Origin of the sequence: Roseovarius sp. D0-M9 (genome assembly GCF_037083805.1) — a bacterium.
In the GTDB taxonomy this organism is placed as follows: Bacteria; Pseudomonadota; Alphaproteobacteria; order Rhodobacterales; family Rhodobacteraceae; genus Roseovarius.
Genome location: NZ_JBAPKZ010000001.1, coordinates 55340 through 160761, shown reverse-complemented (window position 1 = coordinate 160761; position 105422 = coordinate 55340). Strand labels below are relative to the sequence as shown.

Sequence of the window (105422 nt, the reverse complement as noted above, 5' to 3'; positions counted from 1 at the left end):
GCCACCGCGCGCCGCGAAGGCGGCGCGCAAAACCTTGGCTCAGGCCCGCGTCGGGTTAAAAATCCCGCCCGGCGATTTGGTAAAGACCTCGGCGCCATCCGCGGTCACCCCCACCGAATGCTCGAACTGCGCCGAAAGCGATTTGTCGCGCGTGACCGCCGTCCAGTCATCGGCCAGCGTCTTGACGTCCGGGCGGCCCAGATTGATCATCGGCTCGATGGTAAAGAACATGCCCTCTTCCAGCATGGGCCCCGATCCGGGTCGCCCAAAATGCACCACATTGGGCGGCGCGTGAAACACGCGCCCGAGGCCGTGACCGCAAAAATCGCGCACGACCGACATTCGGTGCCCCTCGGCATAAGCCTGGATCGCGTGGCCGATATCGCCGAATGTCTTGCCCGGGCGTACCGCCTCAATGCCGATCATCAGCGCATCATGGGTCACCTGGATCAGCCGCTCGGCCTTGCGCCCGAGGTTGCCTGCGACATACATCCGGCTGGTATCGCCGAACCAGCCATCCACGATGACGGTGACATCGATATTCAGGATATCCCCGTCCTTCAGGACCTTGTCACCGGGAATGCCGTGACAGACGACGTGATTGACGCTGATGCAGCTGGCGTGGCGATAGCCCTTGTAGCCGATCGTGGCCGAGGTCGCGCCCGCATCATTGACCATGCCTTCGATCATCGCGTCCAATGCGCCGGTGGTCTGGCCCACGGTGACATGCGGCGCGATGTCGTCGAGGATGCGGGCCGCCAATGCGCCGGCCTTCTGCATGCCGGCGAAATCGGCTGCCTCATGGATACGGATGCCGTCTCGCGTGGTGCGTCCGTTGTGCTTGGTCTGCATGTGGGGCCTCATAATTCTCGGAGTCGCTGCCCTACTTAGTGCCCCGGCGCGCAAAGGGCCAGAGGCCCTTGGGCAATCACTCCGCGCTCAGCAAAACAGCTTCGACACGGCGGTTCGCCTCGCGCCCCGGCGCATCCGTATTGGGCGCTCTTGGGGCAAGATATGCGATGCCTTCGGCTTCCAGCTGTTCGGAGGACACGTCGTAACTGTCGATCAGGCGCTGCATCACCGAATCCGCGCGGCGGCGCGACAGGGCAAGATTATCCTCGTAACCGCCGACCGTGTCGGTATGGCCCACCAGCGCGATCCGTCGGGCCGCATCGCCCTTCAGAAAAGCAGCCAGCGCACCAAGGGAGGCAAACGGCCCCTCGCCCAGCCCCGCCGCGCCCGTGCCAAAATCAAGGTCGGTCAGAACCGCGCGGCCCCGGCTGCGCAAGGCCGAGACAAGCGCGCCATCCTCCTGCATCTTGTCCGGATAGGGACTGGCGGCATCATCGGCAGTGGCATCGGTGCTGGTGACGGTTCCCGGGCCGCCCTGCGGCTCCGGTGTCCCCGGCGCGTGTGGCCCGCCCGAGCCGTCCGCAGGCGCAACCCGCGTCACCTGCAAATAGGCCGCAGATCCCGATCGGCTGATCAGCAGCGTGACATAGCGTGCCTCGGAGCCCGCCGCCCGCCGCGCCGACAAGAAGCGGTAGTCAAAGAGATCAACGAACATCTCGGGCGGCGGCAGCACCGACAGCGAAAACCGAAAGTCAAAGCCCCCACAAGCCGCATCCGCGCAACGCAGCAGCGTATCATACCCCTCCCGATCCAGCTGCGCCGCCAGCTGGTCCATCAATTGCTGCGTGGTCAGGGAGGATGCCCCGATGCGCCAGGCCTGCCGCGTCACATCGCCCGCCACGTCCAGTGTCTCGGCTCCGCCATCGGACCACGGCCCGACCGGCAGCGCATAGGTGCCAGACGTATCCGTCAACTCGCGCGCCATCTCGGCGTTCGCCGGCAGGGCCAGATCCTGCGCTGCGGCAGGCGCCGCCGGGGCCACAAGGCTCAGCAGGACGGCCACCAAGCCGAGCGGGCCCCCGCGTCTCATACTCCCGCGTCCGGATGCTGGCGATAATGGTAACGGCCGACATGCGTCATGCCCATCCCGCAGTAAAGACCGTTGGCCCCCTCGTTCTGCGCCGTGCAGATCACCGACATAACGCTAGCGCCCTGGCCGCGCGCCCAGATCGCCGCCTCGGCCATCAGCACCCGGCCCATGCCGCGCCTGCGAAACTCGGGCAGCACCTCCAGCGCGTGAACCATCGCCGTCCGCTCCTTCAGTGCGACAAAACCCGCCGCCGCCGCCCGGCCCGAAATGCGCCCCAAAAGCGCGGTCTTGGGCCCTGCTGCGCGCGCCATCACATCGACGCGCTCTGGGCCGATACCGCCTGCGGACCATATATCACGCTGAATCGCCAAGGGCTCCCAGATGTGAAAGCTGGCGGTCCGCTCGGGCTGCGGCAGGTCCAGATCACTCAGCGCGGCTGCATAGATGTTGACCGGATCGACAATGCCGTATCCGGCGTTTTCCAGCAACGCATCCAGCGCATCATCCCCGTCGCGCAGCATGAAAAGGGGCGTCTGGGCCATGCCGCGCATCGCCGTCTCGGCCAAGGGCAGATCCGCCGCCTCCACCGCGCGCTGCGCCGTGGCGGCCGACACGCGCTTGCCGCCGCCGCCGCCGCGGCGCAAAGTCCACGGGCCGTCCTGCCAGCGGGCGGCGGGCGGCCATGTCGCCTCGATCACATCATAAAGCGCGGCCGCATCCGGCAGGGCCTGCGTCACCCGAAGATATCCTGCATCTCGGCCAGCGCGGCATCCAGCATGCCAGCATCCTGGCCGCGCGCCACCACGTTGGTGCCGTAGGCCCCCTGACGCTGATACGGGTAGGAGCCGAAGCTGAGCGCGGGAAAACGCGCCGCCAGCTCTGCCAGTGGCGCGGCGATATCCCCCTCGCCCCGATCGACATCCATGCTCCGTGACAAGAGCGGCGCGCCCCCCGTCAGCGCCGGCACGACCGAGGCGACCATCGCCTTGAAGATGCCGGGCACACCGGCCATCACATGCACGTTGCCCAGAACAAAGCCCGGCGCGGCGCTGACCGGATTGTCGATCAGGCGCGCGCCATCGGGGATGCGGGCCATGCGCAGCCGCGCCGCGTTCAACTCAATGCCCACCTTCTTGTAATGCGCTGCAAGGATCTCGCGCGCATCCTCGCGCACGTCGATCTTGCGGCCCATCGCCTGAGCCACCGCATCGGCAGTGATGTCATCATGCGTCGGGCCGATCCCGCCCGAGGTAAAGACGTGATCATAGCGCGCGGCCAATGTCTGAACCGCGCCGATGATCGCGGCCGCGTTGTCGCTGACGACACGCGCCTCTCGCAGGTCGATCCCGGCCTCGGTCAGAACGCCGGCCAGATAACGCGTATTGGTGTCATGGGTGCGCCCCGACAGGATTTCATCTCCGATGACCAGCATCGCTGCGGTGGGGTTGGGCATTTGACCTCCAGAGTAGTCGGCGTTCGGGTGAACGCGCTTGGATGGGCGCTTGATCGGCTCCTGCCCAATGGTATAGGCCCCGCCCCATGCGGTTTCAAACCCCCCTTTTGCGCGGCACGTTGCTTCGGCGCTACAAGCGCTTTCTGGCGGATGTCGTGCTGGAGGACGGGCGCGAGGTCACGGCGCATTGCGCCAATCCCGGCCGCATGACCGGGCTGGCCGAGGATGGCATGACCGTATGGCTGGAGCCCAATGATGACCCGAAGCGCAAGCTGCGCCATGCGTGGCGGCTGGTCGAGCTCGTCGGCGGGCATATGGCCTGCGTCGATACCGGCGCGGCCAACCGCGTCGTCCGCGAGGCGCTGGAGGCGGGCGAAATTCCGGCGCTCGCAGGATATGAGGCGATCCGGCCCGAGCAAAAATACGGAGCGGCAAGCCGCATCGATTTCTTGCTGGAGGATGCCGCGCGCCCCGCTGCCTATATCGAAGTGAAATCCGTGACGCTCAGCCGCGCGCCCGGTCTGGCCGAATTTCCCGACACAAAGACGGCCCGCGGCAAGACCCATCTGGACGAATTGGCGCAGGTGGCCCGCACCGGGCGGCGCGCGGTGCTGTTCTACCTCGTCCAGCGCAGCGACTGCGTCCGCACATCGGTGGCCGCCGATATCGACCCGGCCTATGCGGCGGCGCTGGTGCAGGCTCGCGCCGCAGGGGTCGAGGTAATCGCCCACCGCGCCGATATCTCTTGCGCGGGCATCACCCTCGGGCCCGCGATGCCGGTGGTCTGACGCACGCCCAAAGCGTTTCGCGAAACGCTTTAGCGGCGCGACTTCCATGCCAGCCAGCCGACAAAGAGCAGCCCGGCCCCCACAAGGGCCATGAAATAGCCAACGGGCACCAGCCATGTCGGCCATCCCGCCACAGCGGTCACGAATGTCAGCGCGAAACCTGCGATGACCATGACCAGCGCGACCCAGGCCAGACGCGAACGTGTCAGATAACTTGGAACCATCAGTCACTCCTTTCGGACGAATTGGCATCATCGCGCGGCGCACGGGGCGCACGGGGCGCACGGGGCGCATCATCATCGTCCAGAAGAACGCGCGCGGCGTCCCCCTCGAGATCCTCATACTGTCCGTGGCGCAACGTCCAGATGCAAGCGACAAGACCAAGCGCGCCCAGAAACACCGAAACCGGGATGAGAACGACGAGAACATTCATCGGCGCACCGCATTCATCACGACCGTGACCGACGACAGCGACATCGCCAAGGCAGCAGCCAGCGGCGAGGCCAGTCCGACCATCGCAATGGGAATGGCGATGGCGTTATATCCCGCCGCGATACCCAGGTTCTGACGGATCCGGCGCAGCGCGGTGCGCGCGCCCTGCAAGGTCTGCGGGATCGCCATCAAATCGCTGGCCAGCACCAGCCCGTCCGAAGCCACGCGCGCCGCATCGAGCGCCGAGGCCGGCGCCAGCGAGACATGCGCCGCCGCCAGCGCCGCGGTGTCATTCAACCCATCGCCCACCATCAGCACGCGGCGGCCCTCGGCGCCCAGGGCCTGAACCAGCTCGGCCTTGTCCTCGGGGCGCATCGCCGCGTGAACCTCGGCAATCCCCAGCTCGCAGGCCAGGGCCTCTGCCGCCTCGGGACGGTCGCCCGACAGCATCCGCACCTCGTAGCCCGATGCGATCAGCGCAGCGACCATCTGCTTGGCTCCCGGTCTTAGCGCCTCGGTCAGGGGCATCGGGGTGATGCGCCCTGCAATCTTCAACTCGGTCCCCGAGGCACCGCGCCCCAGCGCGACCGGCGTTCCGTTCCAGAGGCCAGTGACGCCCTCGCCGGTCACTTCGCGCACGTCTGTCAGGTCAGCGGCCTCATGGCCGTCCAGCGCAGCGGCAATCGCGCGCGAGACAGGGTGGTCGGACGCACGCGCCAGCGCCAGAGCGACGCTCGCCGTGCCCGCGTCGAGCGCGGGCAGTTGCGGCGTGCCTTGGGTCAGCGTGCCGGTCTTGTCCAGAAGGACGCAATCGACATCTGCCAACCGCTCGAGCGCGGTCTCGGACTTCAACAGGACGCCACTGCGAAAGAGGCGACCCGTCATGCTGGCGGTGACCGCAGGCACGGCCAGACCCAGCGCACAGGGGCAGGTGATGATGAGAACGGCCGTCGCGATGCCGACCGCCAGATGCATGTCGCCTGTTCCTGCATACCAGCCTGCAAACGCGATGGCGGCAAGGCCATGCACCAAGGGCGCATAGAGGCGCGCGGCGCGATCTGCGATGCCGGAGTAACGGTTTCGCCCCGTCTCGGCCACTTCGACCAGCGCGGCGAGGCGGCGCAGGGCGCTATCCTCCGCGCGCGCTGTCGCCTTGAGGGTCATCGGCGCGCCCATCACGGTCTCGCCCGCGCAGATGGGATCGCCCGGCGCGATGCGCACCAGGGCCGACTCGCCCGTCAGGGCAGAGCGATCCAAGGTCGCGGCCTGCTCGGCCAGACCGTCCACGGGCGCGCGCGCGCCTGCCGAAAGGGCGATGCGGTCCCCCGGCGCAATATCCGCCACGGCCACCGTGCGGCGTGCCGAGCCATCGAGCAAGGTGGCGCGGGGCACTTCGAGCGCCGTCAGCTCAGCCGCCGCAGAGCGCGCGGTCGCCCGCGCACGTTGGTCCAGATAGCGCCCGGCCAGCAAGAAGAAGGTCAGCGACAGCGCCGCGTCAAACCACGTATCGGCGCCTGCGCCATACATCGTCTCGTGCAGCGATGTCACGCAGGCCAGAAAGATGGCCAGCGCGATTGGCACGTCCATGTTGACACGCCGGGCTCGCAGCGCCGAGGCGGCGGAGGAAAAGAAGGGCACCGCCGAAAAAGCGAGCGCCGGAAGGGCGATGGCCGCCGAAATCCAGTGGAACAGCGCCTCGGTCGCCTCAGTGGCGCCGGACCAGACGGCGACCGACAGCGCCATGACGTTCATCATCGCAAAACCCGCGACGGCGATCCGCGCCAACAGCGCGCGGGCCGGATCATCCGATCCGGTGCCAAGTGCGGCGGCGTCCAGCTCGTGCGCCTCAAAGCCTGCCGCATCGAGCGCCGCCATCGCGGGCGCGGCGCCCGTGCCGGGCGTCATCACGATGCGCACGCGGCGACGGCCCAGATTGACCCGCGCGGCGTGAAGGCCCGGCACGGCGCTGAGCGTGCTCTCGACCCCTGCGATGCAGGCAGCGCAGCTGATGCCGGGCAGCGACAGATAGAGCACCTCACCCGCCGCATCGCGCGCGGTCCGCGCCGCAGATGGCGCCGCAGTGCAGGCCGGACATGCGGCCAGAGCGCTCATCGCGGCACCACCAGCGGGATGCGGCGCCGGAACGGCGTGCCGTCGTCGGCCAGAAGATCGACGCGCAGGTTCCAGTTGCCGGGCGCGAGGTCCACGGGCGCGGTCAATTGCGCGCCGTCCCACGTGAAGGCCGGCGTGCTGTCATGGGCGACGTTCGTGGCACGGCCCAGCGTCGCCGACACGATCTCGGGCGCGACTGGATCGCCATCGGGGCCAGTGATGCTGAGGGCCAGAACACCGTCCGACTGCGACAGGGTCACGTCCCAGCCCAGCGCATCCTGTGCCGCGCGATCATCGTCAAAGGTCTGGCTGGCCACATAAGAGCTGTCGGTTTCGAGTCCGGGAAAGGTGCGCACGGCACTGAACGCCAGCACGAGATTCACGGAAATGATAATGCCAAAGCCGACCACGAACATGGCCAGAACGTGCCAACCGGTCAGTCCGCGCTTAGCCTGCATTTCCACTGCGCTCATCGAAGCTCTCCTTGCCGTTGAAAATTGTATCACGATATGCCCGCTCACCCGAGGCCGTATCCTCGACCCAGAAGCGGAATTCACTGCGCGGCTGGACGGCCGCCGGATCCCCCGGATCCGCGACAACATAGACGCGTTGCAGCATGGTGGAATCCGCAGGCACCTCTACCGTATCACCCTCGGCCCCTTCGAGCGATATGTCGAGCGCGCCTGCCTCGGTCAGCGAAAGTGTGAAATCACGCGCCTCGCCATGCTTGTTGCGCAGGCGGATGTCATAGGCGTTGCGGATGGAGCCGTCGGACATGGTGACAAAGGTCGGATTACGAACGGGTGCGACCGTCAGTTCGATGTCTGCGCGGACGAACAGCGCAAAGACAAGCCCGATCCCGATCAACCCCCAGATCGCGGTGTAGATCAGCGTGCGGGGCCGCAGGATGTGCTTCCAAACGGGCCTTGGTTTCCAATCGCGGCTGTTGGGCGTGATAAAGGGCGCATCGGCGGCATTGGGCGCGGGTGCGGTTGCACCGTCCACAGCGGTGGCGACCGTGCCGTCGGCGGTGATGTCCGAGCGGGCGGCAGCGGCGGGTGACGGAACCCCAGTATCGGCGCCCTGCTCTTCGGGGGCATCCGTGCCCATGGGGCGCACGGGGGCATGTTCACCCGGCAGCACCGGGGGACGGTCGTCGAGCGCGAGATAGTCGATCAGGCCGCGCGGGCGGCCGATCTTGGCCATCACCTCATCGCAGGCGTCGATGCAAAGCGCACAGGTGATGCACTCCATCTGCTGGCCTTCGCGGATGTCGATGCCCATGGGGCAGACATTGACACATGCCATGCAATCGATGCAATCGCCCAGCTCCTGGCCCGTGCGCGAGGTGCGATGACCCGCGACATCCTTGCTCTCGCCGTCATTGCCGGCACCGAGGCCATAGCGCACGCCCGAGGTCGCACCGACATCCTCGGCCACGGCGGTGCGTTTGGCGCCGCCCCTGCCCCGCGGCTCACCGCGCCAGTCGCGGTAGCCCACGGTCAGCGTGCCCTCATCCATCATCGCGCCCTGAATGCGCGGCCACGGGCACATGTAGATGCAGATCTGCTCGCGCAGGAAACCGCCAAAGACAAAGGTCGTCGCGGTCAGAATGCCGATGGTGATATAGGCCACCGCAGGCGCATCGAGCGTGACGAGCCGGACCGCAAGCGTCGGCGCGTCAGCAAAGTAGAAGACCCAAGCGCCGCCCGTGGCAATGGCGATCAGCATCCAGACCACCCATTTGGTCACGCGCAGGCGCCACTTGCGCAGGCCCCAGGGCGCTTTCCACAGGCGCAAGCGCGCATTGCGGTCGCCCTCGATCCAGCGCTCGACCAAGAGGAACAGATCGGTCCAGACGGTTTGCGGGCAGGTATAGCCGCACCAGACCCGGCCCAGCGCCGAGGTAAACAGGAAAAGGCCCAGCCCCGCCATGATCAGAAGGCCCGCTACGAAATAGAATTCATGCGGCCAGATCTCGATCCAGAAAAAGTAAAAGCGCCGCGATGCCAGATCGACCAGCACGGCCTGATCGGGCAGGTTCGGCCCGCGATCCCAGCGGATCCACGGCACAAGGTAATAGATGCCCAGCGTGATCGCCATGATCCACCATTTGAGGCGGCGGAAATAGCCCGAGACGCGGCGCGGAAAGATCGGCTCTTGCGCGGCGAAGAGAGGAGGATTGTCGGACATTGGCGGTCACTTCCATTCCAAAGATTGTCTGCCAGTCTTTTCCACCGAGGCGCGGGCGGGACGCCTTGAGATGGATCAACCGCCGCGCACCTTTGACACGGGTGCGCGGCGATCTTGGCGTGAAATCAGCGGTTTATCCTGCGCTATTCAGTCGCAGTCGCCGCGTCATCCTCGCCAGCCTCGGGTGCGGCCTCCTCACCGCCCTCCGGCATCACGGGGTCTTCATCCGCCTCGGTCGGCGTCTCGGTCGCATCCGCCGGATAGCTGGCATCGGGGACCGACGCGGCATCTTCGGCTTCGGCATCGGTCATGGGATCGCCTACGGCCGCCTCGCCGCCGCCAAGGCCATGGACATAGGCCGAGACCGCCCGAACCTGCGCCTCGCCCAGACGGTCGCCCCAAGGGGGCATGACGCCAAAGCGGGAGTACTCGATCGTGTATTTGACCGCGTCTTCGGTGCCACCATAGAGCCAGATGGCATCCGTCAGATTGGGCGCACCCATTTCGCGATTGCCCATGCCGTCATCGCCATGGCAGGCCGCGCAATTGTCGAGAAAGAGCTCGGCCCCCATCTCGCTACCCTCGGCAAGACCCGACAGGCTGCGCACGTGATCGACCAGCGCCGCGATCTCATCACGTTCCAACAGGTCACCGTAGGCGGGCATCTCGGACCAGCGCGCATCGGGATCGTCCTCGTTGCGGATGCCGTGGCGCACGGTCGTCGCGATATCGGTGATCTGCCCGCCCCAGAGCCAGTCATCGTCCAGCAGGTTGGGATAGCCCGCCGCCTGCACACCGGCCGCGCCCGCGCCGTGGCACTGCGAGCAGTTGTTGGCAAAGACCGACGCGCCCGCCGAGACGGCAAAGCGGTGCAACTCCTCGTTTCGGGTCAGCGCCGCCAGGTCGATATTGACCAAGCTTTCGGTCATTTCCGCGTTGGACAGGTTCACCGCCTCGATCTCGGCGGCGACGAGGCCACGTGTCGACCAATCCAGCACACCGCGCGTCGTCCCCGAGACCAGCGGCCATGCGGGATAGAGGATGGTATAGATGATCCCCCAGAGGATCGTGGCATAAAAGGTCCAGAGCCACCAGCGCGGCAGCGGCGTGTTCAACTCTTCGATGCCGTCCCAGCTGTGGCCGGTCGTTTCGGTTCCGGTCTCTTTGTCTATGCGCTTGTCACTAGACATCACCGCGTCCTTTCTCGGTATGCGCCGCTGCGCGAGCGCGTGTGGTTTTCGGCCCACGTGGCTTTTCGTCGTCATTGCGGAACGGCACATCGGCCGCATCGTCGTGCAAAGGCCGGGAGCCGGGGCGAAAGGCCCACGCGATGACGAACAGGAAGATCAGCGTCAGAACCAGCAAGGCCCAGCTGTCGGCGAGGTAGCGAAGAAGCGTGTAGGTTTCCATCTGGTGCTCCCTCAGCGATCCGGATCGGGCGTGAAGGTCGAGAAATCGACCAGCGTGCCCAGCATTTGCAGGTAGGCGATCAGCGCATCCATCTCCGAGACGCCGGGCTGGCCGTCGAAATTGCGGATCTGCGCGCCGGGGTATCGCTCCAGCATGTCATCCCAGTCGCCGTCGGGATCGGCCTGCACACGGAAATCCGCAAAGGACGCCTCGACCATCTCGTCGGTGTAGGGCACCCCGACCATCCGGTGCGTCGCCACCAGATCCTCGATATACTCGCCCGACATGAGCGTATCGGCCAGAAAGGCGTATTTCGGCATGACGCTTTCGGGAACGACGGACTGGGGATCCTTGAGGTGATCCACGTGCCATTCGTCACTGTAGCGCCCGCCGACCCGCGCCAGATCGGGCCCGGTCCGCTTGGACCCCCACTGGAAGGGGTGGTCATACATCGATTCCGCCGCAAGGCTGTAGTGGCCATAGCGCTCGACCTCGTCGCGCATCGGGCGGATCATCTGGCTGTGGCAGACATAGCAGCCCTCGCGCACATAGATCTCGCGCCCGGCCAGCTCCAGCGGGGAGTAAGGGCGCATGCCCTCGACTTCCTCGATGGTATTCTCCAGCCAGAACAAGGGCGCGATCTCGACGATGCCGCCCACGGTCACCACGGCAAAGCTGGCCACCAGCAGAAGGGTCGCGTTCCGCTCGATCCGCTGGTGAAACGTGATCGTCTGCGTCTCGGGCGGAAGCTCATTCGGGATGTCGCCCGGAAGGTCGCCCAAGGTTGCGACATTGGGGTCGTCCTTGGGGTCGTAGTCGGGGCTTTTGGGATCTTTTGTCATGCTCTTACTCCGCAGGCGTTGCGACAGCGGCGGTGCGCGGTTCGCGAATTGTCATCCACATGTTCCACACCATCAGCACACCGCCCGCGACATAGAGGACGCCGCCCAGGGCGCGAACCACATACATCGGGAACTTGGCGTCCACGGTGTCGGCAAAGGAATTGACGAGGAACCCGTTGGCATCGACTTCGCGCCACATCAGGCCTTCCATGATACCCGACACCCACATCGACGACGCGTAGAGAACGATACCGACCGTCGCGAGCCAGAAGTGCGCGTTGATGGCTGACATCGAATACATCTGCTTTCGTCCCCAGAGTTTGGGCGTCAGGAAGTAGAGCGCGCCGAAGGTGATCAGGCCGTTCCAGCCAAGCGCGCCGGAGTGGACGTGACCGATGGTCCAGTCGGTGTAATGCGACAGCGAATTGACCGCGCGGATCGACATCATCGGGCCCTCGAAAGTGGACATGCCGTAGAAGGCAAGCGAGGCCACGAACATACGGATGATCGGATCGGTGCGGATCTTGTCCCAGGCGCCTTGCAGCGTCATCAGGCCGTTGATCATGCCACCCCAGCTGGGCATCCACAGGATGATCGAGAACACCATGCCCAGCGTCGCAGCCCAATCGGGAAGCGCGGTGTAGTGCAAGTGGTGCGGACCGGCCCAGATATAGAGAAAGATCAGCGCCCAGAAGTGGATGATGCTGAGCTTGTAGGAATAGACCGGACGGCCCGCCTGCTTGGGCACGAAGTAATACATCATGCCAAGGAAGCCTGCAGTCAGGAAAAATCCGACGGCGTTATGGCCATACCACCACTGCGTCATCGCATCCTGCACGCCCGAGAAGACCTGAACCGACTTGGAGCCCCAGATCGACACCGGCACGGCGAGGTTGTTGACGACATGCAGCATGGCCACCGTCACGATGAAGGCCATGTAGAACCAGTTGGCGACATAGATGTGCCGCTCCTGCCGCCTGATGATCGTGCCCATGAAGACGGCCAGATAGGCAAGCCAGACGATGGTCAGCCAGATGTCGATATACCACTCGGGCTCGGCGTATTCCTTGGACTGGGTCGCGCCCAGCAGATAGCCCGTCGCCGCCAATACGATGAACAGGTTATAGCCCCAGAAGACAAACCACGCGGTATTGCCGCCCCATAGCCGGGCCGAGCATGTGCGCTGAACGACATAAAAGGACGTGGCGATCAGGGCGTTGCCACCAAAGGCAAAGATCACCGCAGAGGTATGCAGCGGGCGCAGGCGGCCAAAGTTTGCGTAAGGTTGCGCCCAATCGATGTTGAGCGCCGGAAATGCCAGCTGAAACGCGATATAGGTTCCCGCAAGGAACCCCACGACGCCCCAGAAGGCCGTGGCAATGACGCCGTAGCGTATCGGCCCATCCATATAGGCCAGTTCTCTTTCGGCCAGCGCCTTTGCGCTGAGCGGCTCGTCGATATTGCGCAGTTGCCATACGAACATGCCGCCCGCGACGCCCATTATGATGAACGCGTGGACCATATAGGCCAGATCACGCGCAAAATTGGCAGCGATTGCAGCGAATAGCGCAATGACGCCGAATGCAATCAACTTGATATAGTCAGACATCGCCCGTCCCTTTTCCGGTCGTTTCAAGTCTGGGGCATGCCCCACGCAGTGCCGCCGCTCTTTGATTCAGGTCAAGTAAGTCCGGATGAGCGGCGATAATTAAACATTTTTTGACGCGCGCCGGACTTGCAGACGGCGCGCATTCCCCTCAGCTGCCAAAAGGGCAGCGGGGGTGTAAAATCAGGCCAGCGGCAGACCGTCTTCGTCGTCGCCCGCCGCGGTCAAAAGCGCAGGAAGATCGGCACAGGAAATCCCGCGATGGCCCTGCATCTCGATCAGGCCCTCCTTGCGCAGGCTGGTCATCTGTCGGCTGACGGTCTCGATCGTCAGCCCGAGGTATGAGGCCATCGCATCGCGCGTCAGCGGCAATTCGGCCCGCAAGGGGTGCCCCGCAGAGGCGGCACGGCGCAGAATATTGGCCAAAAGCGTCGCCACCTTCTCGCGCGCAGTCTTGCGCCCGAGCAAAATCATCCAGTCGCGCGCGGCGTCCAACTCGTCCAGCGACATTTGCAGCATCCGCTCCATCACATGCGGCGTCTCGGCCAGCATCGTGCGGAAATCGCCACGTTTGAAAAGGCAGAAGGTCACATCCGTCGCCGCGACCACCTCGTAGGCGGCGGTGTCGCGGTCATGGCGACCCACGAAGTCGGACGGCATCAGGAGGCCGACCATCTGCACGCGCCCATCCTCCATCGAACGGGTCAGCGTCGCGCAGCCGCGCACGATCGAGCCGACGAAAGGCAGGTCCGCCCCCTCCAGCAGGATCGTCTCGCCCGCGCGCCACGAGCGGTAGGATTTCATATCGGAAAGACGCGCCAATTCTTCGGGCTCGCAAGTGGCACATACCGCGCGATGCCGAATCGGGCATTCGGAACAGGCCGATTTGGCAATTTGGAGGTCTACACGCGTCATTGGTTATCTTTGTCACTTCATTTGACCTCGATCAAGGCACTGTGCGTATTTCACGCATCATTTGGAGTCTATGACACAACTTGATCCACAGCTGACCGAACGGGCTCTGGCTGCACGCGCACCGCGATATACCAGCTACCCACCCGCCACACAGTTCGGGCCAACCGTCGGGCCCGATACCATGTTGGACTGGTTGTCGCAGATCGCGCCGGGCAGCAGCGTATCGCTTTATGTACATATTCCGTTTTGCCGGCGCCTTTGCTGGTTCTGTGCCTGCCGCACCCAAGGCACGCTCAGCGAGGCCCCCCTCGCGCCCTACGTAGATGCGCTGGTGGCCGAGGCGGGCATCATCGCGGCGGCCCTGCCCCAAGGCGTGCGCGTGTCGCATCTGCATCTGGGGGGCGGCACACCGACATTTTTGCCGCCCGATTTGCTACGCCGCCTCTTTGGCATGCTGGACGCACATTTCCCGCGCGCACCGGGCGCCGAGATCTCGGTCGAAGTGGATCCGACCGAACTGGACGATGCCCGCCTCGATGCGCTGGCAGAGGCCGGTGTGACCCGCGCCAGCCTTGGCGTGCAGGATTTTGAGCCTGCCGTGCAAAAGGCCATTGGCCGCCCGCAAAGTTTCGAGCAGACCCGCGACGCCACCCTCGGGCTGCGCCAGCGCGGCATCGACGCGATCAATCTCGACCTGCTCTATGGTTTGCCGAACCAGACGCAGGCCAGCCTTCAGCGCACCTTGGACATGGCCCTGTCGCTCGAGCCTGATCGCATCGCCCTTTACGGCTATGCGCATGTGCCTTGGGCCTCCAAGCGGCAGGTCATGATCCGCGAGGACGATCTGCCGGATGGGCGCGAGCGGCTGGAGATGTCGCAGCGCGCCGCGACGCGCATCAAGGCCGCCGGATTTAGCGCCATCGGCATCGATCATTTTGCCAAACCGGACGATACCATGGCCATTGCCGCCCATGCAGGTGTGCTGCACCGCAATTTTCAAGGCTACACGACCGATAGCGCAAAAACGCTGATCGGCCTAGGCGCCTCGTCCATCTCGCGCTTGCCGCAGGGCTATGCCCAGAACGCGCCCGCAACCGCCGCATGGAAGGCACGCATCGAGACCGGGCGCCCCGCAACTGTGCGCGGGCACGCCGACAGCGGCGAGGACCGGCTGCGCAGCGCGGTGATCGAGCGCCTGCTTTGTGATTTTCGAGTGATCCCGGCCCTCTTTGCCGATCGCGAGGCGGTCGCGGAGTGGACGGCACGCGCCGCGGCCGCGTGGGAGGGCGCGGTGACGCTGAGCGCGGAGGGCGCGCTGGAAATCAAGCCCGAGGCGCGCCACCTTGCGCGCATGATCGCGATGGAGTTCGACGCCTACGCCATCTCGGCCCAGCGCCACAGCGCCGCGATCTGACTGAATTTGGCCGAATCTGGCCAGCCTTTTTCCCAGACAGCATGAAACCGGAGGCATTTCCGCCTTCGGTTTTTCATTTTTGCAGGTATAAGAGGCCAGACGACTGAAAAATCGGCGGGTGGGCGGATCTTTGCTGGGAAGCTGGCCGTTATTCGTTCAATAACTACAAACCGCCGCAATTCGAGGATCTCTTAGACCTATGTTGACCAGACGCCATTTCGTGATTTCGGGCGCGGCCCTCTTTTCGGCCCCGCTGCTACCTGCCACGCTGCCCGGTGCAGCCAGTGCGGCCCCCAAATCGAACCCCTCGAACTGGGCGCGCTGGGATGCACAGGTGACGCCGGCCAACTACGATCCGGCGACGTCGAACCCTTGGAACCTTGACCCGCGGTTCCTGCCGCAACGTGTCGAGGCGAATGAGGGGCTGCGTCCAGGCGATATCCATGTCGATGCCATCGCGCGCTATATCTACCATATCCGCGATGACGGGACAGCGATGCGCTACGGTGTCGCCATTGCCCGAGGCAACCTATATGAGCCGGGCACTTACACCATTCGGCGCAAGGCCAAATGGCCCACATGGATACCCACAGACGCGATGATCGAGCGCGACCCCGAGATCTACGAACAGCACGCCGATGGCATGGATGCGGGTCCGAACAATCCGCTCGGATCGCGCGCGTTCTATCTATTCGTAGGCAATCGCGACACCTACCTGCGCATTCACGGCTCGCCAGAGCCGCGCTCCATCGGGGGGCGCGCCAGCTCGGGCTGCGTGCGCATGGTGATGGCGCATATCATCGATCTTTACGAGCATGTCGAGACAGGCGCGACCGCCTATCTCTACCCGGCCGAAGACCGGATCACCGCGCAAAGCTGAAGATCCTCTGAAGATCCTCTGTGAAGCGGACGCCGCCCGGCGCCCGCATCTCTTGGGCGCGCGTCAGGTCGCGGGCGCCTCATCCTTGGCCGTGCAGATCGCGCGACCGTCCTCGGTGCGCAGCGGCAGCATCGTCGTCTCTACCGGGCCCCGGTGGCGGTAGACAAAGCAGCCGGTCGACGGCTCGAGGCGCACGGCGGTCATGTCCTGATAGGGTGCGGCCATCTGTGCCACTGCCTCCGGTACGGGAGACAGGAAGCCTTCCTGACCGTTTTGGCCCGTGGTGCCCATCTCGTCGCAACCTGCCAGAAACAAGGCCGCACAGGCGGCGGGCATCCAGACAATTTTCTTCATGAATCGCATCTCCTTTGGTTGGCCGCAGAATGGTCTATTCCGCGCCCCGGAACCAGCGCTTTCCGGCCGCGTGCCATACGCGGCGCCCTCTAAGTGTCCAGATATGCCAGCACTTCGCGCGTGAGGGCCGCCACCTCGGCGGCAGCAGGCCCCTTGGGGGCAGCGTCCTGCACGCCCTGGCCGCGCCCCAGCGTCTCGGCGTATATGATCCGGTTGGCCAGCACGCCTTCGGCCAGCGCGGCATCGACCTTGGCCGCCTCCTCGGCGATCTCGGCGCCCAGCCGAGTGCCGGCGCGGGTGCGATTGAGAACCAGCATCGACGGCGTATCCGCCCGGCGCGCAAGGTCCAGAACACTTTCCGTGGCCCATAGATCGACGTGACTGGTCGCAACGGGCACCAGCACCAGCGCGGCCTTGCGCAGCGCCGGGCGCAGATCGCTATCGGCCTTGGGGGGCGTGTCGACCAGCACAAAGTCATGGGACGAGGCAAGCTTGCCCGCCTCGTAGTCCACGCCCCAGGCGGAGGATGTGGAAAACTCCATCCCAGGATCGGAGAGCAGCTCACGGCGGGCCATGAACCAGCGCCCCAGACTGCCTTGGGGGTCGGTGTCGATCAGCGCCACCTTATGGCCAAGCGCCGCCAGACCGACGGCCAGATTGACCGTCAAGGTGGTCTTGCCGCTGCCACCCTTTTGTTGGGCAATTGTGATTACCGTCCCGGTCATGCCTGTCTCCGCCAGCCCGCGCTGCGCCGCAGCATGGCACAGGCCACAGGAAATTGCACCAACCTAATTGGCGGACAGATCTTGCGCTCCGCAGGCGATCATCATGCCGCTTGCGCCCAGTCCTTGGCCAGAGCTACCGCAAAGTGCGATGCCTTCGAGGTGGCAACCAGATCACGAGCTGGACGCGCTATCCGGGCGCGCCGCCGATTGACCATAGAGGAAGCCTTGGATCAATCTGCAGCCGTTCAGTCGCAACCAACTGGCCTGGCAAGCCTGTTCCACACCCTCTGCGATCACGCGCAGACCAAGCTCGGATGCAAGGTCGATGGTGGCGCGCATGATCGCCGCGTCCCGAAGCCGATGGGGAAGCTCACGGACGAAACTGCGGTCCAGCTTAACCTCCTGGATGGGCAAGCTTCTGAGGTAGAAAAGCGACGAATAGCCCGTGCCGAAATCATCGAGCGACAGTGATACACCCAGCTCGCGAAGGGCATAGATGTTTTCCAGCGTTATTTCACTGTCCTCGAGTATGGCTCTTTCGGTGATTTCCAGCGTCAACCAACTCGGGTCAATCCCCGCCCGACTCACGATATCGGCAACGGATTGCGCGAAATAACGCCTTCCGAACTGCTGTGCGCTGACATTGGCGGCCATACCGATGATGCGCGGTGCGCCGCTCGTGTTTATCCGTGCGAGCTCCTTGCAGACGGCTTCAATCACCCAGATGTCCAGCGACAGGACCAGACCGCTTTGTTCAGCGGCGTGGATGAAAAGGTCTGGCGGCACAAAGCGCCCGTCCATGAGCGGCCAACGCAAAAGCGCCTCATATCCAATGATCTGCGGCCAGAGCTGCGAAATATCCACCTGCGGCTGATAGTGCAAAAGCAACTCACCGTTTTCGAAGGACCGTGCGAGGTCCCCGACCTCAATCGCCCGGCTTGGCATCACAGTCACTGCGTTCGACCCATCAGAATTGGCCGTGCTGTAAATCGCGCACGGAAGATAGCTTTTGGACAGGTCATAAGGTCCATCCATGATCAAGCTGCGACCACGCAGTTTCGGCCCTGGCGTTTCGCCTCGTAAAGCGCGTTGTCGGCCAGTTTCGTGATCGTCTCCGATCCTGTCTGAGTGTCGTCGACCAGAGCCAGCCCGACGCTTACCGTCAGGCTTATCTCGTTGTCGCCGTCGAACCGGGTGTTTGCGACCTGCCAGCCCATCCTCTTTGCCCAGACATGCGCCGCGTCCAGATCGGTATCCGGCAACAGCACCGCGAATTCTTCGCCCCCAAGGCGTGCGACCAGATCATTTTCACGGCAGTGGCTCGTGACGATGACTGCGAACTGCTTCAAGACACGGTCCCCGGCCGGATGACCAAAAGTGTCATTCACGTGCTTGAAGTGATCGAGATCCAAGAAGGCGATAGTCGCCGTCCCCTTGCTTCGACGGAGTCGCGCCAGCTCGGAATCCAGCGCGGCCACAAAGCTGCGCCGATTGTAGAGCTCGGTCAGGAAATCACGGTTGGCTTGACTGCGCAATTCCAGCTGGTCCATCACCAGTTCAGCACATTTTTCGACCATTGCGATCTCGCGTGCCGTGAATTCCCTTGGCTGCGTTCCAAAGGCGCAGATCGTACCCAGATTGTATCCCTCCGCCGTCGTCAGGGGCGCGCCGACGTAGCAGCGCAAATGGGGCGGGCCCGTAACGAAGGGATTGTCGCGCAAACGTGCGTCCTCAAGCGTGTCCTCTATCACGAGCGGTACGTACTTGCGGATCGCGATATTGCAGAACGCCACATCTCGGGGGCATTCCTTTTCGTCAAGCCCCTGCCGCGCCTTTGATATCTGCTTGTTCGCGGTGATAAAATTGATGGCGACCATCTCCATATCGAGAATGAGTTGAAGCAACCCTGTGATATGGTCAAAACTTGCCTCCGAGCTGTGGGCTTGCGCATCCAGACGAACAAGCGCGTCACGGCGGCCTGACTCGTCATCAAGTTTGCTAGGTTGAAAGTTCATGGTGTGATCAAGCTCCTGTGTCGGGAGTAAGGCAGAAAGGCGCGAGCGGGTGTCTGGAGCTGTTCACCAGTCGTTTGCGTTCAGGTAATCGATATTCACTTCGGGCAAAACATCCCGCAGTTCCGATATTTCGGACATTTCCAGCAGGTCGATTTGCACCAGCCGGGACTTGTTCAGCAAAATGGTGCGGTCGCGCAACTTGAACGGAATAAACGGCCGGTCGTCGCAAAGCACGTCCAGAACCCGCTGGTTCTGACTGACATGCAACCCACCGAAGTGCTGGGTGCCGTTATCGAGGGTCGCTTTGACCGGGACGCAGTATTTTGGATATTTCATGGTACTATCTTTCATGCTCTATGTTTCAAGGTAAGCAAAGCCGGAGCACACGCTATGGATGAGCAAGATCCGGCGCACCAAGATGAGCGGAATTCTGCGCATCGGGATGCAAATCGCATCCGCGATCTGGACGCTTTTGCAGATGCGTCTGATGTTTTCGGGCCCGAGGCCGCGATGGCGCACCTGCGCCTGTTTGGCACCGAACTCGAGCAGCATCTGTCCTGGATCGAGCGCGGCACGCCGGACCTTCAGGCGCTGCAAGACATGGCGCATCGAACCGCAGGCCGGGCCGGCGTATTGGGTTTTCCATCCCTTGCCAATGCCTCGGCAAACCTTGATGAGGCATCGGGCTTGAACGCAGGGGTGACGGCCGCGCTGGACCATTGGACATGGCAGGCACGGCGTGCAGCAGAGATCGCAGCGCGCGAGACGGATCAGGCCGCTCTGGATGCCAATACCAGCCGTTCAGATGGCCCTGACAACTGATCGCCGCTCGGCCTGGGCTGACATGGCGCGCGCGTGTGCGCGTGCCGATACCGGCAGTCAGATTTGGGTGTGTCCTGCTCATCATTGGCCCCCGATGGCCTGAATGACAGCCGGCGTTGCGATCACGGCAAAGAGAACCGGCAGAAAGAAGACGATCATCGGCACCGTCAGCTTGGGCGGCAGCGCGGCTGCTTTTTTCTCGGCGGCGGACATGCGGAAATCGCGGCTTTCCTTGGCCAGCACCCGAAGCGTCTGGCCCAGCGAGGTGCCGTATTTCTCAGATTGGATCAGGCCGATGACGGTGGCCTTGATACTGTCGAGTCCCGTCCTTGTGCCAAGGTTTTCATAGGCTTTGCGCCGGTCTGACAGGTACGCCAGCTCTGCCGTGGTCAACGACATCTCTTCGGCCAGTTCCCTGGACTGGGCACCAATCTCCTCTGCCACCTTGCGAAACGCGGCTTCGCTGCTCATCCCGGACTCGACGCAGATCAGCAGCAGATCGAGCGCATCAGGCCAGCTGCGACGCAGGCTGTTGTGCCGCTTGGAAATGAGGTTGCGCACATAAAGCTTGGGCAGTGCAAATCCGATGATCGACGCGGCGGATGCCATCGCGAGGATGACCGGCAGGGGCAGATCCGGCTGCAGGATGAACTTGATGTAGGCAAATGCAAAGGCGGGCATCGCTGTGGCGGCGATCAGCCGCGAGGCCAGATAGGCGATGAGCGGGGCCCGTCCGCGCAGACCCGCCATGCGCAACAGCTGCGACGCCCCGCTTTCATCGGCCAGACGCACCAAGCTCAGCCTTTCCACGATTTCGGAGAAAATCCGATTCGGCTCTTTCGCAAAGAGCAGCGAACGTTTAGCGCCATTCGCCTCGTTGCGGGACCGCCCCGCGCGGCCCGACTGGCGGGCGCCGTTTTCGATCACATCGATCCGCTCGGCCAGCCGGTCACGAAAGACCCATGGCCATGCCAGCACCAAGGTGGCGCCGAACGCCGCCACGGCGGCAAGCGCAATGAGCAACTGCTGCATCTCAGAGGCTGTCAGGTCGATTGGCATTCTGCGCCTCCTTTACATGTCAAAGTTGATCATCTGGCGCATCACGAAGACGCCAATGGACATCCAGGCCGCGCAGGCGACCAGCACCATGATGCCCAGATTCGTTTGGTAGAGAACCGCGAGATACTCGGGGCTTGTCAGTTGAACGAGGGCCGCCACGACCACGGGAAGCGAGCCGATGATCCCTGCCGAGGTCTTGGCCTCCGCACTCATCGCCTTGACCTTGGCTTGCAACTGCCGGCGCCCCCGCAGCACCGTCGACAGATTGCCAAGGGCCTCGGTCAGGCTGCCGCCCGCGCGGCTCTGGATTGCAACGACGATCGCCAGAAAGCCTACCTCCTGGATCGGCACGCGCAGGGCAAGCCGGTCGACCGCCTCCTGAATGGGCAGTCCAACGGATTGATCCTCGACAACCTGCCGGAATTCACCGCGGATCGGATCCTCGCTGTCGGCGGCGACCACGGCCATGCAGTCGGCCAGCGGGCGCCCCGCCCGAACGCCGCGGACGATCACATCGATCACGTCGGGAAATCCGGCTGAAAACTTGGCAAAGCGGCGGCGGCGCAGCAACGACACATACATGTGCGGCAGCGCGAGCCCGGCCAGCAGCCCGACAAGGGCCGCAATCAGCACACCAAATCCCAGGGACGCGGCGAAGGCGCCCGCCGCGATGGCAGCACTAAGCAGCCAATACCTACGCGGGCGCCAGTCAAGGCCCGCCTCTCGCAGGCGCGGCTCAAGGCCCTTGCGTTGGCGCCGGTTCTTGCGGGCCTCCTGGCGATCCTCCAGCTCCCGCAGGGTCTTTTCGATCGCTTTGCGGCGCGAGGAAAGATTGCCGCTCGAGGACGCCTGCGCGCCGTCGCCGCCATCACCGCCAAGGGCCAGCGCCATGCGCCGCTGCCTGCGTTCATGCGCCTCCACCCAAGGCAGAAAAAGCGCGATCAGCAGCCCCGCCACGGCAAGCGCGATCAGGGGCAGCACCAACATCGAGATGTCAAATTGCATCAGTTCATTTCCAAGGCTTGGGTCAATTTGAGGCTGTCGCGGCTTCGAGGGCGCGAGACAGGCGTTCCTCTTCGCCGAAATAGCGGGCGCGATCCCAGAACGCTGGTCGCCCGATGCCCGTCGACTGATGCTGACCCAGAATCCGCCCGTTTTCGTCCTCGCCCAGCATCTTGAAGACAAAGATGTCCTGAAGGATCGGCACATCGCCCTCCATGCCGAGCACTTCTGTAATATGAGTGATGCGCCGGGATCCGTCCCTCAGGCGCACCGCCTGAATGATGACGTCAATCGACGAGACCGCCATTTCCTGAATCGTCTGCGACGGCAGATCATAGCCGCCCATCGTGATCATCGCGCCAAGCCGCGAAAGCGCCTCGCGCGGGGTGTTGGCGTGCAGGGTTCCCATCGAGCCGTCGTGGCCTGTATTCATCGCCTGAAGCAAATCGAATGCCTCGGGGCCACGGACCTCGCCGACGATGATCCGCTCGGGGCGCATCCGCAGGCAGTTCTTGACCAGATCGCGCATCGTCACTTCGCCCGTGCCCTCGACGTTCGGAGGCCGGGTTTCCAGCCGCACGACGTGCGGCTGTTGCAGCTGGAGCTCGGCACTGTCCTCACACGTCACGATACGCTCTTCGGACCCGACATATTTGGTGAGGCAATTCAAGAGCGTCGTCTTGCCCGAGCCGGTGCCGCCCGAGATCAGGACATTGCATCGCACCCGGCCGATGATCTTGAGGATCTCGGCGCCTTCCGGCGTGATCGAGCCGAATCCGACCAGTTGGTCCAGCGTCAGCTTATCCTTCTTGAATCGCCGGATCGTCAGGCTGGGCCCGTCGATCGCCAGCGGCGGCGCGATCACGTTGACGCGGCTGCCGTCCGGCAAACGCGCGTCACAGATCGGACTGGATTCGTCGAGGCGGCGACCAACCTGGCTGACGATGCGCTGGCAGATGTTCAAAAGCTGTTCATTGTCGCGAAAGCGGATGTTCGTCTGCTCGACCCTGCCGCCAACCTCAATGTAGATCAAGTTGGTGCCGTTCACCATGATATCCGAGATGTCGTCGCGCGCCAGCAAAGGCTCCAAGGGGCCATAGCCCAGCACGTCGTTGCAGATCTCTTCGGTCAGTTCGGCCTGTTCGCGGCTGGACAGCACGGCACGCTTGGCCGCAAGGATATCGCTGACAATGTCGCCCACCTCGCTGCGCGCAGCCTGAAGGTCCAGTCGCCCCAGCTCGGTGATGTTGATCGCTTCGATCAACGCGCCAAAGATTTCCTTCTTGAGGTCAATATATTCGGCGGCGGTTTCCGGCGCCGCGACCTTGGGTGTGATCCGCTCTGGCACTGGGGCCTCTTGCGGGCGCGGCGCGCGCAGGGGCGCGTCAACGGGCTTGCGCTCCGGCGTGCTAGGCGGGCTGGCGGGCCGTTTCTCGGCGGGAACGGGCGAGACACCTTGCGAAGAGTTGCCAAGCGCGGTTCGTTTTCCAAAGGTCGGTGACATGACGGTTCTCTCCATTTCCGGCAAGGCGTGACGCGGAGCTCCGCGTTCAGCCAAGACCCAGAAGCCTGCTCAGCCCGAGACGTTTGGCCAGCCCGCCGCGCGCCCGCGGCTTGCCTTGATCCGTCAGGGCCCGCGCCACGTCCCGCATGCATCCTTGCGCCTTGCTGCGCGGCGCCTGCTCGCGGATCGTGCGACCCTCGGCCGAGGCGTTGCCAAAGATCTTAGGATCGAACGCCACTGCCGCGCAGGTTTGGACGCCCACACTTTTGGCGAACTTGCTGGCGGCAATCTCTCGGCGTTTCGGCATGTGGCAGGAGTTGAGAATGACGCGCGGCGACGCATCGTTGGGTCGCAAGGCGCGCAGTTTCACCATCAGCGCCCGTGCATTGCGCAGGTTCGGCAGGTCGGGCGATGCGACCACGATCACCTCATCGGCCAGCGTCAACGCATTGCGGCAGGCCGCCGACCAGTCATTCGGCAGGTCCAGAACCACGACGGGGAAAGAGGCGCGCGCAATATCTATCAGCCGCTCGATCGCGTCCGGGGCGGGATCGATGTCGCCCAAGGGGTCATCAAAACCTGGCAGAACGCTCAGGTAATTCCCGCGCTGCACCGTCAGCCGGTCAAGAAGCGCGGCGTCGAGCTTGCTTGGATCCTCGATATATTTTTCAAGCTTCGTCACCATCTTCAGATCGAGGTTCACAGCAACCGTTCCGAACCGGAAATCAAGATCCAGCAAGAGCGTGGGGGTGGCGCGCTCCTCGGCGATGGTCCAGGCAACATTCTGCGCGAGGGTGGACGCACCGACGCCGCCCTTGGCACCGATGAAGGCATAGACCTTACCAAGCGTCGCCTCGGCCTCTTGCGCAAAGAGCTTCTGGACCATCGCGACATAGGCAAAGGGTGTGACCGGGCCAACAAGGTAGTCAGCTATTCCGCGTGTCATTAGCGTTCTGTAGAGGGCGATGTCATTCTCGGCCCCAAGCACGACCACCTTGGTGTCGGGGTCGCAGACCTCGGCCAGCGCGTCCAGTTCGGCCAACAGCGCCTCGCCCGCCGAAGAGACCTCGACAACCAGGAGGGATGGCGTCCGTGCATTCTGAAAACTCTGGCGTGCCTGCGCGATGCCGCCGTCCTTCACCTCTGTCTTGACGCGGGTCAGGCGGCGATCCTGGCGCGCACGTTCGATCATTGCGCGCGTTGCATCGTTCAGACAGAAGACGGCCGCCGTCAGATGCGGCACGCGCGCGCTTGAAGGCAGCAGGCCGGTAGGCTGGGCGGCGTCCTCTTTGATGACTGCGGAATGTTTCATCTTGGTATCCTTTGCCTCACGCGGGGTACGGTGAGGGATCGACGTCAGTTAATCTCGACGTCCTCTATGACAGTCCCGCGGCGGACGCGGATTGTTCGGACGGGCGCCTCGATCTCCATCGACGCCTCCGCCGGTGTTGCATCCAATGGCCGAAGCGAGAGCGAGAGCGTGCCTGTCGTTTCGGCGGCGGTGACGACTTCGACCTGCCGTTCGGTCAATTCGAGGGTCGCCGTCTTGCCAAGGACGGTGCCCGACTCGGTGTCCTCGGTCGTCTGATCTATGGCCAGAACCCGGACGCCCTTGAGAAGGGTACGGCTGCTGGCCGTGCGGCCCTCACTCTCGCGCGATGCCTTTACCGTGTGCAGGACATCGACGCGATCATTCGGCAGGATGAACCCGCCAGCGGTGCTCTGCGCATTCACATTGATCGCGACCGCACGTTTTCCGGGCGCCAGCGTCGCCGCGAGGAACCCGTTGGGGTGCATCGACAGGGCCGCCTCCGAAATCGGCTCACCCGCCGCAAGCGGGCGGGCGGCATACCGACCTGAAAGCTGGTTGAGCGCCTCGGGCCGCGCCGTGCGCTCGATGAAGGTGGCCGGCACCGCATCGGCGGGCCAGTCCAGCCATTTCATGGCCCCGGCGGCCACTTGATCGCCCCGCGGCACGTCTTGCGCAGCGACCAGCACCGCAGTGCGCTCCGTGGCGGCAGGTGCCGGTGTCTCGGCGACCGGATCGGATGCAGGGCCGGTATTCTGCGCCGCGATCCACGCGGCACCGCCCCCCGCCACCAAGGCGACAATCAAGATGAGAGGTCTAAGCATTTATGTCCTCCAAGCAGCGGCGAGTGAGAGCGTTCAGCCCGTCACGAGAGCCCCAGGGCGTAGGAAAACGGTGGCGAGCGCCGCCGCCGCAATGGCGATTCCGTAGGGCACGCGAGGCGGCAAACGGTCTGCCGGGGTGTGCGCATCGCCCATCCGCTGGGCACGGGCGTGATGCGCAACGACAGCCAAGGTCAGCACCCCGCCAGCCATGGCCGTCAGCAAGAGAAATCCGGACGTCGCCGCAGGTCCGAGCCAGAGCGCGGTTACGGCAAGCAGCTTGACGTCGCCGCCCCCCATCCACCCGCGTGCAAAGAGGATCATCCCGCCTGCAAGGATCGCCGCGCAGACAGCACTGCGGCCTGCAATCTCAGCCAAGTCAGGGGGCGACAGGGCGGCAGTTACCGCAAAGCCAGCCAGCAGATAGAGGACGAGCGCATTCGGAATGCGCATCTGCACCGCATCGCTTGTGGCGGCCCAGATATGCGCACTGATGAACCAGACCGACGCCAGGATCAGGATACCGTCATGCATGATGGTGCGCCGTACTGAGGTCGTTTATTGCCGGATCGGGCCGCACCGCCTTGCCGTCATAGTGACGGAAATGGCGGTGCGGATCGAGAAAAACGACGGGAAGTTAACCGCCGGTGCCGTCATCTCACTGAAGCTCGGTGGAAACTTCGCCGAAAATACCGGCTAGGTCAGTGCCGAGGGTCGTAAGCGCTGTGATGAGGCCCACGGCCACGAGAGCGGCGATCAAGCCATACTCGATGGCAGTCGCGCCGGAGTCGTTCCGCTTGAGGTTCTTGATGAGGTACAACATGTAAAAAAAGCCCTTCATTACTGGGTTATCCGGCCAAACCGGCACGTCGATCGACGCTGCGGTCCCGATGCGACGAGCGCCGTGGACGAGGCGTCGTCTACACCCGAACATGAGGCGCACTGGCGCCAATCACCAGCTAGCGTGGTGGACTGGCCATTTGGGCAGGTATGTTCAGGAGTTGACATGGCCGGAGTCCGGCCCTGCGTTTGCGACGTTCAGCCCGGCCTTACGCCTCGGGGTTGGCCTCGCCGGCAAGCGCATCCTCGACCTTCGCGATCAGCTCGTTCGTGCGGAAGGGCTTGAAAAGCATCGGTATATTGCTGGGCACATGCCTTTCCTTGGGCAGAGCATCCCGCGCATATCCGGATGTGAAAAGCACCTTGAGATCTGGGTGCAGCTCTTGTGCTTTTCGGGCGAGTTGAACGCCATTCACGCCGCCGGGCATGACGATGTCGGTAAAGAGCAGGTCAAAATCTCCATCCTGCTCCAATAGCTCCAGCGCTTTCGCCCCGTTCACAGCCTCCACGATGCGGTATCCCGACCGACTCAGCGCAGTGTGCACGAATGCCAGCAGATCGGCATCGTCCTCGACGAGCAGGATACGCTGCCCGGTTTCCCGGCTTGGCACCGTGGGGGGCTTTGGCGGAGTGGCTGCCGCTGGCTCTCTGGACTCTGGAAAGCTGAGGATGACGGTCGTGCCCTCGCCCGGTTCGGACTTGATACGGGCATGGCCGCCAGATTGCTTCACGAAGCCATAGACCGAACTCAGGCCCATGCCCGTGCCGACCCCCGGCTCCTTTGTGGTAAAGAACGGCTCGAAGGCACGTTCCACGACTTCCGGTGCCATACCGCAGCCGTTGTCCGAGACGTCGATCCGGATGTAGTTTCCGGGGCCGGGATGGTTTTCATGGTTGCTGTCCTCAACCGTCTTGTACCGCGTCCTCAAGGTGATCTGCCCTCCTTGCTCGATCGCCGCGACGGCGTTGACGACAAGATTGAGCAGCGCCGCCTCCAGCTTGTCAGGATCCACATGGGCAATCATCGGCGCGTCAGTCAGATCGTAAAGCAGTTCGATACTGGCATCCGCGGCGCGTTCAAAAAGGCTGGCCGACCGGCGAATCAGCGCGTTTACGTCCGTAGGCCGCATTTCCAGTGTCTGGCGCCGGGAGAAGGCCAGAAGATCGCTCGAGACACGCGCGCCGCGCTCGGCCGCATCCTCGATTGACTGAAGCAACGGGCGCAGCGACGACCCCTCCCCCATATCATCGAGCAAAATGTCGCAGTTGCCCAGGATGATCGTAAGCAAGTTATTGAAATCATGCGCAATACCGCCCGTCAAATGACCGACTGTTTCCAGCTTTTGTGCCTGATGCAACCGCGCATCAAGGGCCCGCAGGTCGGTGACATCCGTCATGGCACCCACCATCCGGCGCGGTGTGCCGTCCTCGTCCCGGACGATGAATGCCTTGTCGGCCAAGGTGCGCCACGAGCCGTCCTGTGCCTTGATCCTGTATTCTGATCGCCACGCCTCGGCATCCCCGGTCAATGCGGCATCAAGGCTTTCGGTGATTTTCAATCGGTCGTCGGGATGGATCCGCTCGAGCACGTTCTCGATACGGCCCTCCATGATGTGTTCGACGTGCCATTCGGAGATCTTGCCAAAGATCGTCCCGGAGTTGTCGCTGTTCCAGATCACACCCGTCTGCATGTCCCAATCCCAGATGATGTCCTGGCTTGCCAGGCTGGCAAGTCGGAACTGCTCTTCGCGGGCGCGCAGACAACTTTCGGTCGCGCGCCGCCGGGTCGTGTTTCTCTGGATCGAGACGAAATGGGTGCACTCGCCTGCCGAGTTGAACAGCGGGGTGATGTCCATCTCTGTCGTGAAAGGGGTGCCGTCCTTGCGATAATTCGTCACTTCCGTGCGTATGGGCCTCTGGGCCACGATGGCGCTGCGAATTTCGTCCAAGCGTTCCCGTTCGGTCTCCGGCCCTTGCAGCAGGCGCGGTGTTGCGCTGAGGATCTCGTCCAGTGAATAGCCGGACATCGTGGTAAAAGCGTCGTTTGCAAAGACCACACGCGGGCCGGGCAGATCGACGTTTTTCGCCTCGGTGATCAGCACCACGTCGCTGACTTGCGCGACGGCGGCGTCCAGCAGGCGCAAGCGCGCGTTGGTGTCGCGCTCCTCGGTCACGTCGTATAGGTAGATGGCGACACCTGCCGAGGTGGGATGCACCGTGACCTTGACGCAGTGTCTGGGCGTGGGAATCGCTGCCTCAAAGCTCTGGCACTGGCCCGTTGCCACCGCCTCGGTGACCATCTGCTCCAGCCTGGATTCGGCGGCCAACGGGATATCGCGCCAGATATTCTCGCCCACCAGTTCGAGTTCAGCCACACCCAGAATGCTGTGCGCCCTGCGGTTCATGTAATGGATCGTGCCGTCGCGATCATGAATGACAAAGCCACCCGACAGCCCGTCCAGTATCGTCTGCAAAAGCCCGCGCACCTCTTCGGCGGCGATGGTGGCGGTGACCAGTTCGTCAACATCCTGAGTGGCGCCGTGAACGGCGACGATGGTGCCAGACGCATCGCGCTCTGCCTCGCCTGTCACGCGCAGCCAGGTCTCCTTGCCATCATACCTGCGGTATTTCGCAACCTCGTCAAAGGCAGCGCCAGTTCCCACGCATGTCCAGAAACTGCGCTCCATCCGCGCGCGGTCCTTGCCGGCCAGAAGGCGGTCCATTGCCTCCTCTACGGGGAAATTCCAGTCACCCTCGATACCGACCAGTTTGGCCGTCTCGCGCGTCCCGGTAAACATGCGGGTCTCGACTTCATAGCGCCAAGCGCCGACATTCGCCAACTTCCCGGCAAGCCGTTCGAGCTTTTGCGACCTTGCCAGCGCCGTCTCCTTGTTGCGAAGGTCGGTTATATCCTGAAGGATGCCAGATATCGCGCCTTCGGTGTCGCCTGCTACCGCCCCGTCCGGCCCCGTCCGGGCATAAAAAACGCGGACATCTCCGGCTGCGTCGGTGGCGCGGAACTCCACATCCGTCATCCGGGCCTCTTCTACGGCGCGCTCCAAGGCGGCATCGAAAACCTCACGGTCGTCCGACACGATCCGTTCGCGCAGGTCGTCGAGTTGCACTACTCCGCCCTCTTCGGGAAGGCCCAGAAGCACCTGGATTTGGCGGGACGCGCGCACGGATTTGCGATCCGGAAGGATTGTCCACACGCCCAGACCGGCAAGCTCGCACGCCTGATCCAGCGTGACGCCCTGGGCATTTAGGCGCACGGCCATGTCATCGAATGCGTTTTCGAGGTGCCCAAGAGCACCCGGCAGATCGTTCTCTAGCGCGGCGCCACCAGATTCGGGGGATGCGGCACCAAGCATGCGGCGAATCGGTGCCCCCATCCGGCGTTGCTGGCGCCGCATGGCAAAAAGGGACGCACCCAGTCCGATCACGAGCCCCGCCAGCGCCGCCATCACTGACGTCCACGGCAGACCCGATATCAGACCGGCCTGCGGCACGGCCGCGATGGCAGGAAAACTGCGGTGCCCATAAGACGCCTCGCGGACCAGCCCTGCCCGGCCTGCTTCAGCCAGATCGGTGCGGGTAAAATCAACGGAGGCCAACTCCAGTCCCACCGCCCCTGGGGACACCACATCCCCAAAGCCCGAAAGCTGCGGAAACTGCCTCGTCGCAGGTGGGGCGCGATCATGGAGGCGCTTTGACTGCTCATTATCATTTCGGCTTTTTCCGAAGCCTTCGGCGACGCCACCAACGAGAACCACACATGAAAGCATTAAAACAGATATGTGTTTCAATGGTTTATCAAACGCCATGACGTCCCGATCGTTATCTAATTCATCGCATTCGGCGCAACGTGCCTTTTGCGTCATTGCGCGAAAAAACGGCAATCCAACAGAAATTGGGAGCGCGTTTTCATCGCCATTGGCCCTCAAAAAGTCCTAGGGCCACAACGATCAAGGAAAATCATGATTGGTTGAGGTGGCGCTTTGGGGGTCGGCTATAACCTTGCCAAATTCTAACCTCAAAAAGTGTTCAGGCCAATGGGAATTTCCGCCATACCACCCCATAATTCCCCAGTTGTATAAAATTTATCCGACCAGAAATAAGCGCTGTGTCTTCTATAAATTATCACAGCCTCTTGCCTAGACGGCCGTTTGCTTCAGCTATATGGTAGTCTCCCAAAGAGTAGCGCTGTTTACTCTTACTCAAAAAAACACGAGTTGCACCCGTTATTGTTGTATTTCGCTCGTTTATTTCGTGCTATGGTTGTGACAATTTGGCGCATCGCAGGAACGTCCAAAACACCTTTCGTCCGAGCCCATTCTTTCTGTCAGAATGCGGCCCAGTTCAGCTAAAGGCTGACCCAACGCCAGATCGGTCCAGCCAAGGAAAAATCTTAGGGAGCTTCAGTCTCATCGAAAAAANCGCTGCGATGGCTGAGGTCTCCGCGTCGGACGCGCCTACCGAAGGCACGAAATATGGGAGCGGCTCAAGCACCGGTGCGCCCGACTACCCACACGGAACGAGAAGGGACCAAAAAATCATGTCGCCCCAGATTGCACTGTCAGCGCTCTCGCCGATCATCGTCATTGACGATGACGAATTCTTTCGTGTCGCCATAGAAACCGTCCTGTGCGAGCGTTTTGGAGTTGAGACCGTCGTCATTTGCGCGGCGGCACAGGAGGCCATCGAGCAGCTTTCGGGCAACACGGTTTTCGGCCTTTGCCTCGTCGATCTGAACATGCCCGGCATCGAAAACCGTCACCTGCTGGAGACCTGCAAAACCGCGCAACCCGACAGCCGCCTTGTGGTGCTGTCGGCCTCCCGATCGCGCGAGGACATCCTCATGGCGCTCTCAGCAGGGGCGCAAGGCTTCATCAACAAGGGTCTGGGCATTCGCGAAACGGAAAGCGCGCTTCAGCAGATTGCCGATGGGGCCGTCTATGTGCCCCCCTTCACCCCGCAGGAGGGCAAGGCCGCAGCAGATCGCCATACCGATCGCCGCCCCCCTTCGGTCCCTCTGTCCGCACTGACGCCTCGTCAGTTGGAGGTGCTTAAGCTTCTCGTTGCAGGACATCCGAACAAGGCGATTGCGCGCGAGCTGGGCATCAATCCCAGCACCGTAAAGTTTCACCTTTCTTTCATCTTCCAAATTCTGGGCGCCTCGAACCGCGTCGAGGCTGCCATGCTCGGCACAAAGCTTCTTAAGGAAAACGGTCAGTAAAAGATCAAACCCACCGTCACCCTGCCAGCGCGTGTGATCCAGCCCTTACAGCCAAACGGACAGGCGCGCCGCCAGATCACGGCGACGGTATGGTTTTGGCAAGACTTCCACGTTCTGCTTGATTTTCATTTTGGCAGTTTGCAAAGCGTCGGGATCACCCGAGGTCAGGATTATCCCCAGATCCGGTTTGATCGCGAGGACATCCTTTGCCAGCTGCGCACCGCCCGGCCCGCACCCCAAGCGGATGTCTATGATAAGAACCCGAATATCGGCATCATCTTGCAACCGCAGCAAAGCGGACGCAGCATCCCCGGCGGTAACACATTCATGCCCTAGGGAGATCAACACGCGTTCGGTAAACTCGCGCATCATGTGATCGTCGTCAACGACGAGCAATTTCTTGTCTGACTTTACCATTTACCGCCCACTTAAAAAAGTCACAGATACCAAACACAGATATCGAAGGGCGGCAAATTTGAATAATAGCCACCGAATTCATGCTTCGACAAAATGGGCCATATCAGATCATTTCATTCTCGCCCACGATTTTTTGCCAATCGCCAACCCGGCGCACATGACATCAATCCGACGGCATGACCGGAAAACATGCCTCAACCTCGATCCAGATGTCGGGCAACACGACGAGGACGCTGGCAAAGCGGCTTCGGATGCCGACTCTGGCAAAATCATCGACCCCGTGACAATCCGAAACCGCATCGGGCGTGACCGTGTCCTCGGCAATCGTGATGAGCCAGCTTGCGGCCTGCTGCCGGACAAAGCCCAAGGTCGCGGGCCGGTCCATTGTCTCGCCCGAAAAACAAGGCTCGACTTGCAGACCCAGGCACCGCGCGCCAGTCGATGCCGAATCCTGCAAAGCATGGCGCGTCCACATGTATCGACTGAGTTCGATAGACCCGCCAAGAAGCAGCATCAGCGGCAGCGCGATCGCCGCAAATTCGATCGCCACGGCGCCGCGACGATCCAGAAGAAATCTGCGCAGCTTGCCGCAGCCGGTCACTGCAACCTCAGGACAGCACGCGCTGAAACCGTATCGTCCTGAATGAAGGCATATCCGGGAAAGATCGCGACGTGGCGGGCGGTCGCGGAAATCTGCACGAATTGTCCGGCGGTGTCGCCAGCACCACAAGGCGTGCCGCAACTCGTTGCGGCGCCCCAGACGATGCCCTCTTGCGACGGGACCGCGCAGTAGCATGCTGCGGCGTCGCCGGACAGAGGAGTCACGGTCGTCGAAGTGCCGTCCAAATTCGCCCTCGCCCCGTTGTTTACCACAACCTCGGCCGTATCCATCGCGCCGCTCTGCATCAGTGTGACAAGCCTCTCGGCCATCTGCTCGGCGGCCTCGTTATCGCCGGGCGCGGGTTGCAGCAGCGCGTATTCGGCGGCGGCGGTCAGGCGTGCATCCAGCTCCAGCTTGCCGAAGGTCGCGCTGCCGATGTCGATGATGCCAGCGAGAATGAACAGCAAGATGGGTGCGATAAGTGCAAATTCGACCGCGACGCTGCCGCTTTCGCCTCGCACCAATCGCCGTGTCCCCAGGACATGGAACCATTTCATTTCAGTATCGCCACCTGAGCGATGGCACCCGCGCCCAAGAAGTTGCAATCGGACGCCAAGGACGCCCCCCCCGTCATCGTGATCTCGGCCGCGATGATCTGAAGGCAGCCTCCGTCGCCGCCACTGGCACTCGCGCCGCCCGCGAGCGTGATCGGCCCGTTGGGAAAATAGGCCGAGCCAGTGACGATGCCATCCCGCGCCCCTGCCCGGAACGTGGCGCCTGCACTATTCATCGGGTCAAGCGGGCCAACGAGGGCAATATCGGCAAAGGGTCCGGTGTCGGGAGACGAAACCTTGACATCGCTATAGCCCGAGCTGACGCAAAACGCCTGATCGTCACATCCCCAATTCCCCGGCTCCGGGCCCTCGGCCGAAATCAGGAATGTCGTATCAATGGCCTCGACGCTGATGGTCTCGCCTTTGCACGCTGAATTACCGCCGCCATCCCCACCGAGATGCACGTATCCGCTGACCGCGTAGGCCCCTGAACCAAAGCGGATCGCACCAGAGGCCTTGATCGAGCCGTTGATCTCGTGAAGGGCAGCTGCGGAAATATCGAGGCAACTGCCGCCATTACCGCCTGTAATCCATCCTGCGACCTCGAAAACGCCGTCGTCCACATCGCCCATGTAAATCTGCGAACCGCCCCCGATCGAAATCGCATCGTCCCGCGATGAGGGGCCTAGACGAAAGCTGTTGCCCGTTCCCGTGCCGAGGGTCATGACCGCGCCGCCCTCAGTGCGCACCCCATATGGCAGCACGAATTCACTGGGTCCGGCAAAGGAAATGCGGCTCGACGTACAGATGCTATAGTTGGCCCCACTGCAATTGGTGCTGGATCTTCCGATCCGGTAGGTGCCCGCGCCAAACTCGGTGTTCGTGCCTCCGCCCGTGAAAATGCCTTGGGCAACATTGTAGGTGCCGCCAGCAAAGCTCATGGAAGAGCCGCCATTCTGGATGCTTCCCGAGATATTGTAGACCACGTCTTGCGAGGCACCGGGGTTGAAACGCAGCCTCAGGCCGCCCCCAAGCGTCACATTGCCGATGTTCACCGTGGTCTGGCCCGGCGGGCAGGAGAACGTCCACTCGCTGTTCGCATCGGCGAATGAGGCAGTGCAGCCGACGGCCTCGGCCTGGGCGATGGTTGTGCCCTGGTTCCAGCCAAACTCGATATTCGGACCCGGCGCAACAACCACATCCTCGGGCGGCTCAAGCGCCAAGGTTCTGGCCATCTGCGCGCTGGCCAGCTGTATGGCGTCAGAGCCCGCCAATGGATCAGGCGACGGCCGGCGGACGATTTGCGGCGGCGAACCATCGGGCGATGTGATGGTTTTGCATTTTCCCTTGTCCGGGCTGTCTGCCGAGTCGTAGCTGACCGCCTTGGTTATGATGCTTGCGCCGCAGGAGGCCTCTACCCCGGCGTTCGATGCAACGCCGCATTCGGCCGTGTGCAGCGACGTTCCTCCCGAAAGAGTGATGCCGCTACCGCTGGGATCAAGCGCCTGGATGCAGGCCGGTGCGCCGCTCAATGCCCCGGCAACTGCAGAGGCCACCACATCGACCTTGGCATCCCCGCCCACGAGGCGCGGCAGGAAGAGCGGGCGCGGCGCAGTGATGGTGGCGCGCACGGCCCCGCCCGAAGCGGTCGAGAAGGAGGTATCGAATTCAACGGCGATCTCGCTGTCGGCAAAACCGTTCAGCCGGGCGATTGCCTTGGCCGCATCGACCATCGCATCCTCGCCGCTGTCGCGCGCGTACGCAACCGCGCCCGCATGGGATGCCAGGTCTGCGGTACGCTGCGCCTCGGAGCGCACGACGACCATCTGGCTGTATTCCAACGCGAGCCCGGTGAACCCCAAAACCACGGGGAGCGACAGCCCGGCAATCGTCGCAACACCGCCGTCGACGCGCGTGGCGAAATCCGCAAGATGATCTGCCAGCCTTTTCAGCCCCCCGAGGCGCGCGCGCGGCGCCAGACGCTGCGCGGGTGGCAGTGGCGTTTCGCTGCTTTCCTTGGGATCGCGGGGGTCGAGCTTCACGTTATTGGCCCTGCTCTGATTTGTAGCATGTGCTATGAAAACGGCGCGGAATCCGGCGGCAGGGGCTTCGCGCTCCGAGCCGACGCAAGCGGATGCGGATGGCGGTATGGCACGTCGTCGTCCCTGCCCCGCGCCACTGTTCGCGCGTCAGTCCCGTGCCGCGTCACTCCAGGGTGCCTGCCAGTCATCTGGGGCACGCAAGTTGTATCCGATGCCGTAATGCGTGGTGATCTCAATAGGGAAGTCCGTCTTTTCCAGAGCGCGCCGCAGGCGTTTGACAACGCTGTTGAGCGCCCGCTCATCGGATGCTTTTCCGTTAAGATGTTTCAACTGGTCACAGATATAGCCGTAGGTTCTGATGCGCGGCTTGGCGTCCCACAGAATTCCGAGAATCTGCACGCTCTGCCGGTCGGCGTGTGGCAGCGCGTCCTTGATCCTGCCGAACCCTTCCTTGGCCTCGGCCAGATCCCGTTCGAGCACTTCAAGCAGATACTCCTTGGCTTCCGTGTCGGTCAGTTCGGCGATGCATTCGCGGTGGTACGTGGCCTCCGCGCGGAGCGACACGTTTTTTCCACGCGAGAAGCTGGCGGGCGAGAAACTGGGGGAAACAACGATGCCCATGTAACATTCCTTTCGGCGTGCTTTTACCTAAAGTGACCTAGGGCCGAGGAAGTAGGCCAGAACATGAAGGTCACCGTATCAAGTTAGGGCCCCCATCACACTGATACTATTTAGTCTGATGGGCTGGCCAAATGGCCAGCCCTGGGGGCGGCGGCGGCCAGCGTGAGGGAGGACCATGGCTTGTTTCTGGACGGCGGGGGCGCGACATCCAGGCGGCACGGCAGCAGATGCGAATCGCCGAAACCGGCGTGAATTCTTGGGCCACGCACCTTTAAGGCGGGCTATCCCCCACTCAGGTCCAGAGCTTCCGCAGGATGCAGACAATTCCAGCGATGAGGGTCTTTGCACCCTGTGCAAGGCGAGGGTTGCGGCGCACGGGCCCTGCCATCTTGGGGCCGACCCGCCAGTAAAATGCGATAAAGGCGCGCCCCCACGCACGGTCCACCAGCCATTGATCGCGAAAAGCGCGCAGGAACACCACGTCCGAATGCCACGGATCGCCATAGGCAGCGGTTGCGACAAAGCATGTTCCCCCGCCACCCTCCGCGTCCTCCTCGTCGGGCTTCTCTTCTTCTTCCTCTTCTTCCTCTTCCTCGTCGATCTTCGGGATCTCAGGCAACGGATCTGCGTCCTCCTCCGCGGTGTCCTCGGAGAGGTCATCGCTCATCAGTTCATCGCTCGCTTCTTGTGCCGTCAGATAAGTGTATCCGCCCGACTCCGCCTCCTGAAACGCGGCGTCGCCGTAAAGGATGCCCTCAACCATCAAATCCGGCGGCGGCGCATCGCCGTAAAACCCGTTCTCAACCCGAAGCTCCCGAAGCATTTCCTCTTCAGGGTCCGGTGTGATCGAGATGATCGGATCATCCTCCTCGGCCCGGATCTGCGCCGCCTCCTGGAACGCGTCCAGTGCCACGCCGCGCATCTCGACCGAGCCGGTCTGTGCATAATTCAGGACGGTGTTGCCATCCTTGTTTTCATAAAGCTCGACGCTCAGCGGATCGATGTCATCCTGAAGCGTTATCCGGTCGAGTCCGACCTTGAAGTCGAGAATGACATCGGCGCCGCCCTCCTCATAGAAGTGAAAGCGGTTGACGGCCTCGTCCCCTCCACCGCCCTCTAGCGTGTCGTTGCCTTGGCCACTGAACAGCTTGTCATGACCTTCGCCGCCCCTGAGCAGGTCATCACCCCGCCCGCCGTGCAGATAATCGTCTCCATCACCGCCCTCGAGCGTATCGTCCCCATCGCCGCCCCAGATCATGTCATCACCAGCGCCACCATAGGCGACATCATTGTCGATGCCAGCCGCGATCAGGTCGTCTCCAAGCCCGCCAAAAACCGTGTCATTACCGTTATTTGCATCGATCACGTCATCCCCGGTGCTGCCCGTCATCGTCTGCTCGCCGTCCGAGCTGACGGCATCCGGATTGTTCTTGCTGCCGAACATATGGGACGCGGCCTTGTCGCCGGTGTCGGCGGCAACCTCCGCTCCGGCCTGGTTCCAGTTCAGGTTCAGATCGTCTTCCCGGTCTTCGTAGAACTCTCGCGGAACAAAGTTCTTGGGGTTTTCATACTCGACCGTCTCTGCCGCCCGGAGCGTCTCAAGGGCCTCCGACTTGAGGAAATGCCGCTCTTCGCCGATCAGGTCCGACGTGCCGTTCTGCAGATCACGCGCGCCCTCGAGCGCGTAGAAGGCATTGTCCCCGATGGCGAGGAAGTTCTGAACGCCGAGGTTTTCGGCGCTGAATTCCGGGTGCTCGATGCTGACCACCCGAACCTCGACTTCGTTCCCGCTTGGCAGTGTGAGGGTCTTGGGCAGATCACTCAGGTTGATCGCGGTGCCCTCGATCAGGAGGTTGTCCGAGGTGGGGTCATAATCATCAAGACGGCCAATGATTGGCGCGGCATTCTCGTCGATATTGGTAAAGTGAAACGTATCCTGGCCGTGCCCGCCATAGGCGTGGTGCCCCTGGTGCCCGACAGCATCGGGAATCTTGGTCAGATCGAGGATGAACCAGTCGTTGCCTGTCGCACCGAACATGTGGATCTGACCGTTTTTCGGCACTGACCCTTCGAGGATGTCATCACCATCATAGCCGGCCAGGCCAACGCTGGAATGCGCCTCGACACTCAGGTCGCGGTGGTGAATGAGGTGGTCGTTCTCACCGGTGCCTCTAAGCTTGTCGGTGGTGAATGAGGTGGTCGTTCTCACCGGTGCCTCTAAGCTTGTCGGTGGTGAAATCATCTTGAATGAGGGTGTCTGCGATCGGGCGAATGTATGTCATCAGGGATTTCCAACTGCGCCCGCTGGCTTTCGGGTTGGGTTTGAGGGACTTTGGCCCGCACCGTCGGCGCGCCCTGAGGCAAGTCAGGGACGCACGCCTCCGGCACCTCGCCTGCGCGGCGTCCGTTGGCGCCGTGTCAGCGGGATAGGTGCGAACGGGATGAAATCAGCAAACACTGCCGCCAGAGCGGTGAGCGGCGGGGCATGCCGCGCGGCGCTGCCTTGTTGGGCAAGCGGCAGAGCGCGTCTCGGAGTTTCAGAACGCGAAGCCCTTGGCGCAATGCGACGCGCCGCATCGCTGCTGCGGATCACCTCATCAGCCGGGCTTCACTGTCTGCTCAGTGTGTGTTCAGTCTCTGTTCAGTGTGTGACGGTTAAGTTCAGATTGGCCGCTTTCAAACCTTCGACGAGATGCGCGCGCAGCACGGGTTTGCGCAGGGTTGCCAGACCGGTCATGCAAGGGGTCTTCGTCTTCGCACAGGCGTTTCGCTGCGCTGTCCGCGAGAGCACCAAAACCGGCATGTCGGGGCAGCTTGCGCGGAAGTCCGTGAGGTCGTCTTGTCCGGTGCCAAGATCAGGCGCCGCGTCCATGTCGAAAACGAGCAGGTCCCAGTCACCCGGCCGGGCCTCGATGCTACCAAAGACCGCATCGCGGTCGGTGCAGTGATGAACCTCCAGACCAAGTTCGGCGAGGTTGTTGGCGATCGTGCGGCTTTGCGACAGATCAGGGGCAATCAGGGCGACCTTGGCAGCGTTCTCGGCTGCGCCATGGCTTGGGTATGTGCGCCAGATGTCCACCCTTGCAGGCGCCGCATCGGTGAAATCAGTGGCAGGGGGCGCAGGCACATCGGATGATCTGGCTGGCACAAGTCCCATGACCAGAAAGGCGCAGAACACGGCGATTTGCAGACCGAAGGCGGTCAGCATCGTCGCAAGCAGTGGCCAACCGGCGATGAGCAGCGCAATGAACGCGATCAGCGCAACAGGACCGCTCAGCAACACTCCGGCAAATACGATATTGGGCTGTGCGGGCGGGTCGATATGGTGGCGCCCGTCGCCCGCAGACATCATCGCCGCCGACCGTGTGTTTCTGGGATGCAGAGGGGCCGCGCGCTCCGGCGCGGATCCGCGCGGCGCTGTGCTGGGAGAATGGAATGGCGTCGGCATACTCAAATTTCCTATCTGGTTGGCAGTCAGACGGCTTGGAGAGGATTGCACGACACATAAGATGATGATGCGGTTGTGCGTCCGACTCCCGTGGACCCTTGCATTGGCCACGCAAGAAAGTTACGAGGACTGTATTCCCGATACTATTGGACCTCATGGGCTGGCCAAATGGCTAGTATTCCGCTCGCGCGGGGCCGGAGGTTTGCCCATTCTTTGGTGCAGTCTGCGCCGCACTTTGGGGCAGGCCATTGGCGAGAAGGAGCTGCTCGCCAGCCTCGGTGGCCCACGTCAGGCGCGCCCTTGGACAGGGACCGCAGTCGCGCGTCGCTCAAGTCAGGCACAACTCCAGCGCCCGTTCTGACCCCGCTGGCCCGCATTGCCATGCCGGTCTTGCGTGCTAGGACGTCTTCAGGGCGGAGCCGCGTTACGCCGTCTCGATCAAAGGACAGACAATGCCATCACCTTGCGCCGCCGCCTTCGCCGTTCCAGGCGATCTGACATCGCTCACGGGCGGCTATCATTATGACCGGCAACTTCTGGCGGCCCTGCGCGCGGCAGGTCGGGACGTGGCGCATGTCGCGCTGCCGGATGGCTTTCCCTTTCCGACACCCGCAGACATGGCGCGGGCAGAGGCGCAGTTGGCAGACAATCCGGCGTGCCGTGTGCTGATTGTCGACGGACTGGCCTTGGGCGCGCTCGGGACCGCGGCGCTGGACAGGCTGCGCACGCCACTTGTCGCGCTTGTCCATCACCCCTTGGCCCACGAAAGCGGCCTGCCCCCCGCCGAAGCGCGCCGTCTTCACAGGCTGGAGCAGGCCAATCTGGAGCGCGCCGCGCATATCCTCGTCCCCAGCCCGCATATCGCCGATCTGCTGGTCGCCGATTACGCCGTGGATGCCAGCCGGATCACGGTGATCCGTCCCGGCAAGCCGGAGGGTCCCGCCCTGCCGCCTGCGGCCACGCCCAGCATGGCCCCACCGTTGATCCTGTCGGTTGGCATTTTGCACCCGCGCAAGGGGCATGACGTCCTGATCGCGGCGCTGGCGCAGCTGGCCGATCTGGACTGGCGCGCCGTGATCGTCGGCAGCCCGTGGGAGCCGGGCCATGACGCCGCGCTCGCGCAGCAGATAGAGGCCGCCGATCTCGGCGCGCGGATCACGCTGGCGGGCCGGATCGAGCGGGACGCGCTGGACAGCCTCTACCGCGAGGCACATATCTTTGCCCTCGCCACGCGGTTCGAGGGGTATGGCATCGTCTTTGACGAGGCGCTGATATGTGGCCTGCCCATCGTGTCCACCACCGCGGGGGCTGTGCCCGGCACCGTGCCGGAGGCCGCAGGCAGCCTTGTGCCGCCAGAGGATGCAGGCGCCTTTGCAGACGCGCTGCGCGCCTTGCTGGAGGACGAGGGCAGACATGCCGAAATGGCCGCCGCCGCCGCCCGCGCGGGCGCAGCGCTGCCAAGCTGGGACGATGCCGCCGCCAAGGTGGGCCGCATCCTCGACCACGTTGCAGGGGTTTCGGCATGAGCGCGGCGGATCTGGAACTGGCCGTTGCCCTCGCCCATGAGGCGGGCGAGATCCTGCTGCGACACTGGCAGACCCGCGATGCGCTGAGCGTCACGCAAAAGCGCGCGGGCGACTTCATGTCCGAGGCCGATCTGAACGCCGAGCAGCACCTGCGCGCCCGCCTGCGCGCCGCCCGGCCCGATGATGCCTGGCTGGGCGAAGAGACCGGCACGGACGCTGGCGCAGAGGCGCTATCGGGCGGCCAGCGCCCCCGCCGCTGGATCGTCGATCCGCTGGACGGCACCACCAATTTCCTGCGCGGCATTCCCCATTGGGCGGTCTCCATCGCGCTGGAGGAGGCGGGGCAGCTCAGCGTCGGCGTGATCCATGATCCCGTCCGGCAAGAAACCTTCGCCGCCCGCACCGGCGGGGCGGCAACGCTCAACGGCAGGCTCATCGCACCTGCCCCGACGCAGACGCTGGAGCCTGCGCTTTTTGGCACCGGCATTCCCTTTGGGACGATGGCGCATATCGACGATCACGCCGCTGATATCGCGCGGCTCATGCCTCAGTGCGCTGGCGTGCGGCGGATGGGTGCGGCGGCGCTGGATCTGGCATTCGTCGCGGCCGGGCGGCTGGACGGTTTTTGGGAGCGGCGGCTGCAACCTTGGGACATCGCCGCCGGGCTGGTGATCCTGCGGCAGGCGGGCGCGCAGGTCGAGGGCTGGCACTCAGGCGAACGGCCCGAGGAGACGGGCACGGTCATCACCGCGCCGCCCGCGCTCTTTGACGCCTTCGCCCGGGTCATTCGCGGCTGAGGCGCGCAAAGATATCCCCGGAGTCGGCCTCCACCGGCAAGCTGTCCAGCCACGCCTTTGCCGCCTCGGCGCTGCGCCAGTCGTCCCACAGAAATCCCCCCGTCTCGCCACGAACCGGGTTGAACCGATAGTCCCCCAACTCGGCAAGACGGTCGATCACCGCGTGGGTCAGGCGGGGGAAGGCAGGCAGAAACTCAACCGATACGATCTCGATCGGCTGCGACAACCCCGACAGCACCTCGATCTCGAAGCCTTCGACGTCGATCTTGACGTAGCGCGGCGCGCCATGGCGGGCGATCAGCGCATCCAGGGTAACCATGCGCACCCGTTGCGTGCGGTCCCATTTCACATGGCCAAATCCATGCGCCGTCTCGGCGCCGTCCACGAACTCGGCCCGCATGGAGGAGACGGTGGGATGGCGCGACGATACGGCCATGTCGGCCTCGGCGTCGCTTCTGCCTGCCGCGGCTTCGATCAAAGTGATGTCGCGCGGCAGGGTGCGGCGCAGAAATCCGGCAAAGGGCTCTTGCGGCTCCAGCGCGATGACGCGCGCGCCCGCACGGCGCATGGCGCGGGCCCGTGTGCCCATGTGCGCGCCCACGTCAAAGGCCAGATCGCCCGGCGCCAGCAGATCCACGTAAAAGCGACGCCATGCCCGCATCGAGACTGGATTATGGTAGATTATCAGCGATCGGATAAATCCCAGCCAGATGCTCATGGGCCCGCCTCTATATTATGACTAGGTGCCTTTGAGATAGCGCATGACACCAATTGTCCAGCGCCGTGGAGCGCCAGAGGGACACCGATGGTGCACCGGCAAATTTTCGTCGGCAGACTTGCCTCTGGGCAGGGTGAGCTAAGTTACTTCGAGCACGTAGAACAAGTTGGACCCGTGACCTTGCGTTTATTTCAAACTGCCTCTGTCGGCACCGCCCCTGACGTTGACGCCTCCCCGGCAACCGCCCCGTCCCTGACGCCGCGCACGGTCGAACGGCTGATGCGTCTCAGGGGCGATCTCAAGCTGGGCCTGCCTGTCGCGCTGACGCAAGGGCCGGGCGCGGCGCTTGTGGCCTGGGCCGAGACGGTGTCGGCAGAGCGGTTGGCCGCCCTCAGCGCGATGGGCACGCCGCAGCTGGCCCTGACACGGCGCCGCGCCGAGGCGCTGGGTCTGGATGTGCCCGGTCTGGAAATTTCTGGCGGCGGCGACGTGCTCTGCGCTGACATTCCCGAAGGCGCGGATCTGGCGTGGCTGGCGACCCTTGCGGGCGATGATGGGCTGTGCAGCGCGCCAAGCGCTGCCAAGGCGGGACCCAAACCTGCCTTGAAGCCACACTTCAAGCCTGCCGGGCGGCTGCACATGGCCGCGCTGGCCCTCGCCAAATCGGCGCAGGTGCTGCCCGCAGCAGTCATCGTCCCCATGGACGATGCCGAAGCCGAGGCACGGCGTCTGGGCCTCAGCATGATGCGCGTTCCAGACATCATGGCCGAGCTGGAGCAGACAGCACCCCAAAGCCGCGTCAGTGCCGCCACTCTGCCCATGGCTGCCTCCAAGGCCGGGCGCGTGCATATCTTTCGCCCCGACGATGGCGGCGTCGAACATTATGCCATCGAGATAGGCACCCCCGATCTGCGCCAGCCCGTCACCGTCCGGCTGCATTCCGCCTGTTTCACCGGCGATGTCCTGGGCAGCCTCAAATGCGATTGCGGCCCGCAATTGCGCACCGCGATGAGCACAATGGCCGCAGGCGACGGCGGCATCATTCTCTATCTCAACCAAGAGGGGCGCGGCATCGGCCTTGCCAACAAGATGCGCGCCTATGCCTTGCAGGACACCGGCCTTGATACGGTCGAGGCCAATCACTGGCTGGGCTTTGACGACGACGAGCGCGATTTTCGGGCCGGGGGTAATCTGCTGCACTGGCTGGGTATCACCCGCGTGCGCCTGATGACCAACAATCCGGCCAAGATCGCCATTCTTGCCGCACAAGGCATCGACGTGGTCGAGCGTGTGCCTCTCAAGGTTGGCGGCAATGACGTCAATGCGCATTACCTTGCAACCAAGGCCCTGAAATCAGGGCATATCCTGACATGAGCGCGCGGGCCCTCTGGTGCATTGCACCCTCGCGCGCCGAGGTGCGCAGCGCTGTCGAAGGGGACGGCATCGCTGTCGACACCCTCTTTACCGGCATCAGCCGGGGGACCGAGCGCCTCGTCTTCGAGGGCCGCGTGCCCGGCAGCGAGACCCAGCGGATGCGCGCGCCCGCCCAAGAGGGCGATTTCCCCTTTCCGGTGAAATACGGCTACTGCGCGGTCGGTATCGCGCGCGAGGGCGCGCACGAAGGGCGCGAGGTCTTTGCCCTGCATCCGCACCAGACGCGCTTTCGCATGGACGCGGCCATGCTGACGCCCCTGCCGGACGGCCTGACGGCAAAGCGTGCTATACTGGGCGCCAACATGGAAACAGCGCTCAACATTCTTTGGGATGGCGGCGCGGCGCCCGGCGACCGGATCGCCGTGATCGGCGCTGGCGTCATCGGCGCGCTGACCGGGTATCTGGCGGCGCGCATCCCCGGCACCGACGTGACGCTCGTCGACAGCAATCCGGGCCGCGCGGGGCTGGCCCGCGCCTTGGGCTGCGGCTTTGCCGTGCCTGATGACGCGGAAGGGCGCGCGCCCCGCGAGTGCGATCTGGTCATCCACGCCACCGCCACAGCAGAGGGTCTAGCCCTTGCACTGGACTGCGCGGGGCAGGATGCGACCGTCGTCGAGGCCAGCTGGCACGGCACGGGCACGTCGCCCGTCCCGCTGGGCGGTGCGTTTCACTGCCGCCGCCTGCGCCTTGTCAGCAGCCAGGTGGGCCATATGCCGCCCGCCCGCGCCCCGCGTTGGAGCCTTGGGCGCCGCATGGCAAAGGCGCTCGAGCTCTTGCGCGATCCCGTGCTCGACGCGCTCATCTCGGGCGAGACGCAGTTCGACGATCTGCCCCAGACATATGGCGCGATCCTCGCCGATCCCGCCACCTTGTGCCACCGTATCCGATACGCCACCCAACCCTGAGGAAAGCCTATGTTCGCCGTCGAAGTCCGAGATCACATCATGATAGGCCACTCCCTGCCCTCGCCCGTCTTTGGCCCCGCGCAAGGGATGCATGGCGCCACCTTCACCGTCGATGCCGCCTTTTACACCGAGGATATCGACGATCACGGGCTGGTCGTGGATATCGGCCTCGCCACCGAAGCGCTGACCGAGGTGCTGGCGCCGCTGCGCTATCAGAACCTTGATGACGTGGCTGAATTCAAGGGCAAGTTCACGACGACCGAGTTCCTCTGCCGCCATATCTTTGACGGGATGGCCGGTTTTGCCCGCAGTGGCCGGCTCAACGACGGGGGCCGCGTCAAGAAGCTGCGGATCATGCTGCACGAGAGCCACGTGGCCCGCGCTTGGTATGAGGGGGCGATCTGACGTGGGATTTTCCGCTGACTGGCTGGCCTTGCGCGAACCTGCCGACCATGCGGCACGGGACGCGGGCCTCTTGCGGCAGGCCGCTGCGGCGGCGGGGCCTGCGCCGGTGATCCTCGATCTTGGCTGCGGCACCGGCTCGACCGTGCGCGCGCTGTCGCCACACCTGCCCGAGGGGGCACGCTGGCGGCTGGTGGACAATGATCCCGAGCTGCTGGAGCGCGCCGCCTCTGCGGCTGGCGCGCATGCGCAGACCTATCGTCTTGACCTTGCAGACCTTGAGGCCCTGCCGCTGGAGGGGGTGACGCTGGTCACCGCCTCTGCCCTGCTCGACCTCATGCCCGAGGCGTGGGTGCGCAAACTGGCGGCGCGGCTGGGCGTGCCGTTCTATGCGGCGCTATCCTATGATGGCCGGATGAGCTGGCGGCCCGCCGATCCCCGCGACGAGGCGATCACCCACGCCTTCAACCGTCATCAGCGCAGCGACAAGGGCATGGGCGCCGCGCTCGGCCCCGATGCCGCGCCGGTGGCGGCGACGATCTTTGCCGATGCGGGCTTTGATGTGCTGCGCGCGCCCAGCGACTGGCAGCTTGGCACAGGCAGTGCCCCCTTGCAGGCCGAACTGCTCGCCGGGATCGCGGCAGCCGCTGCAGAGGTAGGCGACGCCCAAGCCGAAGCATGGGGCGCAGCGCGCATAAAGGCCGCGCCCGACACACTTTGCCAGATCGGCCATGGCGACATGCTCGCCCTGCCCGGCAACGCCGCGAGGGAGGCCGCAGATGCAGGCGCTTGACGTCACACCAAAGGTCTGGGAGCGACTGCTGGCGGTGCGGCGCGGTCAGTCCTGCGCCTGCTGCGGCCAGTGGAGCGCGGCCGAGCGCACTGCGCTCGCCCTCTACGGTCCGCTCGCGCGGCGCGATCTGGGGCCGGTCACGGTGGCACAGATCGGCCAGTCGCTCGACGGGCGGATTGCAACGGTGACGGGGGACGCGCGCGACGTGTCGGGGCCCGGCGGTCTGGCGCATCTGCACCGGATGCGGGCGCTGGTCGACGGCGTGGTGATCGGGGTGCGCACCGCCTTGCACGACACCCCCCGCCTGACCGTACGCATGTGCGAAGGCGCCGATCCGGCGCGTATCGTGATCGACCCGCGCGGGCGCCTGCCAAACGACGCGCCGGTTCTGCGCGCGAATGGTGCGCGCCGGATCGTGGTGCAGGCAGTGGACATGGCGCGCCCCGAGGGGGTGGAGGTGATCCGGCTGGCCCCCGTGGAGGGTATGCTTGCCCCTGCGGATATCATCGACGCGCTGCATCGCGCGGGCCTTGGCACCCTTCTGATCGAGGGCGGCGGCATCACCATCGCGCGCTTTCTGGAGGCCGGGTTGCTGACGCAGCTTCATGTGGCGATCGCGCCGCTATTGATCGGCGGCGGGCCGCAGGGCCTGACCATGCCCTCCCCCAGCGCGCGGCTGGCCGATGCGATCCGGCCCGACACGCAGGTCTATTCGCTGGGCTCGGATGTGGTCTTCGACTGCGCGCTCAGCGCTGGGGCCGTCGCGGCGCGCCAGCCGCTGCACACCGCACCGGCGCGCGCGTTACGGTCTTAGACCGCGCGGCCCGCGCCCCAGCACGAAATAGAGCCCCGGCAGCGTGGCCACGATCATCACCAGCCCGAAGGCGACGCTGGCCGCAAGACCGCCACTTGCCACCCCGCCCGCCAGCGGGAAGAGAGCCGCCGCTGCCCCCTCGCGCAGTCCCCAGCCGCTGACCGTCAGCGGGATGAGCATGGCCATCAGGATCAGCGGCACAAAGGCGAGCACGGCAGCCAGCGGCAGGCCGTGGCCCACGGCCATGGCGCAAAATGCAAAAGCCGCGAGATTGCAAAGCGTCGTGGCAAGGCTCAGCCCGATCTGCCGCAGCAGCACCTCGCGAGCCAAGAGCGCGCGGTGCATGTCACGCCAGAATGTCGCCGCCGCCGCCCCGAGCCGCCCCGGCGCGCGCGCCAGTCCATAAAGGCAGACCGGCAGGGCCAGCCCCGCAAGAAGAAAAAGCGCAAGCGGCGGGATCAGCCATCGGGGCCACTCGACCCCGCCCGGCACCGCAAGGGTCAGAACGAAGGCCCCCGCAGTCACCAGATAGAGGCCCCCTTGCCCTGCCAGCCGCTCGAACACCACCGCCTGTCCCGAGGCCATCAGGCCGGCCTGCCCGCGTGCGCGCAGCGCGCGCCCCGCATCCCCGATCATCCCGCCCGGAAGCGACAGGTTCAGCGCCTGCCCGAGATAGTATTCGCGCAGCGCCTCCCCCCTGCTCAGCCCGATGCCCAGCTGCGCCGCCGTCATCCGCCAGCGCAGCGCTGAAAGCCCCGTTTGCAGCGTCAGCGCGCCAAGCGCCGCCGCGAGCCAGGCCGGCTCCGCAGAGGCAAGGCTGCGCGCGGCCTCTTGCCCATCAAGCGTGCGCCACAGTAGCGCCAGCAGCAGCGCCGCGAGGGCGAATTGCGCCGCGCGGATCACCCCCGGCGTCACCCAATTCGGCAGCCAGCGCCCCATCATTTGGCACGCTCAGAAAGTGGCGAGGGCAGCGCGGCGGGCTTCGAAAACGTCTCGATCAACACGTCTCGCATGCGGTCCATGGGCAGCGCGGACGCGTCCTTCTCCGGGATGAGCCCGTCCTGCCACCCCCATCCCGCGACCTGAGCAATCAGGTCTGGCGGCCCGATGATGTGGATCGGCACATCCGCGCGATCATCCAAGGCTATAAAATCGGCCGCCTGATGGTCGCCCAGAACGATCATCAACGGCGGATCCTCGGCATGCAGCGCCGCATAGCTGAATACGGTCGACAGCGCGTAATCGATGGCCTTGCGGTATTGCTCGCGCACGCGCTCTCGGTCGCGCCAGACGACATCGGGCGGATCACCCGTCGCCGCCATTTCGTTGAAGATGCGGCCATCGCCCACGCGCTCCCACTCCACCAGTTCGGGCACCGGCGTCCACGGCGCGTGGGACGACCCCAGCGCCAGCTGGGCAAAGATAGGCGCGTCGCCCGCAGGCGCGCGCACAAGGCGGTCTAGGGCGGCAAAGGTGAACTGATCGGGCATCGTCACCCAGTTGAACGCCGCGCCCTCATATCCCAGATCTTTGGCCGCGAGGACCGTATCAAAGCCCATGACATCGGATTCCGGCCAGTCGAGCGTGATCTGCGGCATCACCGTCGCCGTGCGAAAGCCCGAGCGCGCCGCGATGTGAAAAAGCGTCTCGCGCCCCGAGGCCAGCATCGCGCCATAGCGCGTCTGGTCGTTGACCCAAAGCCCATTGGCAAAGGTCGCATGCGACAGCCAGCTTTGCCCGCCGCGCGTTGGCGCGCTCAGCACGCCGGAGGCCATTGCATAACCCAGCTCGCGCAATTCCGCCTCGCTCCGGCGCAGCGTTTGGCGGTGCAGGTCCGCATAAAAGGGCGTGTCGAGGCTGGTCCTGCCATAGCTTTCGACGAAAACCACCAGCACATCGCGGTCGATCCGGTTCAACAGACCGGCGCGATCCGCATAAGGATCCTCGCGCGCGGCGATGCGAAAGGCACGCAGGTCGATGACGGTCTGGCGCGCCAGCAACGCACGCTCGTAGCCCACGCGCGCAGTAAACGCCGCGCCGGGAGGCGTGAAAGGCAGGCTCCAACGGCCAAGGGCGAGGCCGATTTCCGCCACGGCGAGCATGGCAAAGACAGCCGCGCCCAGCCCGGCGGTGCCCGCGGCCCAGCGCGGCCGCGGCACTGCGGCCCAGACGCCCGTCGCCCACCAGACGGCCCAGCCGATCAGCGCCGTGGCGGCAATGGCGCCCAGCGCGGCAAGAATGGCAGGCAGGACGCCGATGGCCCCTGTCAAAAGACGCAGCCCCGCGTCGATCAGAACCAGATCAGCCACCGGGTTGAAGCCCCGCGCGAATGCGGTGAACATGGCGAAATCGGCGGACTTCAACACCGCAATCACCGTCAGTGACACGCTCAGCACAACCCGCAGAGCAGTGGCAAACCGCCCGCGCGCAGCGATGAGCAGGAGCAAGATCACCGGAAGCTCCAGCGCAAACAGCCGGAGCGCCTGCCATGTAAAGGCGCCAGGATGATTGGGCTGGATCAACAGCACATGCAGGATCAAGGCTGCCACCAGCAGCCGCACCGCCGTGGGACGGATCGAAAAGGTCAAGCGCGCTGCCGCCAGAGCCAGAGGGTATCGCGCCCGAACGACCAGATGAGGGCCAGTGTCGCGATCGTGATCGCGGTGGCTGCAACGGCGCCCGGAACAATTGGCGGCTGCACGCCGATCAGTACACCGATCTGTATCACGCAGACCAGTTTGCGGCCAAGGCTGTCAGGCAGCGGACGCGCCAGCCACGGCAGGACCAGACCAAGCGCCACAAAGACATACCGCGGCGCGCCAAGCAGAAAAACCGCAGGCCCCGCCGTTCCTGCCGCAAAGGCATTCAGCGCCAGCAACAGACCCAGACCTGCATCGACCTCCATATCAAAGCGTGCGCCGAAGGCTGATGTCAGCCGCTGCTTGCGCGCCAGCCATCCATCGACCCCATCGAGGCTGAGCGCGACAGCCGCCAGCGCGAACACCTGCCACTGCATGGCGCCCCCAGTCAGCAAGGGCACAACCAGCGGCGCCGTCAAGACGAGGCGCAGCAGCGTCACAAGGTTGCCCATCCCCAGCGCATCATGCGGATAACTTCGCACGATGCCTGCACCCGCAAGCGCGGCGGCGCAGAGATAGACCAACACCGCAGCGATGCCCTGCGCCATGTCGGCGCTAAAGACTGCCATCGACACCAAGGCGACACCCGCCGCGCCGATGAAGGCGGCCAAGGTAAATCGCAACACAGGCGTGGCAGCGCCGCGCGGGACGGCAAGGCTGCGCACTGCGCGCGGCGCATCTGAATGTAAAACTGTCATGAACGTTAGATTTAGCGCAAAGCGGCCGCCGTCAAGCCTGTAAGCGGCCAGCTTGAATGACGCTTCCGCGAGCCTAGGTTTACGCAGAGTAATCAGGAGACCGAAGATGCCGACGACGGGATACAGCTTTGCCGCGCGAACGATCCACTGGACCATGGCCATCCTTATCCTGTCGACGATTCCGGTCGGCTTCCTGATGGTGCAGTCCGGCCTTGAGCGAACCTTGCAAAACGCTCTTTTCATCTATCACAAGAATCTCGGCGTTTTGCTCCTTCTGCTGGTCGTCTTGCGCATTGGCTATCGCCTCTGGAACCCGCCGCCACCCCTGCCCACGGATCTGCCCCGATGGCAGGCGCGGGCTGCGGGCTTTAGTCATCTGGGGCTATACGTCTTGATGGTCGTGATGCCGGTGGCGGGCTACGTGCGGGTGAGGGCAGGCGATTTTCCGATCGAGACGCTGGATGCCATGGGGGTCCCCGCGCTCGTGCCGCCCTCGGATGCGGTCGCGGATGTTGCCAAACTGGTGCACGAATATGCCGCCTATGCCCTCACGGCTTTGGTGATCGTGCACATCAGCGCCGCGTTGTATCACGCGGCCATCCGCCGAGACGGCGTATTTTCGCGCATGTGGCCCGCTGGCAGAAGGCAGAGCCGCTGACCGTCTTGTCGCCGCCCAGATGCGAGATAAATGAACAGCTTAACGTTACGGCGGCCGGTCACTGGCCGCTTGTGCAACGCGTGCAACACAAGGATCAGGCCCAGCGCCATGTCACTTTCGGATACATTCTCACGCGCCGCCGGCTCGGCCGCTTTTCATTGGCTGCGCCTGCCGGGGCCGCGTACCGCGTTCTTTGCGCTGACAGCGCTCTTTGCCGCGGCCCTCACTTCGGCCTTTGCCATGGCGATTACCGAATGGACGCCGCTGGCTATGGCCGCCCTGCCCCTGATGGCACTGAACGCCGCGTGGATTTCAGGCGGCGCGGTGACAGCGCTCATCGGGCTTTTGCGCCCGGCGCGGGCGGCGCTGATGCCGCCGCCCAATTGGATGCCAGAGGGGCGGACGGCCATTCTCGTCACGCTCTGCAAGGAAGACCCGCAGCCGGTTGCACGGTATCTGGCCGATCTGCGCGCAAGCCTCGATCGGGCGGGTCTGTCAGAGCACACGGTGATCTTTGCCCTGTCCGATACGCCCAGCGGCGCGGCTGCGGAGCGCGAACAAGGCGCGCTGCATCCGCTTGTCGAGGCGAGCAAAATTCACTATCGCCGCCGCGCCGAGAATACCGGACGCAAGCCCGGCAATATCGCGGACTGGCTGCACCATCACGGCGACCGCTTCGAATACATGCTGGTTCTGGATGCCGACAGCCGCATGTCGGCGGGCCGAATGCAGCGCATGATCCGCCAGATCGAAAGCCGACCCCGCACCGGTCTTTTGCAGGCCGGAATGGCGCTTGTTCCGGGCCAAAGCCGGTTTGGTCGGCATCAGCGGGTCGCAGTGCGTTTGATGTCGCCGAACTTCGGTCGCGGCATGGCGGCATGGGCGGGCCAGACCGGCAACTACTGGGGCCATAATGCCATCCTGCGCGTTGCGGCGTTTCGCGGTGCATCCAACTTGCCCAAGATACCCGGCCGCGCGCCCTTTGGCGGCCCGCTGCTCAGCCATGACTTCATCGAGGCCGCGTGGATCCGGCGCGCGGGCTGGGCGGTCGAACTGGACCCGGACATGGCGGGCAGCGCCGAGGATGGACCCCAGACGCTTGAGGAGTTTCACAAGCGCGACCGCCGTTGGTGCCAGGGAAATCTTCAGCATATGTGCGTGATCGGCGCGCCGGGACTGAAGCCGATCAGCCGCTTTCACCTTGCCTCAGGGGTGCTCAGCTACCTTGCGGCGCCGATCTGGCTGCTTCTTGTCATGCTCATCGCTTCGGGCGCGGTTCCGGTGACCGGCGCGCTGCCCTTCGCGCTGATCGCTGGCGTTCTGCTCTTGCCGAAAATCTGCGCACTGGCCGGATGGTTGGCGCGCGCGCGAACGCTGCGGCGCAGGTGGGTGGCCTTGCGCGCATGGGTCAGCGAACTGGTGCTGTCGACGCTGATCGCGCCGATCATGATGATCCGGCAGACCGCTTCGGTCGCCTCTGTCCTCATGGGCCGTGACTGCGGGTGGAAATCAGGGCGCACCCCACGCTGGCGGATGCCGCGCGGCCTGCCGGAGGCGGCGGCGGGCGCCGCGATCTTGCTGCTGGCAATACAGGCCGAGGGCGGTGCCACGATTTGGCTGGCCCCGCTGATCGTGCCGCTGCTGGGCGCGCCGCTGGTGGTGCGCGCACTCGACAGGCGGCCCGCATGAGGCGCCGCGCATTTGTCATCGGAAGCGCCGCATTGATGGCCGCGCCTGCGCTGAAGTTATCGGCTGGAACCGGAAGCATGACAGGCGGCACCCCACTGCTGGACGCCGCGCGCGAGATCGCCGCGCAGCCCTACCAGCCAAACAAGGTGCCCCTGCCCGCGCCCTTCGCAGACCTCGATTATGACGCCTATCGCGGCATCCGGCCCATCGCGGGCAAGGCCGGAAAACTGCCGCTTGGCCCTGATTACTTGGCCGATCTTCTGCCGCCCGGCCTTTTCTTTGACGATCCGGTCCGGGTCGAGATCGCGGGCGAAGACGGCTTTCGCGAGGTGCCTTTTTCGCCGGATATGTTCACCTACGAGCCACGCTATTTTGGCGACATTCCCGCCACATCGCCCGGCGCAGGCTTTTCCGGGGTGCGTCTGCGCCACCCATTGAACAGCGCGGACGTGATGGACGAGGTGATGGTCATTCAGGGCGCGAGCTATTTTCGCGCCATCGGGCGCGCGATGATTTACGGCCTTTCGGCGCGCGCCGTGGCGCTTGGAACGGGCGGCGCGGGCGTGGAGGAGTTTCCCCGCTTTACCCGCTTGCGCCTGCACGCGCCCCAAGATGGCGCGGTCCGGATGGAGGCGGTGATCGACAGCCCCTCGCTGGCCGGCCATATCAACATGAGGGTGCATCCCGGCGATGTCACGCGGACGCAGGTATCGCTTACCCTGCTGCCGCGCCGAGAGATTGCCGATGTGGGTATTGCGCCGCTGACCTCGATGTATCTCAAGGGGCCGATCCGCGCGGCGGTGTCGGATGATTTTCGCCCCCGCGTGCATGACAGCGACCTGCTGTTTATCCGCAACGGCGCAGGCGAACATCTGTGGCGACCGATCTCGAACCCCGCCCAGATCCAGACCTCGGCCTTTGGCGGCGATGGCCCGGCGTCATTCGGGCTTTACCAGACGCCGCGCCACTATGAGGATTTCGAGGATGCCGAGGCGCGCTATCACGACAGGCCCTCGGCGTTTGTGCGCCCCGAGGGCGATTGGGGCCCCGGCGCGGTCATTCTGGTCGAGATTCCCACGGACACCGAGTTCATGGACAACATCGTGGCCTTCTGGCGGCCCGAGGCGCCTCTGGAGGCGGGTAGCGAGCATCGCTTTGACTATGGGCTCGACTGGACGCTCGCCCCCCCGGATGCAAGCGCAGAGCTGCGCATCATCCAAAGTCGCAGCGGGCAGGAGCATGATCGCCCGCGCACCCGGCGCTATGTCATCGACCTTGCCGGACCGGCCGAGGGGCTGGCCCCCGATGTTACCGCACTGGGCAACGCCGAGATCACCGGCCCCAGCATCTTTGCGCTGCCGGGCGAGCGCGGTACGCGCGTGACCTTCCTGATGACGCCCGCAGGAAGCGAGCCGGTCGAGCTGCGGATGGTGCTGCGCGATGACAGCGGCGGGGCGGTCGGGCCGGTCTGGCTGCACCGCTGGACACCGACCGAGGAGGACGAGGTTTGAGCGGGTGCACCCAGCACGCACTTTGTCGCGCGGAAAATCGCCCCCAAGGCCCGCTTGCGGCCGCCGCAGATCACCTTTCGCGCATTTGGCATTGGCCGCAGCCTGTCACCAGCTTATATCGTCTCTCATGATAGCTGATTTTTTCAAACGCCTCACCGCGGCCGAGGACCAGCCGCTGACCGAAACCGACGCGCGGCTCGCGCTGGCGGCGCTCTTGGTGCGCGCCGCGCGCACCGATGGCCACTATGCCCCCAGCGAGATCGAGCGCATCGACCGCATTCTGACCACGCGCTATGCCCTGAGCCCGGAGGCGGCAAAGGCCCTGCGCAAGGAAGCGGAAGAGGCCGAGGCGGCCGCGCCCGATACCGTGCGCTTCACCCGCGACATCAAGGAGGCCGTCCCCTACGAGGAGCGCACCGCCGTGATCGAGGCGCTGTGGCAGGTCGTGCTGATCGACGGCGAACGCGCCGATCAGGAAAACGCGCTGCTGCGCGTGACCGCAAGCCTGCTGGGCGTCAGCGACATCGACAGCAATGCCGCGCGCAAGCGCGTGGAGGCGTCGCTCTGAACTCTCTGTGCCGGGAGGGATCCTTTCGATGATCGCCAGCTTGCCCATGTACGACCGCCCCGAAACGGCGCCGATCATCGACCAGCTCTGGTCAGAGATCCGCACGCGCCTTGGCGGCGACGCGCCTGCGCATCTTACGCGCGGTGCAAGCCTTTGGGATCAATGGGGGTCGCCGGATCTGGTGCTCTCGCAGACCTGCGGATACCCCTACCGCGCGCGTCTGAGGGATCGGGTGCAACTGGTGGCCACGCCGGACAATCGCCTGCCCGGCTGCCCGCCCGGACATTACAACAGCGTGTTTGTCTGCCGCGCCGATGATCCGCGCATGACATTGGCCGAATTCGCCGAAGCGCCATTTGCCTTCAGTGAGCCACTGTCGCAATCGGGCTGGGGCGCGCCGCAAAACCACGCAGCGGACCTTGGTTTCGCCTTCTCGAACGACATCTATACCAGCGCGCATGTCCAGTCGGCGCGCGCCGTCACCGAGGGGCGTGCCGATATCGCCTGCATCGACGCGCTCAGCTTGCGGCTGATCCTGCGCCACGATCCCCATGCAAGCGCGCTGCGCGAGATCGCCCGAACGCGGCCAACACCGGCACCGCCCTTCATCACCGGGCCGAGCCAGGACGCGGGCGTGATCCGCGCCGCCCTTTCGGGCGCGATTGACGCGCTGACGCCCGAGGCACAGGACACCATCGGCCTTTTCGGTCTGGCCGACGTGCCCGAGGCCGATTACCTAGGCGTGCCGAACCCCGCCCCGCCCAGCGACCCGCTCAGCCGGGTCTGAGGGAGTTTGCCGCGCCGCGCGGCGGCGTGGCGGGCCACAGAATGAGGTTGCGCCCAAAGCTGATCCGGTGAATCTATCCCCGCAAAGGGAAGGAACACCCAATGAGCCTCGATAACTTCACCACATTCCGCGTTGCGGCCTGTGACCTGAACGGACAGATGCGCGGCAAGCGTATGCCGGCCAGCTATTTTACCAATCTCGACAATGACGGCGTGCGCATGCCGCTTTCGGTGCTGAACGTCGACATCAAGGGCGCCGATATCGAAGACAGCCCCCTCTTGTTCGAGACCGGCGATGCGGATGGCATCATGCGCCCCACCTCGCGCGGGCCCATCCCGCTGCCGTGGCTGGACAGCGCGCAGCCCCTGGTGCCGATGCAGATGTATTGGGAAGACGGCACGCCCTTTTACGGCGATGCGCGCCACGCCCTCGCCCGCGTGCTGGAGGGATACGAGGCGCGCGGCTGGCAGGTGATGGCCGCGACAGAGCTGGAATTTACCCTCGTCGATGATAGTGGCAAGGAGCTGCGCCATGTGCGCGATCCGCGCAACCGGCGCCGCATCGACGCCTCGGAAATCCTCTCGCTCAGCCAGATGGACGCGTTCGACCCCTTTCTGTCGGCCCTTTACGATGCCTGCGACGCGATGGGGATCGAGGCGCAGACCACCACGTCCGAGGCCGGTGTCGGCCAGTTCGAAATCACGCTGAACCATCAGGACGCGATGCGCGCCGCCGATGACACATGGCTTTTCAAATCGCTGATCCGGGGACTTGCCTATCGCTTTGATTGCGCCGCGACCTTCATGGCCAAACCCTTTGCACAAGATAGCGGCAACGGGATGCACATGCATTTCTCGGTTCTGGACGAGGAGGGCAACAACGTCTTTGACGATGGCGGACCCAAGGGCACCAAAACCTTGCTTCATGCCATTGGCGGCTGCCTTGCAGGGATGCAAGGCTCGACGCTTATTTTTGCGCCTCATGCCAACAGCTATGCAAGAATGACACCCGGCGCCCATGCGCCGACCGCCATCTGCTGGGCTTACGAGAATCGCACGGCGGCGATCCGTGTGCCGGGTGGATCGCCAAAGGCGCGCCGGATTGAGCACCGCGTTGCAGGCGGCGACATCAATCCCTATCTCAGCTTTGCCGCCATCCTCGGCGCGGCCCTTGTCGGGATCGAGGACCAGATGGACCCGGGCGCGCCCCTGACGGGCAGCGCCTATGGTCAGGACCTGCCGCAACTGGCCACCGATTGGACCAAGGCGGTCGATCTGTTTGAGGCCGATCCGATGATGCCGCGCATATTCGAGCCGCGCCTGATCCGCAATTTCGTCCAGACCAAGCGGCAGGAGATCACCGTGATGGGCGAGATCGACGAGGCGCAGCATTGGAAAACCTATCTCGACAAGGTGTGACGTGACCCGCCGAAAAACCATTGGACCCCAGAAAACCATTGGACCCCAGACTGCTCGCCCGCGCGAGACTCCTTGCCAGCACCCCCTTGCCCAAGGCAAATCGCTGCGCTACCCTGAATTTGATCAAATTATGAGGCATCCGTGACTGTCCCCCACCCTTCGCTGACCCCAAAGGACGGCGCACCGACCGTCGGCATCCTTTTGTGCGGCCACGCGCCCGAGGATATCAAGGCCGACATGGGCGATTACGATCGCATGTTCGAAGACCTGTTCGAGGGCCACGGCCTAAGCTTTCGCAGCTATGCCGTCGTCGATGAGGAATTCCCTGCAAGCATCGAGGATTGCGACGGCTGGCTCATCACCGGCTCCAAGCATGGCGCCTACGAGCCGCACGCGTGGATCCCGCCGCTGGAGCAGTTCATCCGCGATGTCTATGCGGATGGGCGGCCCATGGTCGGCATCTGCTTTGGCCATCAGATCATCGCGCAGGCCCTTGGCGGCAGGGTTGAAAAATACTCTAAGGGCTGGGCGGTGGGCCGGCACGACTACATCATCGACGGACAGACCATCGCCCTGAATGCATGGCACCAGGATCAGGTCACGCGCCTACCTGAGGGCGCCACCGTGATCGGTCAGAACGAGTTTTGCGACAATGCCGCGCTCATTTATGATAACCGTATCCTGACGGTGCAGCCGCATCCCGAACATACCGCCGAATTCGTCGGGCGCCTCGCCGAGAGCCGGGGGCGCGGCCTTGTTCCTGACGAGCTGCTGGATGCAGCCATCGCGCAGCTGGACCAGCCGACCCAAGAGCAAACCATAGCGGGCCGCATGGCGGCCTTTCTCAAAAGAGGTGCCTAATGGCCGACTGGACCGACGAGCTGCCGCAAGCGGCGCGCGAATACCTTGAGGGCAAACGCCTCGACGAGGTCGAATGCATCATCTCGGACCTGCCCGGCATTGCACGCGGCAAGGCGCTGCCTGCCTCGAAATTCGCCAAGCAAAAGCATTTCCACCTGCCGGACTCGATCTTTTACCAGACGATAACCGGCGATTGGGGCGAGGCCGCAGGCGAGAAGGGCTTTATCGAGCAGGACATGATCCTGACCCCCGACATGAGCACCGCCAGCGCCGCGCCCTGGACGGGCGACTGGACCTTGCAGGTAATCCACGACGCCTACGACCGCGAGATGAAGCCGATCCCGTTTTCACCGCGCAACGTGCTCAAGCGTGTGGTCGCCGCCTATGAGGCGCGCGGACTGACGCCGGTGGTCGCGCCCGAGATGGAATTCTTCCTCGTTGCGCGCAACACTGATCCCGGGCAGGCGATCCAGCCGATGATGGGCCGCTCCGGGCGCCCTGCCGCCGCGCGGCAGGCCTATTCGATGACCGCCGTGGATGAATTCGGCCCGGTGATCGACGACATCTACGACTTTGCCGAGGCGCAGGGCTTCGAGATCGACGGCATCACGCAGGAGGGCGGCGCGGGCCAACTCGAGATCAACCTGGCGCATGGCGATCCGGTCAAGCTGGCCGACGAGGTGTTCTATTTCAAGCGTCTCATCCGTGAGGCCGCGATGCGGCACAACTGCTTTGCCACCTTCATGGCCAAGCCGATCGCCGAAGAGCCCGGCTCGGCCATGCATATCCACCACTCGGTGCTGGACATCGAGACCGGCAAGAATGTCTTTACCGACGAAGACGGCAACGAGACGGATGCCTTTTACCACTTCATCGGCGGTATGCAGCGCCATTTGCCCAGCGCCATCGCCGTGCTGGCTCCTTACGTCAATTCCTATCGCCGCTACGTCAAGGACCACGCGGCGCCGATCAACCTCGACTGGGGGCGCGACAACCGCACCACCGGCATCCGCGTGCCGCTGGCCAGCCCCGAGGCGCGCCGCGTCGAAAACCGGCTGGCCGGTATGGACTGCAACCCCTACCTCGGGATCGCCGCCAGCCTTGCCTGCGGCCTGCTGGGCCTCGAGGAAAAGCAGATGCCCGAACCCGAGTGCAAGACCGACAGCTATGAGGGCGAAGGCGAGGTGCCGCAGGTTCTGGGCGATGCGCTCGACCTCTTCGAGGAAGCGCCCAAGCTGCACGAGGTGCTCGGCCCCGAGTTCGCGCGCGTCTATGCCATCGTCAAGCGCGCCGAGTACGAGGAATTCCTGCAAGTGATTTCCCCGTGGGAGCGTGAACACCTGCTGCTGAACGTCTGATCCCATGGCACTGAACCTTCTGCATGCCAACGACGCGCCCGGCGCCTATCCTGCCAGCTGGTATGCCGCCACATCAGACGCCCTGCCCGCCTTCGATCCGCTCCGCGGCGAGGCGCGTGCGGATGTGGTCGTTGTTGGCGCGGGCTACACCGGGCTTTCCGCGGCGCTGCATCTGGCCGAGGCCGGCATGGACGTCGCCCTGATCGAGGCGCAGCGCGTCGGATTTGGCGCCTCAGGCCGCAATGGCGGCCAGCTGGGCAGCGGACAGCGCATGGATCAGCAGGGCCTTGAGCGGCTGATGGGCACGGGCGATGCAGCCAAGCTGTGGGATCTGGCCGAGGATGCCAAGGCGCTCGTCAAGTCCCTGATCACAAAGCATGATATCGACTGCCACCTGCAACCCGGCGTTGCACATGCCACCATGTCGGCCAAGGAAATGGCGCAGGAGCATGCCTATGCCGATCATCTGGCCCAGCGCTATGGCTATACCCAGATCGAAAAACTGGACCGGGATGCGATGCAGGCGCTCTGTCCGTCGCCCGCCTATCATGGCGGCACGCTCGACATGGGGGCCGCGCATCTGCATCCGCTGCGCTATGCGCTTGGCCTCGCCCGCGCGGCCAAGGCGGCGGGCGTGCGCATCTACGAGCAAAGCGAAGTCACCGGCATTGACGAGGGCGCGCGCGCGAAGGTGCGCACCGCCCAAGGCAGCATCAGCGCCGATCACGTCATTCTGGCCTGCAACGGCTATCTGGGCGGGCTGAACGGCAAGGTGGCCAAGCGGGTCATGCCCATCAATAACTTCATCGCCGCGACCAAGCCCTTGGGCGATGAGGCGGCGCGCGTCCTGACGCGCGATGTGGCGGTGGCCGATACCAAATTCGTCGTCAACTATTTCCGCCTCAGCCACGACAAGCGTCTCCTCTTTGGTGGCGGCGAGAGCTATGGCTACCGCTTTCCCGCCGATATCGAGGCGCTGGTGCGCAAGCCGATGACCGAGATTTTCCCGCATCTGCACGATGTTCAGATCGACCATGCATGGGGCGGCACGCTGGCCATCACGATCAAGCGGATGCCCTATCTTGCGCGCATCGCGCCCAACATGCTGAGCGCGTCGGGCTATTCCGGGCACGGCGTCGGCAGCGCGACCCATGCGGGTAAGCTGATGGCCGATGCTGTCGCGGGCGAGGCGCATGGCTTTGACACCATGGCGCGCGTGCCAGCCACCCCCTTTCCAGGCGGACCGGCGCTGCGCACACCGCTGCTGATCCTGGCGATGACGTGGTATTCGATGCGCGATCGGCTGGGACTGTAGCCACAAACGCGCCGATCAATGGAATTGCGCCAGATATTTGCGCGTCTTTCCGCATCTTAACGGATTGTTTACCAAGTTTAACCAAAGCTGGCGCATGAGATATGCCCTCGCCCTCTTGGCTGCCCTGACACTTGCCCCTGCCCCAGCAGCGGCGGGCCCTTGGCTGCGCGGCGCCGGTGAAGGATTCCTGTCGTGGACGGTCAAGGTTCAGGACGACGACGACGCGAAATGGTATGGCACCCTTTACACTGAATATGGCATCAACCCGGACCTGACCGTTGGCCTCGATCTGGGCAGCGACGAGGACGGCGGGCACAAGGCACTGGCCTTTGTCCTCATGCCAGTGTCGCGCGAGGGGCTGCATGTGGCGTTCGAGCTGGGTGCAGGCACGCTGGATGACGGTGCGGCGCTAAGGCCGGGCCTTTCGGTGGGGCGCGGGCTGGACTGGGGGCAGTTTGGCGGCTGGTGGGCGCTCGACACGCGCCTTCAGATCACCGGCGGCGCAACGGATCTGGCGATAGACGCGACCTTAGGCGTCACGCTGTGGGAAGGCACGATGGTGATCGGACAGCTTCAGGAAGGCGGGCCGCTGACCGACCCCGATTTCCTGCGCGGCACTGCCTCGGTCGTTTGGCAGAGCGCACCGGGCCATCATATCGAGGTGGGCCTGAGCACGGCTCTCAAGGATGCCGAGGATTTCGGGCTCAAGATCGGCATGTGGCACAGCTTTTAGACGATTTGACGCGGGCAATCGCGAGATAAGGCTTTTGCCACGGCCCCCGAAGCTTTATGTTTTCCGAAACTACATTTCGGAAAAGGCGAAACAATGTCCGTCACCACCCTGCCCCCCAACACCTATGATGCCGAACCGATCCCCGAGGCTGCACGCGCCGCAATCGACGCGATGCTGCAATCGGGTGATCTTTTTCGCTACACATCGCCGCAAGATTCGCCCGTGGCGCTGCTGGAGACGGAATTCGCCGCTGCCATGGGATCGCGCTATGCGTTGGCGGTGTCCAGCTGTTCAGCCGCGCTTTTCTTGTCGCTGAAGGCGCTGGACCTGCCCAAGGGCGCGCGCGTGCTGATCCCGGCCTTTACCTTCGCCGCTGTGCCCTCTTCGGTGATCCATGCAGATTGTGTGCCGATCCTCTGCGAAGTGGGCGACAATTACCGCATCGACATGGCCGATTTCGAGGCGCGGCTGGACACAGGGATCAGCGCTGTCATCATCAGCCACATGCGCGGGCACACGTCGGACATGGACGCCATCATGGCGCTCTGCGACGCCCGCGACATCCCCGTGGTCGAGGATGCGGCCCATTCGCTGGGCACCACATGGCACGGCCGGAATATCGGCACGATCGGGCGCATCGGCTGTTTTTCGTTCCAGTCCTACAAACTGCTGAACGCAGGCGAAGGCGGCATCATGATTACCGATGACGCCGATCTGGTCGCCCGCGCGGTCATCATGTCAGGCGCGTACGAGCACAATTGGGCCAAGCATATCGCCCACGGCGACAACGCGCTTAAAGATGCCTTTGGCCGCTGGCAGAACAAGCTGCCGCTCTACAACCTGCGCCTCAACAACCTCAGCGCCGCGCTGATCCGCCCGCAGCTGGACGAGATCCCGCGCCGGGTGCGCGACGGGCGCGCCGGGCACGATTATGTCGCCAGCCTGCTGGAGCGCAGCCCATGGCTGACCGTGCCCGCCGCCCTCGCCCCCGAGGAGCGTGCCCCCGATTCCATCCAGTTCAACCTTGTCGGGATGGACGACGCAAGCGCGCGCGCCTTTGCCGAGGCGGCCGCGGCGCGCGGCGTAAAGGTGCAGATCTTTGGCCATAGCAAGGACAATGCGCGCGCCTTCTGGAACTGGCAGTTCATCGAGGGCCCCACCCCCGAGCTGCCACGGACGCGCGCGATGCTCTCACGGGCGTGCGATACGCGCCTGCCCGCGCGGCTGACCCGCGATCAGCATGATGCCATTGCCGCTGCCATTCTCGGCGCCGTCGATGACGTGATGGGCGAGGCCCGCGCCTACGGCACCTGAGCCGCGTCGTATGAGCCGCAGGATCTGGGTATTTTGCCAAGAAAAAGCAGGGCGGCGCGCGCTTGTCCGCCATCAGAGAATTGTCAGAGCGTCGCCCATGAAGGGATAGCGCGCGAGGGCCGGGCCGACGATTGCATCCTGCAAGATCGGCTTGAGCGTGGCCGCCACATCCGCTGGCATGTCGCCAAGGACGCCGTGGCGCGCGGTCAGGGCAATGGTGCGCGTCAAGGGTGCCAGCGGCAGGGGCAGCACGTCGATAAGCTCGGAAAAACGGCGCGCGCGCATCAGGGCGAGTGGCGGCAGGATGGTCCAACCGCTGCCTTGGGCCACAAGGGCGAGGATGGCGTGATAGCTGTCGAGCTCGAACCGGTGCGGGATGGGCGCCGCGCCGCGCGCCAGATGGGCCGCGATAAGGCGCCCCATGTAATGGCGCGTCGTGTATTGGACCAGAGGCTGGCGCTGGAGCTGGCCAAGGATGTCTGCGCCGGTGTCGATCCGTCCCTTGGGGGCGGCAACGACAAAGCCCTCGCGCATCAGCAGGTGCTGCTCGGCCCAATCGGCCGCCTCGCCCAGTTGTGCCGCGACCACGATATCCAGATGCCGCGCATCCAGCTGATCGTGGAGCATGTGGCTGGCCCCGGTTTCGAGCAGGAACTGGCAGTCTTGCAGCTCGCCAGCCATATGCGTCAGCAGGCGGGGCGTCACATCCGCCTCGAAATCCTCGATCATGCCAAGGCGCACGGACGTGAGGCGGGCAAGGTCGGCCATGGCCAGCTCGGCGCGGGCCTGGGCTGCCTCGGCAAGGATCGTTTGCGCCCGGCGGTGCATGATCTCGCCCGCGCGGGTGAGGCGCAGGGGCCGCGCGCTACGCTCAAGAAGGGGCGCGCCGACGGCAGTTTCAAGATTGCTGAGCTGCTGGCTCACGGTCGAGGCGCTGGTCCCGAGGCGTCGCGCGGCCGCCGAAATCGACCGCTCGTCCGCCGCAGCCATGAACACCTCGATCCCCCAGAGCGTGATGCGGCCGGGGCTGGATGGCATGGCCGCCTACTTGCTCATCTTGGAGAGCTGGCGCTGCAACTCGGCCAGCTGCGCCTTGATGTCTTCAAGGTCGCCGTCCTTGCGCGGGGCACCGCCCTCCGCCTCGTCGGGCCGGGGCCCGGACATGCCGCTAAGCCCGCCGATGCCGCCGGTCATGGCCTTCATGAACGCCTCCTGCTGGGCGCGCATCGCCTCCATCCCCGGCATGCGGGCCATGGGATTGGACTGGGTCATGTTGGCCAGCACCTTGGACTGACCATCGCGCAACATCTCGAAGCTGGCGGCCAGAAATTCGGGCACGACACTGGTGGCCTGCGTGGTGTAGCTGCGCACCAGATCATTCAGCACATTGATCGGCAGGACGTTCTCGCCCCGGCTTTCGTGATCGGCGATGATCTGAAGCAGGTATTGGCGGGTGAGGTCATCGCCCGACTTCAGGTCTATGATCTGGACGTCGCGCCCGTCGCGGATGAACTGACTGATATCCTCGAGCGTGACGTAATCGGACGTCTCGGTGTTATAGAGGCGACGGCTTGCGTAGCGTTTGATCAAAAGCGGTTTTACAGTGTCGGCCACAGTGCGAGCCTCCCGGAAAAATGCAGCAGTGCAGCAGAGCCTAGGCGCTGCGTGCGCAAAAAGAAAGGGCGAGCCGCATGGCGGCCCGCCCTATTGTTACCGACATCCCCAAATCGGGAGGAGATGGGATGTCTGGCAAGAAGTCTTACGACTTGGTGCCGGCTTTCTTGGCAGCAGCGGACATGTCGTCGGTTGCCTTCTTGACAGCCTTGGATGCGTCTTCCTGCATGTCGCGACCTGCGCTCATCATCAGCTCGACGGTGTCCATCTGGACCTTCTTGGCGACTTCCGCGAAGGCGGCCATGTGCTCGGCTGTGACTTCGGCGTTGGACGAAGCAAATTCGCTCATCGCCTTGGCGTAGTCAGCGGGCTCGGACTTGGCTTTGGCCATGTCCTGCATCTTCTCGAGCGTGGACTTGGTCCAGGCGCTGGAAATCTCTGCCGACTTCTCGGCGGCGCTCAGGGCAACGCCCGACAGCTTCTCGCTGAGGGCTGCCTGGTTCTTGAACGCGTCTTCCATCGATTTGGTATCGACGGGGAATGCGCCCATCATGTCTTTCATCATCGTGTTCATGTCTTGTGTCTTGGCCATGGTGTAGCTCCTTGGGTCAGGGGCGATACCGTTTCGCCCGTTTTCGCTTCTGACCACAATATGAATGCTGCGCTGCGGCATTTCAAGACTTTTTCTGCGATGCAGCATGAAAAATCACAACACGTTGACGTAGCGTGATTTTCAGCGCGACGCGCGGCGCCGGACGTATTCTCCGGGGGCGTCGGCCAGTGCCGGATGGTCCGAATCGCCCGGTTCGCGCGCCGGGACCATGTCGCCAGAGCGGGGGCGCAGCCATGCCTCCCAGCGGGGCCACCAACTGCCCTCATGGAAGGTGGCAGCCTCCTTCCAGTCATCGGCGCCGCCCGACCAGTCGCCATTGGTGTAATGGCCATATTTCTTCTTGGAGGGCGGATTGACGATGCCGGCGATATGGCCCGATTGCGAGACGATGAAGGTCCGGTCCTTGGATTTGGTCTGGCTCATCCCGCGAAAGCAGTCCTTCCACGGCGCGATGTGATCGGTCTCGCAGGTGATGGCCATCAGCGGCACATCAACGTCGCTCAGCTTCAAGGTCTGGCCAAGCAAGTCGAACCCCTCGGCAGCGAATGCATTCTTCTGGCACAGGCCCCGCAGATATTGGCGCGTCATGCGCCCCGGCAGGTTGGCCCCGTCGCCGTTCCAGTACAGCAGATCAAAGGCAGGCGGCGCCTCGCCCATCATGTAACTGCGGATCGCGGGCGAATAGATCAGATCGTTCGAGCGCAGAAAGCTCATCGTGCGACCCAGGATGAACGAGCGCAAAATGCCTTGGGCGTCGATCTCGGCCTCGATGCCGTTGACGAAGTCGTCTTGCAGAAAAGGCGTGAATTCACCCTGATTGCTGAAATCCGTAAGCGCGGTAAAGAACGTGGCGGAATTGATCGAGCTGTCGCCGCGCGACTTCATCAACGCCAACGTCAGCGCCAGCGTGGTGCCGGCGATGCAGTACCCGACCGCGTTGACCTTGGCAGCGCCAGTGATCGCCTTGGCCTCGCGGATGGCGGTCATATAGCCGTCTTCGACGTATTGCTCGAGGCCGATATCGGCATGGCTGGTGTCGGGATTGACCCAGCTGACCACGAAAAGGGTATAGCCCTGCTCGGTGATCCACTTGATCATGCTGTTCTGCGCCTTCAGGTCGAGAATGTAGAACTTGTTGATCCAGGGCGGAAAGATGACGATCGGGATCTCATGCACCTCGTCCGTCGCGGGCGCATATTGGATCAACTCCATAAGCTCGTTGCGAAAGACGACTTTGCCGGGGGTGGTCGCGATGTTCTCGCCCAGCGAAAAGGCGTTTTCGTCCGCAAGGCGCACGACCATCTCGCCGTCATTCGCCTCAAGGTCCGCCACAAGGTTTTCCAGCCCCTTGACCAGGCTTTCTCCGTCGGTCTCGACCGCCTTTTCCAGCGCATCGGGGTTGGTGCCGAGAAAATTGGTCGGCGCCAGCATATCGACAATCTGGCGCGAAAAGTAATCGAGGCGCTTCTTTTCGACCGGGTCGAGATCGTCGATTTCGCCGATCGCATCGGTAACGGCCTTGGCGTTCAGCTCGTATTGCTCGCGGATGTAGCGAAAATAGGGATGCGTGGACCACAGCGGATTGGCAAACCGCTTGTCCTTTGGGGCGTCGTCCTGCGACGCGGCCTCGCCCGTCAGCATCAGGCGCTGCGCCTCGACAAAGTGGCGGACCGACTCGCTCCAGTAGGAAACCTGATGCTCATAGAGCTTGGCAGGATTCTCGATCGCCTCGGACCAATAAGAGGCAGCCGCCTTTGCGAACAGATCCTGCCCCGGACTATTGAGAACCGCATTTGGTGGATTGCGCCGCGCCAATGCAGCGATAAAGCGCTGCGACAGCTCCTCGACCCGCGCCAGATTGGCGGTCATGCGGTCGCGGATTTCGCCCGGATCACTGGTATTTTCGCCATCTTTTCCGGCACTGCCGCTCTGATCCGTTGCCATATCGCTTATAACACCCTAAGTTTCTGCCTTGCAGCATTTCAAGTTGCGAGCTGCGGGCGCATGCTGCGCCACATTATCTAAGGGCCCCGGCCCTGAAGGAGTTTCAATGCGGTACATGGCCACCTATGACATGATGGAAACCTTACGCAACGCCAATCAATGGCTTGGGGCGACAGCACTTTCCTTTGCATCTTATCCGATATTCAGCATGACGCCAAACCCTGCATTTCAATGGATGGCAGCTTGGGGCCAGGTCACCGAGCGGACGTTCGAGCGTATGCTCGCCAAGCCCGATTGGGGCATCCACGCCTTTACCTGCGAGGATGGCAAGGATCATCTGGTCAGCATCGACACCGTGGTCGAGAAGCCATTTGGCAACCTGCTGCACTTCTCGGTGCCGGGCCGCCGCAAGATGGCGCGCAAAATCTTGCTGGTCGCGCCCATGTCGGGCCATTATGCCACCTTGCTGCGTTCGACGGTCAAGAGCCTGCTCGTCGACTGCGAGGTTTATGTCACCGACTGGCACAATTCGCGCGACATCCCCGTGAGCGAAGGCAAATTCGACGTCGAGGATTACGCCCTCTACCTTGCGGAATTCATGCGCGAGATGGGGCCTGACACCCACGTCGTTGCCGTCTGCCAGCCGGTGCCTCTGGCACTGGCCGCGACCGCCTATCTTGCCGAGCAGGAGCCGAAGGCACAGCCACGCTCGCTGATCCTGATCGGCGGGCCGGTCGATCCCGATGCCAATCCCACGGAGGTCACCGATTTTGGCCGCCGCGTGACGATGGGCCAGCTCGAGCAGACCATGATCCAGCGCGTCGGATTCAAATATCCGGGCGTGGGCCGCAAGGTCTATCCGGGCATGTTGCAGTTGGCCTCCTTCATCTCGATGAACGGCGAAACCCACGCCAAGGCATTCAGCGATCAGATCGGCGCAGTTGCGCGCGGCGAGGCCAGCGATCATGACCGCCACAACCGGTTCTATGACGAATACCTCGCCGTCATGGACATGCCTGCAGAGTTCTACCTTTCGACAGTCGAGCGGATCTTCAAGGGTCTCGAGATCGCCAAGAATGAGTTCACCATCGAGGGACGCCACGTCGACATCGGCAAGATCGACAGCGTTGCGGTCATGACCGTTGAAGGCGGCAAGGACGACATCTCGGCCCCTGGCCAATGCATCGCGGCGCTGGACCTTTTGACCGGCTTGTCCGACGACAAGAAGAACAGCCATCTGGAGCCGGAGGCGGGCCACTACGGCATTTTCGCGGGCAGCAGCTGGCGCAACAATATCCGCCCACTGGTGCTCAAGTTCATTGACGCCAACAACAAGAAGCCATCGAAGGCCGCGAATAAAAACGAAGCGGCCTGAATGTCTTGGCCGCTGGTCTTAATGCGTCACCTTAACGCAAGACCAGCGGCTGGCGCATCCATTCCGACAAGGCGTCGGTCGTCGCATCGGGCTGCTCCAGCGTCGGCAGGCGGCCCGCGCCCTCTATCACGGACAGTTCGGCATAGGGGATCAGATCGGCCAGAAAGCTGTGCCGCTTGATCGGTGTCGCGCTATCGTTTGCCCCGCACAGGACCAACGTCGGCATCTTGATCTTGCGCAGAACCGCCTGATAATCGCGGCGGCGCTGGATCGCGCGCGCCTGCCTGATCAATGCGTCCTTCCCCAGATGGTCGGCCATATCATACACCAGCGCCATGACTTCGGCCCGCATCGGGCCGGGCGCCAAGGTCTCGGGCGGCATGATCCCATCGGCGAAGCCACGCAGATTACCCGCCCGCGCCTTGGTGATGATCGGCTCGAAATCGGCGGCTGACTGGGGCGTTTCGGCAAGGGCGCTGGCATTCATCAGGGCGACGCGCGTCACGCGGTCGGGCGCGCGCCGCACAATCTCCATCGCGACGCTCGCGCCCAGCGCCAGCCCGCTCAGCGCAAAGCGGCGCGGCAAAACATCCAGCAGGTTCGACGCAATCTCTTCGATCCGGTCCCCGCCGGTGATGGGTGCGACCGTGATCGCATGTGTCTTGCTGAACGCGGCCAATTGCGGGCCGAACACGCGGGCATCGCACATGATGTCCGGCAAGAGGACGAGAGCCTCGTTCATGCGGGGGATGTCCTTTCTGGTGGCGCCCCTCTGCGGCGGGCGCTGCGCCGCACATTGGCAGAGCCTGCGGAGAGGTCAACTGGCCAGTGCAGATCAGGGATAGGCAATGCCGCGAAAGGGCGGAAAATCGGCGTAGCGCGCGCGCCGCTGCGCAGCGTCCTCAGCCGCCGCAGCGCCCGCGCGCAACAGCAGGCCCTTTGGCGCGATGTAGCTGGAAATGGTGCGCAGCTGGACGGTGCGATAGCTGAGGTTAAGCGCGCAAATCTTTGGAAAGAAATACATTTCCGAGTAGTCCAGATGATCATGCAACCACCACGCCAGATCGCGCCAATCACGCCCCTTGGCATATCGATCCGCGAACCATGGGATGACCAGAGAGGTGCAGGCGCCGCGCGCGTCCCCCTCGCCCAGATCCCAGATATGCGAGCCGATGTTGGCATCATTTCGCGCACAGTTCAGCCCATTCTCGCTGCCAAAGCGATTGAGGTCCGGACTGCGATAGCCAGACCGGATGGCGATGCGCCCAAAGGTCTCTTGCAGCGGATCAAGAAGGCTCTCGCACAGCGCGCGCCCCATCTCGATTGCCCGCTCCGGATGCTCGGGGATATTGGGAATGCCGTGGAGACTGCCGATCTCGGAGTGCAGAAAATCGCGCATGTAGAAATGCGGGCTGAGGCGCACGCGGCCCAGATCCTCGAGCCCGCGCATCGAACGTGGCCTGCGCATCAGGCTTGGGCGCGCGCTGCGATGTCGCGCAGGGTCTCACCAATGAGGGCAAGACACGCCGCGTCAGAGAAGCGGTGATCGGCCCCGTCGACTAAAGTAAGCCGCATATCAGGCCCGCGCGCATGGTCCAAAAGGGATAATGCAACCGATTTGTCCACGTCATTATCGGCAGTTCCTTGCAAGAAGCGCACAGGAAAGGGCAAATCCAACGGATCCCGCAAAACGAGGTTTTGCCGCCCGTCCTCAATCAGGCGCCGCGTGATCGTATAGGGCGCGTCATAGTCGCTGGGTAGTGCGATCTGGCCATCCTCCATGATTTCGGCCCGCTGCGCGTCGGTAAATCCAGCCCACATGCTGTCTTCGGTAAAATCCGGGGCGGCGGCGATGGTCACGAGGCCAGCGATCCTTTGCGGCATCGCGCGCGCGAGGAGTAGCGCGATCCAACCGCCCATGGACGAGCCGATCAGGATCTGCGGCCCGGTCGTCAGCGCGCCGATCACCGCCGCCGCATCGGCGGCCCAGTCAGCGATGCACCCATCGGTGAAGGCCCCCGAGGATGCACCGTGGCCCGAATAGTCAAGCCGCAGAAACGCTCGCCCCTCGGCGCGGGCCACCTCTTCGAGGTAGACCGCCTTGGTGCCCTCCATGTCCGACATGAAGCCGCCGAGGAACACGGCACCCGGCCCGAAGCCCTCATGAAAGTGATAGGCGATGCGCCGCCCCTGCGGCGTTTCCAGATAACTTGGTGCAACGCTCATGCATCAGCCGCCGACATAGGGCATCTTGCGCGGGCGATAGAACACCTTTTGATTGTGCAGACGCCCCAGAAGGTCGTCGATCTCGCGCACCGTGCGGCCCGCGATGGGTCCGTCGGCATCGGCGCCGCCGGGCATGGAAAGGCGCCGCTTGGCATGGCGCAGGGCATCCTCGATCAATTCCATATCCTCGATGCCGATCTCGATATTGGGATTATAGCCGGGCATTGCACGCTCCTATGGGATGAATGTCAGTCCAGTCTATCCGGCGCTAGCCCCACGCGCCAAGCGTTATCCATGTCGCACCCCCGCTTGACACCCCGTGAGGGCGGCGGCACAAGGGCATTTCACCCGCAACCGGGCGCACGTGTAGGCGCCAAACCGACGAGGAGCGCCCCAGATGGCCCAAATCTCCCTGACATTTCCCGATGGCAACGCGCGGCAATATGACCCCGGCATCACCCCCGGCGAGGTCGCTGCCGATATTTCCAAATCCTTGGGAAAAAAAGCGATTTCGGCCACTGTCGATGGCCGGCACTATGATCTGCAATGGCCGATCGAGACGGATGCCAGCATCGCCATTCACACCATGCAGGACGAGGCACAGTCGAATGAGCTGATCCGTCACGACCTCGCGCATGTCATGGCCCGCGCCGTGCAGGAAATCTGGCCCGACGTGAAGGTCACCATCGGCCCAGTGATCGAAAACGGCTGGTATTACGATTTCGACCGCGCCGAGCCCTTTACGCCCGAGGATCTGGGCCGGATCGAAAAGAAGATGCGCGACATCATCAATGCGCGCGATCCCGTCCGCACCGAGGTCTGGGACCGCCCCCGCGCGATCCAGCACTACAAGGACGCGGGCGAGCCCTTCAAGGTCGAGCTGATCGAGGCGATCCCCGGTGACGAGCCCTTGCGCATGTATTGGCATGGGGACTGGCAGGATCTGTGCCGCGGCCCGCATCTACAGCACACGGGTCAGTTGCCCGCAGACGCCTTCAAGCTGATGAGCGTCGCGGGCGCCTATTGGCGTGGCGATTCCAAGCGCGAGATGCTGCAACGCATCTATGGCGTGGCGTTCTCGTCCAAGGAAAAGCTCAAGGCGCATCTGCACATGCTGGAGGAGGCCGCCAAGCGCGACCACCGCAAGCTGGGCCGCGAGATGAACCTTTTTCACATGCAGGAAGAGGCGCCGGGACAGGTGTTCTGGCACCCCAACGGCTGGACCATCTACACCACGCTGCAAGACTACATGCGCCGCAAGCAGCGCGCGGGCGGATATCAGGAGATCAACACGCCCCAAGTCGTCGACCGCAAGCTGTGGGAAGCGTCAGGCCACTGGGACAAGTATCAGGACCACATGTTCATCGTCGAGGTCGAAGAGGATCACGCCCGCGAAAAGGCCGTGAACGCGCTGAAACCGATGAACTGCCCCTGCCACGTGCAGGTTTTCAACCAGGGCCTGAAATCCTACCGTGATCTGCCGCTGCGCCTGGCCGAATTCGGCTCGTGCAGCCGGTATGAGCCTTCGGGCGCGCTGCACGGCATCATGCGTGTGCGCGGATTTACCCAGGATGACGCCCATATCTTCTGCACCGAGGACCAGATCGAGGCGGAATGCGCCAAGTTCATCAACTTCCTCGCCGCGATCTATGCCGATCTCGGCTTTGCCGAGTTCGAGATCAAGTTCGCCACGCGCCCCGAAAAGCGCGTCGGATCGGACGAGAGCTGGGACCATGTCGAGGGCGCGCTGGAGGGCGCGATCAAGGCAACCGGGCGCGATTTCACGCTGGAGCCGGGCGATGGCGCGTTCTACGGGCCCAAGCTGGACTTCTACCTGACTGACGCGATTGGGCGGACATGGCAGTGCGGCACATTCCAGGTTGACCCCAACCTGCCCGAGCGTCTGGGCGCCACCTACATCGCCGCCGATGGCAGCAAACAGCGCCCCTATATGCTGCACCGCGCCTGCCTCGGCAGCTTTGAGCGCTTCATCGGCATCCTGATCGAGGAACACGCGGGCAAGCTGCCCTTCTGGCTGGCGCCGCGCCAGGTGGTCGTGGCCTCCATCGTGTCGGAAGCCGACGACTATGTGAATGAGGTCGTGGCCGCGTTGCAGGCCCGAGGCGTGCGCGCCGAGGCCGATACCCGCAACGAGAAGATCAACTACAAGGTCCGCGAACATTCCGTCGGCAAGGTGCCAGTGATCCTCGCCTGCGGACACCGCGAGGTCGAGGATCGCACCGTTTCCCTGCGCCGCCTTGGCGAAAAGGAAACGCGCGTCGAGACGCTGGAGACCGTGCTGGAGGCGCTTGGGCGCGATGCGCTGGCGCCCGATCTGCTGTAACAAAGCCTGCGAAACACCGGCGCGGCAATGAAATATTTTGCCGCGCCGGTGCACGGCACGGACAAATTTCCTTTGGAATCAAGTGCGGCGTTCTGACGCAGCCTTAACATATCTGTGCTTGACGCCTCCGTGATTGGCGCGCGTCGCACGGCCTTCCCTATGGTAACCTCACCGCAGGCAGCTGCGGTGCCTCAAAACCCAAAGGGAGAAGAAACAATGTCCAACACGATGAAAATTGCCGCCATCGCAGGCGCCTTTACCGCAGCCCTCACCGCGCAGAGCGCGACCGTGGCGGCGCAAGAACAGGTCAAGTGCTATGGCGTGTCGCTGGCGGGCGAGAACGATTGCAAGGCGGGCGCCGGGACCACCTGCGCCGGCACTTCCACGGTCGACTACCAAGGCAATGCCTGGACATTGGTCGACGAGGGTACCTGCACCACGATGGAACTGCCCGCCATGGCAGATGGCACGCCGCGCACCGGATCGACCGAAGAATTGTCGCGCGACCTGCCGTCCTGAGCCAGACAGACCCAAGGGCGCGGGCAGGCCGATTCTGGCCCTGACCGCGCCTTTGACAGGCCCAAAGGGCGACACCGCCCCTGCCGAGGAGGACCGTCATGCCAGAAGACATCATGCTGGACGACATATCGCGGCCAAGGCCCTGCCGATGCGCGCTGCCTAACGGGGCCGGCGTCGGCTACAAGGCGCAGCATTACAGGGATCTTATCGAAGATCCCGCGCCGGTCGAGTGGCTGGAAATTCACGCCGAGAATTACATGGGCGGCGGCGGACGCCCGCTGGCACAGCTACGCCATCTGTCCGAACGCTTTGCTATATCTGTCCATGGTGTCGGCCTGAGCATCGGGGGCGAGGGCCCTCTGGACGCCGATCACCTCGCACGGCTCGCCCATCTGGTGGATTGGCTCGATCCCGCCAGTTTTTCCGAGCATCTGGCATGGTCCACACATGAGGGCGCCTATCTGAACGATCTGCTGCCCCTGCCCTACACGGCGGCGACGTTGACGCGCGTGTGCGATCATATCGACCAGCTGCAAGAGGCCATCGCCCGCCCAATGCTGCTGGAAAACCCGTCGAGCTACCTTAGTTTTGACGCCAGCACGATGCACGAAACCGAATTTTTAGCGCAGGTCGCGGCGCGCACCGGCTGCGGGCTGCTGCTGGACGTCAACAACGTCTTTGTTTCTGCCCATAACCTTGGAATGGACGCGCGCGCCTATATCGACGCCTTCCCGGTGGAGCATATCGGCGAGCTTCACTTGGGTGGCCATGACGAGGACAGCCGCAACCAGAACGGGGGCACCGAGGACGCCCCCCTGCTGATCGACAGTCACGGCTGCGCGGTAGCAGATCCGGTCTGGGCGCTTTTGGATCACACGCTGGCCCGCTCTGGCCCGCGCCCCCTCTTGATCGAGTGGGACGCCGATGTGCCGGGCTGGCCGGTTCTGCGCGCCGAAGCCGCGCGCGCAGCCGCCGCTTTGACGAGGGCGCAGGCCCGCGTGCCCGCATGAGCACCGCACAAACCCATTTTCGCATGGCTCTGCTCGATCCGAACCTGCCAGCGCCGGCGGGCCTGGGTGATGGGCGCGGCGGGCCAGTGGGCCGCCGGTTTGACGTGTATCGCAACAATGTCGCCTCCAGCCTGATCGACGCGCTCGAGGTCGGCTTTCCCGCCGTGCAAAAACTGGTCGGTCCGCGCAATTTCCGCGCCATCGCGGGCGAATTTGTGCGCGCGCATCCGCCGCAAGCCCCGATGATCGCCCTCTACGGCGCAGCCCTGCCCGGCTTCCTCGCCGGTTTCCCGCCGCTTGCCCATCTGGGGTATCTGCCCGATGTCGCGCGGCTGGAGCAGGCTTTGCGAGAATCCTACCATGCTGAGGATATGAGCGTGGTAGACCCTGCAATACTGCAAGACATAGCCCCCACCGCCCTTATCTCCGCGCGTATCAGTCTGGCCCCGGCCCTGCGCCTCATCCGCTCGCCCTGGCCCGTCCACGGCATATGGGCCTACAACATGCAGGAAGGCGCGCCGCAACCTTCTGCGGCGGCAGAGGACGTGATCGTGACACGGCCCGCCTTCGATCCGGTCATGTCGGTCGCAGGCCCCGGCGGCGGTGCATTTGTCGCCGGTTTGGCGGGCGGCCAGACAGTGGGCGCCGCACATGACGCCGCCCTCGCGGAGGCGCCTGAGTTCGACCTGCCAGCCCTGCTGCGCCTTCTTATCGGCGGGTCAGCGATCCGGCGCATCGTCCCCGGAGGCAGCCAATGACCTCTCTGATTTCACGCTACACCACCTTCGCGCGTGCGCTTGACCGCGCCGATGGTGCGCTCAGCCTCATGGCCAGACTGCTCTTTGCAGCGATCCTGATGGTCTATTTCTGGGCCTCGGGCCTGACCAAGCTGGGCGATGGCCTCTTTTCGCCATCAGCGGGCGCCTATGCCCAGATTTTCCCCAAGGCGATGGAGGCCGCAGGCTATGATGTCAGCCAGCTCAGCCTCTTCCACACAGCCGTCGTGCTGGCGGGCACATGGGCCGAGTTCATCCTACCCACGCTGATCGCGGTGGGCATTGCCACGCGGGTCGCCGCGCTGGGAATGATCGGGTTCATCATCATCCAGTCGCTGACCGATCTCTTCGGCCACGGCCTGAGGTCCGAACCTGCGGCCGTTGGCGCATGGTTCGACCGGGCGCCCGATTCGATCATCATGGATCAACGGGCGCTCTGGGTCTTCTTGCTGCTGGTTCTGGTGCTGAAGGGCGCGGGACCCCTGTCGGTCGACCGGCTGCTTACGCGCCGCCTGGACACTAACGACGGCCCCGCACGCTAGAGCAGTGCCGCCTGCACCTGCGGCCCCCACCCCAGATGAAGCGTGCCATCTGCATCGATCAGCGGGCGTTTCATCAATGCCGGGTGCGCGCGGATCAGGTCGAGCGGCTCGCCCTGACGATCCGTCTCCGGCAGACCCCGCCATGTGGTCGAGCGCGTGTTCAGAAGCGCGTCGCCGAACTGCCTGTGCGCCGCCAGCAGCACACTCTCGGGCAGCGGGGTCGCGCGAATGTCGATCAGGTCCGCCTGTGGCAGCGCCTTGGCTGCCTTACGGCATGTATCGCAATTCTTGAGCCCGTAAATCTGCATCTCTGCGCCTCTCGCCCTTGCCTAAACACTACGCGACTGATCATCGCTTTGGTCGATACTGCCGCCGAATCGAGGATGTCGCATCCTCTTTTGCTTGATTTTTACAAAACCCGTGCAAAAATTATAATCGGGCTTGGCGTCATTTGGCTGCACTTACGCGGTCACGTCGCGCCCGGCTTTACCGGCCCGGCACCTGCTCGGGCAGACAGACTAAAAGGAGAAGGCGGCATGCCGACAGGCACCGTGAAATGGTTTAACACAACCAAAGGGTACGGGTTTATTGCGCCCGATACTGGCGGAAAGGACGTTTTTGTCCATATTTCCGCTGTCGAACGCTCGGGACTCACCGGGCTGGCGGATGAACAAAAGGTCAGTTTCGAGCTTCAGGAGGGGCGCGACGGCCGCGAGATGGCAACCGATATCTCGCTGCTGTAACAAGGCGAGGCGCCTTCGTTCAGGCCATATGCACGGCGCGGGGTATCGCCGCTGCGCCAGATCTTTCGAACCACCAGACGCCTTGAACCACCAGACGCGCTAAGCCACCAGATGCAAAGGCGGCCCTTTTGATCGGGGCCACCTTGACCGCAAACTCTTCGCCCGGATCACTCGGCATATGTCTTGTGATCCGTCTCATGTTATTTGCCTTCGCCGGGCATGCGCTCAAGGTCGACCCTGACGTTAAACGTCAGATCGCGCGCCTCTTCGAATGTGAGCGTTACAGGCACGGTCGCATCCTGCACCAGCGGCGCGGTGAGACCCATGAGCATGACATGGTTGCTGCCACGCTCCAGGCTCAGCGTGTCATTGGCAGGCAAATCAAAGCTTTCCGAGGCATGTTTCATCTGCATGACGCCATCACCGCTCGCCAGGTGGGCGTGCAGTTGAACGAGCTCCGCAGCAGGTGAGGCGGCGCCGATCAACCGGTCATCCGCGCCCTCGTTGGTGATCTGCATGAAGATGGCGCCGGTCCTGGCCGTGGGCGACGCGCTGCGCGCATAGGCGTCCTCGACCACGATATCATCCGCAAGGGCCGGCACGGCAGCAATGAGCACCGCGCTGGCAGCGATGGATCTAATTGCAAGACCCATGATGATTTCCCTTTTTGGAATCCGCGTAACTCACGCCCATCACTACAATCTTCTTAGTGTCGGTCATCCCCTTCACGAACCAGGATCAGAAATCTTTGACGTCGCGCGACACCTCCTTATTCGCTGCGCGACGCACCATGGCGATGCCATGCACGCCAGCCCCCGCCCCCCCCAAAAAAAAGTCCCGCTCAGAGGGGTTACCACGTTCACGCACCGGCCATTGCATGACCTTGATATGGGCTGCGCACCGCGCCAGACAAAAGCCGGAGCGAATTGCTGCCCAACCAACGGACTAAGACCGCGCCTGCAAAAAAGAAAAGGCCCCGTTGGATTTACCAACCGGGCCTTTTCAATACATGCGGTACCTTGGTGCGTCGATCAGGCCGAAGCGGACAGTGCCTTGGCGATCTCTTTCTTGACCTTCAGAACCGAGGGCGACAGCTCGACATCCTTGGCCTTGGCCAGATATGCGTCCAGACCGCCACGGTGGTCGACGCTGCGCAGGGCATGCGCGCTGATGCGCATCTTGATGCCGCGGTTCAGCGCTTCGGACTGAAGCGTCACATCGTTCAGGTTCGGCAGATACCGGCGCTTGGTCTTGTTGTTGGCGTGGCTGGAGTTGTTGCCAACCATCGGGCCTTTTCCGGTCAATTCGCAGCGGCGCGACATGGTGTCATCCTCGTCTTGCTAGGTGAAGGCCAGTCGGCCCGTGTTGAAATGGCCTCAAAGGCCAAAGGACGCCGCCGAGGCCACGCCCAAAAATCCGTTGGCGGTGGATAGGCGGAATCGCCCGGCCCGTCAAGGGGCGCTCCTGCCATAATGATGCCCACCCCAAGAGATTTCGAGCCCCCACCCAGACTTTCCGGCCCAAATGGCCCCGCTGCCTTTCTTTTTGCCAGAAATATCCCGGGGAGGAGCCGCATCGCGGCGGAGGGGCAGCGCCCCTCAGGCCTCCGCCGCTACCGCGCGCCGATCCTGTCCAGCAGCGCGCGTGCCGCGATGGCGGGCGTCGTGCGCCCCTTGGCCACGTCACTGCCCAGCTCGTTCATCGCGGCGCGTGCCTCGGGGGTTGCCAACTGCGCCAGCAGGCCCTGGCGCACCTCCTCGCCGAACCAGTAGCGCGCCTGCTCGGCGCGCCGCGCGTCCCAATGGCCGTTCTCGCGGCGCCAAGCGGTCAGCGCCTGCATTTCGGCCCATGCCTCGCGCAATCCGGTATCCTCGAGCGCCGAGACCATCATCGCCTTTGGAAATCCCTCCGGATCCTGCGGGCGCTTGCGCAAGAGGCGCAATGCCCCCGAGTAATCGGCGCAGGTGCGGCTGGCGGCGGATTTCAGATCGCCATCCGCCTTGTTGATCAGGATGATATCGGCGATTTCCATGATCCCGCGCTTGACCCCCTGAAGCTCGTCGCCGCCCGCCGGCGCCAGAAGCAGCACAAAGAGGTCCGACATTTCGGCCACCACCGTCTCGGACTGCCCCACGCCGACCGTCTCGATCAGCACGATATCGAACCCCGCAGCCTCGCAGAGCGCGACCGCCTCGCGCGAGCGGCGCCCGACACCGCCCAGATGCGCCCCGCTCGGCGACGGTCGAATGAAGGCATTGGGATCGCGGCTCAGCACGTCCATGCGCGTCTTGTCGCCCAGGATCGAGCCGCCCGAGCGCGCCGAACTGGGATCGACCGCAAGAACCGCAACGCGCATCCCCTGCGCCGTCAGCATCCCGCCAAAGCCTTCGATGAAGGTGGATTTTCCGACCCCCGGCGTGCCCGAAAGGCCGATGCGCACGGCTTGGCGGTCCAGACCATCGGCGCCCTTCAGCGCCTCGACCAACTCGGCCGCGAGGGCGCGGTGGTCGGGCCGCGTGCTTTCGACCAGCGTGATCGCGCGCGACAGGGCCCGCCGATCCCCTTTGACAATCCCGCGTTCAAGCTGTGCAATGTCGATGGTCATGGTCGCCCGTGGTCCTTTCGCTTACATGACTATCTGCCGTGCCGTGCGGGGATTTGTCCAGTGCAGCCGCGCCCGTCACAACGCCGGAGAGCCCCCAATGCGCCTTGCCGCAGCCATCGTCATCCTTGCCGCGCTCGCCAGCCCGGCCAAGGCGCAGGATATCCGCGCCTCCTACGACGTGCGCCTGCTGGGCCTGCCGGTGGGCAAGATGCAATTCGCCGCGCGCGAGACCTCCGCCGCCTATGCCGTCAGCGCGGTGTTCAACAGCACCGGCATCGGGCGCATCGTTGATTCGGGGTTCGACCTGACCGCGCGGGGGCGCATCGGGCAGCGCGGCCTCGCGCCGCAAAGCTACGACGAGCAGATCGACACCGGCAGCCGCAGCTCGACAGTGTCGCTACGCTATTACGGCGGTGTGCCGCGCATCACCGGCGGCAGCGTGGCCGCAGAAGTCGAGGCGGACCCGAACGCACTCGATCCCGCGGCGCAGGGCGGCACGCTCGATCCGCTGACCGCGCTCTGGGGCGTGCTGCGTGACCGGCCCGCAGATGGCCTGTGCCGCTATGACGTGTCCATCTTCGACGGGCAGCGCCGCTCGCGACTGGCCATGACGGGCCGCAGCGAGGCCGAGGGCCGCACCACCTGTCGCGGCGCCTATACCCGTGTTGCAGGCTTCTCGGCCTCCGAAATGGCGCGCCAGAGCAGCTTTCCCTTCACCGTGACCTATGTCCCGTCGGGCGGGGTGATGCGGGCCGAGGCGCTGACGGTCAGGTCAAGCTATGGCACCGCCGCGATGACGCGCGACTAGATGCCTCAGGCTGCCTCCCCCGACGATCTGCCGATTACCGAGGCGCTGCCGCGCCTTCTGGAGGCGATGCGCACGCATGGCCGTGCCGTGCTGCAGGCGCCGCCCGGCGCAGGCAAGACGACGCGCGTGCCGCTGGCCCTCATGGAGGCGGCGCTGAGCAAGGGCCGCATCGTCATGCTCGAGCCGCGCCGTCTTGCCGCGCGCGCCGCTGCCGAGCGGATGGCGCAGAGCCTCGGCGAAGATGTGGGGGCCACGGTCGGCTACCGCGTGCGCGGCGAGGCGCGGGTGTCCGGCGCCACACGCATCGAGGTGGTCACGACCGGCATCCTGACCCGTCGCATCCAGTCCGATCCCGAACTCGGCGGCATCGGCACCGTGATCTTCGACGAGTTTCACGAACGCAGCCTCGATGGCGATCTCGGCCTCGCGCTCTGCCTCGAGATCGCAGGTGCGCTGCGCCCCGATCTGCACCTGCTCGCCATGTCCGCCACGCTTGATGCCGGGCCCGTCGCCGCGCTGATGGGGGACGCGCCGCTCATCACCAGCGAAGGGCGGAGCCATCCGGTCGAGACGCGCTGGCTGGACCGCCCGCGCCCCAAGGCGCAGCGGCTCGAACCGGCACTGGCCGATCTCACCTGCGCGGCGCTGGCCGAAACCGAAGGCGGCGTTTTGATCTTTCTGCCCGGTGAGGGCGAGATTCGCAGGCTCGAATCGCTGCTGGCGCCGCGCGTCGGTGCCGATTGCACTCTGCGACCCCTCTTTGGCGCAATGGATTTTGCGGCCCAGCGCGCCGCGATCGCGCCGCAGCGTGAGGGGCGCAAGATCGTCCTCGCGACCTCCATCGCCGAGACGTCGCTGACCATAGAGGACGTGCGCGTCGTGATCGATGGCGGGCGCGCCCGGCGCATGCGTTTCGATCCGGGCGCAGGCATGGCGCGCCTCGTGACCGAGCCGGTCAGCCGCGCCGAGGCGACCCAGCGGCAGGGCCGCGCGGGGCGCGTCGCGCCCGGCGTCTGCTATCGCCTCTGGACGCGCGGCGAAGAGGGTGCCCTGCCCGCCTTTCCCCCGGCCGAGATCGAGGCGGCTGACCTCGCGCCCCTCGCGCTGGAGCTGGCGCTCTGGGGCGCCGCGCCCGAAGTGCTGCCCCTGCTGACGCAGCCCAATCCCGGCAGCTATGCCGAGGCGCAGGCGCTCTTGGGGATGCTGGGCGCGCTCGACGCAGCGGGGCATATCACCGACCACGGCCGCGCGCTGGCCGCGCTGCCGCTGCATCCGCGGCTTGCCCATATGCTGGCGCTGGCAGGGCCCGAGGCGGCGACGCTGGCCGCGCTCTTGTCCGAGCGCGATCCCCTGCCCCGCAGCGCGCCCGCCGATCTGGCGCTGCGCCTCGCCGCGATCCGCAGGCCCAAGGGGCCGCACCCGCATGCCCCCAGCCGCGCGGTGCTTCAGCGCATCGCCCAGGAGGCGCGCCGCCTTGCCCGCGGCGCCAAGGCACGCCAGCCCGGCCTCGACGATGCGGAAATGGCTGCCCTCGCCTATCCCGACCGCATCGGCCTGCGCCGCGCCGGGGATGCGCCCCGCTACCTGCTGTCGGGCGGCAAGGGCGCGATCTTCGCCGCCGAAGATCCGCTGGCCAGCCAGCGCCTCATCGTCGTCACGGATACCGATGGCAACCCGCGCGAGGCGCGCATACGGCAGGCCATCCCGATCAGCGAGGCGCAGCTGCGCGGCCTTTATGGCGACCAGATCGCGTGGCACGACATCTGCGCATGGTCCCGCCGCGACGGACGCGTCAGCGCCCGCCAGCAGGAGCGATACGGCGCGCTGATCCTCGATGATCGTCAATGGAAGGACGCGCCGCAAGGCGCCGTCGCCGCCGCGATGCTCGACGGTATCCGCGACATGGGCCTGGTGTGGTCGAACGGCGCGCGCCGCTTCGCTGCCCGCGTGGCGCTAGGGCGCGGCGCGGGCATGGACCTGCCCGACATGTCGGACGCCGCCCTGATGGAGACCCTCGATGCGTGGCTGCTGCCCTTTCTACAGGGCCTCCGCAACGCACAGGAGTGGCGCCGCTTCGACATTCTGAACGCGCTGCGGGCGCAGCTGGATTATACCCAGATGCAGGCGCTCGACCGGCTCGCGCCGGCCCATTTCACCACACCGCTTGGCCGCCAGATTCCCATCGACTACGACACCGATCCCCCCGAAATCCAACTGCGCCTTCAGGAGATGTTCGGCCAGACCACGCATCCCATGGTGGGCAAGACGCCCCTGCGGGTCACGCTGCTGTCGCCCGCGCACCGGCCCGTGCAGACCACACTCGATATCCCGGGCTTCTGGGCCAGCTCCTACGCGGACGTGCGCCGCGACATGCGCGGGCGCTACCCGCGCCACCCTTGGCCCGAAGATCCCAGCCAGGCCGACCCGACCTTGCGCGCCAAACCGCGAAAATAGGCTGTTCGCCCGTCTTTCATTGTTCTGAAAATACTCAAATCCCGGCGTCTGCACCCCAAAGCAACGCGCGTTTAACCTCAGACATCAGTCATGTTGCGTGCTGCGCTCTGCCAAAAGCCGTGACCCCGGTCTTTTGGCAAAACGTCTCAGTCCCACCAGGGCCCGTGATGCACGCCCGCCATGCCCAGCCGCGCGTATCCGTGATGGCCAAAGAAATCTCGCTGCGCCTGAATGATATCGGTGGTGCCGCGCCCTTGCCGCATCGTGTCGAACCAGGCGATGGCCGCGCCCAGTGCCGGCGCCGCATGCCCCCCCGCGACGGCCGCGGCCACGACCCAGCGCAACGCCGGAATGCAGCGCCCCAGCTCTGCCGCCATGGCGGGCGCAAGGATCAGCTGCCCACCCGGCAAATTATCGCGCAGTGCGGCGCCGATGTCGTCCAGCAGCGCCGACCGGATGATGCAGCCCGCGCGCCAGATCTCGGCAATGCGCGCAAGGTCGAGCGCCCAGTCATACTCCTCGCTGGCCGCCTTCAGGATGCGAAAACCCTGCGCATGGCAAATGATACGGGCCGCCAGAAAGGCCCGCTCAAGCGCATCATCGTCCAGATCCAGCAGACTGCGATCCCCGCCGAGGACCGCTTCGGCGGCGACGCGGGTGCTTTTCTCTGACGACCAGCTGCGCGCAGCGACAGCGGCGTCGATCATGCTGGCCGATTGACCCAGAGCCACCGCCTCGATCACGGTCCAGCGCCCGGTGCCCTTCTGGCCTGCGGCATCCTTGATGACATCGACCGCTGGATGGCCCGTGACCGGATCGACATATCCCAGCGCCTTACCGGTGATCTCGACCAGGTAGGAGCGCAGCGGGCCCTCGTTCCATCGCTCGAAGCGCGCGCCGATCTCGACGGGGCTGCGCACGAGGCCATAGCGCATGAGCCCGTAGATTTCGGCGATGACCTGCATATCGGCGTATTCGATTCCGTTATGAACCGTCTTGACGAAATGGCCCGCGCCATCGGGGCCCAAGTGAGCGACACATGGGTCGCCCTCATGGCGGGCGGCGATCGCGGTCAGGATCGGCTCCAGCTGGATCCAGCTATGGGCCGAGCCGCCGACCATCATCGAGGGGCCATGACGCGCGCCCGCCTCGCCGCCCGAGATGCCCATGCCGACAAAGTGGATATCCCTTGCCGCCAGATCGGCGCTGCGGCGGCGGGTGGCGTGAAAATCGGCGTTGCCACCATCGATGATGGTGTCGCCGGGCGCCAGCAGCGGCAACACGGCCTCGATCATCGCATCCATTGGCGCGTCCGAGGGTATCATGAAGAGGATGACGCGCGGCAAGGCAAGCCCGCCAACAAAGGCCTCCAGCGTCTCGTGCGGCTGCAGCTGGGCTGCCAGATCGCCCGCCTCATTCATGAAGGCGGGCAGCCAATCGGCCTCGCGGTTGGCGACGGCGACGGGGATGCCCAGCTCGGCCATGTTGAGCGCCAGAGCGCTGCCCATCGTGCCCAGCCCGTAAATGCCGATCCGTGCCTGCTGCGCCATGATCCCTCCCGCCTCAGGCATTCAGATTAGGCCGCGGGGCCAAGTCTTTGCAAGGCTGCGCCTAAACTCCGAGGCACCAGCGCATGACGGCCTTCTGCGCATGCAGGCGGTTTTCGGCCTCGTCGAAGACAACCGAATTCTGGCCATCCATGACGGCGCTGGTCGCCTCCTCCTCCCGGTGGGCGGGCAGGCAGTGCATGAAGAGCGCGTCCGGCTTGGCCGAGGCCATCAGCGCCTCGTTGACCTGATAGGGGCGCAGCATGTTGTGACGCCGCTCCTTGGTGGATTGGCTGTCGTGCATGCTGACCCAGGTATCGGTGACAACCAGATCGGCCCCCGTCACGGCCTTGTGCGGGTCGCGTTCGATCTGGACGGAGACGCCCGCCTTGCGCGCGAGGCCGATGAACTCTTCTTCGGGATCGAGCTGGGCGGGGCCGGTGAAGGTCATGTCGAAGCCGAACTGCCCGGCTGCGTGCAGGAAGGACGCGCAGACATTGTTGCCGTCCCCCGACCAGACGACTTTCTTGCCCCGGATCGGGCCGCGATGCTCTTCATAGGTGAGGACGTCGGCCATAATCTGGCAGGGATGGGTGCGGTCGGTGAGGCCGTTGATGACGGGCACATCGGCGTATTCGGCCATCTCGATCAGGACCGATTCGTCGAATGTGCGGATCATGATGAGATCGACATAGCGGCTCAGCACGCGGGCGGTATCGGCGATCGTCTCGCCATGGCCCAGCTGCATTTCCGAGCCCGAGAGCAGCATGGTCTGCCCGCCCATCTGCCGCACGCCCACATCGAAGCTGACCCGCGTGCGCGTCGATGGCTTCTCGAAGATGAGCGCGACCATCTGGCCTGCGAGCGGCTGCTCATCATCGGCGGCGCCGCGCGCGCGGCCGGCGCGGGCGGATTTCATCTGCGCGGCGCTGTCGATGATGGCGCGAAGGGCGGCGGGGTCGGTTTTATGGATGTCGAGAAAATGATTCATGATCTGTCCCTGTGGCGGGCGGCGACGGGGGCTGTCTGCCCCCGGACCCCCGAGGATATTTTCAGCAAGAAGAAAGGGAGGCGGCGGCCGCATCGAGGCGGGCGGCCGCCTCGGCAATCTCGGCCTCGGTGATGTTGAGGGGCGGCAGAAGGCGCAGCACGTTGTCCGCCGCCGGCACCGTGCAGAGCAATTGCGCGTAGCAGGCGTTCAGCACGTCGGTATTGGGCGCCTTGCATTTGAAGCCCAGCATGAGGCCCGCGCCGCGCACCCCCTCGAAGACGTCCGGGTGCGCCGCCACGAGCGCCTCGAGCCGCTGGCGCATGTATCCCGACCGGGCACGCACGCCTTGCAGGAAGTCTTCGGTCGCGATTTCCTGCATCACGGCGTTGCCGACTGCGCAGGCCAGTGGATTGCCGCCATAGGTGGACCCATGGGTGCCTGCGATCATGGCGCTGGCCGCATGCTCTGTCGCCAGCACCGCACCAAGGGGGAAGCCGCCGCCGATGCCCTTGGCGACCATCATGATATCCGGCTCCACCCCGGCCCATTCATGGGCAAAGAGGCGCCCGGTGCGGCCCATGCCGCATTGCACCTCGTCGAGGATCAAAAGGATGCCATGCGTGTCGCAAAGGTCGCGCAGCCCCTTGAGGCATTGATCGGGCAGCGGGCGGATGCCCCCCTCGCCCTGCACCGGCTCGATCAGGATGGCCCCGGTGCTGTCGGTAATGGCCGCAGTCAGCGCGTCGTGATCGCCCCAAGGCAGGTGCGTGAACCCCGGCAGGAGCGGGCCGAAGCCATGCGTCATCTTGTCGGAGCCGGCGGCGGCAATGCCCGCCGAGGAGCGGCCATGGAACGAGCCGTTGAAGGCGATGATTTCGGTGCGCTCGGGCTGGCCCGCGTCATGGAAGTGGCGCCGCGCCATCTTGACCGCCAGTTCGCATGCCTCGGTGCCGGAGTTGGTAAAGAAGACCGTATCGGCGAAGGTCGCCGCCGTGAGGCGATCGGCCAGCTCTTGCTGGGCGGGGATCTGGTAGAGGTTGGACGTATGCCAGAGCTGGCCCGCCTGTGCGGTGAGCGCTGCCACCAGGGCCGGGTGGGCGTGGCCGAGCGCGTTTACCGCGATGCCCGCGCCCAGATCAAGAAAGCGCCGGCCATCAGCCTCGATCAGCCAGGCGCCTTCGCCCTTGACGAAGCTGAGCGGCGCGCGGTTGTAGGTGGGCAATACGGACGGGATCATGACGACGTTTCCTTTGGATCAGGCGCCTAGGAGTGCCGCAGCGCGCCGCGCCTGTCAACGCGGCGGTCTGACCTTGTCTGAATTGCCGTCCTCTCAGGCCTTGAGCCGGTAGCCGCGCGTGAACATCACCAGAGCCACGCCCGCCACCGCCAGCGTCGACAGGATGGCAACGACGGCGCCGAACGCAGGCGCGCTGTCGGAGACGCCGAGGACCGAGTAGCGCAGGCCGTCGATCAGGTAGAAGATCGGGTTGAAATGCGTGATCTCATTGAGAACCGGCGGCAATGCCTCGACCGAGTAGAAGGTGCCCGACAGAAACGCGAGAGGCGTGACGACGAAGTTGGTGATCGCGGCCATCTGATCGAACTTGTTGGCAAATATCCCGGCGACGATGCCGACCGCGCCCATGAACGCAGACCCGAGGATCACATAGCCGAGCATCATCAGCGGGTGTTGCGGCACGATGCCGAGAAAGACCGCAAGGCCCAGCGAAATCGCGACAGCCACCACGAGGCCCCGCCCGATGCTGCCAACGAGGTAGCCCGTCACCAACTCGGCCGGGCTGAGCGGCGGCATGAGCGTGTCGACGATATTGCCCTGCACCTTGCCGATGACGATGGACGAGGAGGAGTTGGCAAAGGCGTTTTGAATGACGGTCATCATCAGGATGCCCGGCGCGATGAAATGCGTGAAGGACACGCCCATCACGTCACCGCGTGCTGGCCCGATGGCGATGGTGAAGATCACGAGAAACAGCGCCGCCGTCGCCAGCGGCGCCAGAAGTGTCTGTGTCCAGACGGCGGTAAAGCGCATGACCTCGCGCCAGCACAGCGTCGAGAGCCCCAGCCAGTTGACCCGGCCAAAGCGGCGCGTGCCCATATCGGTGAAATCCTGCATGTCTCGCTCGCCTCCGGCTGATGTTGGGGGTGCGCTTGGCGCCATTCTGCGGCATGACGCTGCAAGGGGTCTCCCTGCGGGGGCCCGACCCGATTCGACGCCTTGTAACTCAGGCACGAGTGATTAGAATAGGGCACTCAGGAAATTTGCGGGTCTGCGCGTCTTTTGGCGGGTGTCCCAAACTATAGGAACGGGCCAACATGTCCTGGAGCGATGAACGCGTCGAGACGCTGAAGAAAATGTGGGGCGAGGGCCAGTCTGCCAGCCAGATCGCCAAGGAACTCGGCGGCGTCACCCGCAATGCCGTGATCGGCAAGGTGCACCGCCTTGGCCTGTCGAACCGCAATGGCGGCGCGGGCAGCGCAGGCGCGTCCGCCGGGGCGCAGGATGAGCCTGCGGCCCCCGCCGAGGCTGCCAAGACGGCCACCAAGCCACAGGCGAAGACGGCCAAGCCTTCGGGCAAACCTTCTGGCAAACCCTCGGAGAAACCGGCGCCCAAGCCTGCCGCCAAGGCCGAACCGGCCCCCGCGCCGGAGGAAGAGGAGGAAGTCGTCGCCGCCCCCGTGACCCGGATCAAGCCGATCATCCCGGCAGGCCAGCCGCTGCCGCCGCAGCCCTCGACCAATGAAATCGACCCCAAAGCGCTGGCAAAGGTCAGCGAGGTCGAGAAGAAGGCCAAGCGCCTGTCGCTGATGGAGCTGACCTCGCGCACCTGCAAATGGCCGGTGGGCGACCCGGCGACGGATGATTTCTGGTTCTGTGGCCTGCCGGTGCAGGCAGGCAAACCCTATTGCGAGGCCCATGTGGGCGTTGCGTTCCAGCCGATGAGTTCGCGCCGTGACCGCCGCCGCTGAAGCATTGACCGCGACCAGATATTGATTGCAAAGCCCCGTGGGATCATTTCCGCGGGGCTTTTTCTTGGCAACTGGCGGATGCCTGCGGCGCGAGTATTTCGGGAACAATGAAAGCCGGGCGGGCAGAATGGGATCGCGGGCTGATGTGGCCACCTCAAAGCGTTACGCCTTTGCTCTGTGATATCAACCGGGGCGCGGGCAACAGTCATGTCTGGCGCTGCGCCCCGTCAGCATGGCGTTCAACCAAAGGCAATGACGCGGGGGGATTTTTAGCGGCACGGCGCCTTAATCAAAGAGCTTGAAAAGCTCCCTGACCGCCTGATCCTTGACGTTGTCCTTCAACGCATCCTCGACCGATTGGCCCTCTTGCACGGTCACGCCCAGCTCCTTTTCCACGAAGCTTTCGATCTCGCGATCGACTTCCTCGCGCGCTTTCTTCTCGAGTTGCTTGCGCTCTTCGCGCAGGTTGAGGTCGATCGCCTTTTCCAGATCGGGGCGGATGCGCGGGCTGGACCACGGCCCCGTGATACTGACGGGGATGGCAAGGCCACGGCTGTTTTCGCCCTGCAAGAGGACGGGGGTAAAGAGGTAGTCGATGTCGCGGGCACCAAGGCCGATGCGCCCCTTGCCGGTTGCGGTGGCCAGCGGCATCGACATTTTCAGATCGTCCCCGCGCATGTTGCCGTCCTCGATGGCAAAGCTGGCGCCCATTTCGTCGAACACCGTCGTGCCGCCGCTGCCATCGCCCGTGCGCATCAGCCGATCGAGGTCAAAGCCCGAGATGACACCGCGCCCGGTGGCAAGGCTGAGATTGCCGCTGAGGCTGTTCATGATGGTGTCGACCGACTGACCGACGCCCAGAAAATCAAGCGTGGCCGTGCCGGTGGTCGCAAAGCGCGTGACGCCTGCGGCATCGGTCAGGAAACGCTCCATGTCGATGCCGCGCGCGGTCAGATCACCGCCAACCGAGAGGCCGGAGCGGTTGTTGGCCACCGCCTGCCCCGTCAGCGTGCCGCCATAGCCCTCAAGGCGCTTCAGCTCTGCGACGGCGCGCGCCCTGTCGATGGTCAGGCCGATATCGGCCGCGCCAAAGGTGAACTGGCCTAGATCAAGGCTGCCGGCTGTCAGCGCGATGTCAGCGTCGACGAGGCCAAGTGCGCTGGCATCAATGGGCGCGCGCGACCAGCCATCGGGCGCGGCGGGCGCCGTGCCGCCGCTGCTGCCGCCAGATGGTCCGCCCTCGCTGCCCGCCAGCATGCTGAGGTCCAGCGCCCCTGCATCGAGGCGCGCCGTCACGCGCGGGCGCTCGCCCGAGGTGACGACATCGAGCGCACCCGTCACGTTGTTGCCGCCAAGGTCAAGCGTCATGTCGCGCAACGAGATGCGGATATCCTCGGTGATGTTCAACTGGCCGGTGGCCGTGATCTCGCGGCCAAGGCCCTCGGGCAGATCGGCGGGCGTGAGGCCGAGCGCGCTCATGAACCGCCGCGTGTTGTCGATATCTGCGGTAAGGCGCGCATCCAGCTGCGGCGCCGCGCTCGCCCGGCCATCAAGGCCAAGGGTGCCACCGTCCGTCGAAATGGTGACATCGAGCGGCGAAACGCCCCCTTCGAGCAAGGGGCCGAACGCGTCGAGGCGCCCCGCGATGCGCACGTCCTGATCCGCCGGGCGCAGCACCAGATCGAATGTCGCCTCGCCGGCATAGCTGGGCCAGCGCACGTCCAGATCGACACCCGACATGTCTTGGCGCGTGTCCGTGCGCGCGTCGATGTAGGTGACGGACGCGTCAGTGATCAGCGCGCGGTCCAGCGTCAGCGCAAGGGCGCCTGATTGCGCTGCGGGCGCGGATGCGGCGTCATCGCCTTGCCCGGTGGAGGCCACGCCATCGACACCGATTTCCCAGTTGCCCCGGCCATCCGCGGCGCGTTCGATCACGATGCGCGGGCGGGCCACCTCAAGACCGGTGATGCGCACCTCGCCCCCGATAAGCGCGATGGGATCAACCCCCACCTTGAGGCTGTCCGCAGTCAGCATCGGCCCGCCCGTGGCCCAGTCCGCCGTGGCGATGGTGGTCTGTCCAGTGCTGATTCCAAGCACGGGGTAGAAGCTGATCGACGTGTCGCCCGTCATGGTGACCTCGCGGCCCGTCATCGTGCTGATCCGTTCGGCGGCGATGCGCGCAATACGCTCGCCCGGCAGGAAAAACAGAGCGCCTACCGCAAGAATCACGGCAACGAGGACAAATCCGAGGATCTTGACCAGGAACTTCATGTGCTGCCTCATAGGTCGTGGCGCATTCATGTCGCCATCTTGCACGCCAGCTTAGGCGCCCCGCCGCCGCCCGGCAATAGTTTGCCCCTTTTGCGAGGGACCGGCGTGGTCTATACCCGCGCCGATGAGCAGCAATCCTCCCGATCTTCGCCCTGACCTTGCCCGCGCGCGCCTGACCCCTGCCCCCCGGCGGGACGGGCAGCCCCATATCGGCATGGTCTCGCTGGGCTGTCCCAAGGCGCTGGTGGACAGCGAACGCATCCTGACGCGCCTGCGTGCCGAAGGGTATGGCATCTCGCCCGATTACACCGGCGCGGATGCGGTCATCGTGAACACCTGCGGCTTTCTCGACAGCGCCAAGGCCGAGAGCCTGGCCGCCATTGGCGAGGCGCTGGCCGAGAACGGCCGCGTGATCGTCACCGGCTGTCTGGGGGCAGAGCCCGAGTACATCACCGGCGCGCATCCCAGCGTCATGGCCGTGACGGGCCCGCACCAGTACGAGCAGGTATTGGACGCGGTGCATGCCGCCGTGCCGCCCCGGCCCGATCCCTACATCGACCTCTTGCCCGCATCCGGGGTCAGCCTGACGCCTAGGCACTACTCTTATCTCAAGATTTCAGAGGGTTGCAACCACAAGTGCAAGTTCTGCATTATCCCCGACATGCGCGGTCGCCTTGCCTCGCGGCCAGCGCATGCGGTGCTGCGCGAGGCTGAAAAGCTGGTCGAAAATGGCGTGCGCGAGCTCCTCGTCATCAGTCAGGATACCTCGGCCTATGGCGTCGATATTAAACACGCTACCGAGCGCGACCACCGGGCGCATATCACCGATCTGGCGCGCGATCTGGGCCATCTGGGCGCTTGGGTGCGCCTGCACTACGTCTATCCCTACCCGCATGTGCGCCAGCTCATCCCGCTGATGGCCGAGGGGCTGGTCTTGCCCTATCTAGATATTCCGTTTCAGCATGCTCATCCCGATGTGCTGCGCCGGATGGCCCGTCCCGCCGCCGCCGCCAGGACACTGGACGAAATCGCCGCATGGCGCGCCGATTGCCCCGATATCACGCTGCGCAGCACGTTCATCGTTGGCTATCCGGGCGAGACGGAGGCCGAGTTCCAGACCCTTCTTGACTGGCTGGACGAAGCGCAGCTCGATCGCGTCGGGTGTTTCCAGTATGAAAACGTCGCCGGCGCGCGATCCAACGATCTGCCGGATCATGTGCCGGACGAGGTCAAGCAAGATCGCTGGGATCGTTTCATGGAAAAGGCGCAGGCGATTTCCGTGAACAAGCTGGCGGCCAAGGTTGGGTCGGTGCAAGACGTGCTGATCGACGACATCGACGAAGACGGAATCGCGACCTGCCGCACCAAGGCCGATGCGCCAGAGATCGACGGCAACCTTTTCATCGATGAGGGCACCGAGGGACTGAGCGTTGGCGAAATCGTGCGTGTCGAGGTCGATGAGGCAGGCGAATACGATCTCTGGGGCGCGCTGATCCGCTGAGCCGGCTTGAAAATCGGGGTTTCGGGGTCAATTTAAGGGTATCCTTCTTCCAAAAGGCGAATTTCCCGGCTCGCGTTGACCTTTCATCAATGGTCGACCGCTACCCTGAAAGCTATGATCGCAATGTCCTACCCTCCCTATTCCCGTAACGAGCGGCTGGCCGATGGCGCGGTGCATGTCATCGGCCTTGCGCTGGCCATCGCAGCGGTGATGTGGCTCTTTGCGGGCTTGCCGGGCGATACGACTGCAGGGCTATGGGTGTCCCTCGTGGTCTATTCAGCCGCACTTCTGATCATGTTGGGCGCATCAGGCGCGTATCACATCCTCGCCGATACGGGCCTCAGGCCAGTCTTGCGCCGGGTGGATCACGCCGCGATCTACGTCAAGATCGCCGGCACATTCACGCCTCTGGCGGCGCTGCTGGGCACCGCCTTCGGGTATGTCACCCTGTTGGCGGTCTGGACGCTGGCCCTGATCGGCGCGGGTGCCAAGCTGATGACTGGTAGGGGGAAAATGCACACGGGCTTTTGGCCCTATCTGGTGCTCGGATGGCTTGGGCTCGCGCTTTTCATACCGCTGATCCCGCGATTGCCGAGCCTCAGCCTGGGCCTGATCCTTGCGGGCGGTCTGCTTTATACTGCTGGAATCTTGTTCTACGCGTGGGAAAAGCTGCGCTTTTCCACTGCGATATGGCACGGATTCGTGATGGTCGCCTCGGGCTGTTTTTTTGCCGCCATCGCAGCTGCGCTACAGATGATCTAAAGCGTTTCGCGAAAACCGTGCATCACGGCGTTTTGCGAAACGCAGAGCCGCATATAGGCGTTGCACGCGTTTCGCCTTTCGCTGATATCTCAGGGTAAGGGCGAAACGCTTTAGCGCGCGTAGGTCGCCAGCCATTCCTCGACGCAGGTTTGCACATGGCGAAAGCGGTCGCCGCCCAGATGCTTACCACCATACCAACGCGTCACGACGATGATGTAGCCATGCAGCGCCTCGCGCTCGAGCATCCGCACGATCACCATACCCGCCCCCGCTTCGCCATCATCGCCCTTGAGGGGGGTGCCATCCGGCAGAAGGACGGCCCATGTATTATGGGTCGCCTTGGCGAATTTCTTGTCTCGTTTCAGATCCTTGAGAAACGCATCGGCATCTTCTCGGGATCCGGCGGGGCCGCCGGAGACCGCGTATTTCGATCCCCGGTCACTGACCACGCCGGTCATTTGCCACATCCGCCGAACGCTCATTTTTCCGGCTACAGCCCGGCGTTCACACGTCTCACCGTCTCCATGCGCTGGGCATTGGGCGGATGGGTGCCGAGAAAGCGATCACCCGGATCGGCGATCTGGGTAAAGAACTCGGCACCGCGCACCGGATTGTATCCCGCGCGCTTGGTAATGATCGTGCCCAGCGCGTCGGCCTCCAGCTCGTAATCCTTGGAGTAGCTCCGCGCGCCGAGGCCAGCGCCGATATCGGTCGCACTTTGAACCGCACCCTCGCCCGCGCCGGTGATGGCCGCAAGGCCCCCCAGCAGGATTGCACCTGCCATGGCATTGTTGCGCTGGCGGTCCAGATGCCCGGCAATGTGATGCGCCGCCTCATGGCCCATCACGAACGCCAACTCGTCGCGGTTGCGCACCTCGGCAATCAGCGCGAGGTTGAAGGCCAGAATGGGCCGGCCCTGTCTGTCCACGGTCTGAAAGGCGTTGGCGGGCTGGCCGGGACGGTCATCGACGACAATACGAAAATCACAGTTGATATTCCGCGTTCGCGCTTCGCACTCCCGCTCTGCCACAGGCTCGACCGAGGCGACGACGGCCTTGAACTGAGCTATCGAAGCGGAGCTGGGTGTCGAAGGCGCCCTTTGCTGCTGTACCTGCGCAGAAGGCTGGCCCGAGGGCCCGCCAGTGGAAGGTGGCGGCGCATCGCAAGCGGCCAGCGCCAGCACGCAGAGCAGGGTGAGCTTTCGCATGGAAATCCTCCGGACAATCGACATTTCAGCCATCCTACCGGTGGCCGCCCCCAAGGACCAGAGCGATTGCACGGCCCTTGCAACGCGCCGCCGATGCCGTCACGTTGACCGATGAAAATTCCAATCAGGAGCCATGCCATGTTTTCGATCGAGCATGATTTCGACGCCACTGTCGTGACCCTCGTCGATGAGGGCCCCGCGCCGCTTCAGGAGGATGTGGTGATCGAGGCATTTGAGGAATGCATTGCGATCCGCCAGTTCGACGCGCGACAGGGCGAGATGCGCACTGTCACCCTGTCGATGGCGCAACTGCGCGATCTGGGCGCGGCGCTGAACCTGCCCGAGGGTGTTTACACAAGCGCCACTCTGATCGGTCAAAAGTAGTCGCTCTGCGGGCTGTTACCGGGGGCGGCAGCCCCTTGACCCCGCGCGCGCCCCGCCCGACATAGGGGCGTGACCCCAAGAGCTGGAGCCTGACCATGCCGACCCCCCGCCCAGATGTGCTGGATTTTCTGGCCACGCGCCGCTCACGCCCTGCCAAGACGCTGGGATTGCCCGTGCCGGATCGCGCGGCGCTGATGCCGCTGCTTGAGATGGCCGCGCGAACGCCCGACCACGGCAAGCTGGAGCCGTGGCGCTTTGTGGTGCTCGAACGTGCTGCGCTGCTGCGGATCTCGGCGATGATCCCCGCCCTGCCCGGCGCCCCCGACGCAGAAGCGGTCCTGAAGGCACAGGCGCAATACGGGGAGGCGCATCTGGCCGTCGCGGTGATCGAAGTGCAGCAGCCCTCGCCCAAGATACCGCCCATCGAACAGACATATTCCGCAGGCGCTGTATGTCTTGCGCTGCTGAACGCCGCGCTGGCCGCCGGGTGGGGGGCCAACTGGCTCACTGGTTGGGCCAGCCATGATCGCGGCTTTGCCGAGGGCGTCATGGGCCTTGGCTCGCACGAACGGATCGCGGGCCTCATCCATATCGGCACCGAAACCAGCGCCCCGCCCGAGCGGCCCCGCCCCGATATTGGCGCCATCACCACGTGGGTCAGCGAATGATCTTCGCCTCCTTTGCCAAGGCGCTCGGCCAGATGGGTGATCCGCGCTTTCGCCGGGTGCTGATCCTCGGGATTGCTCTGACGCTGGCGCTGCTCTTTGCTGTCTATGCGCTGGTTCTGATCGGGATTTCATGGCTGACGGGCGATGCGGTGACGCTGCCGCTGGTGGGTGAAGTGCGCTGGCTGGATGACCTTCTGGGATGGACCAGCCTCCTTGCCATGATGATCATGTCCATCTTCCTCATGGTGCCGGTGGCCTCCGCCATCACCTCGCTCTTTCTGGACGATGTGGCGGCGGCGGTCGAGGCGCGGCACTATCCGGCGCTTCCCGATGTCCCGCCCATGCCGTGGAGCGATGCGATCCGCGACACGGTCGGGTTTCTGGGGGTGCTGATCGGCGCGAACCTCCTGGCGCTGATCCTCTACGTCGCGCTGCCGTTCGGGGCCTTCGCGATCTTCTGGGGCCTCAACGGGTACCTTTTGGGGCGCGAATACTTCCAGCTGGCCGCGATGCGCCGGCTGGGCCGCGCGGGCGCGCAGGAGTTGCGCAAACGGCACTGGCTCAAAGTCTGGGGCGCGGGCGTCCTGATGGCGATTCCCCTATCTGTTCCGCTGATCAACCTGATCATTCCCATATTGGGTGCGGCGACCTTTACCCACCTAGTCCACGCCCTTCGACAGGACCCGGGCCGAAGCGGTTGAACAGGTCGATATCATCCATCGTGACGATACCGCCAAGCACGACCCAAGCCACAATCGCCCAGATCACAAAGGCAACGCCCGTGGTGATCCATGCCTTTTTCTTGAGATCATGCCGCTCGGGCGAGCCGTGATGCGTGCCCGGCACGGTATTGCCCGCCTCACCTTGGGTTTGAAGGCGGATCGGGATGGCGACGAAGAAGGTCATGAACCAGATGACCGCATAGAGAACCAGGCCGGAGACGGGACCCATCAGACTTCCTCCAACTCGATGAGGCATCCATTGAAATCCTTTGGATGCAGGAAAAGGACCGGCTTGCCATGGGCGCCGATCTTGGGGGTGCCATCGCCCAGCACCCGCGCGCCCGATGCCGTCAGGCGCTCGGCCGCAGCAGTGATATCCTCGACCTCATAGCACACATGATGGATGCCGCCTGCCGGGTTCTTGTCGAGAAAGCCGCGAATCGGGCTGGCATCCCCCAGCGGGTAGAGCAGCTCGATCTTGGTGTTTGGCAAAGCGATGAAAACGACCGTGACGCCATGATCCGGCTCGTCTTGGGGCGCACCCACGTCAGCGCCCAAAGCGCCGGAATACTGTGCGATCGCCGCATCGAGGTCTGGCACCGCAATGGCAACGTGATTGAGACGTCCGATCATGTCTGGTCCTTTGCTGCGCGGCGTTACTACGCCCTGTCGCGTTATATGGAACGTGCGCGCCGCGAGGGCAAGCGACGCGGCGTCGCACGGGGTCTGTCAGGGCGGCCGGCGCGCTGCGCGCGAGGGTGAATTTTTTGCGACGGCCATTAACCCCGCGTTAGCCAAGTCTGCGTAACGCTTGTGCCATGGATGCTGCCAACCGAAGGATGAAAACATGGACGATCTGCCCGGACTGACCCCGATCCCTTGCCCCACTCCTGCGCGCCCATTGCTGGGCATGACGATCCTCGTGGTCGAAGACAGCCTTTATGCCTGTGACGCGATGCGCCTGATGTGCCTGCATTCGGGCGCCCGCATCCGCCGGGCCGATTGCCTGCGCTCGGCGCGGCGCCACTTGCAGGTCTACCGCCCATCGGCGGTCATCATCGATCACGGCTTGCCGGATGGATCGGGTCTTGCCCTGATCAAGGAGCTGTCGGAGGGCCAGCCACGCGTGACCTCGATCCTTGGATCGAGCGGCAGCGAGGGCGCCGAGGATGCCGCCCTGGCGGCCGGTGCGGACGGCTTCCTTGCCAAGCCTGTGACCAACCTCGGCGTGTTCCAGCAGACCATGCTCGCCACGCTGCCCCAGGACCGCCAGCCAAAAGGCCCGCGTATCCTGCGCAACGACGAAGTGTTTCCCGATCCGCTGGCCTATCGCGACGATATGATTCATGTGTCCAACCTTCTGGACGAACATTCCGAAGGTCCGATTCTGGACTATGTCGCACAGTTTCTGGGCGGTGTCGCACGCTCTGCCGATGACCGGCAACTGGCACAGGCGGCCGATGCCCTGGGCGCGCAGCGGCGCGGCGGGGCGGCGCTGAATTCTCGTGTCGCGCAAGTCGCGGGTCTGGTTCAGGAGAGGCTGAGCGCCCGAGCGGCGATGTAGCGCCGCGACCAGAGCCAAGCAGTCTCATGCAGGTCCGCAAAGGTTGGTGATGCTCGGCCGTTGATACCCGCTTTCCTTGCGCGCCCATGCCCCTATGATCGCCCGCGTCAAAGGAGCGAACCGATTATGAGCGATGCACGCCCGCGCGGCCCCATCATCGAAGGCTGGACACCCCCGCCTCGGCCCGAGGGCCTGACTCTTGCCGGCCCCAATGTCCGGCTAGAGCCACTGGATGCCGAGGCGCATGCGGCGCTGCTCTTTCGCGCCTATGACGGCCATGACAGCGTCTGGGATTACATGCCTGCCGGGCCGTTCGCCTCCTCGGCGCAGTTTCACCGCTGGGTGCGCGATATCACGGCCTCGCCCGATTATGTCTTTTTCGCCATCTACGATCTTGCGCGCGATGCCTACGGCGGCATCGCATCATACCTCAGGATCAAGCCCGAAGCAGGCTCCATCGAGGTCGGCTATATCGCCATGGCACCGCAACTGCAGCGCACGATCGCCGCCACCGAGGCCATGTATCTGATGATGGATTGGGCGTTCCGGGCGGGCTATCGGCGCTATGAGTGGAAATGCGATGCGCTCAACATGCCGTCGCGCCGCGCGGCGCAGCGGCTGGGCCTCAGCTATGAGGGGATTTTCCGGCAGGCGACGGTGGTCAAGGGGCGCAACCGCGACACCGCATGGTTTGCCGCCATCGACGCCGAGTGGCCTGCACTGGACGAGGCGTTTCGGCTCTGGCTCGATCCGTCGAATTTCGATTCCGCCGGAGTGCAGCGCTCGTCGCTCAGCGATCTGACGCGGCTGGTGCGGGTGGCCAGCGATCCGGCGCAAAAGCACTAGTCCCCGGAACCCGGCACAGCCTGCGGCGTTCCTGAACGGCCACGTATACAAGGAACGCAGCCATGACCGACATCTATTCCGCCATCAAGGCCGACCACGACCACCACCGCGCGCTTCTGGAGCGAATCGCCGATACGTCAGGCGCGTCGAGCGCGCGCAAGACGGCGTGGGAGGAATTCTACTCTGACGTCAAAAGCCACGGCGCCGCCGAGGAAGAGACATTCTATTCCAAGCTGATTTCCAAGACCTGGGGGCAGGACGCAGCTCGTCATTCGGTGCACGAGCATCAGCAGATCGACGACCTGATGGAAGAGCTGCGCGAAATGGACATGGCCGAGGGCGCGTGGCTGCAAAAGTTCAAGACCCTGCGCCACGATTACGAGCATCACATCGACGAGGAAGAGGAGGAGGTCTTTGCCCGCGCGCGCGAGGTTGTCCCGCAGACCGAGATCGAAGGCTATGGCGAGCGGTTTGCCAAGCGCAAGAACGAGGAGCGCAAGCTGATCGAGAAAAAGCGCGAGGACAGTCTGGAAGACTGACCCCGCGCCCTGGTGTGACTTGTCTTGTTGTTACTTGTCCTGCGGGACGACGCGCAGGCCCAGTTCCATCAGCTGATCGGAGGTCGGCGCGCTGGGGGCGTTCATCATCAGATCCTCGGCGCGCTGGTTCATCGGGAACATGATGACTTCGCGGATGTTCGCCTCATCGGCCAGCAGCATCACGATACGGTCAATGCCCGCCGCGCAGCCCCCGTGCGGCGGCGCCCCATATTGAAACGCCTGTACCAGCCCACCAAAGCGGCTGTGAACCTCGGCCTCGTCATAGCCCGCCTTCTCGAACGCCGCGATCATGACATCGAGGCGGTGGTTCCGGATCGCGCCCGACACCAGCTCATACCCGTTGCAGGCCAGATCATATTGATAGCCCAGGACCTTCAGCGGATCGCCTTGCAGCGCATCCAGCCCGCCCTGCGGCATCGAGAACGGGTTGTGCGAGAAGTCGATCTTGCCCGTCTCCTCGTCGGCCTCATACATCGGAAAGTCGACGATCCACGCAAAGGCGAAGCGGTTTTGGTCCGTCAGCTTCAACTCATTGCCGATCTCGACCCGCGCGCGGCCCGCGACACGCTCGAAGCTGGCGGGTTTGCCACCGAGGAAGAAGGCCGCGTCGCCCTTGCCCAGACCCAGCTGCTGGCGGATCGCCTCGGTGCGCTCGGGGCCGATGTTCTTGGCCAGCGGGCCAGCCGCCTCCATCCCGTCATCGCCATCGCGCCAGAAGATATAGCCCATCCCCGGCAGGCCCTCTTTCTGGGCAAAGGCATTCATGCGGTCGCAGAACTTGCGGCTGCCGCCACCGGGCGCGGGGATGGCGCGCACTTCGGTGCCGTCCTGCTCCAGCAGCTTGGCAAAGATGGCAAAGCCGGAGCCTTTGAAATGCTCGCTCACGATCTGCATCTTGATCGGGTTGCGCAGGTCGGGCTTGTCGGTGCCATACCAGAGCGCCGCGTCGGCATAGCTGATCTGGGGCCAGACATCGTCGACGGTGCGGCCGCCACCGAATTCATCGAAAATGCCCTGAATGACCGGCTGGATCGTGTCAAACACGTCCTGCTGCTCGACAAAGCTCATCTCGAGGTCGAGCTGATAGAAATCAGTGGGCGAGCGGTCGGCGCGCGGATCCTCGTCGCGAAAGCACGGCGCGATCTGGAAATACTTGTCAAAGCCCGAGACCATGATCAGCTGCTTGAAAAGCTGCGGCGCCTGCGGCAGCGCATAGAATTTGCCGGGATGCAGACGGCTGGGCACCAGAAAGTCCCGCGCGCCCTCGGGCGAGGAGGCGGTGATGATCGGCGTTTGATACTCGCGGAATTTCTGGTCCCACATCCGGCGGCGCATGGAGGCGACGACATCGCTGCGCAAGGTCATGTTGCGCTGCATCGCCTCGCGGCGCAGGTCCAGATAACGGTGCTTGAGGCGCGTCTCCTCGGGATACTCCTGATCGCCGAACACCATCAGCGGCAGTTCCTTGGCGCTGCCCAGCACCTCGATGTCGCGAATAAAGACTTCGATCTCGCCAGTCGGCAGCTTGGGGTTCACCAGCGCCTCGTCGCGCGCTTTGACCTCGCCGTCGATGCGGACGCACCACTCGCTGCGCACCGCGTCCACGGCGGCAAAGGCGGCGCTGTCAGGATCGCAGATCAGCTGCGTCATGCCGTAGTGGTCGCGCAGGTCGACAAAGAGGACGCCGCCGTGATCGCGGATGCGGTGGACCCAGCCCGAAAGGCGCACTGTGTCGCCCACGTTCGATTTGGTCAGGTCGGCGCAGGTATGGCTGCGATAGGCGTGCATGCGGATTATCCTCTTTGGCGGCCACCGCGCGCGGCGCGGCGGGCGATTTTGGCGGCTGGTCTGGCGCTCGCGCCGATACACATGGCTGGGGCGGCAAAGTCAAGGGGCGCGGGGCACCAAGGGCCCGGTGCGGGCGCCAGTGCGGTCCGGGTGCGCCGGCATCACGAGCGCCATTTACAAGTGTCGCAGATCGCGCAATCATCGGATGACGCTAGGTAATCTTGAGTGACCGGCGGCGCGGAGCAAAGGCGCCAGCAGGATGCTCACCGCGCGCCGCACACAGCGCCGTCTCGTCAGGGTGGCGCAACAAAGGCAAGGAGACACGAATGTGGAGCAGTGCGCTTGATCGTTTCCTGAAAGGCTTCGTTCGGCAGGGCCACCTCAGCGTGACCTACCCCTCGGGCCGGGTCCACGTTTATCGCGGCGATGCGCCCGGCCCCGACATCTCGGTTGCGCTGAAGGATTTCGCGCTCGTTCGGCACCTCGTCCTGTCGCCCGAGATGGCCGTGGGCGAAGCCTATTCCGATGGCCGGCTCACCATCGAGCAGGACGATCTGGAAGGGTTCCTGCGGCTTTGCATCGCCAATGTGGCGGCGCAGGGCAAAAACTGGACAAAGCGGCCCATGCATGTGCTGCGCTACCTGCGGCGGCGCGCGGCGCAGTTCAATCCGGCGACGCGCGCGCGGGACAATGTCGCGCATCACTACGACCTCTCGGGCGCGCTCTATGATCTCTTTCTAGAGCCGGATCGCCAGTATTCCTGCGCCTATTTCCAGCGTCCCGACATGACCCTCGAAGAGGCGCAGGCCGCCAAGAAGGCGCATATCGCCCGCAAGCTGCTACTGGAGCCGGGGATGCGGGTGCTGGATATCGGTTGCGGGTGGGGCGGGATGGGCCTGACCCTTGCGCGCGACTACGGTGCCCAGGTTGTTGGCGTCACCCTGAGCGAGGAGCAACACCGCATGGCGCGCCACCGTGCGCGGGAGGCAGGGCTGGAAGATCGCGTGGATTTCCGCCTGATGGATTACCGAAGCGTCGATGGCCAGTTTGATCGCATCGTCTCGGTCGGCATGTTCGAGCATGTGGGCGTGCCGCATTACGAGGAGTATTTCGACAAGATCCGCCGCCTGCTGAAAGAGGATGGCGCGGCGCTGGTCCATACGATCGGACGGGCCAAGCCGCCGGGCACGACAAACCCATGGATCGACAAGTACATCTTTCCGGGCGGCTACGTCCCTGCCCTCTCCGAGATGTCGCGCGCGGTCGAGGACGCGGGCCTGATCGCCACGGATGTCGAGGTCTGGCGTCTGCACTACGCCGAGACGTTGCGCCATTGGTATGATCGCTTCATGGAAAACCTCGCTGAGGCCCGTGCGCTCTATGACGAGCAGTTCTGCCGCATGTGGCGCTATTACCTCAAGGCGTCCGAGCTGACCTTTCGGCTCGACCGGCAGGTCGTATTCCAGATGCAGCTGGCCCGCTCGCAGGATGCCGTGCCGCTGACGCGCGATTACCTCTACGGAAGGAACTGACCCGAAGGCGTTTACCGGCTGCCAGTCTGGTTGCCACCGTGGTTACCAGTCTGGATGCTTGGCTGGATGCGCGCAAACCGCGTCTTCCAAAGCGCCTCTTCGTATTCGGCCTCCGCGGTGCTGTCATGGACGACGCCCCCGCCCACATTCATGACGACGCGGCCCGCCTCGACCATCAGGGTCCGGATCGCGACGTTGAACTCGGCACGCCCGTCCGGCGCGGCCCAGCCAATGGTGCCGCAGTAAATCTCGCGCGGGGCCTCTTCGAGCGCGGCAAGGATCTGCATCGCGCGCAGCTTGGGCGCACCCGTGATGGACCCGCATGGGAACAGCGCAGCAAAGATTTCGGCCAGCCCGGTGCCCGCCTGCATCTGGCCCGCGATGAGCGAGGTCATCTGGTGGACGGTGCTATAGCTTTCGACGGTGAAAAGCTCGGGCACCGTGACGCTGCCGGGGGCGCAGATCCGGCTGATATCGTTGCGCAAGAGATCGACGATCATGAGGTTCTCGGCGCGGTTCTTGTCATCGGCCGCCAGAAACAGGCGGCGCCGCGCGTCCTCGGCCGCGTCCAGGCTGCGCGGCTGCGTGCCCTTCATCGGGCGCGTCTCGATGCGCCCCTGCGCATCCGTGCGAAAGAAAAGCTCGGGCGAGCGCGACAGGATCGCGGGCCCGCTCTCTTGGGTCACCAGCGCGCCAAAGCGCACCGGCTGCACGGCGGCGAGCGCGCCATAGAGCGCTGCAGGCGTGCCGGTCGCCTTGGCTGCCAGCGGAAAGGTGAGGTTGGCCTGATAGATATCGCCCGCCCCAATAAAGTCATGCACCGTTTGAAACGCCGCGCCATAGCGCGCGGCGTCCCATGCGGGGGTCAGATCCGACAGGCTCGCTGCATTGGCGCAAGGCTCGAGCGCCAATTCGGGCGCCAGCTCGGGCGCGTCATAAACGCCAAAGCAGATCAGCGGCAGCCGCCGCGCCGAAGGCATAAGGGGCGCCAGCCGCGGCTCGAGTGCATAGCCCAGCTCGTAACTCGCATAACCGGCAAGCCAGGCGCCGCCCTTGCGCGCGGCATCCAGCGCGGCGAGCGCGCCCGGCACCTCGTGCGGCTCCTGCGCCGTGATCATCCCGCGCGGGGCTGCAAAGCGGCTGGCGCCTGCCCCGAGGGGGCCATTGTCAAAGCGAATTTCCACCGGCACCTCCACTGCGCTGCGCCCTGCCGCGCTACCTAGAGTGGCGGCGCACCGAAAAACAGGGGTAATCGGCGATAGCGTCCCTCTGCGCCGGCCCAATCCCCTTGCGCCGGGGCGATGCATGGATATAACGCCAACAATTTGCGCGCCCGCCGCTCGCACCGCGACTCGTACCCTGAGCTGATGCACCCGGCGGGCCCCGCGCGATCACAGCTTCCAAACGGGGACCGCCATGCCAAAGCGCGACGATATCAAATCCATCATGATCATCGGGGCCGGCCCCATCATCATCGGGCAAGCCTGCGAATTCGACTATTCCGGCGCGCAAGCCTGCAAGGCGCTGCGCGAGGAAGGCTATCGCGTCATCCTCGTCAACTCGAACCCCGCGACGATCATGACCGATCCGGGGCTGGCGGATGCCACCTATATCGAGCCGATCACACCCGAAATCGTTGCCAAGATCATCGAAAAAGAGCGCCCCGACGCCCTTTTGCCCACGATGGGCGGGCAGACGGGCCTCAACACCGCGCTGGCGGTCGCGGATATGGGCGTGCTCGAGAAATTCGGGGTCGAGCTGATCGGCGCCAACCGCGAGGCCATCGAGATGGCCGAGGACCGCAAGCTTTTCCGCGAGGCGATGGACCGGCTGGGCATCGAAAACCCCAAGGCGACCATCGCCAACACCATGCAGGAATGCATGGATGCCATTGACTACGTTGGTTTGCCCGCGATCATCCGCCCCGCCTATACCCTTGGCGGCACCGGCGGCGGCGTCGCCTACAACCGCGACGACTACGAGCATTATTGCAAGACCGGGCTCGATGCCTCGCCCGTCGGCCAGATCCTGATCGACGAGTCGCTGCTGGGCTGGAAAGAGTTCGAGATGGAGGTCGTGCGCGACCGCGCCGACAATGCGATTATCGTCTGCGCCATCGAAAACGTCGATCCGATGGGCGTGCATACCGGCGACAGCATCACCGTGGCTCCTGCCCTGACCCTGACCGACAAGGAATATCAGGTGATGCGCAATCACAGCATCGCTGTTCTGCGCGAGATCGGTGTCGAGACGGGCGGCTCGAACGTGCAGTGGGCGATCAACCCGGTCGATGGCCGCATGGTGGTGATCGAGATGAACCCGCGCGTGTCGCGGTCCTCTGCGCTGGCGTCCAAGGCGACGGGCTTTCCCATTGCCAAGATCGCGGCCAAGCTGGCTGTGGGCTATACGCTCGATGAGCTGGACAATGACATCACCCAAGTGACGCCGGCCAGCTTCGAGCCGACGATCGACTATGTGGTCACCAAGATCCCGCGCTTTGCCTTCGAGAAATTCGCAGGCTCCGAGCCGCATCTGACCACGGCGATGAAATCAGTGGGCGAGGCGATGGCGATTGGCCGCACCATCCACGAAAGCCTGCAAAAGGCGCTGGCGTCGATGGAGACGGGCCTGACCGGCTTTGACGAAATCGAGATACCGGGATTGGCCGACCTTCGGTCGGACGGCGCGCCCGAAGTTCCCGCCATCACCCGCGCGCTGGCCAAGCAGACGCCGGATCGCATCCGCGTCATTGCGCAGGCCATGCGGCACGGGCTGAGCGACGACGACATCCACGCGGTCACGATGTTCGATCCCTGGTTCCTCGCGCGCATCCGCGAAATTATCGAGGCCGAAGAGGAGGTGCGCCGCACTGGCCTGCCCACCGGCGAGGCGGGCCTGCGCCACCTTAAGATGATGGGTTTCACCGATGCGCGCCTTGCCACGCTGACCGGCCAGTCCGAGGCCGAAGTGCGCGCCGCCCGGCGCGGCGCGGGCGTCACCGCCGTCTTCAAGCGGATCGACACCTGCGCGGCCGAATTCGAGGCGCAGACGCCCTACATGTATTCCACCTACGAGGCGCCCATGATGGGCGAGGTCGAATGCGAGGCGCGCCCGTCAGATGCCAAGAAGGTCGTCATCCTGGGCGGCGGCCCCAACCGGATCGGCCAAGGTATCGAGTTTGACTACTGCTGCTGCCACGCCTGCTATGCGCTGTCGGATGCCGGTTATGAGACCATCATGATCAACTGCAACCCCGAGACGGTCAGCACCGATTACGACACCTCCGACCGCCTCTATTTCGAGCCGCTGACCTTTGAGCATGTGATGGAAATCCTGTCGGTCGAGCAGCAGAACGGCACGCTGCACGGCGTGATCGTGCAGTTCGGCGGGCAGACGCCGCTCAAGCTGGCCAATGCGCTGGAGGCGGAAGGCATCCCGATCCTGGGCACCTCGCCCGACGCCATCGACCTTGCCGAGGATCGCGAGCGGTTTCAGGATCTGGTCAACCGCTTGGACCTGAAGCAGCCGCGTAACGGCATCGCCTCGACCGACGCGCAGGCGTTCGAGATCGCGGACAAGATCGGCTTTCCGCTGGTGATCCGCCCGTCCTACGTCCTGGGCGGTCGCGCGATGGAGATCGTGCGCGACATGCCCCATCTGGAGCGCTACATCGCCGAGGCGGTCGTCGTCTCAGGCAAGAGCCCCGTCCTTTTGGACAGTTACCTGTCGGGGGCGATCGAATGCGATGTCGACGCGCTCTGTGACGGCGAGAACGTCCATGTCGCGGGCATCATGCAGCATATCGAAGAGGCCGGCGTGCATTCCGGCGACAGCGCCTGCTCGATCCCGCCCTATACGCTGGGCGCCGAGACAATTCAGGAAATCGAGCGGCAGACCATCGCCCTTGCCCGCGCGCTCAAGGTGGTCGGCCTGATGAACGTGCAATTCGCCGTAAAGGATGGCGACATCTACCTGATCGAGGTCAATCCCCGCGCCAGCCGCACCGTGCCGTTCGTGGCCAAGGCGACCGACTCGGCCATCGCCTCAATCGCCGCGCGGCTGATGGCGGGCGAGCCGCTATCCAACTTCCCGCATCGCGGCCCCTACCCCAGCGGCGCCACTCCCGGCAGCCTGCCGATGGCCGATCAGATGACGCTGGCCGATTACGCGATGCCTTGGTTCTCGGTCAAGGAGGCGGTCATGCCCTTCGCGCGCTTCCCCGG

105 protein-coding genes (1 of these 105 cut by a window edge) are annotated in these 105422 nt (G+C 64.3%); 43 read left to right on the top strand and 62 right to left on the bottom strand.

Features of this window, described 5'->3' with window-relative positions; genetic code table 11:
* Positions 1-39: 39 nt before the first annotated feature.
* The 4 genes from map to V8352_RS00815 form a co-directional block, all read right to left on the bottom strand.
* On the bottom strand, positions 40-852 hold the full coding sequence (gene map / locus V8352_RS00830; RefSeq protein WP_336422350.1) for a type I methionyl aminopeptidase: 813 nt from the start codon (positions 850-852) through the stop codon (positions 40-42).
* A gap of 76 nt (positions 853-928) precedes the next feature.
* The gene (locus V8352_RS00825; protein ID WP_336422349.1) at positions 929-1942 is read right to left on the bottom strand and encodes an OmpA family protein; all 1014 of its coding nucleotides are present in this window, start codon (positions 1940-1942) and stop codon (positions 929-931) included.
* A complete protein-coding gene (locus V8352_RS00820) occupies positions 1939-2679 on the bottom strand; it encodes a GNAT family N-acetyltransferase (RefSeq protein ID WP_336422348.1) in 741 nt (246 codons plus the stop codon). Before V8352_RS00820 ends, V8352_RS00825 begins: the two co-directional genes overlap by 4 nt.
* Positions 2676-3395, bottom strand: a complete 720-nt coding sequence (locus tag V8352_RS00815; RefSeq protein WP_336422347.1) for a competence/damage-inducible protein A — start codon at positions 3393-3395, stop codon at positions 2676-2678. Before V8352_RS00815 ends, V8352_RS00820 begins: the two co-directional genes overlap by 4 nt.
* An 86-nt stretch (positions 3396-3481) precedes the next feature.
* Here V8352_RS00815 and sfsA point away from each other — a divergent pair, with 86 nt between their 5' ends.
* Positions 3482-4183: a DNA/RNA nuclease SfsA gene (gene sfsA, locus V8352_RS00810; protein WP_336422346.1), complete on the top strand. Its 702-nt coding sequence runs from the start codon at positions 3482-3484 to the stop codon at positions 4181-4183.
* A 29-nt stretch (positions 4184-4212) separates the two neighbouring features.
* On the opposite strand, the gene V8352_RS00805 is transcribed toward sfsA, so the two are convergent.
* The 10 genes from V8352_RS00805 to fnrL all read right to left on the bottom strand — a co-directional run bounded on the left by V8352_RS00805 (position 4213) and on the right by fnrL (position 13693).
* Complete coding sequence (locus V8352_RS00805; protein ID WP_336422345.1) at positions 4213-4407, bottom strand: hypothetical protein; 195 nt, start codon at positions 4405-4407, stop codon at positions 4213-4215.
* Positions 4407-4616, bottom strand: coding sequence for a cbb3-type cytochrome oxidase assembly protein CcoS (ccoS, locus tag V8352_RS00800; RefSeq protein WP_336422344.1), 210 nt, complete (start codon positions 4614-4616; stop codon positions 4407-4409). The genes V8352_RS00805 and ccoS overlap by 1 nt, the downstream gene beginning before the upstream one ends.
* The gene (locus V8352_RS00795; RefSeq protein WP_336422343.1) at positions 4613-6727 is read right to left on the bottom strand and encodes a heavy metal translocating P-type ATPase; all 2115 of its coding nucleotides are present in this window, start codon (positions 6725-6727) and stop codon (positions 4613-4615) included. Before V8352_RS00795 ends, ccoS begins: the two co-directional genes overlap by 4 nt.
* Entirely contained in the window at positions 6724-7200 is a 477-nt protein-coding gene (locus V8352_RS00790; protein ID WP_336422342.1) for a FixH family protein, read from the bottom strand. The genes V8352_RS00795 and V8352_RS00790 overlap by 4 nt, the downstream gene beginning before the upstream one ends.
* Positions 7175-8920, bottom strand: a complete 1746-nt coding sequence (locus tag V8352_RS00785) for an RdxA/RdxB/FixG family protein (protein WP_336422341.1) — start codon at positions 8918-8920, stop codon at positions 7175-7177. Before V8352_RS00785 ends, V8352_RS00790 begins: the two co-directional genes overlap by 26 nt.
* Positions 8921-9063: 143 nt before the next feature.
* Complete coding sequence (gene ccoP / locus V8352_RS00780) at positions 9064-10110, bottom strand: cytochrome-c oxidase, cbb3-type subunit III (RefSeq protein ID WP_442970922.1); 1047 nt, start codon at positions 10108-10110, stop codon at positions 9064-9066.
* On the bottom strand, positions 10103-10330 hold the full coding sequence (locus V8352_RS00775) for a cbb3-type cytochrome c oxidase subunit 3 (RefSeq protein WP_336422340.1): 228 nt from the start codon (positions 10328-10330) through the stop codon (positions 10103-10105). Before V8352_RS00775 ends, ccoP begins: the two co-directional genes overlap by 8 nt.
* An 11-nt stretch (positions 10331-10341) precedes the next feature.
* A complete protein-coding gene (gene ccoO, locus V8352_RS00770; protein ID WP_336422339.1) occupies positions 10342-11172 on the bottom strand; it encodes a cytochrome-c oxidase, cbb3-type subunit II in 831 nt (276 codons plus the stop codon).
* 4 nt (positions 11173-11176) lie between these two features.
* The gene (ccoN, locus tag V8352_RS00765; RefSeq protein WP_336422338.1) at positions 11177-12781 is read right to left on the bottom strand and encodes a cytochrome-c oxidase, cbb3-type subunit I; all 1605 of its coding nucleotides are present in this window, start codon (positions 12779-12781) and stop codon (positions 11177-11179) included.
* A gap of 180 nt (positions 12782-12961) precedes the next feature.
* The gene (gene fnrL, locus V8352_RS00760) at positions 12962-13693 is read right to left on the bottom strand and encodes a transcriptional regulator FnrL (RefSeq protein WP_336422337.1); all 732 of its coding nucleotides are present in this window, start codon (positions 13691-13693) and stop codon (positions 12962-12964) included.
* Between the two features lie 70 nt (positions 13694-13763).
* On the opposite strand from fnrL, the gene hemN reads away from it, so the two are divergent.
* Positions 13764-15107 (top strand): oxygen-independent coproporphyrinogen III oxidase, encoded by a 1344-nt coding sequence (gene hemN, locus V8352_RS00755; RefSeq protein WP_336422336.1) that lies wholly within the window; start codon positions 13764-13766, stop codon positions 15105-15107.
* Positions 15108-15306: 199 nt separating this feature from the next.
* Positions 15307-15987 carry a L,D-transpeptidase gene (locus V8352_RS00750; RefSeq protein ID WP_336422335.1) on the top strand — a complete coding sequence of 227 codons (681 nt, stop codon included), beginning with the start codon at positions 15307-15309 and terminating at the stop codon, positions 15985-15987.
* A 63-nt stretch (positions 15988-16050) separates the two neighbouring features.
* On the opposite strand, the gene V8352_RS00745 is transcribed toward V8352_RS00750, so the two are convergent.
* The 5 genes from V8352_RS00745 to V8352_RS00725 all read right to left on the bottom strand — a co-directional run bounded on the left by V8352_RS00745 (position 16051) and on the right by V8352_RS00725 (position 19432).
* Positions 16051-16341, bottom strand: a complete 291-nt coding sequence (locus tag V8352_RS00745; protein ID WP_336422334.1) for a hypothetical protein — start codon at positions 16339-16341, stop codon at positions 16051-16053.
* A gap of 89 nt (positions 16342-16430) precedes the next feature.
* Positions 16431-17066, bottom strand: coding sequence for a ParA family partition ATPase (parA, locus tag V8352_RS00740; RefSeq protein WP_336422333.1), 636 nt, complete (start codon positions 17064-17066; stop codon positions 16431-16433).
* A gap of 171 nt (positions 17067-17237) precedes the next feature.
* Positions 17238-18011: an EAL domain-containing protein gene (locus V8352_RS00735; RefSeq protein WP_336422516.1), complete on the bottom strand. Its 774-nt coding sequence runs from the start codon at positions 18009-18011 to the stop codon at positions 17238-17240.
* Between the two features lie 92 nt (positions 18012-18103).
* Positions 18104-19081, bottom strand: coding sequence for a sensor domain-containing diguanylate cyclase (locus V8352_RS00730; protein WP_336422332.1), 978 nt, complete (start codon positions 19079-19081; stop codon positions 18104-18106).
* Between the two features lie 63 nt (positions 19082-19144).
* Complete coding sequence (locus V8352_RS00725; protein WP_336422331.1) at positions 19145-19432, bottom strand: hypothetical protein; 288 nt, start codon at positions 19430-19432, stop codon at positions 19145-19147.
* Positions 19433-19471: 39 nt separating this feature from the next.
* Between V8352_RS00725 and V8352_RS00720 the strand changes: the two genes are divergently transcribed.
* Positions 19472-19903, top strand: a complete 432-nt coding sequence (locus V8352_RS00720) for an Hpt domain-containing protein (RefSeq protein WP_336422330.1) — start codon at positions 19472-19474, stop codon at positions 19901-19903.
* Between the two features lie 81 nt (positions 19904-19984).
* Here V8352_RS00720 and V8352_RS00715 read toward each other — a convergent pair whose 3' ends face one another.
* The 8 genes from V8352_RS00715 to V8352_RS00680 form a co-directional block, all read right to left on the bottom strand.
* Positions 19985-20962 (bottom strand): type II secretion system F family protein, encoded by a 978-nt coding sequence (locus tag V8352_RS00715; protein ID WP_336422329.1) that lies wholly within the window; start codon positions 20960-20962, stop codon positions 19985-19987.
* 12 nt (positions 20963-20974) lie between these two features.
* Positions 20975-21967, bottom strand: coding sequence for a type II secretion system F family protein (locus tag V8352_RS00710; protein WP_336422328.1), 993 nt, complete (start codon positions 21965-21967; stop codon positions 20975-20977).
* Between the two features lie 22 nt (positions 21968-21989).
* A complete protein-coding gene (locus tag V8352_RS00705; protein WP_336422327.1) occupies positions 21990-23468 on the bottom strand; it encodes an ATPase, T2SS/T4P/T4SS family in 1479 nt (492 codons plus the stop codon).
* 46 nt (positions 23469-23514) lie between these two features.
* Positions 23515-24780, bottom strand: coding sequence for an AAA family ATPase (locus V8352_RS00700; RefSeq protein ID WP_336422326.1), 1266 nt, complete (start codon positions 24778-24780; stop codon positions 23515-23517).
* Between the two features lie 44 nt (positions 24781-24824).
* Positions 24825-25601: a Flp pilus assembly protein CpaB gene (gene cpaB / locus V8352_RS00695; protein ID WP_336422325.1), complete on the bottom strand. Its 777-nt coding sequence runs from the start codon at positions 25599-25601 to the stop codon at positions 24825-24827.
* Between the two features lie 33 nt (positions 25602-25634).
* Positions 25635-26132 (bottom strand): A24 family peptidase, encoded by a 498-nt coding sequence (locus tag V8352_RS00690; protein ID WP_336422324.1) that lies wholly within the window; start codon positions 26130-26132, stop codon positions 25635-25637.
* A gap of 124 nt (positions 26133-26256) precedes the next feature.
* On the bottom strand, positions 26257-26421 hold the full coding sequence (locus tag V8352_RS00685) for a Flp family type IVb pilin (RefSeq protein ID WP_336422323.1): 165 nt from the start codon (positions 26419-26421) through the stop codon (positions 26257-26259).
* A gap of 226 nt (positions 26422-26647) precedes the next feature.
* Positions 26648-30052 (bottom strand): PAS domain-containing protein, encoded by a 3405-nt coding sequence (locus V8352_RS00680; RefSeq protein WP_336422322.1) that lies wholly within the window; start codon positions 30050-30052, stop codon positions 26648-26650.
* Between the two features lie 941 nt (positions 30053-30993).
* On the opposite strand from V8352_RS00680, the gene V8352_RS00675 reads away from it, so the two are divergent.
* Positions 30994-31674: a response regulator transcription factor gene (locus V8352_RS00675; RefSeq protein WP_336422321.1), complete on the top strand. Its 681-nt coding sequence runs from the start codon at positions 30994-30996 to the stop codon at positions 31672-31674.
* 45 nt (positions 31675-31719) lie between these two features.
* Here the strand turns inward: V8352_RS00675 and V8352_RS00670 are convergent, their stop codons facing one another.
* The 7 genes from V8352_RS00670 to V8352_RS00640 form a co-directional block, all read right to left on the bottom strand.
* On the bottom strand, positions 31720-32091 hold the full coding sequence (locus V8352_RS00670; protein ID WP_336422320.1) for a response regulator: 372 nt from the start codon (positions 32089-32091) through the stop codon (positions 31720-31722).
* A gap of 163 nt (positions 32092-32254) precedes the next feature.
* Positions 32255-32692 carry a TadE/TadG family type IV pilus assembly protein gene (locus V8352_RS00665; protein WP_336422319.1) on the bottom strand — a complete coding sequence of 146 codons (438 nt, stop codon included), beginning with the start codon at positions 32690-32692 and terminating at the stop codon, positions 32255-32257.
* Positions 32689-33249 carry a TadE/TadG family type IV pilus assembly protein gene (locus V8352_RS00660; RefSeq protein WP_336422318.1) on the bottom strand — a complete coding sequence of 187 codons (561 nt, stop codon included), beginning with the start codon at positions 33247-33249 and terminating at the stop codon, positions 32689-32691. The genes V8352_RS00665 and V8352_RS00660 overlap by 4 nt, the downstream gene beginning before the upstream one ends.
* A complete protein-coding gene (locus tag V8352_RS00655; RefSeq protein ID WP_336422317.1) occupies positions 33246-35288 on the bottom strand; it encodes a TadE/TadG family type IV pilus assembly protein in 2043 nt (680 codons plus the stop codon). Before V8352_RS00655 ends, V8352_RS00660 begins: the two co-directional genes overlap by 4 nt.
* A 147-nt stretch (positions 35289-35435) precedes the next feature.
* Complete coding sequence (locus tag V8352_RS00650) at positions 35436-35909, bottom strand: helix-turn-helix domain-containing protein (protein ID WP_336422316.1); 474 nt, start codon at positions 35907-35909, stop codon at positions 35436-35438.
* A gap of 292 nt (positions 35910-36201) precedes the next feature.
* A complete protein-coding gene (locus tag V8352_RS00645; protein ID WP_336422315.1) occupies positions 36202-38118 on the bottom strand; it encodes a calcium-binding protein in 1917 nt (638 codons plus the stop codon).
* 432 nt (positions 38119-38550) lie between these two features.
* The gene (locus tag V8352_RS00640; protein ID WP_336422314.1) at positions 38551-39357 is read right to left on the bottom strand and encodes a hypothetical protein; all 807 of its coding nucleotides are present in this window, start codon (positions 39355-39357) and stop codon (positions 38551-38553) included.
* A gap of 452 nt (positions 39358-39809) precedes the next feature.
* Between V8352_RS00640 and V8352_RS00635 the strand changes: the two genes are divergently transcribed.
* Together V8352_RS00635 and V8352_RS00630 are read left to right on the top strand one after the other, a co-directional pair.
* Positions 39810-40883 (top strand): glycosyltransferase family 4 protein, encoded by a 1074-nt coding sequence (locus V8352_RS00635; RefSeq protein ID WP_336422313.1) that lies wholly within the window; start codon positions 39810-39812, stop codon positions 40881-40883.
* Positions 40880-41680 (top strand): inositol monophosphatase family protein, encoded by an 801-nt coding sequence (locus V8352_RS00630; protein ID WP_336422312.1) that lies wholly within the window; start codon positions 40880-40882, stop codon positions 41678-41680. The genes V8352_RS00635 and V8352_RS00630 overlap by 4 nt, the downstream gene beginning before the upstream one ends.
* Here the strand turns inward: V8352_RS00630 and V8352_RS00625 are convergent.
* A complete protein-coding gene (locus V8352_RS00625; RefSeq protein WP_336422311.1) occupies positions 41667-42398 on the bottom strand; it encodes an FkbM family methyltransferase in 732 nt (243 codons plus the stop codon). The two genes, V8352_RS00630 and V8352_RS00625, sit on opposite strands and share 14 nt — an antisense overlap.
* 279 nt (positions 42399-42677) lie before the next feature.
* On the opposite strand from V8352_RS00625, the gene ribA reads away from it, so the two are divergent.
* Genes ribA through V8352_RS00600 form a run of 5 tightly spaced genes read left to right on the top strand, consistent with a single transcriptional unit; the run spans position 42678 to position 46746 of the window.
* Positions 42678-43772: a GTP cyclohydrolase II gene (gene ribA / locus V8352_RS00620; RefSeq protein ID WP_336422515.1), complete on the top strand. Its 1095-nt coding sequence runs from the start codon at positions 42678-42680 to the stop codon at positions 43770-43772.
* Positions 43769-44737, top strand: coding sequence for a zinc-dependent alcohol dehydrogenase (locus V8352_RS00615; protein ID WP_336422310.1), 969 nt, complete (start codon positions 43769-43771; stop codon positions 44735-44737). The genes ribA and V8352_RS00615 overlap by 4 nt, the downstream gene beginning before the upstream one ends.
* 9 nt (positions 44738-44746) lie before the next feature.
* Positions 44747-45142 carry a 6-pyruvoyl trahydropterin synthase family protein gene (locus V8352_RS00610; RefSeq protein WP_336422309.1) on the top strand — a complete coding sequence of 132 codons (396 nt, stop codon included), beginning with the start codon at positions 44747-44749 and terminating at the stop codon, positions 45140-45142.
* On the top strand, positions 45126-45932 hold the full coding sequence (locus V8352_RS00605) for a class I SAM-dependent methyltransferase (protein WP_336422308.1): 807 nt from the start codon (positions 45126-45128) through the stop codon (positions 45930-45932). The genes V8352_RS00610 and V8352_RS00605 overlap by 17 nt, the downstream gene beginning before the upstream one ends.
* A complete protein-coding gene (locus V8352_RS00600) occupies positions 45919-46746 on the top strand; it encodes a RibD family protein (protein WP_336422307.1) in 828 nt (275 codons plus the stop codon). The genes V8352_RS00605 and V8352_RS00600 overlap by 14 nt, the downstream gene beginning before the upstream one ends.
* Here the strand turns inward: V8352_RS00600 and V8352_RS00595 are convergent.
* From V8352_RS00595 to V8352_RS00585, 3 genes are read right to left on the bottom strand one after another with little or no spacing between them, the layout of a single operon-like run.
* Positions 46735-47688 carry a lysylphosphatidylglycerol synthase transmembrane domain-containing protein gene (locus V8352_RS00595; protein WP_336422306.1) on the bottom strand — a complete coding sequence of 318 codons (954 nt, stop codon included), beginning with the start codon at positions 47686-47688 and terminating at the stop codon, positions 46735-46737. The genes V8352_RS00600 and V8352_RS00595 overlap by 12 nt on opposite strands.
* On the bottom strand, positions 47685-49334 hold the full coding sequence (locus V8352_RS00590) for a sulfatase-like hydrolase/transferase (protein ID WP_336422305.1): 1650 nt from the start codon (positions 49332-49334) through the stop codon (positions 47685-47687). The genes V8352_RS00595 and V8352_RS00590 overlap by 4 nt, the downstream gene beginning before the upstream one ends.
* Entirely contained in the window at positions 49331-50083 is a 753-nt protein-coding gene (locus V8352_RS00585) for a CDP-alcohol phosphatidyltransferase family protein (protein ID WP_336422304.1), read from the bottom strand. Before V8352_RS00585 ends, V8352_RS00590 begins: the two co-directional genes overlap by 4 nt.
* 106 nt (positions 50084-50189) lie before the next feature.
* Here V8352_RS00585 and V8352_RS00580 point away from each other — a divergent pair, with 106 nt between their 5' ends.
* The 11 genes from V8352_RS00580 to V8352_RS00530 all read left to right on the top strand — a co-directional run bounded on the left by V8352_RS00580 (position 50190) and on the right by V8352_RS00530 (position 62295).
* Positions 50190-50741, top strand: a complete 552-nt coding sequence (locus V8352_RS00580) for a cytochrome b (protein WP_336422303.1) — start codon at positions 50190-50192, stop codon at positions 50739-50741.
* Between the two features lie 108 nt (positions 50742-50849).
* Positions 50850-52430, top strand: coding sequence for a glucans biosynthesis glucosyltransferase MdoH (gene mdoH, locus V8352_RS00575; RefSeq protein ID WP_336422302.1), 1581 nt, complete (start codon positions 50850-50852; stop codon positions 52428-52430).
* On the top strand, positions 52427-53941 hold the full coding sequence (locus tag V8352_RS00570) for a glucan biosynthesis protein (protein ID WP_336422301.1): 1515 nt from the start codon (positions 52427-52429) through the stop codon (positions 53939-53941). The genes mdoH and V8352_RS00570 overlap by 4 nt, the downstream gene beginning before the upstream one ends.
* 127 nt (positions 53942-54068) lie before the next feature.
* Entirely contained in the window at positions 54069-54509 is a 441-nt protein-coding gene (locus V8352_RS00565; RefSeq protein ID WP_336422300.1) for a tellurite resistance TerB family protein, read from the top strand.
* Positions 54510-54537: 28 nt separating this feature from the next.
* Positions 54538-55296: a phosphate/phosphite/phosphonate ABC transporter substrate-binding protein gene (locus tag V8352_RS00560; RefSeq protein ID WP_336422299.1), complete on the top strand. Its 759-nt coding sequence runs from the start codon at positions 54538-54540 to the stop codon at positions 55294-55296.
* 101 nt (positions 55297-55397) lie between these two features.
* Positions 55398-56714 (top strand): glutamine synthetase family protein, encoded by a 1317-nt coding sequence (locus V8352_RS00555; protein ID WP_336422298.1) that lies wholly within the window; start codon positions 55398-55400, stop codon positions 56712-56714.
* A gap of 237 nt (positions 56715-56951) precedes the next feature.
* The gene (locus V8352_RS00550; RefSeq protein WP_336422514.1) at positions 56952-57575 is read left to right on the top strand and encodes a type 1 glutamine amidotransferase; all 624 of its coding nucleotides are present in this window, start codon (positions 56952-56954) and stop codon (positions 57573-57575) included.
* The gene (locus V8352_RS00545) at positions 57575-58933 is read left to right on the top strand and encodes a glutamine synthetase family protein (protein ID WP_336422297.1); all 1359 of its coding nucleotides are present in this window, start codon (positions 57575-57577) and stop codon (positions 58931-58933) included. The genes V8352_RS00550 and V8352_RS00545 overlap by 1 nt, the downstream gene beginning before the upstream one ends.
* A gap of 4 nt (positions 58934-58937) precedes the next feature.
* Positions 58938-60248 (top strand): NAD(P)/FAD-dependent oxidoreductase, encoded by a 1311-nt coding sequence (locus V8352_RS00540; protein WP_336422296.1) that lies wholly within the window; start codon positions 58938-58940, stop codon positions 60246-60248.
* Positions 60249-60342: 94 nt separating this feature from the next.
* Positions 60343-60981, top strand: a complete 639-nt coding sequence (locus V8352_RS00535) for a hypothetical protein (protein WP_336422295.1) — start codon at positions 60343-60345, stop codon at positions 60979-60981.
* A 93-nt stretch (positions 60982-61074) separates the two neighbouring features.
* Positions 61075-62295: a DegT/DnrJ/EryC1/StrS family aminotransferase gene (locus V8352_RS00530; RefSeq protein ID WP_336422294.1), complete on the top strand. Its 1221-nt coding sequence runs from the start codon at positions 61075-61077 to the stop codon at positions 62293-62295.
* 72 nt (positions 62296-62367) lie between these two features.
* On the opposite strand, the gene V8352_RS00525 is transcribed toward V8352_RS00530, so the two are convergent.
* The 4 genes from V8352_RS00525 to V8352_RS00510 form a co-directional block, all read right to left on the bottom strand.
* Positions 62368-63333, bottom strand: coding sequence for a LysR family transcriptional regulator (locus V8352_RS00525; protein WP_336422293.1), 966 nt, complete (start codon positions 63331-63333; stop codon positions 62368-62370).
* Between the two features lie 6 nt (positions 63334-63339).
* Positions 63340-63909: a polyhydroxyalkanoate synthesis repressor PhaR gene (gene phaR, locus V8352_RS00520; RefSeq protein ID WP_336422292.1), complete on the bottom strand. Its 570-nt coding sequence runs from the start codon at positions 63907-63909 to the stop codon at positions 63340-63342.
* Between the two features lie 145 nt (positions 63910-64054).
* Entirely contained in the window at positions 64055-64501 is a 447-nt protein-coding gene (locus V8352_RS00515; protein ID WP_336422291.1) for a phasin family protein, read from the bottom strand.
* Between the two features lie 141 nt (positions 64502-64642).
* Positions 64643-66466: a PHA/PHB synthase family protein gene (locus tag V8352_RS00510; RefSeq protein ID WP_442970921.1), complete on the bottom strand. Its 1824-nt coding sequence runs from the start codon at positions 66464-66466 to the stop codon at positions 64643-64645.
* 106 nt (positions 66467-66572) lie between these two features.
* Here V8352_RS00510 and phaZ point away from each other — a divergent pair, with 106 nt between their 5' ends.
* Entirely contained in the window at positions 66573-67841 is a 1269-nt protein-coding gene (phaZ, locus tag V8352_RS00505; RefSeq protein ID WP_336422290.1) for a polyhydroxyalkanoate depolymerase, read from the top strand.
* Between the two features lie 31 nt (positions 67842-67872).
* Here phaZ and V8352_RS00500 read toward each other — a convergent pair whose 3' ends face one another.
* The 4 genes from V8352_RS00500 to V8352_RS00485 form a co-directional block, all read right to left on the bottom strand.
* Positions 67873-68583 carry an alpha/beta fold hydrolase gene (locus V8352_RS00500; protein ID WP_336422289.1) on the bottom strand — a complete coding sequence of 237 codons (711 nt, stop codon included), beginning with the start codon at positions 68581-68583 and terminating at the stop codon, positions 67873-67875.
* Positions 68584-68676: 93 nt separating this feature from the next.
* Complete coding sequence (locus V8352_RS00495; RefSeq protein WP_336422288.1) at positions 68677-69291, bottom strand: hypothetical protein; 615 nt, start codon at positions 69289-69291, stop codon at positions 68677-68679.
* A 17-nt stretch (positions 69292-69308) separates the two neighbouring features.
* Positions 69309-70067, bottom strand: a complete 759-nt coding sequence (locus tag V8352_RS00490) for an alpha/beta fold hydrolase (RefSeq protein WP_336422287.1) — start codon at positions 70065-70067, stop codon at positions 69309-69311.
* 3 nt (positions 70068-70070) lie between these two features.
* Entirely contained in the window at positions 70071-70292 is a 222-nt protein-coding gene (locus V8352_RS00485) for a hypothetical protein (protein ID WP_336422286.1), read from the bottom strand.
* A 172-nt stretch (positions 70293-70464) separates the two neighbouring features.
* Here V8352_RS00485 and thrS point away from each other — a divergent pair, with 172 nt between their 5' ends.
* The 5 genes from thrS to V8352_RS00460 all read left to right on the top strand — a co-directional run bounded on the left by thrS (position 70465) and on the right by V8352_RS00460 (position 75258).
* Entirely contained in the window at positions 70465-72411 is a 1947-nt protein-coding gene (thrS, locus tag V8352_RS00480) for a threonine--tRNA ligase (protein ID WP_336422285.1), read from the top strand.
* 216 nt (positions 72412-72627) lie between these two features.
* Complete coding sequence (locus V8352_RS00475; protein ID WP_336422284.1) at positions 72628-72930, top strand: BufA1 family periplasmic bufferin-type metallophore; 303 nt, start codon at positions 72628-72630, stop codon at positions 72928-72930.
* Positions 72931-73028: 98 nt separating this feature from the next.
* Positions 73029-73940: an MNIO family bufferin maturase gene (bufB, locus tag V8352_RS00470; protein ID WP_442970920.1), complete on the top strand. Its 912-nt coding sequence runs from the start codon at positions 73029-73031 to the stop codon at positions 73938-73940.
* A complete protein-coding gene (locus tag V8352_RS00465) occupies positions 73937-74698 on the top strand; it encodes a DNA-binding domain-containing protein (protein WP_336422283.1) in 762 nt (253 codons plus the stop codon). The genes bufB and V8352_RS00465 overlap by 4 nt, the downstream gene beginning before the upstream one ends.
* Positions 74695-75258 carry a DoxX family protein gene (locus tag V8352_RS00460; RefSeq protein WP_336422282.1) on the top strand — a complete coding sequence of 188 codons (564 nt, stop codon included), beginning with the start codon at positions 74695-74697 and terminating at the stop codon, positions 75256-75258. Before V8352_RS00465 ends, V8352_RS00460 begins: the two co-directional genes overlap by 4 nt.
* Here V8352_RS00460 and V8352_RS00455 read toward each other — a convergent pair.
* On the bottom strand, positions 75255-75566 hold the full coding sequence (locus V8352_RS00455; protein WP_336422281.1) for an arsenate reductase family protein: 312 nt from the start codon (positions 75564-75566) through the stop codon (positions 75255-75257). The two genes, V8352_RS00460 and V8352_RS00455, sit on opposite strands and share 4 nt — an antisense overlap.
* A gap of 228 nt (positions 75567-75794) precedes the next feature.
* On the opposite strand from V8352_RS00455, the gene V8352_RS00450 reads away from it, so the two are divergent.
* Positions 75795-76001 (top strand): cold-shock protein, encoded by a 207-nt coding sequence (locus tag V8352_RS00450; RefSeq protein ID WP_336422511.1) that lies wholly within the window; start codon positions 75795-75797, stop codon positions 75999-76001.
* A 19-nt stretch (positions 76002-76020) separates the two neighbouring features.
* Here the strand turns inward: V8352_RS00450 and V8352_RS00445 are convergent, their stop codons facing one another.
* The 4 genes from V8352_RS00445 to meaB form a co-directional block, all read right to left on the bottom strand.
* The gene (locus tag V8352_RS00445; RefSeq protein ID WP_336422280.1) at positions 76021-76200 is read right to left on the bottom strand and encodes a hypothetical protein; all 180 of its coding nucleotides are present in this window, start codon (positions 76198-76200) and stop codon (positions 76021-76023) included.
* A 1-nt stretch (position 76201) separates the two neighbouring features.
* Complete coding sequence (locus tag V8352_RS00440) at positions 76202-76654, bottom strand: copper chaperone PCu(A)C (protein WP_336422279.1); 453 nt, start codon at positions 76652-76654, stop codon at positions 76202-76204.
* A 378-nt stretch (positions 76655-77032) separates the two neighbouring features.
* Positions 77033-77323 (bottom strand): 50S ribosomal protein L28, encoded by a 291-nt coding sequence (gene rpmB / locus V8352_RS00435; protein ID WP_336422278.1) that lies wholly within the window; start codon positions 77321-77323, stop codon positions 77033-77035.
* Positions 77324-77613: 290 nt separating this feature from the next.
* A complete protein-coding gene (meaB, locus tag V8352_RS00430; protein ID WP_442970919.1) occupies positions 77614-78606 on the bottom strand; it encodes a methylmalonyl Co-A mutase-associated GTPase MeaB in 993 nt (330 codons plus the stop codon).
* Between the two features lie 97 nt (positions 78607-78703).
* Here meaB and V8352_RS00425 point away from each other — a divergent pair, with 97 nt between their 5' ends.
* Both V8352_RS00425 and hrpB read left to right on the top strand, forming a co-directional pair.
* Entirely contained in the window at positions 78704-79414 is a 711-nt protein-coding gene (locus V8352_RS00425) for a DUF3108 domain-containing protein (RefSeq protein WP_336422277.1), read from the top strand.
* A complete protein-coding gene (gene hrpB, locus V8352_RS00420; RefSeq protein WP_336422276.1) occupies positions 79415-81868 on the top strand; it encodes an ATP-dependent helicase HrpB in 2454 nt (817 codons plus the stop codon).
* A 146-nt stretch (positions 81869-82014) separates the two neighbouring features.
* Here hrpB and gndA read toward each other — a convergent pair whose 3' ends face one another.
* The 4 genes from gndA to V8352_RS00400 form a co-directional block, all read right to left on the bottom strand.
* Complete coding sequence (gndA, locus tag V8352_RS00415) at positions 82015-83439, bottom strand: NADP-dependent phosphogluconate dehydrogenase (protein ID WP_442970918.1); 1425 nt, start codon at positions 83437-83439, stop codon at positions 82015-82017.
* A 40-nt stretch (positions 83440-83479) separates the two neighbouring features.
* A complete protein-coding gene (gene argF, locus V8352_RS00410; protein ID WP_336422275.1) occupies positions 83480-84406 on the bottom strand; it encodes an ornithine carbamoyltransferase in 927 nt (308 codons plus the stop codon).
* Between the two features lie 61 nt (positions 84407-84467).
* Entirely contained in the window at positions 84468-85643 is a 1176-nt protein-coding gene (locus V8352_RS00405; RefSeq protein WP_336422274.1) for an aspartate aminotransferase family protein, read from the bottom strand.
* Positions 85644-85736: 93 nt separating this feature from the next.
* Complete coding sequence (locus V8352_RS00400) at positions 85737-86540, bottom strand: ABC transporter permease (protein WP_336422273.1); 804 nt, start codon at positions 86538-86540, stop codon at positions 85737-85739.
* Between the two features lie 200 nt (positions 86541-86740).
* On the opposite strand from V8352_RS00400, the gene V8352_RS00395 reads away from it, so the two are divergent.
* Positions 86741-87394 (top strand): GcrA family cell cycle regulator, encoded by a 654-nt coding sequence (locus V8352_RS00395; protein WP_336422272.1) that lies wholly within the window; start codon positions 86741-86743, stop codon positions 87392-87394.
* A 285-nt stretch (positions 87395-87679) separates the two neighbouring features.
* On the opposite strand, the gene V8352_RS00390 is transcribed toward V8352_RS00395, so the two are convergent.
* A complete protein-coding gene (locus V8352_RS00390; protein WP_336422271.1) occupies positions 87680-89665 on the bottom strand; it encodes an AsmA family protein in 1986 nt (661 codons plus the stop codon).
* Positions 89666-89789: 124 nt separating this feature from the next.
* On the opposite strand from V8352_RS00390, the gene rimO reads away from it, so the two are divergent.
* Both rimO and trhA read left to right on the top strand, forming a co-directional pair.
* The gene (gene rimO / locus V8352_RS00385) at positions 89790-91166 is read left to right on the top strand and encodes a 30S ribosomal protein S12 methylthiotransferase RimO (protein ID WP_336422270.1); all 1377 of its coding nucleotides are present in this window, start codon (positions 89790-89792) and stop codon (positions 91164-91166) included.
* 123 nt (positions 91167-91289) lie between these two features.
* On the top strand, positions 91290-91928 hold the full coding sequence (trhA, locus tag V8352_RS00380; RefSeq protein ID WP_336422269.1) for a PAQR family membrane homeostasis protein TrhA: 639 nt from the start codon (positions 91290-91292) through the stop codon (positions 91926-91928).
* Between the two features lie 110 nt (positions 91929-92038).
* On the opposite strand, the gene V8352_RS00375 is transcribed toward trhA, so the two are convergent.
* Both V8352_RS00375 and V8352_RS00370 read right to left on the bottom strand, forming a co-directional pair.
* Positions 92039-92395, bottom strand: coding sequence for a YigZ family protein (locus V8352_RS00375; protein WP_336422268.1), 357 nt, complete (start codon positions 92393-92395; stop codon positions 92039-92041).
* A 23-nt stretch (positions 92396-92418) separates the two neighbouring features.
* A complete protein-coding gene (locus V8352_RS00370; RefSeq protein WP_336422267.1) occupies positions 92419-93135 on the bottom strand; it encodes a M48 family metallopeptidase in 717 nt (238 codons plus the stop codon).
* Positions 93136-93273: 138 nt separating this feature from the next.
* On the opposite strand from V8352_RS00370, the gene V8352_RS00365 reads away from it, so the two are divergent.
* The 3 genes from V8352_RS00365 to V8352_RS00355 all read left to right on the top strand — a co-directional run bounded on the left by V8352_RS00365 (position 93274) and on the right by V8352_RS00355 (position 94888).
* On the top strand, positions 93274-93519 hold the full coding sequence (locus V8352_RS00365) for a hypothetical protein (protein ID WP_336422266.1): 246 nt from the start codon (positions 93274-93276) through the stop codon (positions 93517-93519).
* Between the two features lie 95 nt (positions 93520-93614).
* Entirely contained in the window at positions 93615-94187 is a 573-nt protein-coding gene (locus V8352_RS00360; RefSeq protein ID WP_336422265.1) for a nitroreductase family protein, read from the top strand.
* A complete protein-coding gene (locus V8352_RS00355; protein WP_336422264.1) occupies positions 94184-94888 on the top strand; it encodes an EI24 domain-containing protein in 705 nt (234 codons plus the stop codon). Before V8352_RS00360 ends, V8352_RS00355 begins: the two co-directional genes overlap by 4 nt.
* On the opposite strand, the gene V8352_RS00350 is transcribed toward V8352_RS00355, so the two are convergent.
* Together V8352_RS00350 and mce are read right to left on the bottom strand one after the other, a co-directional pair.
* A complete protein-coding gene (locus V8352_RS00350) occupies positions 94839-95138 on the bottom strand; it encodes a DUF1467 family protein (RefSeq protein ID WP_336422263.1) in 300 nt (99 codons plus the stop codon). The two genes, V8352_RS00355 and V8352_RS00350, sit on opposite strands and share 50 nt — an antisense overlap.
* Positions 95138-95542 (bottom strand): methylmalonyl-CoA epimerase, encoded by a 405-nt coding sequence (mce, locus tag V8352_RS00345; protein WP_336422262.1) that lies wholly within the window; start codon positions 95540-95542, stop codon positions 95138-95140. The genes V8352_RS00350 and mce overlap by 1 nt, the downstream gene beginning before the upstream one ends.
* 214 nt (positions 95543-95756) lie before the next feature.
* On the opposite strand from mce, the gene V8352_RS00340 reads away from it, so the two are divergent.
* From V8352_RS00340 to V8352_RS00330, 3 genes are all read left to right on the top strand, one after another.
* Entirely contained in the window at positions 95757-96473 is a 717-nt protein-coding gene (locus V8352_RS00340; protein WP_336422261.1) for a response regulator, read from the top strand.
* A gap of 126 nt (positions 96474-96599) precedes the next feature.
* The gene (locus V8352_RS00335) at positions 96600-97319 is read left to right on the top strand and encodes a GNAT family N-acetyltransferase (protein WP_336422260.1); all 720 of its coding nucleotides are present in this window, start codon (positions 96600-96602) and stop codon (positions 97317-97319) included.
* Positions 97320-97381: 62 nt separating this feature from the next.
* Positions 97382-97858, top strand: coding sequence for a hemerythrin domain-containing protein (locus V8352_RS00330; protein ID WP_336422259.1), 477 nt, complete (start codon positions 97382-97384; stop codon positions 97856-97858).
* Positions 97859-97888: 30 nt separating this feature from the next.
* Here the strand turns inward: V8352_RS00330 and aspS are convergent, their stop codons facing one another.
* Positions 97889-99667 carry an aspartate--tRNA ligase gene (aspS, locus tag V8352_RS00325; protein WP_336422258.1) on the bottom strand — a complete coding sequence of 593 codons (1779 nt, stop codon included), beginning with the start codon at positions 99665-99667 and terminating at the stop codon, positions 97889-97891.
* Between the two features lie 326 nt (positions 99668-99993).
* Between aspS and V8352_RS00320 the strand changes: the two genes are divergently transcribed.
* Positions 99994-101199, top strand: a complete 1206-nt coding sequence (locus V8352_RS00320; protein ID WP_336422257.1) for a cyclopropane-fatty-acyl-phospholipid synthase family protein — start codon at positions 99994-99996, stop codon at positions 101197-101199.
* Positions 101200-101210: 11 nt separating this feature from the next.
* Here V8352_RS00320 and V8352_RS00315 read toward each other — a convergent pair whose 3' ends face one another.
* The gene (locus tag V8352_RS00315) at positions 101211-102383 is read right to left on the bottom strand and encodes an aminodeoxychorismate synthase component I (RefSeq protein WP_336422256.1); all 1173 of its coding nucleotides are present in this window, start codon (positions 102381-102383) and stop codon (positions 101211-101213) included.
* Between the two features lie 232 nt (positions 102384-102615).
* On the opposite strand from V8352_RS00315, the gene carB reads away from it, so the two are divergent.
* Positions 102616-105422: the 5' portion of a carbamoyl-phosphate synthase large subunit gene (carB, locus tag V8352_RS00310; RefSeq protein WP_336422255.1), read on the top strand. 520 nt of this gene lie beyond the right edge of the window; only the first 2807 of its 3327 coding nucleotides appear in the window; the start codon lies at positions 102616-102618; its stop codon lies off the right edge, out of view.

What these genes read in the sequence shown, in the direction of transcription:
- V8352_RS00535 (WP_336422295.1), top strand. Translation starts at nt 60,343, where the DNA reads ATGAGATATGCCCTCGCCCTCTTGGCTGCCCTGACACTTGCCCCTGCC.
- V8352_RS00495 (WP_336422288.1), bottom strand. Translation starts at nt 69,291, where the DNA reads ATGCGCGGGCTCGAGGATCTGGGCCGCGTGCGCCTCAGCCCGCATTTC.
- V8352_RS00375 (WP_336422268.1), bottom strand. Translation starts at nt 92,395, where the DNA reads ATGTGGCAAATGACCGGCGTGGTCAGTGACCGGGGATCGAAATACGCG.
- V8352_RS00405 (WP_336422274.1), bottom strand. Translation starts at nt 85,643, where the DNA reads ATGATCCCGTCCGTATTGCCCACCTACAACCGCGCGCCGCTCAGCTTC.
- V8352_RS00630 (WP_336422312.1), top strand. Translation starts at nt 40,880, where the DNA reads ATGAGCGCGGCGGATCTGGAACTGGCCGTTGCCCTCGCCCATGAGGCG.
- V8352_RS00340 (WP_336422261.1), top strand. Translation starts at nt 95,757, where the DNA reads ATGGACGATCTGCCCGGACTGACCCCGATCCCTTGCCCCACTCCTGCG.
- V8352_RS00540 (WP_336422296.1), top strand. Translation starts at nt 58,938, where the DNA reads ATGGCACTGAACCTTCTGCATGCCAACGACGCGCCCGGCGCCTATCCT.
- V8352_RS00715 (WP_336422329.1), bottom strand. Translation starts at nt 20,962, where the DNA reads ATGCCAATCGACCTGACAGCCTCTGAGATGCAGCAGTTGCTCATTGCG.
- V8352_RS00690 (WP_336422324.1), bottom strand. Translation starts at nt 26,132, where the DNA reads ATGCATGACGGTATCCTGATCCTGGCGTCGGTCTGGTTCATCAGTGCG.
- V8352_RS00455 (WP_336422281.1), bottom strand. Translation starts at nt 75,566, where the DNA reads ATGCAGATTTACGGGCTCAAGAATTGCGATACATGCCGTAAGGCAGCC.
- V8352_RS00685 (WP_336422323.1), bottom strand. Translation starts at nt 26,421, where the DNA reads ATGTTGTACCTCATCAAGAACCTCAAGCGGAACGACTCCGGCGCGACT.
- V8352_RS00580 (WP_336422303.1), top strand. Translation starts at nt 50,190, where the DNA reads ATGCCGACGACGGGATACAGCTTTGCCGCGCGAACGATCCACTGGACC.
- V8352_RS00545 (WP_336422297.1), top strand. Translation starts at nt 57,575, where the DNA reads ATGGCCGACTGGACCGACGAGCTGCCGCAAGCGGCGCGCGAATACCTT.
- V8352_RS00365 (WP_336422266.1), top strand. Translation starts at nt 93,274, where the DNA reads ATGTTTTCGATCGAGCATGATTTCGACGCCACTGTCGTGACCCTCGTC.
- V8352_RS00500 (WP_336422289.1), bottom strand. Translation starts at nt 68,583, where the DNA reads ATGAACGAGGCTCTCGTCCTCTTGCCGGACATCATGTGCGATGCCCGC.
- V8352_RS00560 (WP_336422299.1), top strand. Translation starts at nt 54,538, where the DNA reads ATGATCGCCAGCTTGCCCATGTACGACCGCCCCGAAACGGCGCCGATC.
- V8352_RS00355 (WP_336422264.1), top strand. Translation starts at nt 94,184, where the DNA reads ATGATCTTCGCCTCCTTTGCCAAGGCGCTCGGCCAGATGGGTGATCCG.
- V8352_RS00750 (WP_336422335.1), top strand. Translation starts at nt 15,307, where the DNA reads ATGTTGACCAGACGCCATTTCGTGATTTCGGGCGCGGCCCTCTTTTCG.
- hrpB (WP_336422276.1), top strand. Translation starts at nt 79,415, where the DNA reads ATGCCTCAGGCTGCCTCCCCCGACGATCTGCCGATTACCGAGGCGCTG.
- V8352_RS00360 (WP_336422265.1), top strand. Translation starts at nt 93,615, where the DNA reads ATGCCGACCCCCCGCCCAGATGTGCTGGATTTTCTGGCCACGCGCCGC.
- V8352_RS00825 (WP_336422349.1), bottom strand. Translation starts at nt 1,942, where the DNA reads ATGAGACGCGGGGGCCCGCTCGGCTTGGTGGCCGTCCTGCTGAGCCTT.
- V8352_RS00720 (WP_336422330.1), top strand. Translation starts at nt 19,472, where the DNA reads ATGGATGAGCAAGATCCGGCGCACCAAGATGAGCGGAATTCTGCGCAT.
- ccoP (WP_442970922.1), bottom strand. Translation starts at nt 10,110, where the DNA reads ATGTCTAGTGACAAGCGCATAGACAAAGAGACCGGAACCGAAACGACC.
- V8352_RS00600 (WP_336422307.1), top strand. Translation starts at nt 45,919, where the DNA reads ATGCAGGCGCTTGACGTCACACCAAAGGTCTGGGAGCGACTGCTGGCG.
- V8352_RS00565 (WP_336422300.1), top strand. Translation starts at nt 54,069, where the DNA reads ATGATAGCTGATTTTTTCAAACGCCTCACCGCGGCCGAGGACCAGCCG.
- V8352_RS00670 (WP_336422320.1), bottom strand. Translation starts at nt 32,091, where the DNA reads ATGGTAAAGTCAGACAAGAAATTGCTCGTCGTTGACGACGATCACATG.
- V8352_RS00710 (WP_336422328.1), bottom strand. Translation starts at nt 21,967, where the DNA reads ATGCAATTTGACATCTCGATGTTGGTGCTGCCCCTGATCGCGCTTGCC.
- V8352_RS00395 (WP_336422272.1), top strand. Translation starts at nt 86,741, where the DNA reads ATGTCCTGGAGCGATGAACGCGTCGAGACGCTGAAGAAAATGTGGGGC.
- V8352_RS00550 (WP_336422514.1), top strand. Translation starts at nt 56,952, where the DNA reads ATGGGCGATTACGATCGCATGTTCGAAGACCTGTTCGAGGGCCACGGC.
- V8352_RS00350 (WP_336422263.1), bottom strand. Translation starts at nt 95,138, where the DNA reads ATGGGTCCCGTCTCCGGCCTGGTTCTCTATGCGGTCATCTGGTTCATG.
- V8352_RS00785 (WP_336422341.1), bottom strand. Translation starts at nt 8,920, where the DNA reads ATGTCCGACAATCCTCCTCTCTTCGCCGCGCAAGAGCCGATCTTTCCG.
- ribA (WP_336422515.1), top strand. Translation starts at nt 42,678, where the DNA reads ATGCGTCTCAGGGGCGATCTCAAGCTGGGCCTGCCTGTCGCGCTGACG.
- bufB (WP_442970920.1), top strand. Translation starts at nt 73,029, where the DNA reads ATGCCAGAAGACATCATGCTGGACGACATATCGCGGCCAAGGCCCTGC.
- sfsA (WP_336422346.1), top strand. Translation starts at nt 3,482, where the DNA reads ATGCGGTTTCAAACCCCCCTTTTGCGCGGCACGTTGCTTCGGCGCTAC.
- V8352_RS00795 (WP_336422343.1), bottom strand. Translation starts at nt 6,727, where the DNA reads ATGAGCGCTCTGGCCGCATGTCCGGCCTGCACTGCGGCGCCATCTGCG.
- V8352_RS00640 (WP_336422314.1), bottom strand. Translation starts at nt 39,357, where the DNA reads ATGCCGACGCCATTCCATTCTCCCAGCACAGCGCCGCGCGGATCCGCG.
- V8352_RS00530 (WP_336422294.1), top strand. Translation starts at nt 61,075, where the DNA reads ATGTCCGTCACCACCCTGCCCCCCAACACCTATGATGCCGAACCGATC.
- V8352_RS00815 (WP_336422347.1), bottom strand. Translation starts at nt 3,395, where the DNA reads ATGCCCAACCCCACCGCAGCGATGCTGGTCATCGGAGATGAAATCCTG.
- V8352_RS00730 (WP_336422332.1), bottom strand. Translation starts at nt 19,081, where the DNA reads ATGAACTTTCAACCTAGCAAACTTGATGACGAGTCAGGCCGCCGTGAC.
- V8352_RS00475 (WP_336422284.1), top strand. Translation starts at nt 72,628, where the DNA reads ATGTCCAACACGATGAAAATTGCCGCCATCGCAGGCGCCTTTACCGCA.
- V8352_RS00725 (WP_336422331.1), bottom strand. Translation starts at nt 19,432, where the DNA reads ATGAAAGATAGTACCATGAAATATCCAAAATACTGCGTCCCGGTCAAA.
- V8352_RS00330 (WP_336422259.1), top strand. Translation starts at nt 97,382, where the DNA reads ATGACCGACATCTATTCCGCCATCAAGGCCGACCACGACCACCACCGC.
- V8352_RS00735 (WP_336422516.1), bottom strand. Translation starts at nt 18,011, where the DNA reads ATGCCAAGCCGGGCGATTGAGGTCGGGGACCTCGCACGGTCCTTCGAA.
- V8352_RS00445 (WP_336422280.1), bottom strand. Translation starts at nt 76,200, where the DNA reads ATGAGACGGATCACAAGACATATGCCGAGTGATCCGGGCGAAGAGTTT.
- V8352_RS00515 (WP_336422291.1), bottom strand. Translation starts at nt 64,501, where the DNA reads ATGGCCAAGACACAAGACATGAACACGATGATGAAAGACATGATGGGC.
- phaZ (WP_336422290.1), top strand. Translation starts at nt 66,573, where the DNA reads ATGCGGTACATGGCCACCTATGACATGATGGAAACCTTACGCAACGCC.
- V8352_RS00390 (WP_336422271.1), bottom strand. Translation starts at nt 89,665, where the DNA reads ATGAAGTTCCTGGTCAAGATCCTCGGATTTGTCCTCGTTGCCGTGATT.
- V8352_RS00335 (WP_336422260.1), top strand. Translation starts at nt 96,600, where the DNA reads ATGAGCGATGCACGCCCGCGCGGCCCCATCATCGAAGGCTGGACACCC.
- map (WP_336422350.1), bottom strand. Translation starts at nt 852, where the DNA reads ATGCAGACCAAGCACAACGGACGCACCACGCGAGACGGCATCCGTATC.
- V8352_RS00605 (WP_336422308.1), top strand. Translation starts at nt 45,126, where the DNA reads ATGAGGGGGCGATCTGACGTGGGATTTTCCGCTGACTGGCTGGCCTTG.
- ccoO (WP_336422339.1), bottom strand. Translation starts at nt 11,172, where the DNA reads ATGACAAAAGATCCCAAAAGCCCCGACTACGACCCCAAGGACGACCCC.
- V8352_RS00805 (WP_336422345.1), bottom strand. Translation starts at nt 4,407, where the DNA reads ATGGTTCCAAGTTATCTGACACGTTCGCGTCTGGCCTGGGTCGCGCTG.
- V8352_RS00595 (WP_336422306.1), bottom strand. Translation starts at nt 47,688, where the DNA reads ATGATGGGGCGCTGGCTGCCGAATTGGGTGACGCCGGGGGTGATCCGC.
- V8352_RS00660 (WP_336422318.1), bottom strand. Translation starts at nt 33,249, where the DNA reads ATGAAATGGTTCCATGTCCTGGGGACACGGCGATTGGTGCGAGGCGAA.
- V8352_RS00635 (WP_336422313.1), top strand. Translation starts at nt 39,810, where the DNA reads ATGCCATCACCTTGCGCCGCCGCCTTCGCCGTTCCAGGCGATCTGACA.
- V8352_RS00650 (WP_336422316.1), bottom strand. Translation starts at nt 35,909, where the DNA reads ATGGGCATCGTTGTTTCCCCCAGTTTCTCGCCCGCCAGCTTCTCGCGT.
- argF (WP_336422275.1), bottom strand. Translation starts at nt 84,406, where the DNA reads ATGAATCATTTTCTCGACATCCATAAAACCGACCCCGCCGCCCTTCGC.
- V8352_RS00625 (WP_336422311.1), bottom strand. Translation starts at nt 42,398, where the DNA reads ATGAGCATCTGGCTGGGATTTATCCGATCGCTGATAATCTACCATAAT.
- hemN (WP_336422336.1), top strand. Translation starts at nt 13,764, where the DNA reads ATGACACAACTTGATCCACAGCTGACCGAACGGGCTCTGGCTGCACGC.
- V8352_RS00615 (WP_336422310.1), top strand. Translation starts at nt 43,769, where the DNA reads ATGAGCGCGCGGGCCCTCTGGTGCATTGCACCCTCGCGCGCCGAGGTG.
- V8352_RS00400 (WP_336422273.1), bottom strand. Translation starts at nt 86,540, where the DNA reads ATGCAGGATTTCACCGATATGGGCACGCGCCGCTTTGGCCGGGTCAAC.
- V8352_RS00610 (WP_336422309.1), top strand. Translation starts at nt 44,747, where the DNA reads ATGTTCGCCGTCGAAGTCCGAGATCACATCATGATAGGCCACTCCCTG.
- V8352_RS00450 (WP_336422511.1), top strand. Translation starts at nt 75,795, where the DNA reads ATGCCGACAGGCACCGTGAAATGGTTTAACACAACCAAAGGGTACGGG.
- fnrL (WP_336422337.1), bottom strand. Translation starts at nt 13,693, where the DNA reads ATGACGCGTGTAGACCTCCAAATTGCCAAATCGGCCTGTTCCGAATGC.
- trhA (WP_336422269.1), top strand. Translation starts at nt 91,290, where the DNA reads ATGTCCTACCCTCCCTATTCCCGTAACGAGCGGCTGGCCGATGGCGCG.
- V8352_RS00485 (WP_336422286.1), bottom strand. Translation starts at nt 70,292, where the DNA reads ATGCCCGGCTATAATCCCAATATCGAGATCGGCATCGAGGATATGGAA.
- V8352_RS00465 (WP_336422283.1), top strand. Translation starts at nt 73,937, where the DNA reads ATGAGCACCGCACAAACCCATTTTCGCATGGCTCTGCTCGATCCGAAC.
- mce (WP_336422262.1), bottom strand. Translation starts at nt 95,542, where the DNA reads ATGATCGGACGTCTCAATCACGTTGCCATTGCGGTGCCAGACCTCGAT.
- parA (WP_336422333.1), bottom strand. Translation starts at nt 17,066, where the DNA reads ATGACCGGGACGGTAATCACAATTGCCCAACAAAAGGGTGGCAGCGGC.
- V8352_RS00570 (WP_336422301.1), top strand. Translation starts at nt 52,427, where the DNA reads ATGAGGCGCCGCGCATTTGTCATCGGAAGCGCCGCATTGATGGCCGCG.
- V8352_RS00745 (WP_336422334.1), bottom strand. Translation starts at nt 16,341, where the DNA reads ATGAAGAAAATTGTCTGGATGCCCGCCGCCTGTGCGGCCTTGTTTCTG.
- mdoH (WP_336422302.1), top strand. Translation starts at nt 50,850, where the DNA reads ATGTCACTTTCGGATACATTCTCACGCGCCGCCGGCTCGGCCGCTTTT.
- V8352_RS00700 (WP_336422326.1), bottom strand. Translation starts at nt 24,780, where the DNA reads ATGAAACATTCCGCAGTCATCAAAGAGGACGCCGCCCAGCCTACCGGC.
- ccoS (WP_336422344.1), bottom strand. Translation starts at nt 4,616, where the DNA reads ATGAATGTTCTCGTCGTTCTCATCCCGGTTTCGGTGTTTCTGGGCGCG.
- meaB (WP_442970919.1), bottom strand. Translation starts at nt 78,606, where the DNA reads ATGACCATCGACATTGCACAGCTTGAACGCGGGATTGTCAAAGGGGAT.
- ccoN (WP_336422338.1), bottom strand. Translation starts at nt 12,781, where the DNA reads ATGTCTGACTATATCAAGTTGATTGCATTCGGCGTCATTGCGCTATTC.
- V8352_RS00510 (WP_442970921.1), bottom strand. Translation starts at nt 66,466, where the DNA reads ATGGCAACGGATCAGAGCGGCAGTGCCGGAAAAGATGGCGAAAATACC.
- V8352_RS00460 (WP_336422282.1), top strand. Translation starts at nt 74,695, where the DNA reads ATGACCTCTCTGATTTCACGCTACACCACCTTCGCGCGTGCGCTTGAC.
- gndA (WP_442970918.1), bottom strand. Translation starts at nt 83,439, where the DNA reads ATGCCTGAGGCGGGAGGGATCATGGCGCAGCAGGCACGGATCGGCATT.
- V8352_RS00320 (WP_336422257.1), top strand. Translation starts at nt 99,994, where the DNA reads ATGTGGAGCAGTGCGCTTGATCGTTTCCTGAAAGGCTTCGTTCGGCAG.
- V8352_RS00370 (WP_336422267.1), bottom strand. Translation starts at nt 93,135, where the DNA reads ATGCGAAAGCTCACCCTGCTCTGCGTGCTGGCGCTGGCCGCTTGCGAT.
- rpmB (WP_336422278.1), bottom strand. Translation starts at nt 77,323, where the DNA reads ATGTCGCGCCGCTGCGAATTGACCGGAAAAGGCCCGATGGTTGGCAAC.
- V8352_RS00555 (WP_336422298.1), top strand. Translation starts at nt 55,398, where the DNA reads ATGAGCCTCGATAACTTCACCACATTCCGCGTTGCGGCCTGTGACCTG.
- V8352_RS00705 (WP_336422327.1), bottom strand. Translation starts at nt 23,468, where the DNA reads ATGTCACCGACCTTTGGAAAACGAACCGCGCTTGGCAACTCTTCGCAA.
- V8352_RS00525 (WP_336422293.1), bottom strand. Translation starts at nt 63,333, where the DNA reads ATGCCATCCAGCCCCGGCCGCATCACGCTCTGGGGGATCGAGGTGTTC.
- V8352_RS00490 (WP_336422287.1), bottom strand. Translation starts at nt 70,067, where the DNA reads ATGAGCGTTGCACCAAGTTATCTGGAAACGCCGCAGGGGCGGCGCATC.
- thrS (WP_336422285.1), top strand. Translation starts at nt 70,465, where the DNA reads ATGGCCCAAATCTCCCTGACATTTCCCGATGGCAACGCGCGGCAATAT.
- V8352_RS00440 (WP_336422279.1), bottom strand. Translation starts at nt 76,654, where the DNA reads ATGGGTCTTGCAATTAGATCCATCGCTGCCAGCGCGGTGCTCATTGCT.
- V8352_RS00775 (WP_336422340.1), bottom strand. Translation starts at nt 10,330, where the DNA reads ATGGAAACCTACACGCTTCTTCGCTACCTCGCCGACAGCTGGGCCTTG.
- V8352_RS00585 (WP_336422304.1), bottom strand. Translation starts at nt 50,083, where the DNA reads ATGACAGTTTTACATTCAGATGCGCCGCGCGCAGTGCGCAGCCTTGCC.
- rimO (WP_336422270.1), top strand. Translation starts at nt 89,790, where the DNA reads ATGAGCAGCAATCCTCCCGATCTTCGCCCTGACCTTGCCCGCGCGCGC.
- V8352_RS00790 (WP_336422342.1), bottom strand. Translation starts at nt 7,200, where the DNA reads ATGAGCGCAGTGGAAATGCAGGCTAAGCGCGGACTGACCGGTTGGCAC.
- aspS (WP_336422258.1), bottom strand. Translation starts at nt 99,667, where the DNA reads ATGCACGCCTATCGCAGCCATACCTGCGCCGACCTGACCAAATCGAAC.
- V8352_RS00425 (WP_336422277.1), top strand. Translation starts at nt 78,704, where the DNA reads ATGCGCCTTGCCGCAGCCATCGTCATCCTTGCCGCGCTCGCCAGCCCG.
- cpaB (WP_336422325.1), bottom strand. Translation starts at nt 25,601, where the DNA reads ATGCTTAGACCTCTCATCTTGATTGTCGCCTTGGTGGCGGGGGGCGGT.
- V8352_RS00675 (WP_336422321.1), top strand. Translation starts at nt 30,994, where the DNA reads ATGTCGCCCCAGATTGCACTGTCAGCGCTCTCGCCGATCATCGTCATT.